Origin of the sequence: Pedobacter sp. V48 (genome assembly GCF_000523515.1) — a bacterium.
In the GTDB taxonomy this organism is placed as follows: Bacteria; Bacteroidota; Bacteroidia; order Sphingobacteriales; family Sphingobacteriaceae; genus Pedobacter.
In genome coordinates, this window is the sequence record NZ_AWRU01000013.1 from 27,786 (window position 1) to 143,128 (window position 115,343).

At 38.8% G+C, this 115,343-nt stretch carries 89 protein-coding genes and 5 pseudogenes (1 of these 94 only partly in view); 34 read left to right on the forward strand and 60 right to left on the reverse strand.

Going from position 1 to position 115,343, the window contains the following annotated elements; all coding sequences use genetic code 11:
• The coding region (locus N824_RS38370; protein ID WP_048905797.1) for a SulP family inorganic anion transporter at positions 1–662 on the reverse strand (662 nt) is incomplete at its 3' end.
• Positions 663–826: 164 nt separating this feature from the next.
• On the opposite strand from N824_RS38370, the gene N824_RS38375 reads away from it, so the two are divergent.
• From N824_RS38375 to N824_RS38420, 10 genes are all read left to right on the forward strand, one after another.
• On the forward strand, positions 827–1,444 hold the full coding sequence (locus N824_RS38375; RefSeq protein ID WP_048905480.1) for a TetR/AcrR family transcriptional regulator: 618 nt from the start codon (positions 827–829) through the stop codon (positions 1,442–1,444).
• A 55-nt stretch (positions 1,445–1,499) separates the two neighbouring features.
• Complete coding sequence (locus N824_RS38380; protein ID WP_048905481.1) at positions 1,500–2,762, forward strand: TolC family protein; 1,263 nt, start codon at positions 1,500–1,502, stop codon at positions 2,760–2,762.
• Positions 2,763–2,780: 18 nt separating this feature from the next.
• The gene (locus N824_RS38385; protein ID WP_048905482.1) at positions 2,781–3,683 is read left to right on the forward strand and encodes an HlyD family secretion protein; all 903 of its coding nucleotides are present in this window, start codon (positions 2,781–2,783) and stop codon (positions 3,681–3,683) included.
• Positions 3,680–4,600: an ABC transporter ATP-binding protein gene (locus tag N824_RS38390; protein ID WP_048905483.1), complete on the forward strand. Its 921-nt coding sequence runs from the start codon at positions 3,680–3,682 to the stop codon at positions 4,598–4,600. Before N824_RS38385 ends, N824_RS38390 begins: the two co-directional genes overlap by 4 nt.
• A 2-nt stretch (positions 4,601–4,602) precedes the next feature.
• Positions 4,603–5,340 (forward strand): ABC transporter ATP-binding protein, encoded by a 738-nt coding sequence (locus tag N824_RS38395; RefSeq protein ID WP_052334124.1) that lies wholly within the window; start codon positions 4,603–4,605, stop codon positions 5,338–5,340.
• 12 nt (positions 5,341–5,352) lie between these two features.
• Positions 5,353–6,459 carry an ABC transporter permease gene (locus tag N824_RS38400; RefSeq protein WP_048905484.1) on the forward strand — a complete coding sequence of 369 codons (1,107 nt, stop codon included), beginning with the start codon at positions 5,353–5,355 and terminating at the stop codon, positions 6,457–6,459.
• Positions 6,456–7,574: an ABC transporter permease gene (locus N824_RS38405; protein WP_048905485.1), complete on the forward strand. Its 1,119-nt coding sequence runs from the start codon at positions 6,456–6,458 to the stop codon at positions 7,572–7,574. Before N824_RS38400 ends, N824_RS38405 begins: the two co-directional genes overlap by 4 nt.
• An 84-nt stretch (positions 7,575–7,658) precedes the next feature.
• Positions 7,659–8,060 (forward strand): hypothetical protein, encoded by a 402-nt coding sequence (locus N824_RS38410; protein WP_048905486.1) that lies wholly within the window; start codon positions 7,659–7,661, stop codon positions 8,058–8,060.
• 217 nt (positions 8,061–8,277) lie between these two features.
• Positions 8,278–9,051, forward strand: a complete 774-nt coding sequence (locus tag N824_RS38415) for a hypothetical protein (protein ID WP_048905487.1) — start codon at positions 8,278–8,280, stop codon at positions 9,049–9,051.
• A gap of 188 nt (positions 9,052–9,239) precedes the next feature.
• Complete coding sequence (locus N824_RS38420) at positions 9,240–10,430, forward strand: BamA/TamA family outer membrane protein (RefSeq protein WP_235207106.1); 1,191 nt, start codon at positions 9,240–9,242, stop codon at positions 10,428–10,430.
• Positions 10,431–10,562: 132 nt separating this feature from the next.
• Here N824_RS38420 and N824_RS38425 read toward each other — a convergent pair whose 3' ends face one another.
• A complete protein-coding gene (locus tag N824_RS38425) occupies positions 10,563–11,075 on the reverse strand; it encodes a DUF1080 domain-containing protein (protein WP_306413897.1) in 513 nt (170 codons plus the stop codon).
• A 633-nt stretch (positions 11,076–11,708) separates the two neighbouring features.
• Between N824_RS38425 and N824_RS12475 the strand changes: the two genes are divergently transcribed.
• Both N824_RS12475 and N824_RS12480 read left to right on the forward strand, forming a co-directional pair.
• Positions 11,709–12,422, forward strand: coding sequence for a 2OG-Fe(II) oxygenase (locus tag N824_RS12475; protein WP_048905488.1), 714 nt, complete (start codon positions 11,709–11,711; stop codon positions 12,420–12,422).
• 72 nt (positions 12,423–12,494) lie between these two features.
• Positions 12,495–13,079, forward strand: a complete 585-nt coding sequence (locus N824_RS12480; RefSeq protein WP_048905489.1) for an O-methyltransferase — start codon at positions 12,495–12,497, stop codon at positions 13,077–13,079.
• 2 nt (positions 13,080–13,081) lie between these two features.
• Here the strand turns inward: N824_RS12480 and N824_RS12485 are convergent, their stop codons facing one another.
• Together N824_RS12485 and N824_RS12490 are read right to left on the reverse strand one after the other, a co-directional pair.
• Complete coding sequence (locus N824_RS12485; protein ID WP_048905490.1) at positions 13,082–13,633, reverse strand: DUF1572 family protein; 552 nt, start codon at positions 13,631–13,633, stop codon at positions 13,082–13,084.
• A 24-nt stretch (positions 13,634–13,657) separates the two neighbouring features.
• On the reverse strand, positions 13,658–14,497 hold the full coding sequence (locus tag N824_RS12490) for an oxaloacetate decarboxylase (protein ID WP_048905491.1): 840 nt from the start codon (positions 14,495–14,497) through the stop codon (positions 13,658–13,660).
• Between the two features lie 101 nt (positions 14,498–14,598).
• Here N824_RS12490 and N824_RS12495 point away from each other — a divergent pair, with 101 nt between their 5' ends.
• Positions 14,599–15,150 carry a fasciclin domain-containing protein gene (locus N824_RS12495; protein ID WP_048905492.1) on the forward strand — a complete coding sequence of 184 codons (552 nt, stop codon included), beginning with the start codon at positions 14,599–14,601 and terminating at the stop codon, positions 15,148–15,150.
• 64 nt (positions 15,151–15,214) lie between these two features.
• Here the strand turns inward: N824_RS12495 and N824_RS12500 are convergent, their stop codons facing one another.
• Complete coding sequence (locus N824_RS12500) at positions 15,215–15,769, reverse strand: N-acetyltransferase (RefSeq protein WP_048905493.1); 555 nt, start codon at positions 15,767–15,769, stop codon at positions 15,215–15,217.
• Between the two features lie 96 nt (positions 15,770–15,865).
• On the opposite strand from N824_RS12500, the gene N824_RS12505 reads away from it, so the two are divergent.
• Positions 15,866–17,125, forward strand: a complete 1,260-nt coding sequence (locus N824_RS12505) for a glycoside hydrolase family 27 protein (RefSeq protein WP_084498303.1) — start codon at positions 15,866–15,868, stop codon at positions 17,123–17,125.
• Between the two features lie 38 nt (positions 17,126–17,163).
• Here N824_RS12505 and N824_RS12510 read toward each other — a convergent pair whose 3' ends face one another.
• Together N824_RS12510 and N824_RS12515 are read right to left on the reverse strand one after the other, a co-directional pair.
• Entirely contained in the window at positions 17,164–18,075 is a 912-nt protein-coding gene (locus N824_RS12510) for a DUF6515 family protein (RefSeq protein WP_048905494.1), read from the reverse strand.
• A gap of 123 nt (positions 18,076–18,198) precedes the next feature.
• Positions 18,199–19,578 carry a Gfo/Idh/MocA family protein gene (locus tag N824_RS12515; protein WP_048905495.1) on the reverse strand — a complete coding sequence of 460 codons (1,380 nt, stop codon included), beginning with the start codon at positions 19,576–19,578 and terminating at the stop codon, positions 18,199–18,201.
• A gap of 163 nt (positions 19,579–19,741) precedes the next feature.
• Here N824_RS12515 and N824_RS12520 point away from each other — a divergent pair, with 163 nt between their 5' ends.
• The 5 genes and pseudogenes from N824_RS12520 (at position 19,742) to N824_RS34235 (ending at position 23,531) form a co-directional block, all read left to right on the forward strand.
• A complete protein-coding gene (locus N824_RS12520) occupies positions 19,742–21,346 on the forward strand; it encodes a Na+/H+ antiporter (RefSeq protein ID WP_048905496.1) in 1,605 nt (534 codons plus the stop codon).
• Positions 21,347–21,370: 24 nt separating this feature from the next.
• A pseudogene (locus N824_RS38430) lies at positions 21,371–21,433 on the forward strand (hypothetical protein); the annotation flags it as partial.
• 50 nt (positions 21,434–21,483) lie between these two features.
• A pseudogene (locus tag N824_RS38435) lies at positions 21,484–21,729 on the forward strand (DUF488 domain-containing protein).
• 59 nt (positions 21,730–21,788) lie between these two features.
• Positions 21,789–22,349 carry an elongation factor P gene (gene efp, locus N824_RS12530; RefSeq protein ID WP_048905497.1) on the forward strand — a complete coding sequence of 187 codons (561 nt, stop codon included), beginning with the start codon at positions 21,789–21,791 and terminating at the stop codon, positions 22,347–22,349.
• A gap of 396 nt (positions 22,350–22,745) precedes the next feature.
• The gene (locus tag N824_RS34235; protein WP_048905498.1) at positions 22,746–23,531 is read left to right on the forward strand and encodes a response regulator transcription factor; all 786 of its coding nucleotides are present in this window, start codon (positions 22,746–22,748) and stop codon (positions 23,529–23,531) included.
• A 1-nt stretch (position 23,532) separates the two neighbouring features.
• On the opposite strand, the gene N824_RS12540 is transcribed toward N824_RS34235, so the two are convergent.
• The 23 genes from N824_RS12540 to N824_RS12645 all read right to left on the reverse strand — a co-directional run bounded on the left by N824_RS12540 (position 23,533) and on the right by N824_RS12645 (position 55,284).
• Complete coding sequence (locus tag N824_RS12540) at positions 23,533–23,961, reverse strand: hypothetical protein (RefSeq protein ID WP_048905499.1); 429 nt, start codon at positions 23,959–23,961, stop codon at positions 23,533–23,535.
• Between the two features lie 42 nt (positions 23,962–24,003).
• Positions 24,004–28,830 carry a DUF4157 domain-containing protein gene (locus tag N824_RS12545; protein WP_048905500.1) on the reverse strand — a complete coding sequence of 1,609 codons (4,827 nt, stop codon included), beginning with the start codon at positions 28,828–28,830 and terminating at the stop codon, positions 24,004–24,006.
• 27 nt (positions 28,831–28,857) lie between these two features.
• Positions 28,858–30,366 (reverse strand): DUF4157 domain-containing protein, encoded by a 1,509-nt coding sequence (locus N824_RS27985; protein ID WP_052334125.1) that lies wholly within the window; start codon positions 30,364–30,366, stop codon positions 28,858–28,860.
• Between the two features lie 10 nt (positions 30,367–30,376).
• Positions 30,377–31,615 carry a DUF4157 domain-containing protein gene (locus tag N824_RS12555; protein ID WP_048905501.1) on the reverse strand — a complete coding sequence of 413 codons (1,239 nt, stop codon included), beginning with the start codon at positions 31,613–31,615 and terminating at the stop codon, positions 30,377–30,379.
• A 22-nt stretch (positions 31,616–31,637) separates the two neighbouring features.
• On the reverse strand, positions 31,638–33,008 hold the full coding sequence (locus tag N824_RS12560) for an ATP-binding protein (protein WP_048905502.1): 1,371 nt from the start codon (positions 33,006–33,008) through the stop codon (positions 31,638–31,640).
• Complete coding sequence (locus N824_RS12565; protein WP_048905503.1) at positions 33,002–34,477, reverse strand: contractile injection system tape measure protein; 1,476 nt, start codon at positions 34,475–34,477, stop codon at positions 33,002–33,004. Before N824_RS12565 ends, N824_RS12560 begins: the two co-directional genes overlap by 7 nt.
• Positions 34,478–34,479: 2 nt before the next feature.
• Positions 34,480–37,329, reverse strand: a complete 2,850-nt coding sequence (locus N824_RS12570; RefSeq protein WP_048905504.1) for a hypothetical protein — start codon at positions 37,327–37,329, stop codon at positions 34,480–34,482.
• Between the two features lie 6 nt (positions 37,330–37,335).
• Positions 37,336–39,966, reverse strand: a complete 2,631-nt coding sequence (locus N824_RS12575; RefSeq protein WP_048905505.1) for a hypothetical protein — start codon at positions 39,964–39,966, stop codon at positions 37,336–37,338.
• 20 nt (positions 39,967–39,986) lie between these two features.
• Complete coding sequence (locus N824_RS12580; RefSeq protein ID WP_048905506.1) at positions 39,987–43,205, reverse strand: baseplate J/gp47 family protein; 3,219 nt, start codon at positions 43,203–43,205, stop codon at positions 39,987–39,989.
• Complete coding sequence (locus tag N824_RS12585; RefSeq protein ID WP_048905507.1) at positions 43,202–43,633, reverse strand: GPW/gp25 family protein; 432 nt, start codon at positions 43,631–43,633, stop codon at positions 43,202–43,204. The genes N824_RS12580 and N824_RS12585 overlap by 4 nt, the downstream gene beginning before the upstream one ends.
• Positions 43,634–43,670: 37 nt before the next feature.
• On the reverse strand, positions 43,671–43,922 hold the full coding sequence (locus N824_RS12590) for a hypothetical protein (RefSeq protein WP_048905508.1): 252 nt from the start codon (positions 43,920–43,922) through the stop codon (positions 43,671–43,673).
• Between the two features lie 2 nt (positions 43,923–43,924).
• Positions 43,925–45,802, reverse strand: a complete 1,878-nt coding sequence (vgrG, locus tag N824_RS12595; RefSeq protein WP_048905509.1) for a type VI secretion system tip protein VgrG — start codon at positions 45,800–45,802, stop codon at positions 43,925–43,927.
• Positions 45,795–46,526: a hypothetical protein gene (locus N824_RS12600; protein WP_048905510.1), complete on the reverse strand. Its 732-nt coding sequence runs from the start codon at positions 46,524–46,526 to the stop codon at positions 45,795–45,797. The genes vgrG and N824_RS12600 overlap by 8 nt, the downstream gene beginning before the upstream one ends.
• A gap of 2 nt (positions 46,527–46,528) precedes the next feature.
• A complete protein-coding gene (locus N824_RS33115; protein WP_200869872.1) occupies positions 46,529–46,690 on the reverse strand; it encodes a DUF5908 family protein in 162 nt (53 codons plus the stop codon).
• A 3-nt stretch (positions 46,691–46,693) separates the two neighbouring features.
• A complete protein-coding gene (locus N824_RS12605) occupies positions 46,694–47,239 on the reverse strand; it encodes a phage tail protein (protein ID WP_048905511.1) in 546 nt (181 codons plus the stop codon).
• Between the two features lie 11 nt (positions 47,240–47,250).
• Positions 47,251–47,685, reverse strand: a complete 435-nt coding sequence (locus tag N824_RS12610; RefSeq protein WP_048905512.1) for a phage tail protein — start codon at positions 47,683–47,685, stop codon at positions 47,251–47,253.
• Between the two features lie 37 nt (positions 47,686–47,722).
• Positions 47,723–49,297, reverse strand: coding sequence for a phage tail sheath C-terminal domain-containing protein (locus N824_RS12615; protein WP_048905513.1), 1,575 nt, complete (start codon positions 49,295–49,297; stop codon positions 47,723–47,725).
• A gap of 16 nt (positions 49,298–49,313) precedes the next feature.
• Positions 49,314–50,240, reverse strand: coding sequence for a hypothetical protein (locus tag N824_RS12620; RefSeq protein WP_048905514.1), 927 nt, complete (start codon positions 50,238–50,240; stop codon positions 49,314–49,316).
• Positions 50,241–50,376: 136 nt separating this feature from the next.
• Positions 50,377–50,988, reverse strand: coding sequence for a DUF4255 domain-containing protein (locus N824_RS12625; protein ID WP_048905515.1), 612 nt, complete (start codon positions 50,986–50,988; stop codon positions 50,377–50,379).
• A gap of 21 nt (positions 50,989–51,009) precedes the next feature.
• A complete protein-coding gene (locus tag N824_RS12630) occupies positions 51,010–51,660 on the reverse strand; it encodes an FkbM family methyltransferase (protein ID WP_048905516.1) in 651 nt (216 codons plus the stop codon).
• Positions 51,661–52,416 (reverse strand): capsular polysaccharide synthesis protein, encoded by a 756-nt coding sequence (locus N824_RS12635; RefSeq protein ID WP_048905517.1) that lies wholly within the window; start codon positions 52,414–52,416, stop codon positions 51,661–51,663.
• Positions 52,417–52,431: 15 nt separating this feature from the next.
• Entirely contained in the window at positions 52,432–54,615 is a 2,184-nt protein-coding gene (locus N824_RS12640) for a glycosyltransferase (RefSeq protein WP_048905518.1), read from the reverse strand.
• A gap of 150 nt (positions 54,616–54,765) precedes the next feature.
• Positions 54,766–55,284 carry a UpxY family transcription antiterminator gene (locus N824_RS12645; protein WP_048905519.1) on the reverse strand — a complete coding sequence of 173 codons (519 nt, stop codon included), beginning with the start codon at positions 55,282–55,284 and terminating at the stop codon, positions 54,766–54,768.
• 335 nt (positions 55,285–55,619) lie between these two features.
• Between N824_RS12645 and N824_RS12650 the strand changes: the two genes are divergently transcribed.
• Positions 55,620–55,979 carry a transposase gene (locus N824_RS12650; protein WP_048905520.1) on the forward strand — a complete coding sequence of 120 codons (360 nt, stop codon included), beginning with the start codon at positions 55,620–55,622 and terminating at the stop codon, positions 55,977–55,979.
• A 1,197-nt stretch (positions 55,980–57,176) separates the two neighbouring features.
• Here the strand turns inward: N824_RS12650 and N824_RS12660 are convergent.
• From N824_RS12660 to N824_RS12670, 3 genes are all read right to left on the reverse strand, one after another.
• The gene (locus tag N824_RS12660; protein ID WP_048905522.1) at positions 57,177–57,719 is read right to left on the reverse strand and encodes a CHRD domain-containing protein; all 543 of its coding nucleotides are present in this window, start codon (positions 57,717–57,719) and stop codon (positions 57,177–57,179) included.
• Between the two features lie 156 nt (positions 57,720–57,875).
• On the reverse strand, positions 57,876–58,922 hold the full coding sequence (locus N824_RS12665; protein ID WP_048905523.1) for a DNA topoisomerase IB: 1,047 nt from the start codon (positions 58,920–58,922) through the stop codon (positions 57,876–57,878).
• Between the two features lie 22 nt (positions 58,923–58,944).
• Positions 58,945–59,700, reverse strand: a complete 756-nt coding sequence (locus tag N824_RS12670; protein ID WP_048905524.1) for a Ku protein — start codon at positions 59,698–59,700, stop codon at positions 58,945–58,947.
• Between the two features lie 294 nt (positions 59,701–59,994).
• Here N824_RS12670 and N824_RS12675 point away from each other — a divergent pair, with 294 nt between their 5' ends.
• Complete coding sequence (locus tag N824_RS12675; RefSeq protein ID WP_048905525.1) at positions 59,995–60,345, forward strand: helix-turn-helix transcriptional regulator; 351 nt, start codon at positions 59,995–59,997, stop codon at positions 60,343–60,345.
• Between the two features lie 57 nt (positions 60,346–60,402).
• On the opposite strand, the gene N824_RS12680 is transcribed toward N824_RS12675, so the two are convergent.
• The 13 genes and pseudogenes from N824_RS12680 to N824_RS12740 all read right to left on the reverse strand — a co-directional run bounded on the left by N824_RS12680 (position 60,403) and on the right by N824_RS12740 (position 79,857).
• On the reverse strand, positions 60,403–61,086 hold the full coding sequence (locus N824_RS12680; protein WP_048905760.1) for a DUF3823 domain-containing protein: 684 nt from the start codon (positions 61,084–61,086) through the stop codon (positions 60,403–60,405).
• A gap of 7 nt (positions 61,087–61,093) precedes the next feature.
• On the reverse strand, positions 61,094–62,974 hold the full coding sequence (locus N824_RS12685; RefSeq protein WP_048905526.1) for a RagB/SusD family nutrient uptake outer membrane protein: 1,881 nt from the start codon (positions 62,972–62,974) through the stop codon (positions 61,094–61,096).
• Between the two features lie 4 nt (positions 62,975–62,978).
• A complete protein-coding gene (locus tag N824_RS12690; RefSeq protein WP_161662310.1) occupies positions 62,979–65,777 on the reverse strand; it encodes a SusC/RagA family TonB-linked outer membrane protein in 2,799 nt (932 codons plus the stop codon).
• Positions 65,735–66,268: pseudogene (locus N824_RS30240) on the reverse strand (carboxypeptidase-like regulatory domain-containing protein). The gene N824_RS12690 and the pseudogene N824_RS30240 overlap by 43 nt, the downstream one beginning before the upstream one ends.
• Positions 66,269–66,850: 582 nt before the next feature.
• On the reverse strand, positions 66,851–69,184 hold the full coding sequence (locus N824_RS12695) for a bifunctional YncE family protein/alkaline phosphatase family protein (protein ID WP_084498304.1): 2,334 nt from the start codon (positions 69,182–69,184) through the stop codon (positions 66,851–66,853).
• A 1-nt stretch (position 69,185) separates the two neighbouring features.
• Positions 69,186–69,986 (reverse strand): hypothetical protein, encoded by an 801-nt coding sequence (locus tag N824_RS12700; protein ID WP_052334126.1) that lies wholly within the window; start codon positions 69,984–69,986, stop codon positions 69,186–69,188.
• A 98-nt stretch (positions 69,987–70,084) separates the two neighbouring features.
• The gene (locus N824_RS12705) at positions 70,085–71,866 is read right to left on the reverse strand and encodes a metallophosphoesterase (RefSeq protein WP_048905527.1); all 1,782 of its coding nucleotides are present in this window, start codon (positions 71,864–71,866) and stop codon (positions 70,085–70,087) included.
• 23 nt (positions 71,867–71,889) lie between these two features.
• Entirely contained in the window at positions 71,890–73,431 is a 1,542-nt protein-coding gene (locus N824_RS12710; RefSeq protein ID WP_048905528.1) for a RagB/SusD family nutrient uptake outer membrane protein, read from the reverse strand.
• 17 nt (positions 73,432–73,448) lie between these two features.
• A complete protein-coding gene (locus N824_RS12715; protein ID WP_052334127.1) occupies positions 73,449–76,544 on the reverse strand; it encodes a TonB-dependent receptor in 3,096 nt (1,031 codons plus the stop codon).
• Between the two features lie 479 nt (positions 76,545–77,023).
• A complete protein-coding gene (locus N824_RS12725) occupies positions 77,024–78,034 on the reverse strand; it encodes a FecR family protein (RefSeq protein WP_048905530.1) in 1,011 nt (336 codons plus the stop codon).
• Positions 78,035–78,161: 127 nt separating this feature from the next.
• Positions 78,162–78,752, reverse strand: coding sequence for an RNA polymerase sigma-70 factor (locus N824_RS12730; protein WP_048905531.1), 591 nt, complete (start codon positions 78,750–78,752; stop codon positions 78,162–78,164).
• A gap of 67 nt (positions 78,753–78,819) precedes the next feature.
• Positions 78,820–79,443: a GNAT family N-acetyltransferase gene (locus tag N824_RS12735; RefSeq protein ID WP_048905532.1), complete on the reverse strand. Its 624-nt coding sequence runs from the start codon at positions 79,441–79,443 to the stop codon at positions 78,820–78,822.
• A gap of 15 nt (positions 79,444–79,458) precedes the next feature.
• Complete coding sequence (locus N824_RS12740; RefSeq protein ID WP_048905533.1) at positions 79,459–79,857, reverse strand: GNAT family N-acetyltransferase; 399 nt, start codon at positions 79,855–79,857, stop codon at positions 79,459–79,461.
• An 80-nt stretch (positions 79,858–79,937) separates the two neighbouring features.
• Here N824_RS12740 and N824_RS12745 point away from each other — a divergent pair, with 80 nt between their 5' ends.
• From N824_RS12745 to N824_RS12765, 5 genes are all read left to right on the forward strand, one after another.
• Entirely contained in the window at positions 79,938–81,422 is a 1,485-nt protein-coding gene (locus tag N824_RS12745) for a PLP-dependent aminotransferase family protein (protein WP_048905534.1), read from the forward strand.
• A 152-nt stretch (positions 81,423–81,574) separates the two neighbouring features.
• Positions 81,575–82,315, forward strand: a complete 741-nt coding sequence (locus tag N824_RS12750; RefSeq protein WP_048905535.1) for a GIN domain-containing protein — start codon at positions 81,575–81,577, stop codon at positions 82,313–82,315.
• An 85-nt stretch (positions 82,316–82,400) separates the two neighbouring features.
• Positions 82,401–83,432 carry an aldehyde reductase gene (locus tag N824_RS12755; RefSeq protein ID WP_200869873.1) on the forward strand — a complete coding sequence of 344 codons (1,032 nt, stop codon included), beginning with the start codon at positions 82,401–82,403 and terminating at the stop codon, positions 83,430–83,432.
• A 32-nt stretch (positions 83,433–83,464) separates the two neighbouring features.
• Positions 83,465–84,595: an MBL fold metallo-hydrolase gene (locus N824_RS12760; protein WP_048905536.1), complete on the forward strand. Its 1,131-nt coding sequence runs from the start codon at positions 83,465–83,467 to the stop codon at positions 84,593–84,595.
• A gap of 21 nt (positions 84,596–84,616) precedes the next feature.
• Positions 84,617–85,420 (forward strand): AraC family transcriptional regulator, encoded by an 804-nt coding sequence (locus tag N824_RS12765; protein WP_048905537.1) that lies wholly within the window; start codon positions 84,617–84,619, stop codon positions 85,418–85,420.
• 5 nt (positions 85,421–85,425) lie between these two features.
• Here N824_RS12765 and N824_RS34240 read toward each other — a convergent pair whose 3' ends face one another.
• The 3 genes from N824_RS34240 to N824_RS12780 all read right to left on the reverse strand — a co-directional run bounded on the left by N824_RS34240 (position 85,426) and on the right by N824_RS12780 (position 88,505).
• Complete coding sequence (locus N824_RS34240) at positions 85,426–85,758, reverse strand: DUF6686 family protein (protein ID WP_235207109.1); 333 nt, start codon at positions 85,756–85,758, stop codon at positions 85,426–85,428.
• A 378-nt stretch (positions 85,759–86,136) separates the two neighbouring features.
• Positions 86,137–87,039, reverse strand: coding sequence for an alkaline phosphatase family protein (locus N824_RS12775; RefSeq protein WP_048905538.1), 903 nt, complete (start codon positions 87,037–87,039; stop codon positions 86,137–86,139).
• Positions 87,040–87,200: 161 nt separating this feature from the next.
• Positions 87,201–88,505 carry a hypothetical protein gene (locus N824_RS12780; protein ID WP_048905539.1) on the reverse strand — a complete coding sequence of 435 codons (1,305 nt, stop codon included), beginning with the start codon at positions 88,503–88,505 and terminating at the stop codon, positions 87,201–87,203.
• Positions 88,506–88,772: 267 nt separating this feature from the next.
• Between N824_RS12780 and N824_RS12785 the strand changes: the two genes are divergently transcribed.
• From N824_RS12785 to N824_RS12800, 4 genes and pseudogenes are all read left to right on the forward strand, one after another.
• Positions 88,773–90,923 (forward strand): alpha-galactosidase, encoded by a 2,151-nt coding sequence (locus N824_RS12785; protein ID WP_048905766.1) that lies wholly within the window; start codon positions 88,773–88,775, stop codon positions 90,921–90,923.
• Between the two features lie 131 nt (positions 90,924–91,054).
• Positions 91,055–91,753 (forward strand): annotated as a pseudogene (locus N824_RS38440) (alcohol dehydrogenase catalytic domain-containing protein).
• A gap of 7 nt (positions 91,754–91,760) precedes the next feature.
• Positions 91,761–92,105: a hypothetical protein gene (locus N824_RS30245; RefSeq protein ID WP_373419288.1), complete on the forward strand. Its 345-nt coding sequence runs from the start codon at positions 91,761–91,763 to the stop codon at positions 92,103–92,105.
• A gap of 21 nt (positions 92,106–92,126) precedes the next feature.
• A complete protein-coding gene (locus N824_RS12800) occupies positions 92,127–93,362 on the forward strand; it encodes an MFS transporter (RefSeq protein ID WP_235207110.1) in 1,236 nt (411 codons plus the stop codon).
• Here the strand turns inward: N824_RS12800 and N824_RS12805 are convergent.
• Positions 93,343–94,227, reverse strand: a complete 885-nt coding sequence (locus N824_RS12805) for an AraC family transcriptional regulator (RefSeq protein ID WP_048905541.1) — start codon at positions 94,225–94,227, stop codon at positions 93,343–93,345. The genes N824_RS12800 and N824_RS12805 overlap by 20 nt on opposite strands.
• 378 nt (positions 94,228–94,605) lie before the next feature.
• Between N824_RS12805 and N824_RS33120 the strand changes: the two are divergent.
• The 4 genes and pseudogenes from N824_RS33120 to N824_RS12820 all read left to right on the forward strand — a co-directional run bounded on the left by N824_RS33120 (position 94,606) and on the right by N824_RS12820 (position 100,314).
• Positions 94,606–96,636, forward strand: a pseudogene (locus tag N824_RS33120) (SusC/RagA family TonB-linked outer membrane protein).
• A 79-nt stretch (positions 96,637–96,715) separates the two neighbouring features.
• The gene (locus tag N824_RS33125; RefSeq protein WP_052334129.1) at positions 96,716–97,780 is read left to right on the forward strand and encodes a hypothetical protein; all 1,065 of its coding nucleotides are present in this window, start codon (positions 96,716–96,718) and stop codon (positions 97,778–97,780) included.
• A gap of 11 nt (positions 97,781–97,791) precedes the next feature.
• Entirely contained in the window at positions 97,792–99,660 is a 1,869-nt protein-coding gene (locus N824_RS12815) for a RagB/SusD family nutrient uptake outer membrane protein (protein WP_048905542.1), read from the forward strand.
• Positions 99,661–99,765: 105 nt separating this feature from the next.
• Complete coding sequence (locus N824_RS12820; protein WP_200869874.1) at positions 99,766–100,314, forward strand: hypothetical protein; 549 nt, start codon at positions 99,766–99,768, stop codon at positions 100,312–100,314.
• Between the two features lie 94 nt (positions 100,315–100,408).
• On the opposite strand, the gene N824_RS12825 is transcribed toward N824_RS12820, so the two are convergent.
• From N824_RS12825 to N824_RS12870, 10 genes are all read right to left on the reverse strand, one after another.
• On the reverse strand, positions 100,409–102,061 hold the full coding sequence (locus N824_RS12825; RefSeq protein ID WP_048905543.1) for a sodium:solute symporter family protein: 1,653 nt from the start codon (positions 102,059–102,061) through the stop codon (positions 100,409–100,411).
• Positions 102,062–102,097: 36 nt separating this feature from the next.
• Entirely contained in the window at positions 102,098–102,889 is a 792-nt protein-coding gene (locus tag N824_RS12830) for an SDR family NAD(P)-dependent oxidoreductase (RefSeq protein WP_048905544.1), read from the reverse strand.
• Positions 102,890–102,912: 23 nt separating this feature from the next.
• On the reverse strand, positions 102,913–104,079 hold the full coding sequence (locus tag N824_RS12835) for a mandelate racemase/muconate lactonizing enzyme family protein (protein ID WP_048905545.1): 1,167 nt from the start codon (positions 104,077–104,079) through the stop codon (positions 102,913–102,915).
• Between the two features lie 22 nt (positions 104,080–104,101).
• Complete coding sequence (locus N824_RS12840; protein WP_052334130.1) at positions 104,102–107,002, reverse strand: glycoside hydrolase family 2 TIM barrel-domain containing protein; 2,901 nt, start codon at positions 107,000–107,002, stop codon at positions 104,102–104,104.
• A gap of 61 nt (positions 107,003–107,063) precedes the next feature.
• Positions 107,064–109,985 carry a glycoside hydrolase family 2 protein gene (locus N824_RS12845; RefSeq protein WP_161662311.1) on the reverse strand — a complete coding sequence of 974 codons (2,922 nt, stop codon included), beginning with the start codon at positions 109,983–109,985 and terminating at the stop codon, positions 107,064–107,066.
• 37 nt (positions 109,986–110,022) lie between these two features.
• Positions 110,023–110,712 (reverse strand): RraA family protein, encoded by a 690-nt coding sequence (locus N824_RS12850; protein ID WP_200869875.1) that lies wholly within the window; start codon positions 110,710–110,712, stop codon positions 110,023–110,025.
• Between the two features lie 210 nt (positions 110,713–110,922).
• The gene (locus N824_RS12855; protein ID WP_048905547.1) at positions 110,923–111,813 is read right to left on the reverse strand and encodes an AraC family transcriptional regulator; all 891 of its coding nucleotides are present in this window, start codon (positions 111,811–111,813) and stop codon (positions 110,923–110,925) included.
• 102 nt (positions 111,814–111,915) lie between these two features.
• A complete protein-coding gene (locus N824_RS12860; protein WP_048905548.1) occupies positions 111,916–113,157 on the reverse strand; it encodes an FAD-binding oxidoreductase in 1,242 nt (413 codons plus the stop codon).
• A gap of 15 nt (positions 113,158–113,172) precedes the next feature.
• On the reverse strand, positions 113,173–114,174 hold the full coding sequence (locus N824_RS12865; protein WP_048905549.1) for a 4-hydroxyproline epimerase: 1,002 nt from the start codon (positions 114,172–114,174) through the stop codon (positions 113,173–113,175).
• Positions 114,175–114,176: 2 nt separating this feature from the next.
• Positions 114,177–115,343: the 3' portion of an aldehyde dehydrogenase (NADP(+)) gene (locus N824_RS12870; RefSeq protein WP_048905550.1), read on the reverse strand. Its footprint extends 405 nt past the window's final position; only the last 1,167 of its 1,572 coding nucleotides appear in the window; the start codon falls outside the window, past its right edge; the stop codon is at positions 114,177–114,179.

Below are 115,343 nucleotides of genomic sequence, written 5' to 3' on the forward strand. Positions count from 1 at the left end.
ATGTGAAATGGAGGGAAACCACCACTAACAGAAGCAATATCCCTTACCATTTTTGTATCAATATTGAACCCAAGAACCAGTAAAAATATCACTATAATAGCGATTAGAGAGGGAGGAACAGCTTTGGTTATTTTTGGCAAAAGCACCACTATTGCTATGGTAAGCAGAACTAGGCCCCCCATAATAATTAATGGAGTACCACTAAGCCAGGTCGATTCTCCATTCACAACAGTTTTAAATTGTTCCAATTGCGCCATAAAAATGATAACAGCCAGGCCATTAACAAAACCATACATTACCGGTTGAGGCACCAGGCTAATAAATTTCCCGAGTTTAAACAAGCCAACCCCTATCTGGATAATACCCGCCAATGCAATGGCCGCAAAAACATATTCAATTCCATTAGACTTCATTAAAGCAATAAGAACAATTGCCGTAGCACCGGCACCACCCGAAATAAGACCCGGCCGGCCACCTAAAATTGAGGTGATCAACCCCATAATAAAAGCGGCATATAAGCCCGACAATGGAGGGAATCCAGCAAGGATGGCAAAGGATAAAGATTCAGGCATCATTGTCATGGCAACTGTTAGGCCTGCCAGGATTTCATTTTTGTAATTGACCTTTTGCGAAAAGTCAAAAAAGCGATTACGAGAAAACATATGTAAAATTGATGCTTCGAAAGTATGAACCAAAAGTAGAAAAAATACTTGATCTCTGCGTTATTAAGATATATGTCTATGACTTTAATCAAATGATTAAATTATTTGATTAAATAAAATATTTACGCTTATATTTGTAACACTTAAAACATTACAAGATAAAGATGAGTAAGAAAATAAAGATAGAAGCCGACAGCAGTACTGAAGAAAAGATTAAAGCAGCAGCAAATATCGTTTTTACAAAAAAAGGCTACTCTGGTACTCGTACAAGAGATATTGCTGAAGAAGCCGGTATAAACCTTGCACTGCTGAACTACTATTTCAGAAGTAAAGAGAAGTTGTTTGATATTGTAATGATGGAGAACATACAGCAGTTTTTAATGGGAATAAGAGGATTATTGAATAATGAGGCATTCAGCCTAACAGAAAAAATTTCACTGGTTGCCGAAAACTATATCAATTTATTAAGAGAGCAACCAGACATGCCATTATTCATTTTAAGTGAAATAAAAGCCAATCCCGAAAAACTTGCTACAAATATGAATGTTAAAGAGATTCTGCTTAAATCTCATTTTTATCGGCAGTTAAACGAAGTCCTAAACGGTAAAGCTAATCCCCTGCATTTTATTATAAACATTATCAGTTTAACTGTTTTCCCTTTTGTAGCCAGTCCCCTACTTAAAATTATAGGAGAATTAAAACAAGAAGATTTTGATAAAATGGTTGAGGAAAGAAAAAAAATGATCCCTGTTTGGATTGATGCGATGCTAAAAACCCATTAAAAATTTTTGTTCAGAGATTAATCAAATGATTAAAACAAATAAATAAACAATAGAAATGAAATCTATATTTTTCACCACCATCATTTGTTTTGTGTTTTATCAAACGAATGCGCAGAGCCAGGAAAAGCTTTCAATTGAAGAATGCTACAACCTGACCCACCAGAATTATCCCTTGGTAAGGCAGTCGGAATTGATTTCAAAAACTGCAGCCTACTCTATTGAAAACGCAGCAAAAGGATATCTGCCGCAATTTAATATTAGCGGACAGGCCAGTTACCAGTCTGATGTAACAAAGATTCCAATTCAAATTCCAGGAATGAATATTCCTCAATTAAATAAAGACCAGTATCGGTTAAGTGCAGAAGGGACTCAGGTCCTATTTGATGGTGGCGTTATCAGGCAGCAAAAAGAAGCGATTGGCATCAATGCCTCGGTTGAAAATCAGAAACTTGAGGTCGAATTGTATAAATTGAAAGAACGGGTTAACCAGTTGTTCTTTGGCATATTGTTAATAGATGCCCAATTAAAGCAAAATGAATTGCTTCAAAAAGATATTCAGCTTGGCATCGACCGCGCAAAAGCTACCATAGCTAATGGAACAGCCTTTAAAAGCAGCTTGAATATCCTTAAGGCCGAACTACTCAAAGTAAACCAAAAAAGTATAGAGCAGAAATTTACACGTAAAGGATATATAGATGTGCTGGGCTTATTTATTAATAAAACGCTTACAGAAGATGTTGAGCTGCAAAAACCTGCACAACCTGTAATGCAAACTGAAATCCGCCGGCCAGAGCTTGGCCTTTATGAACAGCAACGCAAAAGTCTGGAAGTAAAAGAACAAGCCATAGCTGCCAGAAACCTGCCTAAATTTAATTTGTTTTTGCAGGGTGGTGTAGGTAGGCCAGCACTTAATATGCTGAATAACGCTGCCGAATCTTTTGCGATGGGTGGACTTAGAATGAGCTGGCCCCTATCTGGTTTTTATACCAGCAAAAAAGAAAAGGCAATTATAGACATCAACAGAAAAGAGATTGATCTTCAAAAAGAAAGCTTTTTACTGAACACTAATTTCGTGGTAAAACAGCAGGAATCAGAAATTGACAAGCAAACCAACCTATTGAGCTCAGACGATGAGATTATTGCATTGCGGGCAAGTGTAAAGGAAACATCGGCCGCACAATTGGAAAACGGAGTGATCAATACCAGCGATTATTTACGAGAGGTAAACGCCGAAGATCAGGCCAGACAAAGCAAAATTACGCACCAAATACAACTGCTTATGGCACAGTACAATAAGAAAACTACCACCGGCAATTAACTTTAAAACAAACTAATCATGAAGAAAATAGCATTTGCAATAACTACCGCTTTGTTTTTGATCTCTTGTGGGCAAAAGGAACAAGCCTATGATGCTTCGGGCACTTTCGAAGCTGTAGAGACCATTGTGTCTGCAGAGGCAACCGGAATCATTAAGGTACTGAATCTTGGGGAGGGACAGGTACTTAAGGCAGGCGAAACTATAGGTTATATTGATACTACTCAACTTTACTTAAAAAAGAAACAGCTGGAAGCCCAGATTAATGTTGTATTAGGTAAAAAGCCCGATGTGCCTGCCCAGATAGCCGCATATCAGGAACAGCTAAAGCAAGCAAGCAGAGAGCAGCAAAGAATTACCAACCTATTAAAGGCCGATGCTGCAACACCAAAACAACTGGACGACGCCAATGCCCAGATTGCTATTATTAAAAAACAGATAGTTGCTCAGAAATCTAGCCTGAATATTACCTCGACCAGCTTAAATCAGGAAACACTTCCTTTGAATGTACAAATTGATCAATTAAACGATCAACTTTCAAAGAATAGAATTGTAAACGAAACAGCGGGCACTGTACTGGTCAAATACGCTGAAGTAAATGAAATGGCTACAATAGGCAAACCTTTGTACAAGATCAGCGATTTGTCGTCCATCATTTTAAGGGCTTACATTACTGGCAATCAGTTGCCAACTATTAAACTTGGGCAAAAAGTTGAGGTATTGGTTGATGCAGCAGACGCAAAATATAAAACTTACCAGGGCATTGTAGAATGGATTAGCGATAAAGCTGAATTTACTCCTAAAACCATTCAGACCAAAGATGAGCGGGCCAATTTGGTATATGCAGTTAAGATAAAGGTGAAAAATGACGGCTATTTAAAAATAGGCATGTACGGAGAGATCATTTTATCTAAAAAAATATGAGCAGTGCTTTTGCCATTGAAGTAAACGGGCTCCGTAAAACCTACGGTAAAGAGCAGCTAGTTGCTGTCGATGATGTTTCTTTCCATGTAAATAAGGGAGAACTGTTTGGCCTTATTGGTCCGGATGGTGCAGGTAAAACCAGTATTTTCAGGATGCTGACTACCCTGCTACTTCCTGAAAAAGGAACGGCAAAGGTAGACGGCTATGACATAGTTGCCGACTATAAACAGATTAGAAAAACAGTTGGTTATATGCCTGGCAAATTTTCACTTTACTCAGATCTGACCATAGAAGAAAACCTTCGCTTTTTTGCCACTGTATTTGGCACCACCATCGCTCAGAATTATCATCTGATCGAAGATGTCTACGTCCAGATCGAACCCTTCAAAAACAGAAGGGCCGGAAAACTCTCCGGAGGGATGAAACAAAAGCTAGCATTGTGTTGTGCCCTCATTCACAAGCCAACTGTGTTGTTTCTGGATGAGCCAACAACCGGGGTAGATCCGGTGTCGAGAAAAGAATTTTGGGAGATGCTGAAAAGGCTTAAAGCGCAACATATTACCATTCTGGTATCAACTCCGTATATGGACGAGGCTACTTTGTGCGACCGCATCGCCCTGATCCAGAACGGAAAAATATTATCTATCAATACCCCTCAGATCATGATACAACAATATCCGGAACAACTATACGCAATCAAAGCAGATCAGATGTATGAACTGATTAAAGCACTTAGAAAATACCCTGAGGTAATGGATTGTTATGCCTTTGGCGAGTATGCCCATGTTTCCTTTAATGGTTCTTTTGAGGACAATAAGCTGAAGACGTACCTAAAAACTGAAGGCTTAACTCAGATTGAAATTAAACCTGTACCACCAACCATTGAAGATTATTTCATCAAATTATTGAAGAACTAGCTATGGAATATGTAATAAAAACGGATAGGCTAACCAAGCGCTTTGGGGATTTCACAGCAACAAATGAAATTACCTTTGAAGTAGAAAAGGCTGAAATATTTGGTTTTCTGGGTGCTAATGGTGCAGGTAAAACAACTGCCATGCGTATGCTATGCGGCTTATCTATACCCAGTTCCGGCACTGCCACAGTAGCAGGTTTTGATGTGTACAAGCAAACAGAAGAAATTAAAAGGAACATAGGCTACATGAGTCAGCGGTTTTCTTTGTATGAAGATCTCACCGTACAGGAAAACATCAGGTTCTTTGGAGGTATCTATGGGTTAAGCAATCGGGAAATTAAAACTAAAGGCGAAGACTTACTGGAGCAGCTTGGCCTTAAAAATGAAGCTAAAAAATTAGTAGCCTCCCTGCCCCTGGGATGGAAACAGAAGCTTTCCTTTTCGGTTGCGGTTTTACACCAGCCAAAAATTGTATTTCTGGACGAACCTACAGGAGGTGTTGATCCGGTAACAAGAAGACAATTCTGGGACCTGATCTACGAGGCATCTGCAAAAGGAATTACCGTTTTTGTGACCACTCATTATATGGATGAGGCAGAGTATTGTAACCGCATATCCATTATGGTTGATGGAAAAATAGAAGCGCTTGATACCCCGGCTAACTTGAAAAGTCAATTTAAAGCAAGCTCAATGGACCAGGTTTTTTATCAGCTGGCAAGAGGTGCAAAACGTAGCGATTAGAATAATAAGGCAATGGAACAGTTTATCAATTTTGTAAAAAAAGAATTTGCCCATGTCTGGAGGGACAAAAAGACCTTGCTCATTCTATTTGGAATGCCGGTTATCCAGATTCTTATTTTCGGATTCGCACTCACCAATGAGGTTAAAAACTCTGAGATCATTGTTATGGACCAGGCCAAAGACCAGGCCTCCCAGCAAATTATCCACAGGATAGCTGCCAGCAGGTATTTCGATATTCAACGTAGCGTGATGAACAATGAGCAAATGGAAGCGGCATTTAAGAAAGGGGAAATTAAAGTGGCTGTAGTTTTTCCGGCAGGATTTAATGAATCCCTACTCCATCAACGCAAGGCTCAGATTCAGATTCTTGCTGATGCATCCGATCCGAATACTGCCAGTATGCTCACTAATTATGTTTCTTCAATTATTCAGGATTATCAAAATTCAATTGACAAAACAGCTGCTATATCCTACTCAATAGTTCCGGAAATAAGGATGTTGTATAATCCGCAATTAAAAGGAGCACCTAATTTTGTTCCTGGTGTAATGGCTTTGGTACTGATGCTGGTATGCGTAATGATGACGGCTATTTCAATTGTAAAGGAAAAGGAAACAGGAACTATGGAGGTTTTATTGGTTTCGCCATTCAGCCCTCTCCTGGTTATCCTTTCCAAAGCAATACCATACCTTATTCTTTCGCTTATAAATGTAGCTTCTATCCTATTGCTGAGTGTATATGTGCTCGACTTGCCTGTTAACGGAAGTGTAATTTTGCTTTTTGCAGAAAGTACCCTGTTTATCATCACTTGCCTTAGCCTGGGCATATTTATCTCTGTAAAAACAAATTCGCAGCAAATGGCCATGTTAATCTCCCTAATGGGGATGTTTTTACCAACTGTCTTATTTAGTGGATTTATGTTCCCAATAGAAAACATGCCCTACGCATTACAGATCATTTCGAATCTGGTTCCGGCAAAATGGTTCTATTTAATTGTAAAGTCCATTATGATCAAAGGGTTGGGGTTTTCGGCCATTTGGAAAGAAACATTAATTCTAGGTGGTATTACCCTTGTTTTATTAGTAGTAAGTTTAAAAAGTTTTAAAATCAGACTGGCATGAGAACGATCCGTTTTTTACTCGAAAAAGAATTCAGACAGATATTTCGTAACAAGGCTATCCTGTTACTGATTATCGTAATGCCGGTTATGCAACTGATAATTCTGCCGCTTGCCGCAAATTACGAAGTAAAGAACATCAATCTTTCTGTGGTAGATCATGATCATTCGAGCTATTCCCAAAAACTGATCTCTAAAGTTACCGCATCCGGATACTTTAAACTTACCGGATATAATGCCTCTTTTAAGGAAGCAATGAAACTGATTGAAGGCGATAGGGCCGATCTGATTCTGGAAATTCCACATGGATTTGAGCGCAACCTTGTCCGCGAAAACCATCAACAGCTATTTATTGCAGTAAACGCGATAAACGGAGTAAAGGCAAATCTTGGAGGCGCATATCTTGGTTCTATCATAAGAGGTTTTAATAACGACATAAGGCTACAGTTGCTGCCGGTTTCAAAGTTTAACGGAGCTGCGGTTATCGAGATCAGCTCATCCAACCTGTTTAATCCTTTAATGAAATACAAATTTTTTATGGTCCCTGGTATTTTAGCCATATTGGTTACCATGATTGGGGGTTTTCTCTCGGCACTAAACATTGTAAAAGAAAAAGAGTTTGGTACTATTGAACAGATCAATGTAAGCCCAATAAGGAAGCATCATTTTATATTGGGAAAACTCATCCCCTTTTGGGTACTTGGAAATGTGGTGTTCACCCTGGGGTTACTGGTTTCGTGGTTAATTTATGGTATTGTGCCTCTCGGAAATTTACTGGTACTGTATCTCTTTGCATCTGTTTTCCTGCTGGCTATTTTAGGTTTCGGTCTTTTGATTTCAACCTTTTGTGATACTCAGCAGCAGGCTATGTTTGTCATGTTTTTTTTCATGATGATCTTTATTCTGATGGGAGGCCTATTTACCTCAATAGACAGTATGCCCGATTGGGCAAAAACAGTTTCGCGGTTCAATCCGGTTAGTTATCTGATAGAGGTAATGCGAATGGTAATTCTTAAAGGAAGTGGCTTAAGAGACATATTGCCTCAACTAGGCGCTGTTGGTGTTTTTGCCATTGTGCTGAATGCCTGGGCAGTATGGAACTATAAGAAAAGTAACTAAATGAATGGTTAAAAAAAATGTTTAAACAAATACTTTCCTGTTTTGTTCAGCTAGCATGAAATCGTCATTCTTTAAACACTTTTTATGAATACTCACGAATATTGGCTGTTTATACTCGCAATTCCAGTGGCCTGCATCTCCTGGACGGTAACGAAGGAAGAAGTCTTTAGAGAGATAAGGGAATACTTTGTTGAAAAATCAAAAACGGCTGACCATATTCTGAAAAGAAAGCTATTTTACATGCTTACCTGCGAGTATTGCTTTAGTCATTATGTTACGCTCTTTCTGCTTATTCTTACTAAATATACGCTGCTATATCCAGGGTTCACCGGCTATCTTATATCTGGATTCTCTATAGTTTGGGTTGCTAACATCTATATGAGCTTGTATAACCTAATCCGTGTTGACCTCAAAAAAGAAAAAATAATAGCTCAAAAAGAAGCAGACAGCGTTAAAGAATCATATGAGGTGCCGGGTCAAATCTGATCAGGCACAAAATATTATGGCAAATTATTTTTATAAGGTTTTAAATAAAATTGTTTGATATTTGTGCTAATTTTTTTTTAAAAATAGGGATTATTATTAAGCGATCTATTCCACATTTATAATCCGGGATCCTGACCACGAAGTAGCTGCGAAGCAAAATAAATTCAGGATGACGACCGCCTAAACAAAAATACCTAATAATGCAAAACGTCCAATAATGCCAAATCTAATTAATGAAAATTCAGTATTCTGCCCTTTCGAGGAATCTGCAGAAATCAATGCACTGGCCGATGGACTTAGTTTCTCTTTAGAAGGTGAATTACATCCGCTTTGCCTATTGGCGGCGAGTAAACTGCAGTTTCATTTAGCACATCAACAAGAATGGAGACACAATTTTGGTTTGCTTGCCGGTGCCGAAGGAATGGTAATTGGAAAGATGTTTGGTGTATTAATAGTTAGGACTAAGGAAGGCGAACTGGGATATTTGGCTGCCTTTTCGGGTAAACTAGCCGGCAGAAACCATCATGATAAATTTGTACCGCCAATATTTGACGGCCTGGAGCCGGGGGGCTTTGTAAATGCCGGGATGGAAAAACTTGCTCAAATTAACGAGAAAATCAGTTACCTGGAATTATTTAAAGACGAGGCTCATACCAAAGAAGTCCAGCTTTTAAAAGTGCTAAGAAAAGACCATTCTAATGCATTACAAAACAGAATTTTTGAGCAATACCATTTTTTAAACAGAGCTGGAGAATCCAAGAGCTTAATTAAAGCTTTTGAAAATACTGCTTCGGGGAAACCACCCGCGGGTGCCGGAGAATGTGCTGCACCTAAATTATTACAATATGCTTTTGCAAATGGAATGGAGCCACTCGCTTTGGCAGAATTTTGGTGGGGTTTGTCTCCTAAATCGGCAAATTGGAAACACAGACACTTTTATGCCCCATGTATCGAAAAATGCGGACCAATACTGGCCCACATGCTTAATTAATAGATACGTTGCTTATTTTTCGTTTTTAGCATCAAATATGATGGAACAGAAATGTTTGTGCACCTTTGTATTGTTTGTTTTTATCACATTTAAATAGAAAGAAAATTAAAAGTTCATTAAAAATAAAGATAGTATTGCTGGCCTCATTTATGGGCGTTCAGATATATAGTTATGGTCAAACTAAACCTTTGTCCGATTCACTTAAAACCGACACTACAGTAAAACAATACGATATAGGCGATTTAGGTCGCGGTATTTTTAGTCCGGGTAAGCCACCTAAGCCAACTCAAAATAAATCGGGCCTTACGCCTATGCCAAGCATTGCCTATAATCCTAGTATTGGGGCTCAAATTGGACTTAAAGCAGTTGTAGGAAAGGTATTGGGGAATGAGCCAAATACATTAATGTCGGTAGCTGCATCATCTGCCTCAATTACAACCAAGGGGATCATTTATTTTTACCTTAGCCACAACGTTTATACGCCAGGTAATAGATGGAACTTACAAGGTAGTCTGGTTGCTGCTAAAACAGTTACTCCTGATTTTGGATTGGGGATAGGCAAGGTATCAACAGGAACTGAAGAAGAACTGATATTGTCTAATCCTGAGCGTAAAGGCTATGCAATTCATGGCGAATATTATAATTTCAGGGAAAAGGTATATAAGCAAATTATGGATCATCTTTTTATAGGAGCTGGTGCGTCATTTGAAATCCGCAGAAAATTAGAAGATCCAAACAACCCAAATGGCTCAACGCCGTATCATATTTATAATCAGATACATGGTTTTGATAGAGATCATTATATGGCTAATGGGTTTTTATTAAACTTACAATATACTACACGCGATAATCAGAACCGAGCCTATAAAGGAATATATGCAGACGTTGGGATTCGTGCAAATCAAAGCTGGATCGGAAGTACAAAGAATGCTGTTCAGGTAACTACCGATTTTAGAAAATACTGGAGCCTTTCGGCCAGAAATCCAGAACATGTAATCGCATTCTGGAATTGGGGATCTTATTTAGTAAGTGGGACACTGCCCTATCTGGAACTTCCGGGTACTGGAAAAGATGCAAATTTTAGAAGTGGCAGAGGATATACTATCGGTTATTTTAAAGGCACTCAGTATTGTTATTCGGAGATAGAGTACCGCTTCCCTATCACAAGGAATGATTTTATAAGCGGAGTTACTTTCTTTAATATTCAAACTGCCAATGATCTATCTGGTACAAAGCTGTTTCAGCAATGGCAACCCGCTGGTGGGGCTGGTTTGCGTGTATTGTTTAATAAGGCAACACGAACCAATCTATGTTTAGATTACGCATTTGGTAATTTTGGTGCAAAGGGATTTTTTCTCGGTTTAAACGAGGTGTTTTAACCATCTGCGCAAACTTTACCTCTGGGGTGCTTCTAGGTTACCCTCGTATTAAAACCGTCCTCTCTTCGTCTCATGACGAAGAGAGGACGAAGATAAACCAGAAGTACGCATGAAACTATACGAAAACTGATTCTATTTAGCTGGAGTAATCACTATCTTTTTAAATTCAATTGGGCCATGATCTCCCTGGATATAGATTGGTCCCGGTTCGCCTTCATTGCTATCTAATGCACCACCAGTAATCCCCGGGATTTCCTGATTAGTAATCACAGTTTTTCCATTAACAACTACTGTAACCATTCTGCCTATTAAAGTAATATCGAAAGTTTGCCATGTATTAGGCCCTAACGCATTGATCTCGCTAGGTGTTAAAAATCCGTAAATGCCGCTAAACAGTACGCTTGATGGATGCTGGTCTTTTGAGCTATCTTCAATTTGAACCTCATGTCTGCCTCTTAAATACACACCGCTATTGCTTCCTTTTTGGTATCTGAACTCAACATGCAATTTAAAGTCGGTAAATTTTTGATCAGAAATTAGGTTAGCACCCGATTTTGGGCTGGTTAAAACACCATCTTTTACTATCCATTGGTTTTCTCCCATTGCTTTCCAACCGGCTAAATCCTTCCCGTTAAACAGGTTAATGGTTTTACCCCAAACTGKAGCMKNCSRWTSTYTTTAAAYMYGRYRSYTTTACTYCTWWCCNANTGNATKNTKKKKYCTKCNGWWTSTSNTWWTWGYAYCWKGAAWWRMKMYGCCGGTTACTTCACCTTCAATAATAAAATCCTGACCACCATCTTCCCATTGAGGGGGAATAGTAAAACTGAATTTACCATTGTCGAAATTTACCTTTGCTATCGGACGAGCGCTTCCGCTAGGACCAACATAATAGCCTACCAATGTTTTTAAACCTGATAGTTTTACTTCTAACCATGATGGTGCTGATTTTCCGTTTTCATCAATAGTGATATCCCAACGGCCAATTAAATCTTTAGAACTTACTTCTGCTTGAGCGCTAACAGGCATATTTTTTCCTGATGCTAAAAGAGATTCAGCAGAACCCAGCATCAACAAACAACTCATACCAAATACAAAGAGATTTTTACGCATAATTTTCTTTTAATAACATTAATACTATTTATTTTAAAGTTAGCTGAAAAACTTAAGCTTTTAAAACATCGTGATTATTCCTGTATAAACTCATGGCTTAGCCAGAAAGCAAGAATCGGGTTGAATGTGTTTGATTTTACCAATTACTTTGCCTTTAAATATTAGAATATGAAATCGATAATTGAACGAATAGCCGAAATTAACTGGCCTAAAATAAGCGTAGAACTACATGGTAAGGGCTTTGTTGTGATAAAAAATATACTCACAAAAGCGGAATGTGCAGAATTGATTGAAGATTACAATGCTGATGATACCTATCGGAAAACAGTAAATATGGAACGTTATCGATTTGGATTAGGGGAGTACAAATATTTCAGTTACCCGCTGCCTACAATTATAACTGAATTACGGGAGAACATATATCCGCAAATTGCCCCTGTGGCCAATAGTTGGATGGAAGAATTGAAATTAAATACCTACTTCCCCCTTGCCCATAAAGAGATTAAACAAATATGCCATGATCATGGACAAACAAAACCAACCGTACTGATATTAAAATATGGCGAAGGTGGATTTAATACGCTTCATCAGGATTTATATGGAGAGATATATTTTCCGATGCAAATGGTTCTTATGCTTGATCAAACAGACGAAGACTATAAGGGCGGTGAATTTGTGATTACTGAACAGGTTCCGCGGGCGCAATCAAAGGCAAATGTATTAAAGCCCGATCTTGGTGATATGGTTATTTTTACAACCAATTTTAGACCAGTAAAGGGAAGTAAAGGCTATTACCGTGTAAACATGAAACATGGGGTAAGTCCACTTCACTGTGGAAACAGGCATAGTCTCGGTATCATTTTTCATGATGCGTTAAGTTAGGTGTGTTTAAAAGCTCAACAAAGACTATATTCACCAAGTTAATTAATCAATGTATCGATAAATCAAATATTTGTGACCCAAGAAATTAAACAAAGCTATCCCGAGGCTTACTTAGCTATAGATGAAGCAACAAAGAATACCGAATTTTCAATGGCATCTGATGTATTAACTTGCTCCTTGTTAAGGACATTAGCAGGCGCAAAGCCAGGTGGTAAGTTTTTAGAACTGGGAACGGGAACAGGCCTGTCAACATCCTGGATTTTAGATGGAATGGACAATGAAGCTACCTTAATCTCCATTGATAATGATTCCAATTATTTATCTGTGGCAAGGCGCTTTCTTGCACAGGATAAAAGACTTGCGCTGGAATGCATTGATGGTGGTGAATGGGCCCGGCAGAATAAAGGTCTGAAGTTTGATTATATCTTTGCCGATACATGGCATGGGAAATACTTAATGCTTGATGAGGTGATTAACATGTTAAAGCCGGGTGCATTTTACATTATTGATGATATGTTACCGCAGCCAAATTGGCCTGAAGGTCATCAGGAAAAAGCAATTAAGCTAATAGAGGATTTAGAAAAAAGGAATGACCTGCTTATAACCAAGCAATGTTGGGCAACAGGAATTGTTATTGCAACTAAAAAGGGTAATTAATGCTAGAGATCGTCAGTAAAATGGCGTTTCTCTTTTTCATTTGAGAACTTTCGGGAATTGTAGTCTGCTGATTTGTTTCTGGCAATAGATAAGGTTTTCCACTCTTCATTTTTCCTCATTTTTCCTATGAAAACGATCTGACCAATATGATAAGGATAGTGAGCAAGTTGCCTGTTAATGGCTTCGGTAACCGTATGTCCATCATTTCTGATATAGATTATCGCATTTAGGTCTTCATCGCTAAGCTGGTTAATGGCATTTAGCAGGCAATCCCATCCCTTATTCCAAAGCTTTATTAACTCTTCCTTGCTTATTGTTTTAGGCTCAAATTCATTGTCCCTGTTTCGCCAGGGCTTTTCTCCATCTGAAGTTAAAAAGTTTGTGAATCGGGATAACATGTTTCCTGACAGGTGATTAACTATGGTTGAGATACTGTTGCTTTCTTCATTGTATTGCCAGAACAGGTCTTCCTCTTGCAATTGCTCCATTGCCTTTTCTCCGAGTTGCTTATAGTAGAGAAATTGCTTCTTTACACTTTCCAGATAATTGTCCATTTCAGGTTCTTTTTAGGTCGCTTCTTAGTTGCTAAATAGCTTATTAAGATCCGCATATGATTTTGCATCATCAGCAAAGCTGAATGTTCCTTTTTGAAGTATTTCTTCAACCGCTTTAAAAAAACCACCATAGGCAGCTCTAACTAGAGAAGAACCCATACTTACACGCTTTACACCCATATCTTCCAGCATATTAAGCGAGAAGTTGCCTCCTGTCAATCCCATAATTACATTTACAGGCTTAGGGGCAACTGCTTTTACAACTGCTTCTATTTCTTCTTTAGTTTTTAAACCTGGTGCAAACAATACATCGGCACCGGCATCTGCATAAGCAACAAGCCTTTTGATGGTATCTTTAAGATCAGGGCGCCCGTGTATCAGGTTTTCTGCTCTTGCTGTTAAAGTGAATGCATAAGGCTGGCTGTGCGCAGCTTCAACTGCCGCTTTTATACGTTCAACAGAAAGCTCAAAAGGATAAATGGGCTCGTTAGGATCTCCGGTGGCATCTTCAATAGAACCACCCGATAATCCGGTATTTGCTGCAAGCCTGATGGTTTGTGCACATTTTAAAGGATCGTCGCCAAATCCATTCTCTAAGTCGGCCGAAACAGGCAAATCGGTGACATTAATAATACTTTGTACGTTCTTTAAAGTTTGCTCGCGAGTAATAGCGGCATGGCCATCTGGCTTTGCGAGCGAATAAGCAAGGCCAGCACTTGTGGTTGCAAGTGCTTTAAATCCTAAGGTTTCTAAAATTTTTGCCGATCCTGCATCCCAAGGATTGGGAATTACAAATATACCGGCTCGTTGATGCAAGGCTCTAAACTCTTCAGCTCTTGATTGAAATGGATTTTCTGTTCTCATACTGGTACTGTAAAATACTCGTGCATAAATTTAATTATTTTATATCACCAAAACCAAACCTGTCCTGATTTGCGTAAGTGTTATCAAATCAAAAATCTAAAATGAAAAGAATAATTCAATCTGTATTTGCCGTAATAGTTATGGCATTTTCGACCCAAGTTTATGCGCAAAAAAATCCAATGGTTGGCGGTGCGGATATGTATCCAACTAAAGATATTGTTGACAATGCGGTTAACTCAAAAGACCACACCACGCTGGTAGCCGCGGTTAAAGCTGCAGGATTGGTAGAAACATTAAAAAGCGTAGGGCCCTTTACCGTATTTGCGCCAACAAATGCAGCTTTTGATAAATTACCAGCGGGAACAGTTGAAACGCTGGTAAAACCTGAAAGCAAAGAGTTGTTAACCAAGATATTAACTTATCATGTAGTTGCTGGTAAAATGGATTCTAAAGCAATAGCAAAAGCGATTAAGGATGGTAGAGGAAAAGCTGAACTGACTACAGTTCAGGGAGGCAAGTTGTGGGCCTGGATGGATGGCAAGAAATTAGTTCTCAAAGACGAAAAAGGCGGAATGAGTACTGTTACTATTGCAGATGTTTATCAGAAAAATGGAGTAATCCATGTTGTTGATACGGTGTTAATGCCGAATTAAGATATCTCAGTTTACCTTCGACGAGAAAACCGCCCATATTAGCATATGAGGCGTTTTTTTATTATCAGACTGCACGTTGCATATGATAGTAAGTGTCTCCCATAAATTGCCTTTCGTTCGCAATCTTAAAACCTAAATTTGTATAGAGTCTTTCGGCATTAGGGTTATCCTTACTTACCAATAACCCAGCCTTGGTGTGTTTTGCGTTGGTTAATTTTTGTATTATAGCGTTGATTAACTTTTTGCCAATACCTTGTCCCTGTTTGTTTGCAGCAACACTAATACAGTCGATATAGAACTCGCCTGGTTGTGTTTCATCTTCAGGAATATCCTTAAAGTCATATGATGATGCAATATAATTCAGGAAAGGTGCCCTAAGCAGGTTGAGGTCTGCCCCATCGTAGCCACTGATAATTCCACAGATACCCGATGCGTCTTCATATACAAGCATATTTTCGTAGCTGTATTGATTACCGCGCAAGCCTGCAAAGTGTTCAAATAAGGGGATAGCCTTTAAAGGATCCGATTGGCCAACAAACTTTGATGCCAGATCTTCCATTGCATGGATAATTAATCTGGCTATTTGAGGTGCATCTGTGGCTAAAGCTTGTCTTATCATTTCATAAAATTAAATATTTTTTTGTGCTAAGTTATAGTAAGAGCATCTATATTTGGTAGCACCGTTTTTAAGCTAAACAGAAAACCAAACACAGAAATGAATAATAAAATAATTGTGGGTTCCTTGGCTATTGTATTTTGGCTAAGTACATTTTCGGGTATTGCCCAGGTAAATTCCAATAGTAAATCTGAATTGGCCGCTACCCCTCCTATGGGATGGATGACGTGGAACTACTTCGCAGATAAGATAAATGAAAAAGATATTAAGGAAATGGCCGATGCAATGGTCAGTTTAGGAATGGTGAAAGCAGGCTACAATTACCTGATGATAGACGATGGATGGCAAGGTGGTAGAGATAACCGTAATCAAATTATTGCTGACCCTTTGAAATTCCCATCTGGTGTAAAATCTCTGGCCGATTATGTGCATGCAAAAGGAATTAAATTGGGTATTTATTCTGATGCGGCGCAGTTAACCTGTGCGGGTTATACAGCGAGTTTGAATTTTGAAGAGCAGGATGCTAAAACATTTGCCTCTTGGGGTATTGATTACCTTAAATATGATTATTGTGATGCGCCTGCTGATTCAGCAACAGCTGTTTTGAGGTATAAAAAAATGGCTGATGCATTAAGGAATAGTGGTAGAGAAATTGCGCTAGGTATTTGCGAATGGGGTAATAGAAAACCATGGCTTTGGGCAAAAAATGCCGGAGGACAATTATGGCGTACTACTGCCGATGTGCGTGATAAGTGGGTCGCATTAAAACCATGGAAAGATCCTAGTGACTTGCATACTATAGGTGCCGGAATCATGGATATTGTTGATGTAAATGCTGATCTGGCTCAATATGCTGGTCCGGGTGGCTGGAATGATTTTGATATGCTTGTAATAGGCTTAAATGGTAAAAAAGGGCCTTCGGGCGACTTAGGTGGTAAAGGTTGCTCAGAGACTGAATATCAAAGCCAAATGAGTTTGTGGAGTATAATGACCGCTCCTTTGGTAGCTACTAACGATTTACGCATTATGAATGAGGCAACTAAAAGAATTTTGTTGAACGAAGAGGTTATTGCCATAAATCAGGATCCCCTTGGTAAACAAGCAGAACGTAAGATTAATAAGGGCAATTGGAATGTTTTTGTAAAACCAGTAAAAAATGGTGATTACGCTGTTGCTATTTTGAATCGTGGAGTGTCTGCTGGGTCTCTTAGTTTGGATTGGAAAGATCTAGGGTTGGATGGTTCTTATAAAATTAATGATCTATGGCTGCATAAGGCTGTTGGTAGTGGGCGAAAATGGAGTGGTAAGGTATTGAGTCATGAAACTAAGTTGTTTAGGTTGAGTAGTACTGGTAAATAAAACAAACCAGGCCGATATCAGTATCGGCCTGGTTTGTTTTAATTACCAATTCCTATAACTTTATAAGTGATGTTATCGCCGTCCACTATTTTCTCGTAATAAACACCTTCTTCAGAAACGTAATATTGTGCTCCTTTGATCATTACGTCTCTTGTGCCTTCTGGCAACTGATTTACAACATCTCCTACCTGAGGTAAGTTGCTGGTGTCGTCTGTAACAGCACCATTGTCGGTATCCAATACACCATCTTTACCTGCCACAACATAAACAGTTTTACCATCAGCATCCACAGTTGTGCTGTAATAAACCCCTTTATATTCGTAATAGGTTTGGCCATTTATGGTGATCTGTTTTGCTTCGGAAGGGATGCTTGGTACCTGAGCACCTACCGGAGGCACAACTACTTTATATCCCTCGTCGTACTGTCTGTAAAAGAATCCTCCTGAATAGTAGAATTGATCTGCACCAAAATAAAATGGATAATATCCATAAGGCAATACGCTTAAACTGATGCCTAAAAATGGTCTATAGTAATTATAATAATATCCATAGTAAGGTCTGCGATAAGAATAACCCGGTCTGTAGTGGTAACCTGGTCTGTAACCATAACCTGGCCTGTTGCCATAGCCGGGTCTGTAGCCATAACCAGGTCTATTGGCCGGACGACTTGGTCTGTAATCTGGACGTGACCCACTGCCTATTGATGGCCTTGACGGTCTTGTGCCGCCAGATATATTTCCTTGAGACGGTCTTGATGGTCTAGTGCCTCCTGATATAGCTCCTTGAGATGGCCTTGATGGCCTGCTTCCCCCACCCGCTGATACATGGCTGCCACCACCGCCACCACTGCCACGAGAAGATCTTTGTGCTAAAACGTTGTTAGTTGTTAATCCACTGATCAGGATTATAGACCCAGCTATAATTAATGATTTCAAATTCAAGGTTTTCATAATATATTATATCTATATATAACCATAAGACATAATATAAACGAAAAGGATTATTTCTTAATAATCAATTGCTTTAAACTGACAAATTAATGATAATCCAATTCGTTTTCTCCCTCCCTCTAATTAAAATTCGCCTTCGATCTCCCAGCCTTTTCGGTATTTCCTTCTAATGTATTTATTCGCTTCAGGATAGTTTGGAAACTTCATGTTCTCAGCATCCCATTGCAGCAACTGATCCGGTACACGAATAGCAACTGTACCCAGTAATATAGCCTCGGTCATGGGACCCGACTGTGCAAAATGCGATTCCGTTTTTTCTCCGCCCAGGCAGGCATTTACAAAATGGTGATAATGGTTCCGGCCTTCGATTTTACGCACCTCCTTGTCCTTAAATTTATCTTCCGGCAGCAGTACTGGCTTTTCTCCGCCATGCGGGATCAGCAAAGCGCCATCAGTACCGACCAGCAGGGCACATTCTTCGGGATATTTACCGGGGGTATATAATTTACGGACGTCCTCTGGTGGAAACATTTCACCGTCAAACCATTCAAGGGTCAGCTTTTCAGATTCAGTAAAGGAATTTCCGGGAAAAACCCAGGTGATGTGATCGGCCCACGGCCAGTTCTCTTTTCTTTTGTCCGGCGTATTTTTCCAATCCTGATGAACTTCCGCCCGTACAGATACGGGGGCTTTGAGTCCTAGCCCCTTCCAGACTGCATCAAAGATATGGCAGCCAATATCTCCTGACCATCCTGTTCCGAAGTCCTGCCATGACCTCCATTTGGCCTGATGATAAATGCCCGGGGCATAAGGTCTTACCGGTCCCGTACCCAGCCAGAGGTCCCAGCTTAAATTTGCGGGCGGGTTTTGTGCAGGCTGAGGTTCTACCATCCTGAATTCTACTGCACCAGATCTGTTTGAGCATAAATAAGCATGTTTGATCTTGCCGATTGCTCCATCTTTGATCAGCTGCACCGCAGTACGGTCACATGCTGATGAAGCGATCTGGGTACCCAGTTGAGTGGTTACTCCTGCTTTGACAGCAGCTTTAGTAAGAGATCTTACTTCAGCCACATCATGGCAAAGTGGTTTTTGGCAATAAACATGTTTGCCTGCCTTGATCGCTTTGTAGGCAATAGAGAAGTGCATGTGATCCGGCACCGAGACATTTACAGAGTCAATGTTTTTTCCTTCCTTCTTTAACAATTCCCGCCAGTCTGCATAGGTTCTGACTCCCGGAAGACCTTCAGCTGCCTTTTTCAGGATATCGGCATCCACATCACAAATGGCTACGATCTCTACATCAGGGTGCGACTTAAAATTAGACAGATCATAGCCACCCATCCCACCTACGCCGATACAGGCATGCCTAAGCTTGCCATTCGGAGCTTTTGCCGAAGCGGTAAAAGTGTTCATTAAAAATGATGGCACTATGGCTACGGCAGCAGCAGACATCAAGAAATTTCTACGGGAAACCTGTGGTTTTTGTTCGTTTATGTCCATAAGAGGTATATTTGGTTTAAGTTACTATCTGGTTACTAGTGGCTTAATAACAAATATAAAAGAAAAACTCATACTTGTGTATACAAGTTAAAAAGATTTTTTTATGGTTATAGTGTAGGAATTTACTGATTTATTAACCTTTCTATTTACCTTTATTTACGCTATGATACATCAAAATCTCCTTTTAATTCTTGCGCTATTTTTTGCTATGGCGTTGCTTTACCTGTTAAGTCAGCGCTGGAAAATTTCTTATCCTATTTTCCTGGTAATAGGAGGTTTAGCAATTAGTTTTATTCCAGGAGTACCATCAATAAGTGTACATCCAGACATCGTATTTCTTATTTTTCTTCCGCCACTTTTATTTGAAGCCGCATGGTACACTTCCTGGAACGATTTCTGGAAATGGAAAAGATCAATCTTTTTGTTGGGTTTTGGATTGGTGTTAATTACCTCGTTGGCCATTGCTTACTTTTCTGTAAATATTATCCCAGGATTTACACTTGCATTTGGTTTCCTGCTTGGAGGAATTATTTCTCCTCCTGATGCCGTTGCTGCAACTTCTGTGTTGAAAGGTTTAAATATGCCCAAGAGAGGCTTAACCATTTTAGAGGGCGAAAGTTTGGTTAACGATGCCGCTTCTTTAACTGTGTTCCGGTTTGCAATTGCTGCTATTCTTACCGGGCAATTTGTTTTGCAGGAGGCAGTGACTGATTTTTTTGTGTTAGCACTTATGGGTGTAGTTGTGGGGCTTTTTATTGCTCATATTCTGTATTTTGTATTGAGGTATTGGGCTAAATCGTCGAGCATTACTACCCCTATCACATTAATTGCTCCGTATCTGATGTACATTGTTGCAGAARMGKNNCATYRGKMNGGWGWWWTARYWSYKGTAAGCGGCGGTTTGTTTCTTTCATTCCGCTCCAACGATTTCCTTAATTATCATACACGTTTACAGGCCAAAGAAGTATGGGCTACAGTTGGCTTTTTATTAAATGGTTTTGTCTTTATTTTGATTGGGCTGGAATTACCTGTTATTGTTGAGGGTTTGGAAGATTACTCTATGGAAGAGGCCATTAAATATGGACTTCTCATTAGTGCCATAGTAATTGTTGTTAGAATAATTCTGGTATATGTGGCTGGATTTATCCCGAGATTTATAAGTGCAAAAATCAGAAAGAAAGAAAAGAGTCCGGGTTTAAAGCTGCCTTTTATCATTGGATGGGCTGGAATGCGTGGCGTTGTCTCTCTTGCATCAGCACTCGCAATTCCCTTAACTTTAGATACGGGCGAAGCATTCCCCCATCGCAATATGATTCTGTTTATCACATTTATTGTGATACTTGTTACGTTAATTTTTCAGGGATTAACATTGCCTTTGTTCCTGAAGTGGCTAAAGATTGAAGAGATAGATGAGGGGATTCCGGAAGACGAGCAGCTTGAATCAATACGTCTGCAACTTGCAAAAGAATGCGTTGATCATCTTGATGCAAAATACAGCCGTGAGATGAGTCAATTTGAAACAATCGCCAGAATTAAAGAACAGTTAGAACGGAGCATCAGAGCAACTGAGCGTACATTGCTTGAGCAAGCTCAAAAGGAAGAAGTTGGCTCAGTAAGGAAACTCTATAGAAAGATCATGCTCGAGTTGGTTACACTAAGGAGAGCTGGCCTTAAAAGACTCAAAGCTACTAAACAGTATGATCATGAAGTGCTGCGTGACATGGAAGACAACCTGGATCTTGAAGAGGCAAGGTTAAATAAACACTAAAGGATAACTATTATGCTCTGTTTTATGATCAAGATAAAAAGGATTTATGATCTTCCATTAAAAGATGACGGTTATAGGATTCTGGTTGATCGGTTATGGCCTCGTGGCTTAAAAAAAAGCAGCGCAGCTATTGATGTATSKCTTMNGAKMWNAKYKCTCCTTCAAGAGCGCTACGGAAGTGGTTTAATCATGAACCGGAAAAATGGCAGGTATTTAGAAAAAGGTATTTTGAAGAGCTTGCAACCAATGATTCTGTTCGGGATCTATTAAAAGCACGTGAAAATAATTCAGTAATAACCCTCTTATTTGCGGCACGTGACCAAAATTACAATCACGCCTGGGTTCTCAAAAGCTTTTTAGAAGGCGAGATTGTTAATCATTAAGACATGTAAATACGCAAAAAGCATATATATTTGGGCTCAAATTTTAGAAATACATTTTTATGGCAAAGGCATCCGAAATTAAAGTTGGAAATATTTTACGTTTTAATAACGAACTGGTAACAGTTATAGAATTCTTACACCGTACACCTGGTAAGGGTGGCGCTTTTTACTTAGGGAAGTTTCGTAATATTAAAACTGGAAGAATTGTTGAAGCACGTTTAGGAACTGATGAGCAGGTTGAAATTTGTCGTGTTGAAACTAATGATTTCCAGTACCTATATGAAGAAGGAGATTATTTTGTGGTAATGGATAATGTTAGTTTTGAACAGTTTAATGTGCCTAAATCACTGTTCGGACCATCAGCAAAGTTTATTAAGGAAGGAATGGATGTAATTGTTTCTTTTGAAAGCGAAGAACCTATTATGGCTCAAGCTCCAAACTTTGTAGAACTGGAAATTACATATGCTGAGCCAGCTGTTAAAGGCGATACCTCTTCTGGAGCCTTAAAGTATGCTACTACTGAAAATGGAGTAGAATTAAAGGTGCCTTTGTTTGTGAACCAAGGTGATAAGATAAAGGTGGATACACGCACCGGAGAATACGTTGAGCGCGTAAAATAAACCCTGAAGTTTTTTTTATAAGAAGCTAAAAAGGCTTCAGCTGATATTCGATCAGGCTCTTGGTATGTGCTGATCGAATATCATTTATACTTGGTTTTACCCAAAAAACCATTCAAGTACTCATAATGTGTATTTGATAACTAAAGCGCTCCATTCACATATTTTTCTGGTAATAATAGTGATCTATAGCCTAATTTTAGGGTATAATCTAATCGCCTATTGCTATGAAAAATCTAAAATCCAAGAATAACCGGAAACCCTCTGACCCTGATCTTATTTAAGTATCCCTTAAATTGACATTGTCATCTTTGTTACCCTAAATTTTGTCTGCCAGCGGATTACTCCGTATGCCTTGTAGATAACAATTAATTAATTTCTCTACTAAACGAAGCTGATATGAAAGATCCTAAAACATCGTCATACTTTGATTTCTTAAAACACTCACGAAATAGGTTTGGTGTACAATTTTCTGAAGCAGAAAAAATTCTGCTTCACTTTGATAGCGAATCACTGAATAGTAATTTTTTTCCTTCAATTTATTATGTAAGTGATTATATCGAAAACTCCAACTGTTTCAGACCATTTAGCACAAGCCATTTTCTAGGATATTCATGCGAATTTTTATTAAAGACAGATTTTCTATTCCTAAGCAGAATCAGAAACAGGGAGGATATGAAAATTTTTGATGAACAAATATTCGCAGATCAAATGGCTTTTCTTGCCAGTCATAAGCAAGAAAAAGATGTGAAATATACTTTCACTACAAACTTCCGGGTTAAAAATAGCGATGACTCATGGTCGTCAGTAGTGCAGTGTACCCATTATCTTTTTAATGAGTATTATAGAATGCCGATAGCGTCTATTAATTCTCTGACTGATCTCACATATTTTAAAAATGATTCAAAAATTAATCATTTGATAGAAAGACATGAGGCAGGTGGTGAAAAATCAGTGATTGAGAACAGGTCTTATTTCCTGAAGAAAACTGAAGATATACTTAGTAAAAGAGAAATTGATGTTTTGAAATTAGCAAGCCAGGGAATGGGAAGTAAAGAGATTGCGGATCAGCTTCATATCAGTATCAATACCATTAATAATCATAGGAGAAATATGCTTATAAGGTCAAAATGTAAAAATTTCTTGCAGCTAGTGGATATTGCGGTTAAAAACGGTGTGCTTTAAATTAAAGATTAGATTCCAATTCAGTTTTAAGGAAATTTCCAGATTTACCTTGCAGGGCCTTTTTAATTAATTGATAAGGGTAAATTTTATTTTCCCCTGAATTAATGCCCGTTAAAAATGGGCCTGCTTCTACATTACTTTCATCTTGGAAAGACATATCCCAATGGCCACCTAACTTTTTGCGAAAAACTTCTCCTATATATCTACAAAACCCATCTACCGTTATAGCTCTATGCATTGCATCTACTGCTTCGGGTGTTTTATATGTGTTTATTAACCATTCTTCTACATTTTTAAGTGATTCTATTGAGTAGTCCAAATGTGTTTTAATATCTCCGTACAATGAAGATAAAAAGGATTCCAATTTGTCGTCCATTTGGAAAATCCAATATTCAAAGTCTTTTTCTGAAAAATTATTGTAGATGCTCATTCTTGTTTTAATGTTTTAAATCTCAGCATTCTTAAGCAAATTCTAAGGTACGGGAATTATTTTATATGGAATACCTGCTTTTTCCAATGCTTTTTTCAACGGCCCACTTGCCTCACCTTCAAATACCCATTCCATTTGCCAACCTTTTTCTTTCATTAAGATTTCATCGCGGGCAATTTCCCATTGAATATCTTTAGTATTGTATATTTTTCCTGTTTTGTGTTCAATAACCTTTGGTTTGATACCCGCTTTCTCCATATCTTCAAGATGAATTATGCCATCTTTTCTCAATTCAGGAGGTATACCTTCGGTTTCCATGATATCAAATCGTCTTTCTACACCCTCAATTTCTACACGCACTTCCCTTTCCGCTTTTCCGCCCCATTCTAGTTTTGCTTTGTATGCATCAACGGCTTTGTTGGCCAGTTTAGCTCTTGTCATATTTTTACGGTATACGTTTTCCCATCTTTCTTTTTTCCATTTTTTAGGGTTGCCTTCCATTCTTTTCTCGTACTCTGCCCATCTTTCAGCCATATGTTCTTTTGAACCTGCCTGACCCGGTAGAGGCTCATCTGTTGGCACTTCATTAGGGTCAATTTTTGTAGTATCAGCCTCGGCTGAATCAGGTTCAACACCATCTTTCTTCTCTATAGGATCATTTTCTACTTCCGCTTTTTCTTCTGTCCCTTTAGGCTCTTCTTTAGCTTTTGGTTCTTCTACAGATTGCTCTTTTGCAGTTGGCTCAGCAGGTTTTATCGATTCTTTGTTTTCTAGATTTGTGATTTTTTCATCAAAAGCTTCTAAATCCTTCATGACAGCCGGATCCTCTGGCGCTTCAGCCATTCTTTTTCTAAGTTCTTTAAGTTCCTCGGCCAATTGAGGATTGTCTTTCAATATTTCTCTATGGCTAATTTCATAAACTTTGCAATCGGAACATTTTACAATATGGCCTTCACTATCAACTTTAAGTTCGTGGCCATCTTTAGCCTTACCTTTAGAGACAACACCTTCATCATTTTGAGCTTTTTTAGCAAAATCTTCTCCTTTCTGTTGATCAGGTGTTTTAGCCTCTGGTTCAGCAGTTGGTTCCGGTTCTGATTTTACTTTTGGTTCTGGCTCTGCAACCGGCTCAGGCTCAGTTTTTACTGTTTGCTCAGGCTCAACTTTAGTTTCCGGAACTTTGGTTTCCGCTTCTGGTTTTATTGGGGTATCAACCTCACTTGAAGTTGGCTCCGTATTGGTTTTTGTATTTTCTGCGGTTTTTTCTTTAGGAGCACCAGGTTTTTCTTCCCCTCCCAATCCAACTTTCTCTTTAAGGCCACCGATTTTTTCTTTCATACCGGCTCTGCCTTCGTTAAATCCTTCGGCAGCTTTTGTAAAGCCCTGACCTATTTTACTGTCTTTTAAAGCGCCGGCCGCGCTTTTAAATCCTTCTGCTACCTCAGGCAATAATTTACCGATAACAGTGCCTAATTTTTTAATTCCAGCCAGTAAGCCTTGTGCAATTTTGCCACCTATTGCTCCCAATAAAAGAAGAGCAACCATTACACCAAGGGTTAGGCCACTATTGGCAATGCGCTGATAAGCATATAATATTCTATCGCGACCAGTTTTAACTTGTCCGCTGGTATATTGTCTCGGTCCATTTTCTGCTTTTGCAGCATCGGCATGTACCTCTCCTGCAGTTTTTTCTTTTACTGGTGCTGGCGGCGGTGTAGATTCTACTCCATCGTCTTCGGTTACGGAAAGATCATAAACGGATTTGGCAATTACAGCTGTTTCGGTGACGATCATTGATGCCATGATTCCTTCCCCTATAGCTATGCCGACTTCAAAACCAGCTCCTGCACCAGGAATTGCACCAGCACCCACTCCAAAAATACCACCCAGGATTGCTCCCACTACTGTACCACCAATAACAATCCAGCCTGCAAAAGCACCAACAGTCATATTCAGTGCTTGCATCCACTCGAGGCCACCATCAATCACTTTACTAAACTCACCATCCCAAAGGTCGTTCCACATCTGAGGAATTAATCTCCAGAGTTTAGGTGCATCTTCATACAATGGACTTCCCTCTGCAAATGGCCAGATTAAGAACCAAATCATTTTTTTAGCCTCGCCCCACCAATTGGCTATTAAATGGTTGATGTTCGGGGTAAGATATTTCATTATTCCAGTAATGTGTTTGGCTGTTGCCAAACCGAATAATGCCAAAGCTTTTTTGACCTCGCTTTCGGTACTACCGGGTATATCTTTAATGTAAGGTTCCAGGAATTCTTTTGCTTTTTCTTCTAATATTTCAGGATGATCCCAGATAAGGAGAAATCCATCGATCATGGCTTTAAATAACTTGTATTGCCTTTCAATATCATTCAGGAAGGCCATTACCTTAAGGAAACCGACAACAATAACCTCGATAACAGAAAGTGCGATAGTAAGGGCTTTTTGTACAAAGGCCAGGGCAGTATCAACGAATTCAGCAAATGCATCTATTATATCAGCTACTATCTGTTTAAACCGTTCAAAAGCTTTATTTGTTGCGGTGACTGCAGTATCTACAGCGGAATCAATTTTAGCATTAATCGCGTCGCGTATGGTGGGGAAAGCTGCAAAAGCGATATCAACAAAACCTTTTAATATAATACCAAAGCCTTTTATCAGGCCAACAACTGCTTTCCGTGCCAATTCCAATGCGGCCATAGCAAATTTTTTGGCTTGTTCAAAGACCCATTTAAGGGCGGCCCTGAGTTTGTCAAAAATAAAGTTTACAGCCTTTTTTAAACCGTCTATAAGTGCCGATGCAGCGTCTGCCAGCCAACCAAAGAAACCCCCGCTATCTTCTTCTGATTTTTTCTTTTTGTCTTCTGCCTCCTGTTTTGCTGCCGCAGTTTTTTCTGCAGCTTGCTTATTGGCATCGTCGTAATGTTTTTTTGCTTCGGCATTGCCTTTTTCAGTTTCTTTGCCAATTTTCCCAATATGTTCTACTGCACTATTGGTAGCTTTTGTTTTGAAGTCAGTTTCTGTAGCATCAAGTTGTTTCTGCCAATCAACTCTTGATTCCGCAACCTGTTTCTGTGCATTTTGCTGGGCTTTATTTTGTGACGTTTTTGATTTAATTGTTTCATCACTGATTTGTTCATCAGTTTTTTGTTTCTCAACAATTAATTTTTGCTGATAAGCTGCTTCATCCTGTTGATATTTTTGCGATTGCTCTCCTATTTTTAGCGAAGCCTGGCCTGCAAGTGATGCATCGAGTTTTGCTGCTATCTCGGGTGATAGATTTGAACCACCGCTTACTGCTGTAGAATTTATCCCTTGTGTTTTTTTGAATCGATGTTTGCTTTTTATTTTCTCTTTTCCAGGCTTTTGGATTACATCATTTTCACCAAAATCATTTTGAATTTCTTTTTGAGCGTTGTTTTTTGCAATTAATAGATCTGCTGTTTGTTCTTCCTGTTCTTCAGATAAATTATTTATACTGGCTTCGCCTGTTAAAGTAAGTTCAGGGGCAGCGCCCAATTCATCAGGTAAATTGCTGGTGTCTAAATTAATATTGCCCAGTTCATTCTGAGCTGCACCTGTAATGTTTTCAGATCCTTCGCTATTTCCAAATCGTGATAAAAGGCCTGAAGGAACAAATTTTGCCTGCGGAGGAATAGCAACTTCCTCTACAACCGGTGGCTGCCAATCGCCTTTTCCTTCAAACTTATTTTTAACTGTTGCGCTGGCTTTCGGGGCAATGTGTTTAACCTTTGCTTTATTATTTTCGCCATAAGCACTGCCCGTACTTTCTGCAACGGTAGGCACAAGTTCTAAAGCTTTGTCTTTCTGCATCTGCATACTTTGAGAGGAGATGCCTTTTGCCTGATTCAATGTTTCTGGTAACTGGGTAGCCGGAGTTGATTGCAGGACGACCAACATATCGCCAGGATTATCTGTTGCTGTTATAGTTGGTTTTCCTTTTGCTAAGCTTTCTACTGCAACACCTTTTGCGCCAGCTGTTTTAGGAGAATCTTTTCCTATTGGTGAAGTTGCCGGTTTTTCTGCTGTTTTAGATGTTGATGCAGGAGCTTTATTTGTTATCAAACCACCTTTTGAAGGTTCTTCAGGCGGCAAACTCTGAATGCCCTGATTATTTGCTGTTCCTGAAACATCCTTTTTATCTGTTTTGTCTTTTTTTGGTTCGCTATCTGCCGTTTGGGATGGCTCGGTAATTGGTCCGATGGCTGGATTTTGTTTCTTTTGTACAGCTTTGTCTGCAACAGGAGCATTTTGCTGCAGTACGTGCGTAAGTTCATGGGCGAGTAATCTTTTACCCTCATCGGTTTCGGGACTGTATTTTCCTTCGTTGAAATAAATATCATTTCCCGTGGTAAATGCCTGGGCGTTAAGGGCCCTGTTCATTTGTACCGATTCTTGTCCGGAATGTATTTTTACGGAACCAAAATCTGCACCAATCCTGTCTTCCATGAAGGATTTGGTCTGATTATCCATAGAACTACCATTACCCCTACTATTTTCGATTGATGAGGTTAGCTGATTGCTATCTGTAGATTCCCCATTGCTTTTCGTTTGCACAAAAGGGGTAATATTAGTCGATAATGGTTTTTTGTGGATAGTTTCCTCTTCCTCGCACGCAGCACATTTAAGTTGAACAAAATTAGCATCGCTAGAACGCATCACTTTATCCGCAACAACATCCGCTTCTTTTTCAAATGGATCGTCTGGGTCACCAACATTCAATTTCGTCTGCAAAAAGAACGAGGCTTCGCCTTCGACCTGCAGCATTTCATTCTGTGGCAGACTCTCCTGCCTGGCTGATGCAGCAGGCGCAACGATGGGTTCGGAAACAGAATCTTGTTTCACTGTATTTAAGTTGATGAAATAAAGAAGTTATGGATACTTAGCCAGGAAGTAAGCGTAAATATTGGGACGAATTGCCTTTAAAGTTGCTGGCTGATTAATGTACAAAGAAAATGCCTCAGCAAAATACTCACTTTCTTCGGTTTTTGTTTTAGCATAGTCACTGACCCCTTTGCCCAGGCCACCGTCTTTTCCTAATGCTTCTCTAAAAGCTCCTTTGGTTTTATCGGCGCTTAGGACCTCGCCTCCCTTCCCGCCAGTACCTTCATTTGGTCTAAAATCTAGTGCATGGCCAAATTCATGAGCCATTATAAATGCTTTTTGTGGCAGTGTAGCACTAAAAAAATCACCATACACTGTAATTCTCCTCTTCCAGTCTGTACTGCCTTTGGGACGGACTTGACTATATTCTGCTGATTCGTTTTTCGGTCCTTTTTGGCTTTGTCCTAAATGGATGGGGATTCCCTTTGCCTGACTTAAAATACCTGTTGGCACTATATCTAAAGCTTCTAATACCTGATCAAATTTTGCATCACTCATGGTTTCCGGTGGGTCGCCTAATGGATCATTTCTTACCGGAACCGCATTTGTTATCTGGTAGGTTGTTTCGTACCTCTGTCGTTTTTGAGCCGGAGTTTCTGTACTTGTGCTTGCAGTAAAATTGCTCAGTTTTTCTATGGCCAACTGAACGTTTTTCATTCTTTTGGCTCCCTTTCCGCTGGCATCAAATTCGGTTGATGTAAAACGGACTATAGCATTTGGCCCTGTTACTTTAGCATCTGCCGGATTCGTCTCTCCGCTTAGATCCAAATGCTGCACAGTAGTTATATTAGTGAGGGCAGCATCGGTTGCTCCACTGTTTAAGTTAAAATTATAAAGGATCAAGGCCCTCATTGCACCTTCAACCCAGGCCTCTGTTGGATCAAAACCTTTTACAACATAGGTAACATTGTATCCTGGGCGAACATCTCGAACAATACCTTTTTGAAAAAACTTTGAAATGTTTGTCTGGAGATTGAAACCATTATCGTAATGGATACCTTGCCGCGTTGCGGCATCATAGGATTCAAGATTTTGAACGGTATCTTCTGCTGGCATGGGAGAACGTTGTATGCTATTCCCATTTTGCTGCATGGTATGTGTTAGCTCATGGGCAAGTAGATGTTTGCCTTCCGCAGAATTTGGGCTATACATATTTTCATTAAAATAGATATCCTTTCCTACGGTGAATGCCTGTGCATCCAGTGACGTGGAAAGCTGATTGGCGTCGGTTCCTGTATGGATATTAACATCAGAAAAGCTGGTTCCTAACCTGCTTTCCATAAAGCTTTGTGTATCTTTATCCATTGGTGTTCCAGCACCTCTTGAGGCTTCAATCTGGTCGCTAACCTCTGCTTTTAGTTTTGGTTGGTTGTGATAAATCAATTGATCAGTAGAATCACTTTTACTGTGTTCGTTTTGGAATGATGCAGGTGTGGGAGCATCAGCATCTTTTGCTTGCTGATTTGCAGTGTTGTCCGATTTGCCTGTACCTTTCATAATTTAGTTATTACCAGTCACTGCTACCACTTTCTGGTGCTGTAGTTACAGCAGCCCCAGTCCAGCTAATTTCTTCGTCCCAGTTCCACCACATATATTGGGGTTCCATTCCACTTAATGGAAAATAACTTGCAAATCTGCCAAATGATGCTTGATCCATTGTGTTGTACATCCAAACTCTTATTGTAGCGGTATGAGCTGCACAGTTAATGGAATCTACAGTAACATAAAGGCCAAAAGAACCGATTGAACAAGTGTATAAATCCATGGACTGTACGCCAGGTCCTACTAGTCTTGAGCTTTGATAAAGTAAAAAAGCATTTCTACAGGTTTCCGGATCGGTACCTGCTGGGCTGGAAATCCAAAGAGGGTAAGCATTTGGATCTGTCACAGGAGGTTTGGTCATCCCGGCATGCCAAGATGAGTCTGTTCGATGACTGGCTGCCCAGGCAGCACAATCTGATGAAATATTTGCTTTTATTGAATTAAGTCCATCAATTACAGGCTGCCAAATTCTAACTAGTGCAGTATAATTATCACTTTCGGGCATATCCCATTGTGTAGCACTAGAAAATGGTGAAAAGAATTCATCCAATATTGCCCCGATGGTTGTTCTTTGTACTAGCTTTTTATTTTTTATAGATGAATCTTTATCTTGCTGAAGTGTATGTGTTAACTCATGTGCAAGCAAATGTTTCCCTTCGTCTGACTGTGGCTGATACGCTCCTTGATTAAAATAAATATCGTTTCCAACAGTAAAGGCCTTAGCACTAAGGTTGTTGCTTAGTTGTACCGATTGATTATCTGTATGAATATTAACATCGCTGAAATCGCTACCGAAGCGACTGCTCATAAAGCTATTTGTTTCAGCGTCCATTTTACTTCCGCTACCTCTGGAGGCTTCTATTGCGCCTGAAACATGATCACTTACGGTTGAGGTATTCTCAGCTTTAGCCTGGATACCAGTGGTTATTCCTGCAATTACGGGTTTTCGCCTTGCTTTATCTTCTTCCTCGCAATGAGTGCATTTTCTTTGAATAAATGAGCTTTGAGGCATTCGCATTACCTGATCAGCAACTTCGTCAGCCTCATTTTCCAAAGGATCATCAGGAGAACCAACTGTTAGTTTTGCCTGAAAAAAAATATCGGCACCAGTTTTATCAGTGGCAAGGTCACTTTGTTGTATTTCCTCTTGGTGAGCTGCTGCTATTGGCGTTGCAACAGGCTCTGAAACTGCAACTTCTTTCATAGTGTAATATTTTGAACCTCCTTTAAACGGTTTTTCCCTCTTTTCTGAATTCTTTTTTTATACCCTCCAAGATGTCTTTCCCCCGAATAATATTTTCATTTCGGTTAAGTGCCATTAAAGACGCGTATTGCACTACATTTATGATCGAGCCACCGGCGAGTTCATACTTTTCGGCAATGGTATCGATATCCAAATCTTCTTCGAGTTGTGCTTTATTACTAAATGTTTGTCGCCATAATATAGAACGCTCGTTACTCTTAGGTAAAGGGAAATGGATAATAGACTGTAAACGTCTACCGAACGCTTCATCTACGTTATTGCGCATATTGGAACTTAGAATTACCAAGCCATTGTAATCTTCCAAGCGCTGTAACAGATATGCAATTTCTTGATTTGCATATTTATCATGAGCATCTGAAATTGATGTCCTTTTTCCGAACAGCGAATCGGCCTCATCAAAAAATAAGATCCAGTTTTTATGTTCAGCTTTTGCGAATACTTTTTCCAGGTTTTTCTCTGTTTCTCCGATGTATTTTGAAATCACCATAGATAAATCTACTCTATATACATCTACACCTGCCAGTTTACCAAAAAGTCCTGCTGTTAGCGTTTTTCCCGTTCCTGGCGGACCATGAAATAATGCTTTGTAACCAGGTTTCAACATTTTTTTCATCCCCCAATCATTCATTAACATGGGACCGTGTTCTAACCAGATTTTAATTTCATTTAACTGTTGCATGGTATGCCTGTCGAGTACCAAATCTTCCCAATTGAGTGGTGTGTTTATTCTTTTGGCCGGAAATTCCATGCTAAAGGATGGCTTACGTAGTTTACCTCCGGTAAAAAGATCGATATACTCATCGTTGATTAATAATTGCCCACTTAATATGGGTTCGTTTGTTGGGGATGATCCAAGCCACAGAATATTATGAATTTTGAAGAGGTGGTCGGCATCAAAAAACTGTTGTACTTTAAAGCGCTTGCTTAAATCGCTACCGGCCAGTAAAAAAGAAGCGGTTTCCCCTGTTGGCAGAAAACCGCTGTGAAACGCCCCCCTTAGACCTCCATACTCTGTTACTCCGCGATCTTTTAATGTTGTTCTGATAAAAAAAACATCAAGTAATTGTGGTGCAACATGTGGAAGCAATGCTAAAACTAAAATTAGCCTTTCGGAAAATGATAGTTGATAGAATTGAATAAATTCATAGAAAACCGATTCTATCTGATCAGATTGTGGTGGTTCTATATCATAAATAGATTCATACTCGCATTCCTCGCCAAAATGCAATTTTAGTCTTGTTTGAAGTACTTTTTCAAACCAGTTAATTTCATCAAGCAGATCTAATGCATTTAAATGATATGCATCCTTTTTAAAAGATTGTTCTTTTACCATTCTGTATGTATGATTTCTTTTAACCAGGGAAGTTTGACAGTGCCAATACTCCATGGCAAACGATCGAGTAGAATATCCACCCCAGTACGTTCAACCTGTATCAACCATGAATTATCTTTTTGAGTTACTTTGCCTTCACGTAAAAAAAATGTATTCTGAAGGGCATCAATGCTCGATCCTTTTAGGGCTTCCCAATAGCTAACAACTGTTCGGAGTAGTAATTTTGATTCTTCTTTTTCCTTTTTTTTCAGTTTAATACCTTTCGGAATCAAGTCCGTGGGCCGTATGCCACATAGAATTTTGTTCAGTGGCATTTCCCATTCATTATATTTTTCGCTGCCGCATTGCAAATAATAGAGCAAAATTGCTGCACGTATCTGAGCCCCGGAAGATATAAACCGATTGTCATTATCAATTATCCCAAGATCTTTAAAATAAGCCGGCAGAAACGGGTGCAGCAGGATCAATCCTGCATTTTCTATATATAAGCTCTCTTTAGAATGATGGTTGTCGGCAAGTTCTTTTTGGTGCTGTTTTTCAGGTTGATCTGTTAAATTTATTACATTAATCAAATCATCGTAGATACGTTTTTCCAAATTAGACCAGGCAGGGTTAAGCGTAATCCCTATTACTTTGTTTTTAAATCCTTTAGATAAAACAGGAAAGGATTTCACTAAAATAATCAGGAAGTTTTTGATCAGATCTGTTTCATCAGCGTGTAATACTGTAAAGCCTAAAAGTCGCTTTAAGAATGTGTTTTTGGAAATATTAAAAAGCTTTGTTAACTGATTTTTCTCTTCCAGAAGTTTATTGATGTTTATTCTAATAGAATGATCGGAGTGCAAGTTTATAAAATGGTTGATATAGATCTCAAGATTTGTAGTGTCGCTATAATTGGTAAATCTGTTGATCGTTCTTTCCGCTTCAAGAATGGACAATGCTTTGATTTTAATCAATAGCTTAAGGAAAAACTCTTTGTGTTCATCATCATCAAATGCATCAAGAATCTCGGATGGCGATTTTCTATGCTGTTTTTCATACCACCAGGGATAAGTTCCATTTTCAAGAAAATACAATAAGGCAAGTTTTTTCTGATTCTTCCCACTATTATATTCAACCGAAGTTGATGAAATATTGGGTTCAGGATTAAAACTACCGCCAACAGAGAAGTCTTTATTGTATGGGTTTTCTTCGAACTGTTTTTTAAGCTCGTTGACAATCTTCTCTTCTACGATTTGTATAAATCTGCTTTTGAACTCACTTATCTGTAAGTTACCGAGGTCGACCTGAATTGAATTAATAGTTACGTAACTGTCCTGGTGTATGTTTTGGTAAAAAATCCGCTCATAAATTTCAGGTAGTTTGCTGCTTATTATCTCATTTAAATATTGTTTACAATCAAACGCAAGTTTTTCATCACTGGCCTTGAGCCTGATTTTTTGCCTGCGGATAATTACATCACCATTCACATTTAGCGATTAAATTTAAAACCTCTGGTAATAACATTTGCTTTACCTACAGTGACGGCACCTTCTTTTCTTATGGCTTCATCTTTAATTAAGCTGATGCCTCCCTGTACTTCTGCTAAGGCAGCATTTACATCTCTGGCGTTTGTTACATCACCGGTTATTGCCGTGTTTTCTAGCTTTTCGGTAATTACATTGGCATTTTTAATGTAATCTTTTTCAGCAGCAATTCTTTCCGGAGTTCCGGCCTGAAGGCGCTCCATCTTATCTTGAGCAGCTCTTAGAGCATCTAAATCTGCTGTTATTCCTAAATCTTTACCAGGAACCGTGAATTTTGTTGGTGTAAGTACTGTGGTAAATAAAGACGAATTCTCGTTTAAACGTTTATCAAATCCATCGAGTTTAATATTCAAGCCCTTAATGCTTTCCTCTACTCCTTTATTAACCCTTACATTGATCCTATCATCTAAATCTATATCCTTGATATAAGGAACAAGCTTCAGATTAAGGTCTTTGGTATAATTAGGTATAATTTCGAAAACATGATCTATTGGGAATTTCGGAATTATTGGAGTTCCCGGAGGCAATGGTAAAGGAAGTGGAGTATATATTGGCGGGTTGTTTACCACGTCCTTATCAATACTGGCATAAGGAAGCATAAAATCAGCCACTACTGTCTTATCATCGGCAGTGTAAACAATTACAAATGTTCCCCCTCGTAATACACCACCGGCATGTTCCAAGCCAGGATTTTCTTTCATAAAGTTGCCAAGCATTAACCCGGTTTTCTTTTTGATTATTGTATTTTGATAGATACTTGAAATAACATCCGTTTTTCTGAGGATGTCGGAATTGAGTATAAAATCGTGTGGAATGGCCGTATTTGAAAAGGTAAACTGCTTGGTTTGTGCTTTAACATTGCTGGCTGCTGTAATGATGTTTGATACTGCAGAACGGTACTTTACATAATCAAACCTTACATCACCAATGTCTACAGCATTGTCATAAACATTTTGCCTGGCAGTTTTAAATTCAGTTGCAGGAATTAATGTGGTAGCTGCATCTGTTACTTTTACAAGATCATCGTTAACTGAGTCGGCATCATCCATTCTATCAAAAAATGTGCTTTTTATCGATTTTTCATACATATATAAATGCGGGAAAAACCATGGCCGTGGAGGAATTGTTTCTAATTTCTTCTCGACCTGAACAGATATGATATTTATCGGCAAATTATTTTCCAGAATAATTTTGTTAAGTGAGGCTTCAACATCAGTAAGTTTAAACCCTATGTGCCCTTCTACCCTGAAAAAAGTATATTTAAGGATGTTATATTTTAAGGGTGTAATTGTAGCGCCAACATTGGAGTATTGATTTGAATTATAAGATAGAATCTGGTTCTCTTTTTTGCGGTTGTTCGCATTAAAATTCCAGTATAGATTTATAGGAAAACTTGCATTATAGCTGTAATAGAAAGGTATACTTCGTTCGCCAAGTGGTGCATCTTCAAAAAGACTTGGTATTATTTTAAGGCCTGTATCTACAGAACGGAAATCCTCAGCTTTTGGAACTTTGAAGCTGCTAATCATGCTATGTATGCGCATAAAATTGAATCGGGTTACTTCATCTGAATCATTAGCGCTGTTCAATATCGGCGATTCGTAAAAATGATGGCGATATTCCAAATCTATGTGTATTTTATTGAACCGCTTGATCAATATGCCAAAATTGAACCGGATATTATTTGGTTTTAAAATATTTGCGCGAAGCAAATTAGATATTGGTCTGGCTTCGAGTACTGGTCGTTCTCCTATAGGCGGAATTCTTAAATCTGGAAAAATTACCGGTATTGGATTTTTTAAGGTTGCATCCCTAACCAAACCAATCAATACATGTTTAGGAAATAAATCAACATCCGGTGAGGCCAGCATATCATCAGAAAATAGGCTTTCTCTAAGCTCGTTATAGGCATAACTAATGTCGCGGGCATAATCATATACATACTGACCGTAAAAGGACTCACTCAGCTTAAATTGTTCCTCCAGTAGGCTTTTCCACTTCTCTGTTGGATCGCCCCCTTCAAAATCATCTTCAACCACCAGTTTGCAAACCTGGTAAGCTTTAGTAAGCTTGGCTATAATATCGTCCTTTACAACTAAAGCATTATTAAATGATGCGTTAAGCTCTTTATAAGTATCTAGGTCGGTATTGACAACAACCCTGGGGATGTTGAGGTCGTCAAGTGAAAAATAATCTTTATTCATTGAAGGCATGCTTTGAAGCAAAGCGCCTATATTATTTTTATGGATAAGCAAAATCTTTAGCTCTTTTACGGCAATAACGCCTTTGTTGTCACAATCTGTTCCAGTACATAGATCGGGATCATTGTTGTAATCTTCCAGGTATAAGATACCTGCATAATCTTTCAATGCAGTGCCGGTTGTTGCTTCAAGCGTTGCCAGATCTTTGCCAGGTATGGAGCCTACCTGTCGGCTATCTCTTAATTCGAACATCGGTAAGGGCTGATCGCTATCATTAAGAAAATAAGGATATTTGGCGTTTAAATCTTCAAAAACATCATATTGATCAAACTCCTGGTCGTAATCGAAATACAATAGGTCGCCATCGGTAGTAATTGCGGCGCCTTTTGAAACTACAAGATGTTTGTTATCTATTACCCCTATTTCTAGCCCATAGATAATCCCGACACCAATTGCTTTGGTTCGTGTTAATTTGTTCTGTACGTCCAGATAGTTGAATAAATCATTCAACTGATCTGCCGTTAATACCTGATCATTTTCGAAAATAGTAAAGCGGGTATTGTCTTTACTAATTTGGTCGAGCACATTACCCATAATATTTTATGTTTTAAGAGTTCCCAATGCGTTTTGATTTAGCATAAAGAGCGTCCGCTCTTCACTACTACTACAATCTTCGAGTCTGGCTACCGGATAAATAGATCTTAATGCCGTTAAAATGGTTACAAACTCGTTTAATTTTGTATTTGTTGTGTCTTCTGTTTTCCCTGATTTTACATCCAGCCATTCTTTGTACGCATTTTCGAATGTGATTAATTGCTCATTGCTTACCCAGCAAATCTTTACAAAAGTGTGTGCCGGGGCTTCCATTCTAATTGTTCTTTCGGCATATTGCCTAAAAGCGATGTTGAGAAAACGCGGCGTATATGCAGGTAAAATAATACTGATCCGAAATGAATAAGGGTCTTTATCTTCACAGTCTTTACAGCCATCATCAACACAAATTGGCATAAAGCCGGCTTCATCGTCAGGGATTAATTCGGGTGCTTCTGTTGAAGGGTCATTTATTATTTTGACCTGAGGAGGCAACAGAAGCATGTGTTCTATTAAGAACATACCTTCATCGGCTCTGTTTTTAGTAACCAGTAAAACCAGTTGTTGCAGATCCAAACTTGCATCATTCATAGAGGAATAAAGCTTGGTACTGGTACCTATTACTTTATCTGCGTTTAAAACCTGATAGTAAAATGTACCGTCGCCATTATCGATTGTTTTCAAATTCTGAGCCTGGTAAATCAGACTGATCGAATCTTCAAGTGCAAAACGAGCACCTTCTTCTCCAGGAAATTTCTCAGAACCTTCCAACAGAATAGTTCCATTTTTGAAATCTGTTATCCTGTACCAGTACTCGTCGTTACCTGATCCGTTTAACCCGTGTTGAATCTCTGTATTCAGGTTAACAAGATTACGCCTATTCAGGTTGTCGAATCCAAGCAGACGCTGCAATCTTTTTTCAAGACCGCTTATATTGTTACTGTCCCATAATTGATCTTGTTCAGCATAATGATAGCTGGAGAATCGTTTTGAGCTATATTCAGGATAATTTTTTAGAAAATTGGCCTTATCCTGAACAATATCTTCAGGATTTATGACAGAAGGAATAATTACATCTTTAGGGTTTGAGGTGAATCCCGAATAAAGCACGTTTACATATTCAGAGAATGATTCGGAAAACCTGGAGAGCAAATGATCAAGAAACAAGTTACGACGCTTGTAGTAGGTAATTTTATCTTCTGCAGCACCTTGCAGTTTGGTATCTATCGTGTCATTATCTAAAAAAATATCGCCTGCGTCTTTAAAACTCCGTACAGGATTTGCGAAATAGGTATTCCCCTGTGTATCTGTTGAGAATAGATTGCCCAAATTTGAAAGTTGTGTGAAAGAATTGGCCAAATGCTGATCAAAAAAATACAGATACCCTTGCAATTGTTTTGCCTGGGCAACGCGTTCTGCAGTCGCATTTTCTGGCAAGCCCCAATGGCTTATTCCATAATTTTTAGGGAAATGGTTTTGAATAGAATAATAATTTCCTATGTCTTCAAAAGTTCCTGAATCAAATTCTATATCTTGAGTTCTTACCAGATCATTACCGGTAATATAATCGTTCATCAGCTTGTCAAATCTGTTTTTTATAATGTTCATATCAGGCCTGAGTGGAATACCATTTTTATAAATCAGTACATTTGAATCCAAAATGTTTATGATAGGTTGTTTACCTCTCTTAACCGGAATTATCCATTTGTTATTGAGTTCTTTTGTTTGATCAGTTGGGTTAAAGATGATATCAAGGATATTGCTTACTCCCGAAGCATTAAGCATTTGCTGCATGATATCTGAGAGATGGATTTCCTTTTTCAGCTCAGAAGCTAAAAGTTCTTCTTCTTTTATAAAACCATGAATTAATAATGGGCCTTCAAATATTACATCAGAAGTATAGCCACTATAGATGAGGTCCTTTAGCCAATAAAATTTTATAAGTGGGGTAAGATAGCGCTGAATATTGAAAAACAATTCTGCAAGGGTATCAAATGGATCAGCATCAGATTTTAATTCAATCTCAGTGCAAAGCCTGAACTCTTGTTTGGTAACTTCATTAATGGTTAAAAAATCTTCGCAAAGGTTTCGGTTCTTCATCAGCAATTCCCATATTTCGGATTTTATGAGTTCTTTACTGTCATTAGCAACATTGGTGTCAAATTCTATAAGTATATCATAATAACCCAGTATATCAACAGGTTCCCATTTGAGGCTTTCGGGCTGTGTAAATTGAAGTTTTTTAAGGGTAATGTCAGCAAATATACCCATGCTCCTTTTTTGTAGCCAAGCATTTTTTACCCCTTCAATATCGATAATTAACTTGCGATAATCGTTAATGGTAACAGCATTGTTTGGGAATATTTTTGAAGCTGAAAAAAAGTGTTTGAGAATATTTGCTTTTGCATCTTTAGGTGTGGCCAATAGATCCGGAATGGTGTTGTTGGTTCTATAGCTTAAGTCGGTAATAGCATAGCAAAGCAGTTCCAGTATGGTAATGCCCGGATCATGAACATTGTAATCTGTCCAGATATTGGAACCTGTTTTCTCGATAGATCCAATACCAGCTTTCCGCAGTTCTTCATAATCAAAAGCATCGCTTTGCGGTTTTTTCGACGAAATACTTAGTGCTTCACTCATGAATTAGAGATTTATTTTGGTCAGATTAATAGTTTCATTGTTCTGGAAAGTGATATGGAAGAACTTGATGAATCGCTTACAATATTATGCTGAGTATGTGATACTAAGATAGATGCAGGATTCGAGGCTTCCGCAACTTCTACGTTTCTCCCGAAGGTCCTTTTATTTGGAGAGAACTTATAGAGAGAAAAATCTGTCAGATAGTCAATATACTCCAGGTCCTCTAAAAATTTAATGACCATCGACTTGGTAATTTTACCTCCAAAATGAATATCATTTCCTGTATTGTTCATCCAGGGAGATAAAAATTCCTGTAGTTTCTGATCGATTACCTTTTGATAATAATTAAACTCATAGCCTTTTTTTAGTTTTAAACTAACAGATACTTTTACCGGTTCATAACTTGGATTTACCACCTGATAAGATGCCCAGGCGGATGAGTGTTTACTTAAAAAGGTATTGATCTCATCGAGTGTATTTTTATCAACTTTTGGTTTGAAAGGATCAATCGCATTGTGGTTGGTTAGATCAGGGACAACCACTATTAAAGTATTACCAGGTGAATAAAATGAACCTATAGTTGCATGATTGATGCATTTAACCTTATGAACAGTTGGGAAATGTTGCAGAATAAGACGTTCATAATCCCATATGGCAATAGTTCTTTCTTTGTGGCGCAAACGTTCACTTGCCCGAGTGTAATAGGCAGCGTCATTTTCTTTCACAGCACCTCCAAAGGAAGAATAGGGCTGGGTAATTTTTTTAATCGCTGAAGTTTCAATTTTTAGTTTGGTAATTGTATTGGCTGGCAGCGCTTTGGCCAAACGCAAAGGGTCATTGTTCTGATCATCAAAAATGACAATCCCCGCATTCGCCTGCACATCAATAAGATTGCAAACACCGTCAGTATCTTTTTTTATAGCTGCTTTTATCCACAGTAAATCACCGGGTAGAATAGTGTTAGATGTGGTAGCTTCTTTTGGAATTACCATTTTTATAACCCCACTGGTAAGTAAGCCATTAGTGGTGTCAAAGATAAAATCATCGTTTGTAAGCGTTTTCCAGTAATTATCACAAAGTACACACCATTCTAAGTTTATTTTGGGTTTTTCTGGATTTGCACTTCCCTCGGCCATTTGGAATAGCATACTTGCGGAATCCTCTGCATATAGATCGCTCAAGCCAATAAGTAGTTCACCTTCTGCGTTATACTGTGGCACCAGTTTTACTAAAGTATTGTTTAGGAATGAATGTTTGCTTCGGGTATAAGCATGTTCCCGAGCCTGTCCGAAAGCACCATAGTGAAAAAATTCAATCTCTTCATCAACATAATCATTTAATGAAGTTCCACTAAAATTAATTTTGGCAGTCGTTGCTGTATAATTTAAAGAAATTGATTGAATTTCCGGTGAAAATGGTTCGGCAGGGAGCTTAAGGTCTCCCCCACTAAGGCTGTATCTTAAAATCTCTGCTGTATATTTTTCCCTATAATCTTTAAACAAGAAACTATGGTCAAGTTTAAGATGTAATTGGCCTTTACGGATGTCTTTGTAAAGATTCAGAATTAATGAAAGCGCAGGTTTATATAATTGAAGTGTTTGGGCCGATTTGGCGTTTACAAAATTAGCTTTTTGCTGAATGTTGGAGAATCCTGGTAACAAGTAAGACATTTTACTGCTTACTGTTTGCAATACCGATTGACCTGGATTAATGTAATATGGAGTATAAAATTGTGGAAGTATAAAAAATGGAAATAAAACGGCGTAATCGGGGTTAGTAAATTTCCAGCTGGTTTGTAACTGAGCATTTGATGCATTGAAAAGCTTTACCGATTCGTAATTTTTTTTCCAGGAATAACCATCTTTAAATGCTGCAGATGCACTGAAAAAACTATTGTTAATATTTGAATTGCCATAATTTGCGAAATAATTTTTCAGGTTGGAATCTGGAATATTTTTCCAATCTACATCAAGGGAAAAGCTTTTAAGTCGCTTTGAGAAGGTTTCTTCATGAAGGATGTAAAAATTAGAATTCTCTTCTGATAAAGGCCCGAATGGTTTAAAAGGTTTTTTAGGATTTAATGTTCCAAAATCGTTTTCAAGTTCCATTGAAGAAATACCCTGAACATCAACCTCTATAGTTGCGTCTACAAGTTCGGCATTCATGAGATTCTGATAACCGAAATCTGTTTTTTCATTGTTTGCGATAATCTGTAATATGGGATTGGTCGTATCAAATTCTCCGCCGTGTGCAGCCCTATCGTAAACAATTACAGCAGGCTCATCTTTGCTTATATTTAAGGTAAATTCTACTCTATAATTGAGATTATCTGATGATGTTATTACTGCTGAAGTAAGTTTTGGCCCAATCCATCCCTTTTCTCCGGTAATACTCACCTTAAAAAGATTGGAGGTGAGTACGCTATTTTTTGCAGATGCATCAAGCCCTCTTAGCGTTAAGTATACTTTAATACTCCTGGTGCCTTCTTTCATTTTCAAAATGCTGCTCGAAAGGCAAAAACCAATCTGAGCCAATGGCATTGAGGAATTACCAAAACCATTCCATTTTGGATTTCCAGGGTCTAGAATTGCACCCAGCCCATCCTTGGAATTTGCTATTGGAGCATGAAATACAACATTTCGGTTAACAGGGTTAACATATAGGGATTTGAGCTGAACCACCTTCGATGGGTTTACCACAAGGTCATGATCAAGTTTATATCCAATGTCTTTCTTTGTATCGTCTTTACCTGCTAAAAGTAATGTGCCCGCGGCTAATAAAGTATTTTCAGTATTCTTTTTAAGTTCAAAAATTACGTGCGCTTTATCTGCTATTGGTAGTGCTTGGTTTAGTTTTAAAACATCGTGGTAGTAAAAGTCCAGGTGACGCTGTGTAAGGGTATTCATCAAAGCCTTTGGTTTTTCCATCAGCTCGATAAAAGTGTTCCATAAAGCGAGGTGTGGAGGCAATGATTTGTTGTTTGCCATTGCATTTATCTCTTCGATACTTAAATCGAAAAAGCTATCCCATTCGCCACTTTCTGTGAGATTTTTGTTAACCGCATCAATATCAAAAAACTTGACCTGTTTTGAAATCTCCTGTACAAACTTATAGTAATCTGCTTTTGTACGTTGATCGACAGGCGCAACCGCAGGATCTAGTAACGCCGGCATTCGCTGTTGCTGCGTTTGCCCATCGCGTTTAAGAATAACTTTATAATCTATTGCTTTAGCACTCATGCCAATTTATGATTAGCTTCATTAAGGTAAAACGGATATACAAGATTGAATCGGGTATTGGTATTGATAACTTCGTAATCAACAGAGATATCTATTCTGCCCTCGGTAATGAAATCATCAAGAAGATTTACGATTAACAACTTAATTCTTGGCTCAAACATTAGAATGGCATTTTTCACAGTTATTTTTATTGAAGTTTCTGTTGAAGTACTCATAGCTTCGAATACATAATTTTCGAGATTACAGCCATATAGAGGCTGGAGAAATCTTTCTCCAATGGTAGTCGATAATAAAATTTCCAAACTCTTATTTATATCTTCCTCATCGGAGGTCATCAAAACCCGATTGGTTTGCTTAGAGAAAGTTGGAGGGAAACTCCATCCTCTTCCAAGAAATGAAAGTTCGGATACATCTTTAAGCTTATCCATAATTTTATAATGTTTGGTACTTGTTTTATGTTAGAGGTCAAATAATTTCAACTACCGCGTTATATAGCGTGTCATCATTGAACTTAGTCTTGATTATAAAAGCCTCAGGGTGGGCTTTTAAATGATTGATTACCCCTATGGCAACCGCTACACATAGTAAGGTCATCTGTTTGTTGTCTTCTGGTGGTTTTTTTCCCATTACTTCTGGATAATGTTCATTAAAAGCAGCCTGAATTGCTTCTGCCATGCTTCCGGCAAGGTCTGAGGGTGTTCCTGGAATTAAGGCCATAATTATCCTGTTTTAACTTTTACTGATAATAGACTTGGTGTAGCTGGTGGCATTGGAGGAACGGGTGGTGCCGGACTTACAGGTAATCCCAGCGCGGTTTCACCAGGGTGCATATGTGTGGCGTATATGTTTACAATTTGGTTTAGGTAAGTAAGTAATTCATCTCCAAATACGAGTGGATGAGAAGCACCGTCAACCAGTTCTATCTGAGGGGCATCCACCACTACTTTTGTATTTCCATGTACTTTTATCAATCCTCCATTGATATCTATATTTATTTCATTACCGTTGGCATCTTTTACTGTAATAGCCGAAGGCTCAGTAATGATTTTATTTCCACTCTGATCTTCAACACTAAAGCCTTGTTTATCATCGCTAATGAATACTTTGTTTTCTCCAGGGGTTTCAATTTTAATTTCTTTGATGTCATCATCAAAAGTCAATTTCATTTTTTCGCGGGAAGTGTAACCCTTTTTATGGTTGTCATTAGAAGGTTGTATCGGTGGAACCTTATTGGAACTGTGAAGCATGCCCAAAATAACAGGCTGACGAGGGTCATCGTATAAAAAACCAAGAAGCACTTCATCGTCAAGCTCTGGTCTGAAGAACATTCCCCTTTCATTTCCCGCGTCTGTTAAGGCTATCCTTGCCCATACTCCATCATCATTCGCATCGATATAAGGCATTTTTACCCTAACACGTTGTTCTCCATCAGGGTCCTCATTATCGGTAACAATGCCAGTATGTAACCCAATTACGCCAGGTAATAATCCGCCGGCTTTTGGTGCAACAATATGGTTTTCTTCCATAAACGAATCAGGACTATGACCAAACTGAGCATGTGTTTTCCATCCGTTTGACAGGGTGTAATCGTGTCTTACACCGCTTACAAAAGCCTTTCCATTAAATCGTTGGCCTAGTCCATTCAATTCCACCACATCGCCCGGATTAATGTCCGCAATACCTTGAAATTTCACTTTCCCTCTTATTTTCGATAATCTGGATTTCAACAACTCTGCATCTGCCCAGGCTTGAGTTTCCTGTGGATTTATTGAGCCCGAATGGTTTAGCGATATTTCTGCGGGGCTGGCAACTGAAGCTAACTCTGTTGTTGTAAAGCTCCCCTGCTCTTCTAAATCAGAAGGATCGTTGGCTGTGGATTCAGCTATTTCCTGGTTGGCCATATCCCATGCTTTACCAATTACTGAAGTATATTGATTTCTGCTATCCATCTCTGCATCGAGTTCTATAATTGTTGCTCCATGTAAAAGTGAGAGAATGGCCTCACCGGTAACCGTGGGTTTTTTAATAACGATGTTTTCGTCGTTTGTCAATATGATATTGCCATTTGCTTCTGCCCTGCTTAAAATGAAGTCCCAATCAGTAGAATTGTACTGAACCATTTCTTTGTAGGTTACATCAGTAGATTCAATGTTGATATCCGTAAAACCGGCATCTTCTAAAATCTTGGTGATAATATCCGAATCAGGGAGATCGTGAAAATAGGCATTCTTACGACCGATCGTTGTTTTTATTGCTTTGTGCCTACATTCTACTGTAAGCAACGGTGCCATACCCGTTCTTATTTTTAGTGATTGTTTAATTATAATTCCCTTGAATATATTTACGGTAGTGTCTGAATCCCCGGCTTCAATTTCTATTTCATTGCCCGGACTGAATAAATCCCCATCAGTTAATGGAAATATTCCGTCAGAAGCATCTCCATCTTGAAAAACTAAGATGGCAGAAGATATCTTATTGACCACCTTGGTAACAAAAACCGATTGCTTGGCTACCGATTGAGGTAGATCTTCGCCGTTTATTTTGAGTTTGAACTCAGCAACCGACTCAACTTCAGGAATCATTCTTTCTTCAGCCATTGCCTAACGATTTTACATTCTTATCAAAAGGTGGAAAGACCAATTTCTGTCCGGGTATCAAATCCCTGAAATTTTTCAAATTGTTAACCTTTGCTATTTCCAGATAGTATTTAAAATTGCCGTAAATTTTATGAACCATTGCCGGTAATGTATCCCCCTCCTTTACAATTCGGATATGGGTAAGGTCTGCGGATTTTTTATCTTCTTCGGCTTCAATTTGCTCCTTTGCTCTTTTTTCAATGAAAGTTGCTGTAATAATTGCCCGGAGTGGCTTACCACCGTTATTAAATAATTTGTATTGGATATTTGCTGTTTTTAAGATACAATCAAATGCAAACTGATTGGCTCTGTACCAAATTAAACCTGGCCAATTTATACGGAGAAATCTAGTCCTATGCCCTTTACCATCATATCCTGTAGTTTGATAAAATTCAATAATCTTATCTTTAACATCCAAGGGAACTCCTGTGGCATTTGTGCCATCTAAAAAAAACTTTAATGTAACTTCAAATGGCGTAGTGCCAAGAAACGGCCCAGCGTTACCTGTTGCCCCACTTGCAGGATTCTGCTCTGATAGAACAGTATAATTAAGCGTAATCTCATCAGGATTAATAAATGTAGAAAATGTTTTCTCCGAGTCCCCTGCCCGATCAATTTTCTCCCATGACTCAATTTTAAGCTTATCAGCAGGCTTAAAGGGATTTAAGGCATCAAGAATTCCCATGTTCAGCGTTCATTTTTTTGTTTAAGGATTTCCATAACCTGCTCTACGCATTCTTTAATGATTTCTTCTTTTGAAGGAGTATTGCTGCCCGGAGGAGCCCCTGAAGAAGAAGCATCATCAGAAACAGATACAGAGATTTCGATTTCGTTTATTATAATCGGCATAATCTAAAAACTTACAGATCCAGAGATACCTCCGCTTATTGCGCCCCCAACGGCGCCTACAGCCCCCATTAACAAATCATCGAGCCCCATAGGTTTAAAATACTGGTAGGTTAACTCTAATGTTTCTACTACCATTGTATTTTGTTCTGCATTGAATTCAGAGATATCAATTTTGGTTGGGTAGGCATTAAAAACATGCCATACGTTTAGCGGTATGTGACTATCGTTCAATAAACTCACAAGAATGTTTTTTGGCTGAAAATTAAAATTTTCGATGCTGTCCCGACACCAGTGACTTACAAAAGACCCTAAAAACAATCCGCGTTTCAATACCAGTTTGTTGTACTGCGGAACGCCGGGAAACTGATGTTTAAACCTGTTCTCCCCGCCTTCGGCCACAGTTTCTGTTGTAATACTTGCACTTAATCCGCTTACACTTTGGAAACGCACATCCTGAGGCGTTTGCGGGAACATTTCAAATACAACAAGAAAATGAAAGCCAACAGGTGGATAGATTAATCCATCAATGATACCACTGATTAAACTCATAATATTATAGGTTAATCACCATTTTGTATAGTAAGTCCTTCATGGGCCAGATCAAGTTGTTCAATAGCAACTTCACTTCCGTCAGCCTTTAGATCTGTACTTTGTATTTTAATTGGAAAGGCGTTCTTAATTTTCCAGGTTACTACAGGTTCATGATTTTCATTAAGTAGTTTTATAACTACATCCCGCCTTTCAACAGTATTAAGACTTATCGTGTTTAACCATTGATAGAACTCATTATCTGCAGCAAAAACCCCTCTTTTTAGTGTGATGTTGCTAAATTCCCTCATACCGGGCATTTTAATTTTACTGAATTCTGGCGATGCTCCGTCACGATATTCAATCAGTTTGTTTTCGATATTTAATCCGCTTACTTCCGTAAAGCCAATTTTGGTTCCGCCCCAGTCAACCTGGAAATGAAACTTTGGTAGTGGATAAGTTGCCATTTTATTTTGTTTTAGATGAGCTTTTAAAGCTGATTAATTAAGATTCCTGAAGTTTGTGAGAGAATTTGAGAATGATAAACTCTGCCGGACGTACTACGGCCATGCCAATTTCAATATTCATTCTGCCCTCCAATATGTCAAGTGCGGTCATGGTTACACCTAAACCAACCCTAACAAAAAATGCGTGTTCCGGTTTAGCACCTGCGAGCGCTCCTGCCCTCCATTGTTTAATTAGGAAGTTTTCGATCATGGCCCTTACCCTCACCCAGGTATTGGCATCGTTTGGTTCAAAAACAACCCATTCGGTCCCTTTTTTGATAGATTCTTCTGCAAAAATGAAGAACCTGCGCACTGGGACATACCGCCATTCATTGTCATTGCCCGCCAATGTCCTGGCTCCCCAAACCATCACTCCCTTACCTGTAAAATACCTTATCGCATTTATTGATTTACCTGAAGTAGGATCAACATTTAATGACATTTGATCCTGATGAGAAATCTTTAACGATGCCGCATTTACATAAGATAGTGAAACATTGGCAGGTGCTTTCCAAACACCTCTTGAGCTGTCAACAGCAGCATAAATACCTGCAATTGCTGATGAAGGTGGCATAACAATGGTTATTTTTTGAAGCTGGAGCTTGATAAGATTGTAGAGTTCTGTATTGCCCGTAACTGCTGGTGGAGTAACAGGTGATGTTGGTACGGTTGCAGGAGGTTTCTGAAGATTAAGACCTGTTTTTATGGATTCTTTTAAAGTAGACAGCGGATTTAGAATACTTGCCAGGCTAATATTTCCCGGATCACTAGCAGGAGTTTCGACAGTTTGGGTAGTTGTTACTCCTCCAGCAACCGTTTTGTAAATTACGTTTACGTCATTGTCTTCAAAGCGATAGTTTAATATCGTTTCCAGATAAGGAAAATAAGCAGCGCCATATTTTATCAAATCCAGGTTGCTGCCCAAGGTTGCAGCATTTCTAAAATCATCCGCTGAGCTGTTAATGTCGTTAGGGGTGCCCTTTTGCTGTATTACATCAATAATCGTAAATCTGTCCTGAAGTAGAAAACATTGATTTAGAGCCTGATTAATCAGTGAATAATAGCTTGATGAATCTAAAGAAGGTCCATCAGGGAAAAGCAGTAAAGTAGGCTCATCAACTTTTGCAATTGCATCTAAACCTTCTTTAAGTTTCCCAGACGCAATATCCGCGTCAGAAGGGGCTGAAGAAGGATATTGGCCGACTGACACTATGTAACACGGACCTCCTCCATTGGCGAAATACATCTGCAGCCCATAGTATAGTTTGAACCTTGAACTCGTTGCGGCTGCCTTATCAATTGAGATTGTTCTTGCAACTGAAGAATCACTATTGGTAGTGTCTGTAATGGTTACAGTAAATGCTGTTTCCTTCTGGGCCAGACCAAACAATTGTTCATATTCTAGCAATGAACTAATTCGCTGGGGTAACAGCGTAAGATCTTTACCGTTAAAAGTTGCTTTCTCAGTATAACCGATGAATGCGGGAATAGCAGTTTCCACTTCAGCTACGGAAGGTGGAAACGTTGGGATCTCACGTATATAGACCCCGGGGGTTTTAAATACATCTGCCATGTTGGTAGGTTTTTAATTAGATTGTGATTAAAATATCTGAGAAAGTATCAGAACCTTCTGTTCTTATGAGATTTAAAGGAGGATTTGGTAAATTGGCTATGATCACTTTATTTGTGCTGTCTGTCAATTTAATCCCCGTAATTGGTTCTTGTTTAAGTGGTAATACATTGTTGGAAGTAAAAATAAATTTACCTGGTGGTGAGCTTCCCAGCAATGTAAAATCTATAGATGAACCATTCGTTTTAGCTACATTTATTGTTGTTATCGACGAGTTATATTGTTTGGTAATGATATATCTCCATTTTGTTGAGCGATTTGTAAATGGAATTTTATAATTTTTTGTGCTGATCGAATGATCATTATTTTGAAATTGATAGGCTGAACTCAAATTGCCTTTGTAAAAAATTTCGATTACTCCAAATACATCAGAAATTTCACGGGGATTGATTGAATAAAAAGATGCCTTTTCGGTCCCTTCAATTAAAAAGCGCGTCCGACCTCCGGTTGACTTATTAAGATCAAAAGAAAAATTATATACGTTATTGGAGTTATCCAGTTGTTGCTGTAAACTTTCACCGCTGTCTAAAAATTCTAGTTTTCCGGTTTGAGTTGCAAGATTACTATTATGGACAAAAGAAAAGGCATTACTTACAAATGGAATTAAATCATCTTCAGAGACAATTTTTTTGGTTTTATTTGCAACAAGTAATGGTTCACTTGCTAATAAATTTGAGCTCAGGTTATTGAAGTAGTAATGACTACCAGCCGGTTTGATGGTATTGAGGTCAGTAATGTTTTCGAACAGATTGTTTTTCAGCTTAAGCAGAAAAGTAAACTTAGTCCCTTCTGCCAAAGGATTTTTTATGATATCCAGGCTATCCACCTTTGCATACAATTTTCCGCCAAAATCATCTGGCAGAAAACGCAATCCCAGTGATTTCATAAGTATGACACAGTTTTCAGATGGCTGTAAAGTTATATCAGGACATTTGCCCGAACGATAAAAGGTATGGGGAAATTCCACTGAAAAAAGTGCTTTATATTTTATTTTTATCATTAGAAAAAGATTTCAGATTAACTTAATTGTCGCTAATGGTAACTTCTGTAATTGGAGGTGCTTCCATTTTAGGTTCAAGATCAATGAAGCTCATGGTTCGGATTTTATAAATTACATTAGGCATATACTTTGCACCAAGTGCTGCCCAAAGGTTATTTTGTTGTTCAAAAGTGATAGGATGTAAATTCACCAGCAAACGACCTACTTTTTGCCATGGTTTGTCGTTATCAACCTTTGCATTGATACCCGGATACTTATCACTATCAAAAACCTGGTTGCCTTGGAAAAATGAAATTACATAAGATAGTAATCTTAATGCGGTAGAATAGTTATTCGCGAAGACAGAAAAAATAACGAATACATTCAAGTTAACCGGAGGATTAATTATTTGAATTTTATCATCTGTTTTCCGATAGTTATACTGGGCATCAGAAATTCGGTCTTCTTCCAGGTTTACCAACGTTAAAATTATCTTAGATACCTCACCCCCGTCTGATACGACAGCAAATGTTCCGTCTGGAGTCATCAATGACGAGATAATTACAATGTCTTCATTTCCGAAGTTTGTTGCATCCTTGCGTTTAAGATAAGCATTGAGCTCATCTGATAAAAATTCAAGTGCTGTGCGTAACATGTCTTTATATAAAGTGTAACCTCAATTCTTTGAGTAAACAAACTGTCTGGCGGCAGAAATATCAGGGTTAAATAGTAGATTATAGCCGTAGTCTTTTAACTTCTGATGATTAAAGTTATCTGTGTGGGTTTCAATAATGATCGTCTGTATCTTTCTTAGATCGTCTTCTTTTGAAGCTTCGATCAGAAATTCTTCGTAACCCTCAATGTCGAGCTTCAGTATGAAAACGTCCCTGTCAAGTTCATTGATAAAAGAAAATAACCCAACAGATTCTACAGATAAAAAATCATTTGAATTCGGTATTGATGTCCATCGCCCGCTCCAGTCGGTTTGATCGGGTGAGTAGAGATTTAACATTCCATTGTTTATCGAAACGGCCTTATTCAATGCCTGAATTTTCCCAAACCTTTTCGCATTTTCATTTAAATACCAAAAGCTATCTGGGTTTGGTTCAAAAGAAATAACATCAACATTTTTCAGATGCTGGGCACACATTATCGAAAATGCCCCGATGTGCGCACCACAATCAATTACATAACTCTGTGTTAAAGGTTCGATAGGAGCAAATCGGCTTTTAATACAGTACATATCCTGGTCAATAACTTCCGGAATAACCCATCGATCATCATCAGTATCTTTTCTATAAACAATATTTAAAAGATCATTCATCATTTATCTGTTAAGCAAGGTGGAATTTGTTTTTTTACTGGCTTCTGAGGTTCTTAATAAGTAGCTGAAAAAAGTATCGTTATCTAGAATGTTTGGGTATTGATTTTCTTCCAGATAACCCCTAACCATATTAGCAGAAACCATATAACAATAGGAACTTGGATTGAGCATATTCTGGTGCTCATCATCGCTGGCCCTTTGAAAAAATGCTGAAGGATTGCTCCAGCAAATAGGTTGAATCTGTTCAACCTTTAGTTCATACCATGAGGCTTTTCCCTCGTTTAAAGTGGCTGTTAAGGCTTGAGAACCAATTGTTAGCCATTCGATTGGTTGTCCGGATCGTAAGATTTGACAAACACGATTATAATAACCAGAGGCAATATCGCTATTGAATGATGCCCCCATAAAATTATTTGTAACCTCTCCAGAGCGTTCCCGGTAACCCATAAACTCGTACATATTCAAAATATCCATCAAAGGTTGGAGTGGTTTAATTACAACACAATCAGAATCGACCCATAGTCCGCCAAATTTCTTAAGCAAAAATGCCCTGATGAAATCAGCCCGATGAGCGACATATAAATCGCTAATTTTAATGTCCAGATCAACATCCCGCAATTCATTAAAGCTTTCTGGGGTTAGTAACTGTACATTGTTTACATGTGCAAATACTGTTTTCTGGCAAGCCTTGATCCAGTCCGGAAGCTCGCCTTCCCAATATAGCCATACTGGTAAGTTTTTGTTTTTAAGATTGGCCATCTTTGTTGGAATGCTTTAATTCACCTTCTTTAAAACGAGTAAAGAATCTGTTAGCTGGAATTTTTGATAATTCTTCTTTGAAATAAGTTCATTTGCAAATGCCATGACATCAGGGAAATAATCGGCAAAGTCATGAAATGCCAGGTAGCCGCCAACTTCTATCCACGATGCAAACTGTCTGAAATCATTTGAAATATTTAAATAGTCGTGTAAGCCATCGATTAACAATAAGGAAATCTGGGCGTTCCATTTTACATTTTTGGATTCATCAACTATTGGAATCACTGTTTCGGATAAATTGGCCTTTTCAATATTTTTTTTGAAATGAGCTAAAGATGGCTCGAATTGTTGCAATCCCTGATCTGCAGAACCTAATATTCCATTATGCGGATCAATAGAATAAACTTTTAGACTATCTGATATTGATTTGGCCAGCTTTCCGAGCAGAATTGTTGCTTTTCCGTGGTAGCTTCCAACCTCAACTAAATGTCCATTTGGGAATTCATTGCAAGCTTTTAATCCGCAAGCAAGTAACAATTCTGCTTCACCTTCGCTTAACCATCCCTCAATTTGCTTAATTTCATTTAACACCTGTGCAGGTAAGAATAATGACTGTTTATCATCTTCTTTATGTATTTCTTCGGATTTTTGTATGTAATTACTTAAATGCTTTCGGGCGTATTTTCTAAGGGTATCATCGTATTTGCGATTTATTGGATGCACCCAAAAAGCGTTAGGATCGTTAAAAGCACAATCTAAGTCTTGTGTGGTATAAGGTTGTTTGTAATTAACAAAATCATGGCAGCAGGGGTTCAATTCTATCTCGTAGCCAAGCAAACTCACCATCGTTGGCAATATGATCTCTTCTGTTGCCCATATTTTTGTATGGTTCATTATGTTTTGAAGAATATTGTTTGTTTTAAAAAGCTTAACCAGATCCTTTACTGCATCATAAGTAAACACTGTTGAGGGCCAAAAAGACCAGTGAACAAATTTGCTTTCACCATCTTTAAAAGTTTTAAGCAATGGTTTCCATAAATCATATTCTTTAAATGCCTGAATAGAGGTGAAAACATCGGAGTTATTTGCAGTTATGTGTTCTGGTCGATTTGATAAAAGCCCGATATTACTTTTCTGAGAAAAGAAATCTGACATAAAAGCCGAGTATTCTGGCTGCAGACTTAATTGATCAGAATCTACAATTGTTAAGATATCAAAAGAAAAATTATCCAGTGCAAATTGCATACATTCAAGCGCAAAGTTATGTAGGTAACCATGCGCTACCGAGACAACAGTTTGGTTTACTATAGCCCCAAATTCCTCGAAAGGAAATGAACAAGACTTTAATTTAAGATCAGCATTACTGTTAAAAATAATGATGCTGGAAGAAGGGTCTTGAAAATGCAAATTGCGAACCATATCAATTACACAATCTAAACTTTCATGTACCAAGCAAGCATAAATATTTTTTAATTGTTTTCTTGCAATTGTTAAATTCCTTTTGTCTACAACAACTTGATCATGTTTTGGGTAATAATTTAAATCTAAATTCATTATTCGCTCTATATCCACCACCGGATAAGGGTACCACCATTCACCGGAAGTTTTTTTCAGGCTAATATTCTGATCATGTATCATGTGGACAGACATCTTGGAATCTGTAAGTGCGGTTACTTTTTCGGGCGCGGCAGCCCAAACAAATAAGCCATCAACACCTACATTTATATCTTTATATTGATTCTTTTCCCAGTAAGACCGCTGATAACAAAGCGAACTTCCGAGCAGCCAGTTACGTTGATTTGGAGGATATTTATATTGAAATGCCTCTTTCTTTAACAGATCGTAATAGAGTAAATTATTTATTCCACAAATATCAGCGTTGCGCTCTTTCAGCTCTTTTACCTGATAATTTATTCTATAGTCAGCATACCAGTCATCATCATCCCAATTAACTATTATACTACCAGATGCGTGTGTGCACGCTAAATTAAGCTTTGCACCTAAAGACACCTGATGGTCCAGGCGAATGTATTTTATATTATCAGCCATTGGGATTAGGTCCTGTACACAATCAGAGCCATCATCAATTACAATTAACTCTTTATTTTGATATTCCTGCCTTTGAAAATATTTGATGGCATGCGGAATAAAATACCTCCTGTTAAAGGTTGGCATCACACATGTAACAAGTGAAAGCATATGGAGGAATTTTTCAGGCCCAAGAGGAAATTGTAAAGCTTCGCTAGAGGTTTGTCACAATAACACCCTTATAATAAGTTCAGTAAATTCTGAAAACTATTTAATTTATATACTAATAAAGCTAAACCCTTTATAAACGAACATCAATAGTTAGTTATAACTATTTTTGTCGACCACTTTTCTTAAACTGGATGAGCAAACTTCAATAGACAGTGATTGGTTTATGGAACTTAAATGAACTCCAAGACGCTGCTTTCCTCTTTTAAAGAATAACTTTCCTTGCAAGCCCGTAAAAGGTCCATCTACAATCATCACTTCATCACCACTAACAAGATTGGATTCTATTTCAAAAACCATTGTTTCAAATTTCATTATGTTAGAAATTTCATCCTCAGAAACCATCGCTGGTTTACCCTCAAAAGTTATAAATTTTAATACGCCTCCTATTTTTAATAACCTAAACCGTTCCCTTTCTGTTGAATTAATGAAAACGTAATTTGGAAACATAGGCACTTTTATTTCTTTTTTACGGTCGCTCCATTGCCTTATTACATTTTGTAAAGGCAAATAAGCTTTTATCTTCTTCCTGGTAAGTTCGTTATAGATTTTCTTTTCGAGATTGGGAAAGGTATAAACGATATACCAGTTATTTTTTAATACATTTTCCATAGCATAATATATTAGAGAGATATTTTTGATGATAGAGATAATAATTACCTCGTATAATAAAATTGGTAATATTTAATTGGTGATGAAATAGTTATTTATAATCATTTATAATCACTTATAATGATTACATGAACACTAAAAGTGTTTTTTTGACTACTAGCAGGTCTACATATTTCTTTTTGTTAAATATCTTTGATTAGAAGATGACTAAATTTTCATGACGCTGCTCCAATTAATTCTAATTCTTCGATTCTATTAACCCTTAAAATACCATATGCTATTATATTGAAACGTCCCTAACGTTCAACCAAATATTATCTAAAACGACTAAAGTTATGGAACATAACGCCGGAGAAATCGTTGAACTAGCTGTTCGACGACAAAATGTGAATATCAGCGAATTATCCAAGCGCTTAAATGTAAACAGACGGACCTTGTATAATTGGTTTAGACAAAAGAAATTGCATACTGATGTAATTCTAGAAATAGGTAAAGCTATCAATTACGACTTTTCAAGTGATTTTGAAGGAGAATTAAAACAATTAAACCCCAATGAGGACCTAAGGTCCCTTAAAAAAGACTTTAATTCTGAACATCCAGATTCCGTTTATTATTGGATGGAAAAATACATTGCCTTACTTGAAGATTATAAAAGGTTGGTTCGAAAGGATTCCACCCATAACATGCTATCGTAACAGGACAATATCTGAAGATATATTCAGCTTAGATAAAATTCATCCCTTTAATCTAAAAAGAGTTATGTTTCGAATTAAAAGAACTAACCTGACAAATGCCCTTTCTCTGGGATTACTTAACTGGTTTACAATTGGTCTACTTGTATTTGGTATTTTAATAGCGATCTTTTTCGGTACCAGCTCTTCCGGCAAGGCTACCATTTTTATGTGGATGTTTGCTTGCCTTCTGGGTAGCTGCGTGATAGGATTTCTGTTCGGCATCCCAAAAATCCTTCAGCGTCCGGTGGTTCCTGATGTTAATGCCAGCACTACTCAACCCAACTATCAACAACAAGTTAATTCCAATTTAACCGAAATTTCTGACTGGTTAACCAAAATTATAGTGGGATTAGGGCTGGTAAATCTTACTAATATTCCTCCTTACATATATTCCGCCGCAAAAATTTTGGCAAATGGCCTTAGTGATCCAAAGGGGACTTCTGAAGATTTATCCCTGGCTTTTGCATATGCGATTATCATAGGTTATACCTGTTTTGGTTTTCTTTTTGGGTACATCACCACCCGTACTTATTTGGCTGGCGTATTTTCTGAAGCAGATCAGAATGCACTTTCCAGGATTGCAGAAAAGGCCGATGAAACTGCGGGTAAGGCGCAAAGCGCACTCCATAAGGCTGAGCTGGCGTTAACAAAACCCCTTGAAGTATATACAAATGAAATCCTCTCGCCAGATGAGCAACTTCAGCGGTTAATAGAATCCTATAATCATGTTAGAAATAGTTTCCCTGTTGGTAGNAGCYRMACAAGCAAAACTACTGAGATCATAAAAGCAATGATGGATTTGGTTTCGTCTTTAATTGATTTCGATGTCACTGCTGCACTAAAAAGTGTAGACAATGGGCAGAGACTGAGTGGATATGCGTTCTTATATATGAAACCTAGCATCGAATATGTAGACCCGCTGGTTGATGCCATTATAAGTGACCCTACGGCGTTTGGACAATATTGGGGAATACAGGCATTAAGAACCATTGTCAATGCTGAGGAGACCTATAAATTTGATAACAGCAGTTATAAGAAATTAAAGAATTATTACGATAAACTTAAAAATSNAYACNCKWTCSCNASAYNAYGMNTYWKSMRAKSTTMKTCAACTTWAAAAAGAAACTGCCCGGATCATATTCAGGGCAGTTTCTTTTTTTAGTATCCACCACCACCGCCATTGTTTCCTCCATTGCCGGTACTGGCAGCAACAAGAACTATGTTGCCTCTTATCTCGCCACTTGTAAAATCTGAACTATGGATATTAACGTACCATTTTCCAGATAAAAGCTGACCGATCTCCGCAGTGTTCAGCATTCTTGTAGTTCCTGTAAGTGTACCTGAACTGGCAGTGCTAAAGCCAGGGATTTCAATTACGATTGGGGAACTGGTTGAGTTTGATCCATTTTCTGCTCCATGAAAGTGCATGCCTGTAGTTGTTGCAGTAGCAGATCCAAGCTGCCATGTAATGGTATAAGCAATCGTTTTTGACTGCTCACTGTAAGTGATGTTTGCCGTGCCCATTCCTGTTGTAGTAGCCACAGGGACCTCATTAGAACCGTTTAGCTGGACGGTAGCCGTATAAGTTCTGTAGTTAACATCAGGCCCATTGCTTTTCTTTTTACAGCCCGAATAAAGAACTAACAGGATGACGGCCATAGCAAGTACAACAGAAAAGAATTTTACAGAATAAGTTTTCATTGTAAGTAATTTAAATGATCAATTAATTACTCCGATTGACAGTACATTAGAGGGCGATAACTTTGATGAACGTTTAGAATCGCCCTGTCATCATCGCTTCACTATCTAATACGCAACCATTTAAAAAAGGTTGCCTGATTCTTTTACTTAATTCAGCTAATTCTGTTTTTTTGAGTATTTAAGAAAGGATAGTAAGACCTTTTCATCCTTTTCCAATAGCTTATTTGTTGGATTCGTTAATATGCTTACCCGTTTTAACCACTTATGGAGCGCATCATTTTTATGGGCTTCCAAAAGTAAGGGATAAACATATGAACTTTTACAAACTGCCCTGGTATTTCCTAATTTTTTAGCAACGGAATCCAATACTTGTATTTCCGTTTTCGCTTTAGAATATCCATCCTCAGTTTTCAGACAAGTTGCAAACTGTCTTAGCGCTTCCAGAGTTCCTCCCCAAGTCCTAAAATCTTTGGCAGTAAAATCATTGCCTGTAATTTCTTTAATGTATTGATTAATTTGACCCGACTCGATACTCCTACGCATTCCATCAGCAGTATAAAACTGAAAAAGTTCCTGTCCGGGTATATCTCTGCATTTTTTTACAAGCTTCGATAAACGCCGGTCTGTTAAAGCCATTGTATGCCTTACCCCTTTCTTGCCCACAAAACTTAGATGTAGTGAGTTCCCTTTAATTTTAACATGTTTATCTTTTAGCGTACTTAGACCGAAACTGCCATATTTTTGCATATAACTTTTTCCGCCCACTCTCAATAATGTCTTTTGTAATAGATCCACACAAATAGCCAGAACTTTTTGTTCATCCAGATCCTTACGTTTTAAGTCTCTGTTAATTTTTTTCCTGGCTTCAGGCAATGCTTTGCCAAATTCCAGCAGCCTAAAATATTTATGTTCAGATCGTCTTTTGGTCCATTTACTGTGATATCTATATTGTTTCCTATTGGCTGCATCAATCCCCGTAGCCTGCAAATAGCCATTAGACCTAGGACTTATCCAAACTGATGTCCAGGCCGGAGGTAATACAAGTGATTTTATCCGTTGTAATTGATTTTCATCCTTTACCCTGTTACCATCACTGTCTTCATAATGAAATTTACCTGGTTTCCCTTTTCTGTAAATCCCAGGCATGGCATCAGTTACATATACCAGGCCGTTTTCTTTAATTATGCTTTTAGTTTCCACCATAACTCTTTCTAAACTAGGCTGTTTATTTCTTAGTAAGGCTTTCCATTAATTGGCTGTAAAGATCATCGCTACTTGCTGTTTTAGGCTGCATTTTCTTAATAATTGGTCGCTTACCCTTAGCTTTTATAATGGCTAAAAGCTCAACCCAATGTTCATCTTTAAATGAACTGATGTCAAAATCACCGCTATATTGAGCGATTAAAGCCATACCAATCTCCAGCTCTTTGCTGCTTGTCGTTTTTTCTCCTTTAAGCTTAACTTCTTTTGTGCTTCGAATTTCTTCCTCGAACCGGATTTTAGTAATTACCAATACCTCATCCATAGGATGAATAACGCATAAGTTCTCCGTATTTCTGAATACGAAACGAGCTACTCCAACCTTTTTGGATTTAATAAGGGCACTTAAAAGTAATGCATATGGTTTTTTTCCCTGGCTTGCAGGTTGTGTATAGTACGAGGTTTCGTAATAAATTGGATTGATTTCACTGATATCAACAAAACGTTCGAGCTCAACTACCTTGGTCTTTTCCGGACTTGCCTCCTCAAAATCTTTATCATTAAGCACAATATATTTTTCATCAAGCTGGTACCCTTTTGCTATTTTTTCATAGGGAACTTCTTTAGCGGTATTTTCATTAACTCGTTTATATTTTATCCTCGCATGGTCTCTTTCATCCAGCATATCGAAATCAAGATTGCTGTTCTGTACGGCCGAGTATAGCTTTACAGGGATGTTAACCAGGCCAAATCCAATAGCGCCTTTCCAAATAGATTTCATAATAGATGTTTTTTAGTCTTTAACTGTCTGGTTAACAACTTTGAGATAGGAATGTTTAGATTGTCCCTGTAAAACCAATAATGCTAATTACTGCTATGTAAATTTGAACATCAAAAGGGAGTTTTTGACAATCAACAGGTTGCCTGCGTGTAGGTTCATTCGATACTTTTGATTCAAAGATGCCTAATTCTTTCATATTGCCGCTCTAACTACCTCAACCCGTTTCCCAAAACACTTAGGCTCCTTCATTAAAACGTCCCTAGCGTTTAGTCTGACTTATCTAAAAACGATGTTATGGAACATAATGCAGGAGAAATTATTGAACTCGCAGTGCGGAGACAAAATGTAAATATTAGTGACCTCTCCAGACGTATGCACGTTAATCGAAGGACATTATACAATTGGTTTAAACAGCGAAAATTGCATACCGATGTGATCATTGAGATAGGAAAAGCCATAAATCATGATTTTTCAGCTGATTTTCAGAATGATTTCAGAGGTTTGGGCTCTGTATCTGCTTATAAAGATGAATCCTCATCAAGTCACTCAGATTCTGTTTATTACTGGATGGAAAAATACATTTCACTTCTAGAAGATTATAAGAAATTGGTACAAAAGGGAAGCCATCAGAAAACATTGTCATAATATAAAATTGAAGTAAAAAGTAGCGAAGGATTAGGACGCTACTTTTTACTTACATAATTATTTAAGCTGGATTTTTTCTGGCATTGAATAGGCAAGTTCTCCAACTCCTGCTATTTTTACACCTACCCGAACATATACTGCATCGGCATTTGATAATGAAGCCGGAATCACAACATTCATCGTAAGTGGCTGATTAATGTTTGGAATAGCGGAAGCAGCAATTGTCGTAACGGCATTTTGATTAGCATCATCGATAAGGGCTGTTTTAAAGACATATAATTTGACGGATTCAGGCAAATTTGTGGTGTTTACAGTCTGTAAATTGATTGTAGCAGTTACGGTTGTACCAGTTCTCTGATACGAAACGGTCTTAACGAATGTATAAGGTGTTACCGGAACATCAATAATTGTATTACCGCTTACTTTAACGTCAATTGAATCCGTATTATTAATCCAGGGCCCTACTCCTCTTAATCTGGTTAATTTATAATCGCCATCAAACAGTAAGGCAGAAAAAGAACCATCTTGTGCGACATATACTGGAATTTTTGTAAAGAAATCATAGCCATGTTGCCATAATTCCAGCTGTACCCCATTTGATCTGACACCAATGGCCTGACCCTCATAAACAACTCTACCTGTAAGTAAAGATTTTGGTGCGGTGTAATTGTCTTTCTTACAACCTGAAATCCCTGCTGAAAGGATAAACAGCAATGAATAAATATATACTTTCATTTTCATAACCTGATTAATTAAATGGATTTTGAACAATTTTTGGATTGTTGTTTATTACATTCTGATCAAAAGATGAGTAGTAATTAAAAATTTGGAAAAAACGTGGCGACCTAAACCTGGGCGCTGTCATTTTTACAAATACATATTTACCGTCGCGAGCTGCATCGCCAGGGCGAATTATACGGTATGGATACAAGGCCGATACTACTGCATCAGGACTATCTGAATTACCGGTCCAAACTTTATCTGCCTGTCTCCAGCGTTTTAAATCCCATAAGCGATGATCCTCAAAAGCCAATTCATTTCTGCGCTCATTTCTGATTTTATTAATGGTTAGGGTTGCGCTTGTCAGGCTGTTTGTACCGAAACCAGCACGTTGTCGAATTAAATTTACATAAGTTAAGGCGTCGTTTGTTTGTCCGAGTTCAAATGCGGCTTCAGAGGCGTTCAAATATACTTCTCCTAAACGGAACCATACCCACCAGACATCACTTTGAATCCCCCTTGTAGAGGCTCCACCGTTTGCATCTATATACTTGCGAAGATAGAAGCCGGTGTTTGATACTTCTTGGATAGACCTATGAGGGCCAGAAGCAGCAATTAGGGGTTTGTTATCTGTATAGTTTGTTCCAAGATCGGGGCCTTCAACCGTTTGATATGAATTTGTTGCAGTATTCCATACCATAACACCAGCCTGCATATCCACTGTTAAGCCTTTAAATGGTGCACCAGGATAAATTATTGTTCCATATAGCCTGGCATCTTTACCTGCAAACACATCGGTGGTATGATCATAATATATATAATCAGTGTTTCCTGCATTTCTGGTTTTGAGTTTCCCCTCAGACCCGTCTAGATATTCATAATTTTCTACCAGATTTAAAGAAGGTGTAATATTGGACGAACTTAAGTTGTCCTCGCGTATGCCCCGGGCAATATTATCGTAGGTAAAACCGTGTTTCTTAGCTTTAGTGGTTAGGAAATCACGTACAAAGATGACCTCCGGATTATTTGTTTTCTTTACAACGGCCTCATAAAAGTTCTCTCCCAGATTCGGATTGCTCGTGTATAAGGCATACGGACCAGCTATAACTTCTTTGGACGCTTCCAATGATTTTTGAAAGTATTCGTTAGCTCGGGCTGCAGGTATACCTACTTCTCCTCCGGTTGTAGTTATAGTTGGAGTTAGCAAAGCATTGTATTTGGCAATAGAGCCAGCATATAACATGGCCCTGCTTTTCAATGCCATGCAGGTATACTTATTTGCTCTTCCTTTACTGCCATCATTAGCGATATCATTTTTAACCGCATCAAGCTCAGAAGCAATGAAATCATATACTTCTGCTTCTTTTGCACGGGGTTGTTGCAGATAAGTAGGATCTCCTTCAAAATTATAGATTAATTGAGTGGTAATTAATGGGACCCCTCCCATCCTTTTTACCATTTCGAAATAAAGATAAGCCCTGATAAATCTGAATTCTGCTTTCAATTGAGTTCTTTGAACCTCACTAAGCGTTGCAGCACCAAATTTATCCACATTCTCTATAGCCAAATTAAGATCTCGAACAAAACCATAATCGTATAGTCTCCAGCGGCCTCTGTCGTAGCTCACAATATTGTTTCGTCCCTCCTCGTTGGAGAATCCTGACCACATGGCATCATCGTAATCAGCCATATTTCTCCATTGTGAACCTGCCTGGTCGGTTAAACCCATATCAGTAGGAATACGGTTATAATAATTTGCAAGCAGTCCTATTATTAGTTTTGGATCTTTCCATAATTGATCGTCTGTAACGATCGTAGTCGGCTCCCTTTCCAAATAGTTCTTTTTACAGGAGCTAAAACTTAGCAGGAGAACTAAGCTGAATATTATATATTTTGATATATTTTTCATGATACTATAGTGTTAAATTAAGCCCTAGTGTATAGATCTTTTGTTGAGGATAAACCAATCCATTGCCCGCTGAAATCTCAGGGTCAATTTCGTATTTCTTTACATTGTCGAAAGAGAATAGATTTGAGCCATTTACATAAATTCTTAAGGCAGAGATATTTACTTTTTGCAATAGGGTTTTAGAGAAAGAATAACCCAATTCCAGATTTTTCAATCTTAGATAACGGATATTGGTCGTCCAGAAATCATTTCGGTTGTTACCACTAAGCGGGCTGGTAAAAACAGATAGGCCTGTGTTGTCTTTCCTTAATGCAGGATATGTTCCCGGGATCCATTGACTATTGGGGTTATATGGGTCTTCTCTATGCCAACGATCTGTCAGCATATAAGCAGGTGAGTTTCCATTATTTTGAAACGGAAATTTCAATTCCCAATCTCTAAAATAGGTCTGCATTCCTGCGCCCATCAGATCAAATGCAAGTGATATGCCTTTCCAGGTAATACGTCCGTTTATGCCGTAATTAAAATAAGGCAAAGCACCTTCAGCATATCCAATAGGCTTTATGTCCATGGCGTTGATAATACCATCACCATTTAAATCCTCGTAAATTAAATCACCAGGTAAGAGCGTTCTGTTACCTTGTCCGTCTATGTTAACCTGGTAGTCATTAATTTGTTGTTCAGATTGGAACCGTCCTAATATATGATGTCCCCAATTCACATTTTGCCACCGGCCAGTTCTATCGTTTCTATACTGATCGTAAGAATTTCCAAAACGAGGTTTGTATATATAATCGTCTTTAGTTCTGCCGAATGTTGCATTACCGCCTATTGAAAAATCAACCTTACCAATTGAGCTACTATAGGTAATAAAACCATCAAATCCCTGAGTAACATCTGAATTTAAATTTTCGGGCGGCAAACTATACCCTACCTCGTTTGGCAATACTACATCATAGCGAGGAGCAGGAAAGCCTGAACGTTTACGTCTGAATAAATCAAATTGTCCTGTAAAATGTTTGAATATGGTAAAGTCCACACCTACATTTGACGTTTTATTGGTTAACCATGAAATAACGGTAGTGGGCAGCCCTCTTGGTGCCACACCATTATAAAACGTACCATCAAATACAGCATTTCCGGCGTTGACGTTATACCCGCCCAAATACGCGAAGGGATTAGGTGAATAATAATTACCACCGCCATCTTGTAAAGATGTTCCTGTTTCGCCATAAGAGGCTCTGAATTTTAAGTCATTAATGCTTTTAGAAAAAATCTTCTTAAAAAAACTTTCTTCCGAAATACGCCAGCCTACAGACACGCCAGGAAAAAATCCAAAACGACTGCCCGAACGATAAAGAAATGAACCATCATATCTACCAACAGCCTCAACAAGGTATTTTTTCTTATAATCGTAATTTAACCTCATCGCATATCCTTCAAAAGCCTCTTCATAATGTGAATCACCTATGTAATCCAAATCAGCAAATACCTGTGTAGGAATAATATTGTTTGGCGGAACAGAGTGTAATGCCAGGTAATCATTAGTGGCATCTTTGCGTTCAAATGCAACTAAAGCAGCTATGGAGTGATCTTTTATTTGTTTGGTATAGTTTAATTGAAACTGCGCAAACTTGGCTACAATATTTCTCTTATGTCTTTCTCTCCATGGATTTTGGTTACCATATAACGCGCCGTTTGGAGCTCTGTCATTGTAGGTATCTGTAGCCGCGTCATAAATATATGCAGGATAGGTATATTCAAACCCATCAAAGTCTTCATTACTATAATCATACGAATACAATGCCTTTGCAGTTAAGCCAAAACCAAATTCGTACTGTGCATTTAGTTTAGCGCCAGCTCCTCGGGTAATGTTGTCAATATAGCCGGTTATGTCCTTTGAATAAGTTGCGGGGTTAACGTTTACATTGTGCGTTTGGTTAATATACAGGGGGTTGTTGTTAGCGTAAGCGGTTTCTGTGGGCCACATACTGCCAATACTAAGTAAAGGGTTAAAGTAATCGTCCAATCCCGGAACCCCTACATTATGCCTGTTTTCTATCCTGCCACTGATTTGAGCTCCAACTGTAAAACCTTTTAAGACAGTACTGGAAATATTCGCCTGAAGGTTGGTACGGTTAAAATTGAAATCTTTAAGTGCAGCTTCCTGATTAATATGACCCAGAGATAAATAATAGGTTGATTTATCAGATCCGCCTGAAGCATTTGCTGTTATAAATTGTTGCGGAACGTTGTCCCTTACAATAAAAGCATAATAGTCGTTATTTTGATAACCGGGTTCTGTTCCTGCTTCCCATTTGGCCAATTCTTGTGGAGAATAGAGATCTGCCGGATTACGACCAAGATTTTGCTCAGATTCTAAACGGCCTCTTACGTATTGTCCTGCATTTCCAGGATATGGATAACGGGAGAAATTTTGAAAACCATAATAGCTGGAAAGTCCGAAGGTAGGCTTGTCACCTCTTCTTCCCTTTTTAGTGGTCACCAATACCACACCATTCCCTGCAGCCAAACCATATATGGAAGCCGAGGCATCTTTAAGTACCGTTATGCTTTCAATATCATCTATTCCTAGCTGGTTAAATGCATTAACCCCTGAAATACCTGTATTAAAGCCGAACCCATCGCTACCATTACTCGTACTGTATGCCACTCCATCTATAACATACAAAGGATTTCCGAGGTTTCTGATCTGTAAATTGGCACCATTTCCTGGTCGGGCGTCTGTGGTACGAGCCGTTACACCAGGAATTTTTCCTGCCAAAGCACTTGTAGCGGCCACAGAAGGCGATCGGACAATAYCWSAGRMSKSKATCGGACAATATCTGAGGCCTGTAAAGTGCTGATCGCCCCAGACACTGTTGCTTTCTTTTGCGTACCATAAGCAACAACAACAACTTCATCCAGGTCTTCTCCACCAGCAGCAACCATACGGACATTAATAACTTTCCGGTCGTTTACCGTGAATTCTTGATTTTTAAACCCAATGTATCGAAAAATAAGTACTGAACCTGATGTAGGAGCATTTATAGTATAGTTTCCATTAGCGTCGGTCTGAGTACCCGCATTGCCCCCTTTTAAACTAACCGTGACGGAAACTAAAGGCTTATTTTCGTCATCTGTGACCTTACCAGATATCATGGTTTGAGAGAATGCATTTACTGATGTAAATAGGGCCATCATTGCCATTAGAAATTTTAATTTAGGGTACCAACGGATACCCTTAGCTTGGATTCCAATTCCATGGAATACCTTAAGTAGTTTTCTGTGCATGATTTTTTTGGTTAGAGATTTATAGATTTAAAGGTTAATTAATTTGCAATGCGTGCTTCATTACCCAGAAATAGAATCTTAGCCTTAAGGGAAGTTATTTTGAATGCATTTCTGTCTATTACTCTCGCTTTATTTGAATAATATTGAAACAGGGTACTACATAGTACGATTAGGTAAATAATCATTCTCATTTTAGCCGTTCTTATATTTGGTGAGACAAATAAGCCGATTTTTATATCATTATTCTATCTTAATGTTGTCAGTTTCCGAGCTTATTTTGTCATAATGCTCTCTTTATGCCTTTGCGACAGCATAAAATTATTTTTGATATTTTGTAATTGATTATCAGTTGATTACTGAAATAAGAAGGGATGAAATGTGTAAAACGTAGAGAATGTTAAGAATATATTCCAAACAATTTCCATGATTTTGGCTTTTAGAATACAACAAACTCAAGATTTATGCGAAAAACAGAGACCAAAACAGACCTTCAAAAGTTCATAGAAAAATTTGAACCTAATAAATTTAAAATGTTGGCCAGAGGGATTGAGATCAGAGGCAATAACGACCTGCACCGAAGCATTACTTTTGCCAAGGAGCAGCATCCTCTTTCGCAAAATTAAATTGTTCAGAACGTTTGCTGCTTTCATTTACCGCAACGTTCCTGGTGTCCAGATCTATGAGTGGATGTTTTAACACATATGGAGTAAAATCGGGTTTATTCGTAAAACATTCAAATAACGGAGCTGCAGCAGCATCGTATTGGCTCATTGGCGGTAAACCTAGAATAAGCTCCATTGTTCTCAGAAATCCGGAAGTTGAATACATTGTGTGTATTACAGCATTCCTTTTAACATAAGGACCTATTAAAAACGCCGGTGAACGATGGGCATCTACATGATCGGGACCATTCTGAGCATCGTCTTCTAAAATGAAAACCACAGACTCTTTCCAAATTTTGCTATGAGATAGATGCTCCAAAACACGCCCTACTGCAAGATCGTTGTCAGCCACTGCTGCCAATGGCGATATTTTACCCTTTTTTTGTCCGCTAGTATGATCATTTGATATTCTAAGCGTGTTAAACTGGGGCACCTCTCCGACTGCTAGCAGCGAATCGAAATCATGTTGCCATGCATCTACCCTTACCTGATCTTTTATATCCATATCAAATCCGGGAGAGGCTGGGCACATGTGTCCCTGCAGCGATTTTATATTTGCTTTAGCAAAATCTCCAAATTCCCCATAGCTGCGATAAGAAATGCCGGCACGCTGGCAGTAATCCCATATAAACCCTCCTTTGGGATAAGTAACCGGGCGACCACCCTCAAAATTGGTAGTACCACCTCGACTTCCATAGCTTGTTGGCCATGTTTTTTCTATAACATCGGTTGCGTAGGCCGCCATGCTCCAATTATGTCCGTCAGCACTAACTTCCGCATCTACATAGAAATTGTCCAACAGCACAAACTGCTCAGCAAAGGCATGTTGATTAGGTGTAACGGATCTTCCAAAAAGACATAACGAAGAATCTCCGTTTCCTTTAGGAATGTCGCTCAATACCTGATCATAGGTTCGGTTCTCCTTAATGATATAAAAGACATGCTTAATAGGCGATGTTTCTCCCAATTTACGCGGAATAGGATTTCCTTCTTCACCATCTGCCGTTATCGTTTTTTTATCTGTAAAGGGAGTATTTGCATATACTTGTTTTGTATATTCCTTCAGCTGTTCAGCTTTTGGTGTTGGTATAAAAGATAAAGACCCTTTAAATAGTCCTGCGATGTATTGAAGCCTGCTGTTGGCAGTGCTCCCCATTTGATAGCCACTGTCATCAACCTTTGCGATAGGTTGAGGACCTTTTGGATTAGCCATAGAAGTATTTCCTTTCCCATTGCTCACAAGTATTTTAGATCCAAGTGTTTTCACATTTGTGGGGTACCATCCTACAGGGATAAAGCCCTGACTCAAACTGTTTCCAGGACGGCTAATGTCAAAAACTGCAAGACAGTTATTATCTGCGTTTGCAATATATAGCGTTTTGCCATTTGCACTTAGCGCAAGCCCGTTTGTAGTAGACCCAGTTAATTGTGTAGCATAGAGCGTTGTGGCAATTGTTTCGATGACTTTATTTGTGTTTGTATTGATAACCGAAACCGTATTGTCATTTGCATTGGCAACAAATAAATAATTACCCTTTTTATCCAGAAGCAATTCATTTGGATGGTCGCCTACGGGAATGATCCTGTCAATTTTTTCATTAGCTAAGCCAACCACAGCGACAGCGCGTCCACCCCATAAAGAAATATATAATTTACTTTCATCAAAAGAGAGCACACAACTATAAGCTATTGCTGGTAGCTGAACCTTTTTAAGGATCTTCTTCTCTGAAGGATTAATGATATAAAGGCAGCTGTCTTCTTTAGTTACAGTATACAATTTACTATTGTTACGATTGACAGCAATGCCAGCTGGGCTGATTTTACCTTTTGGCCAAACAGACCCAAGTTTTATCGTGTCGCTTTTCCCTAATTGATTAGCCTTCAGTTGAAAATCTAATATCCAGTTGTCATTGCCTCCTGAAGCATATAAATGTTTTTCATCTTTACTAAATGCTAATCCGTACCAGGATTTACTCATTACGCGTTCATCTATTATTTTTTCAGTTTTTGGATCAATCAACTGAAGGGTTTGGGTGCTTTGTCCATTATTGGTTACAGCAAGAAATTTCCCTGATGAACTTAGTTGCATATTTAAAGGTAAATCTCCTAACTCAATGGAACGACCGGCAGGAGTTAATTTCCACCCGTTAGGTAACAAAATCTGATTTGTTTGCCCAACTTTTCCTGGCCATTGTGCATAGGTACGGGTAATTATGATAAACAATACAAAAAATAGTACAGCTGATTTTTTCATTTTATTTGTATAGATTAAAATTAATTAGTGCTCTTAGCGTATACCCATTTCCAGAAGTACTTGTTCCTATTTCTCTAATGGCTTCTGAGGGAATAACATTACTTCTTGTTGCATAAAATACTGGCCCTCCAGAAACAGAAAAGGATAATTTTGAATGTGCAGGAACAAAATTTAAAGCCGGACCAATCATCAATTTTGCACCTCCTTCCGCCTCATCTTTTTCCCAAAAACCTTCCAGGTCCTGACCTATGGCTTCAAATCCTAAAAAACAAGTTTCGGAAATACGATGCTGAAAACCCAGACTGCTGATAAAATCGAGTTTATCTCTGCTACTCTCAAACGCCTTCTCAAAGCGTAGGTTCCCAATTGCCCGCCATTTACTTTGTTCAAATGACATTGTGATTCTGCTGATTGCAGATTTTACGTTAGACCAATCACGGCTTAATCCCAATCCGGCTCCCATCCTGAATCCCTCTGGGGCCTTGCCTCCAATTAGGTCACGTATTACTTCTGCCTGCTGCGAAGAAGTAATCCCGCCGCCGCGCGCAAATCCAATTGCGGCGGTTGCATATAAAGTAAATCGATTTCCTAAATACCCCTTAACACCAAATTGCTGGCCCAACCCGTCATAACCAAACTGGCCAATGGTATGCTCACCATAACTGCCTGAATAATGCAGATTCCAGTACGGTTTCCCGCCAGTAAGCGTATTTACCGAAAATAAAAATGGCTGAACCGGATTTTGCCCTAAAACTTTAAAGCCGGTTAAACAAAATAGGATTATAATTAAATTTCTTTTCATGTAATGGTTTGGTTAAACTTTAACTCATTCAATATTAGCGTTATACTTGAAAAGGAAGTCGCTTTTAGTATTATTTTTAGGTTAAATTTCGACATCATTTATTTTACATATCCCCTAAGGATTGTTAACGCTGTTGCTTTGCCCTGATTTGCCTCAATAGTGTGATTATTTTGAAGATAAATTTTACCATCCCTGTAGACTGCCGGATAAGTTTTACCGTCTTTAAAGTAATTGCCTGGTGCCGGAAGATCTCCTGCTTTACCCAATTTTATAGACTGATTACGATCAATGATCCACTCTCCGGTAGAAGGACGAAACACAGCCATTTCAGCCCTCCCATCACCGTCATAATCACCGGGAACAGGAATATCACCTGGGATATGCTTTACCTGCAATGGGATGTTACCGAGGCTTGTTTGCCATAAAGAATTGTCTGTGCGGAATATGCCGACATCCAGCATTCCGTCTCCGTCATAATCTGCTGGAACAGGAATCCCATTTTTATGGCCAAAAACGATACTGTCAAGACCGTCAAAATACCAAGTAAGCCTAGATGGGCGATAAACTGCAAAATCTGCAAAGCCATCTCCATCATAATCTCCGCATACCGGAATATCACCCTTCTGTCCAAGGTTTATTACCTTTCCGCCCTCCAAATAAAATTTACCTTCTGATGGTCGGAACACTGCCAGATCAGTTTTTCCATCACCGTTATAATCTGCCGGAACAGCAATGTCTCCTTCGTTTCCGAATTTTACATCTTTTTGTCCGGCAATTTTCCAAATCCCATTGGAAAAGAATGCAATGTCAGTAGTTTGATCGTTATCGTAATCCTGATAACGGGCTATACTATTGTGGTGCAACCATGGTAAGGTGAACTCACTATCTGCATCTTTTTCTTCTTCACCTGTATAAGGTGAAAAAGTGCGCACACTAATCAAATCTTTTGATTTTGAAAATTTCATTAAACGCATCAATCCGTGCCCCCCATCCGAGCGACTTTGATAATCAGATAAAAACGATTTAATGATGTTTCCTGCATAACCATCCTGGCGATAACCTTCACCATTATCACCCACATGCCCTGACAAGGTCATCATTACATTTGGATAACTTTTTAAACGATCAAACACACGCTGGGCCTGTTTTGAAAATTTCGGAAAACCTTTTTCATTAGTCCCCCTTGTTTTATTAAAATGAATTATGGAGTGACTAACCAGAATGGCCCTGCGGTCGCTGTATTTCTCAAGTATCCCGGCCGCCCATTTGTTCATCCCTTCAATATCCTCTCCATAGGAGTCATATTCCAGAAAGATGCTGATAAATTTCACTCCTCCGCCCTCAAAGAGATCGAAATGGCTATCGTTGTTGTCTTGATAATGACCACCATACCATTTTTTATCCTTAAAATGAGATACGCCAAAATACTTGTTGTACTGATCTGTTTTGCCAGTTAAAGGATACTGGCTTTTTGTCTGATCATGATTCCCTACAGCCATACCGTAAGGAATGCCTTGCGGATAGCCTTGCAGAGGTTTTTCCAGAATATACATGGATTCTGAAGCATTTATCCACTGCTGCGGAAACCGCTCTCCATCATCAGAGATATCACCTAAATGGATTACATATTTAATATTCTCCTTTGCTGCATTTTCGACTATCCATTTAGTTTGTGCAGAGAACATTTCCTTTTTACCTCCATTTTTCTCTGAAGTGTAATATTGGGTATCAGGAATTACTGCAATTGAAAACTCATCTTCGCTTTCAGCAGTTTGATTTTGTTTGCCAGCTATACTGACAGCGCTGGTGGTCAAAACCATTTGTCCGATTAAGAAGAAACAGAAACCCCTTTTTAAAATATCTTTTTGAAATATTATCATGATAAAATTTAGTATGAGCGGTATTAAAAATAACCTGGATTCTGAACAATTTTAGGATTTAACCCTACTTCATTTTGAGGTATAGGGAACAGCAACTGATGGTTGTCAATCGCATATGCATCAGAAGAAAGGAAAGGAAGCTCCTGTCTGATCTTCACCCCAAAAGCATTAATTACTGTTAAAGCCTTGCCAGTTCTCAGTAAATCTGTCCACCTATGGTTTTCAAAGGCCAGCTCAACCCTTCTTTCATGAAAAATAGTCTCCCTAAGCTGTACCGCATCTGTATTTGTAAAATCAACTAATCCTGCTCTTTTTCTTACCCTGTTCAATGGAGCCAGGGCCTCAGAAGACTTACCTTGTTCGTTCAAGACTTCAGCTAGTAACAATAAAGCGTCTGAAAAGCGATAGATCGGGAAATTATCACTAGAACCAGTTGTCGCCTCAAGTGGTGAATGCAAATATTTTTTGATGTACGGAATACCCACTTTTCCTGATTCAGGAACATAATTAACTACGCTTTTAACAGCCGAATAGCGGAAATAGCTGCTGGCATCATAAGTTCCTTCAGCAATGCCAATTGAGGCATCCAGACGTTTGTCGCCAGGTTCAAAGTCTTTGATCAGATTATCACTTGGCGTATTCCAGCCTCCTGCCCCTGTATTATCAATGGAAATGCCGGTCAACAATTTTGTGTCCTTACTTCTAGGCAAGAAATGAATAGGAAGGACATTAGGTGTCGCCCCTGTTAGCGAACCCCCAAGGAATTGGATCTCAAAAATTGATTCCTTACCATTTTTATTAACAGGCTTAAAAGTATCTTCATAATTTGGGTTCAAATCATATCCCATTGCAAGCAGATCCTTTAATAGTGTTTCAGCATCTCCCCATTTTTTTTGTACTGCATAAACTTCTGCCAATAGCATGGCAGCAGCACCTTTGGTAGCCTCGCCTGTTTGAGGGAATTTACCAGGGTTAGGAAGTTCACTCACTGCATCTTTTGCATCAGCAATAATCTGGGCGTAAACCTCTGCTTCTGTAGAACGAGCTTTGAATGCTTCATCAGCAGTAGTTACTTCTTCAAGGAATAGCGGAACCCCACCATATAAACGAACAAGTTTAAAATAATTCAAAGCCCTTAAGAACTTAGCCTGTCCGTCTAGACTAGCTTTTACCACGTCAGTTAAATCTGATCCTTTAAGTCTTTCTATAACAATATTACAACGCGAAATGCTCGTGTAACTATGCTGCCAGGTGGCGGCAACATAAGCGTTGGTAGAGGTATTGGTAAAATCCGAAATGTTTTCCCGTTCTACAATTGAGGTACCCCTATTACCTGGAATTGGTTGATAAATGGTATTATCAGAGTGCATCTCTGAAGTGAAATAGTCATTCACTAAAACATCTCTGAGTGGAGCATAAGCAGCAACAACAGCTGATCTGAATTGTTGCTCTGTTTTGTAAAATACACCATCTGTATAAGAATCTTCTGGTGATAGCCTGATAAAATCTTTCTTACAGGATATCGTTAAACAAAACAGGGCAATTAATATATATATCTTTTTCATTTTTTCAGGATTAATGGTTACTTAAATGTAGTTGAGATTCCGAAGGAGAAAGTTCTTGGTATTGGATATGCATTTTCATCCACACCAACCCCAAGTGTAGGATCAGAACCACCCACATTTACTTCTGGATTCATGCCTGAATATCCAGTCAATATGAAAGCTTGCTGAACCGATGCAAATACCCTTAAGTTTCTAAGCATCAGATTTTTTAAAGGCACAGTATAGCCCAGTGATATATTTTTGGCTGTTAGATAAGATCCGTTTTCTATCCATTGTGTATTCACTTGTCTACCCATTGCAGTTGTACCAGATTTTGTGCGTGGATAAACTCCAGATCCCGGGTTCTCCTCTGAACGCCAGCGGTCGGCTGCCGAAGCAAGCAATATCCTGGATCCATCCATATTGGTCTGATAAGCCCATTTGGCAGCATTTAAAATCTTACCTCCAACAGAAAACGTCATATCAATATTCAAGTCAAAGTTTTTATACTTAAAACTATTAACCAGGCCACCGGTAAATGTTGGCGTCGGATCTCCTATAAAAGTACGGTCGTTCACATCATCAATTACTCCATCACCATTGATGTCTTTAACCTTAATGGTGCCAATATCTGAATTGCCATTTGGTTTAGAAGGCGTGCTTAAATATTTTGCGGAATTGGCTAAATCTGCAGCATCCTTATACAGACCTTCGAAAACGAAACCATAAAACTCGCCAAGATGATGACCTACCTGCTGACGGAAATAATCTGAACTCGTAGTCACGTTTCTGCGGATGTAACCTGGGTCAACCAAATTAGTGATCAGGTTTCTGTCAAACGATAGGTTCAGATTCGTATTCCATTTGAAATCACCCGTAAGATTTTTCGAACTTATTGAGAATTCATGACCCCACATCTTAAGCTCACCTACATTATAAATAATTTTACTAAAACCCGATGAATTCGGGATGTCCCGTTGCTGGATCAGCCCGTCAGTTAATTTACGGTAATAATCATAAGTAAAGCTGATGCGGTTATCCAGTACACCTAATTCCAGTCCTACATCAAATTGCTTGTTACGTTCCCACCTTAACTCCTTATTTGGCAAACGATTGATGGTTTGCCCCTGTGTAATCACATTATTGAAATTGTAATAATACGTTCCTATGGTAGCCTGGGAATCATAGTTTCCCGCAAAAAAGTTATTTCCGGTAATCCCGTAACTGGTCCTCAGTTTCAGAAAATCAATGGCAGTTACATTTTTCATAAATGGTTCATCGCTCACTATCCATCCTGCAGATACAGAAGGGAAACTCCCCCATTGTTTGTTGATCCCGAATTTGGAAGAACCATCACGTCTGAAAGCTGCAGAAAAAAGATATCTTCCTTTATAGTTGTAGTTTAAGCGTCCAATTGTAGAAAGCATTGAATAAGAACCGGCCCCACTACTACCAGTAATGCTGGTAGCCGCATTAAGATACTCAATGTCATCGCTGGCAAAACCCAAACCTGTTAAAGTGTTGCTGTAAGTACTAAATTCCTGAGCAGAATAACCTACCAGAGCCTCAATCTTATGGTCCTTTAAAAAGGTTTTGTTGTAAACCAGGTTTCCTTCTGCTGTCCATGAGCCATTATCAATTGAGGAGCTCGTGCCGGTAGTTTGTCCCTGTGTGCCCGTAACCAATCCAGATTGGAAATATTTACGCGTTTCTGCACCTTTATCACCGGCTAAATTAGTTTTTATACTTAACCCCGGTAAGAATTCATAATTAAGGTAAGCATTACCCAGTATGCGCGTAGTTTTAAAATCGTCGTTAGTAAGTTCATAAGTTGCTAAAGGATTAATATAGGCCACCATTCCTGGAGAGGCTACATTACGATTATAACTGCCATCCTCAAGATAGGGTTCTGAAAGCGGACTTGCTTCAAAAAATCTTTCAAAATACCCACCAACACCATCACTGTTTAACCTGTTGTTATGATCTATCCTGTAACTTGGTGCCAGGTTAAAACCTAGTTTAAGTTTATTATTTTCTGAAGTGAAATCCTGATTAAAACGTAAAGAGAATAGTTTAGTTCCTGTATTGATCAATACTCCCTGCTGTTCCTGATATCCCGCAATTACAGTGGAAGAAGAATGTTCCTTGGCAGATTGAATGGTTAAATCATAACTATGGATCGGAGCTGTTCTGCTCAAAAGTTTAAACCAGTTTGTTCCTTCGCCATACTGATCAGGATTGTCGTATGCTGCATGATAATCAGGAGAAACGGTGTAACCCGGCTCATATTTCAATCCATCTTCAGCACGTTCCTTCATAAAGGTGGCAAATTCTCTTGCGTTCATCATCTTTGGCAGTTTGCCAGTAGGGATCTTCTGTAGACCATAATAGCTGGAAAACTCAATTTTTGACTCTCCTGGTTTTGCATGTTTGGTGGTGATAAGTACAACTCCATTGGCTGCTCTGGAACCATATAGTGCTGTTGCCGATGCATCTTTAAGAAAACTATAGCTTTCTATTTCTGCCGGATTGATATTATTAATACTACCGGTAATTGGAGTGCCATCTATCACAAAGAGCGGTTGATTACTTGAATAAAAAGAAGCAGCCCCACGAATGATAAAACCGATACCACGTCCAGGCTGTCCACTTGTTTGAGCAATCTGTACGCCGGCAACCTTCCCTTGCAGCTGTTGTGCAAACTGAGTTACAGGCATGTCCTGAAGGGTAGATGCATCAACGGTAGCAATAGAACCAGTTATCTCTCTGCGCTTCTGTTTCCCATAACTTACAACAACCTCCGTCAGCTTGTTGTCTGCTAACTGCATTGAAAAATCAAGATTCGTAGTTTTTCCTTCTTTTACAGTCACATTGCTCATTCTCTGGGAACGGAAAGAAATATAGCTGATTTCCAAAGTATAGTTTCCAGGTTTAAGTGCCAGCGTATAATTTCCATTTGGATCACTTTGAACGGTCTGACCAGTTTCAATAACCCTTATTGTAGCACCAGGTAAAGATTTGCCTTCATCATCAACAACATGACCAGATAATTTACCCGGTTCCTGTGGAACAGGCTTGGCATCAATCACTACATATCCTTCAACAATTTTATATTCAAGGTCGGTCGATTCCAATACTTTTTCAATNNCWAAKAYYKKAMSRKAGCGTGATCAGAGTTGATGGTGATCTTTTGGTCAAGCCCTTTTATCAGTTTCTCAGGTAATACAAACTTGATTCCGCTTCTCGTTTGTATATCTAGCAGGCTTTCTTTCACGCTGGCATGCTCCAGCTTAATGGCAATTACCTTGTCCAGATTCTGACTGTGAACATTCCCTGCCAGCAGCACACCTATAAAAGTAAACTGCGCTATTAAAAGCATACATGAACATCTCATAATAAACTTAATTGTAGGATGTAATCCTTTTTGCATAAATTTGTGCATTAATGGTTTGCCCGGTAAAACCGGAATAATTGTTAATTTTTTTCTTATCATTTTACCGCTTTGTCGTCGAAAAGCATGCGGTTATAATGGCATCAAATATTGCTTCCCTGTTCTTTGAACGGGGAGGCTCTTTTACTCTTAATACATACCAGGTCCTTTCATATCTTATTTTTAACGAATAACTATTTCTTCATTTTTTATGGTATAGTTAAAATGACCGGCTGCGGCCAGAACATTTAATATCTTATCTACTGAAACACTGGCATCTAACGTAAGCGTCATTCTTTCTCTTGATTTAGCTTGTTTCTTAAATATGACCCTCACGTTGTACCATCTCTGCAATACTTTAGAAATTTCATTTAAGGATGCATCATTAAAGGTTAAGCGACCCTCTTTCAGGTCTCTTACCTCTTCCAGATCAACCATTAGATTAGTAACCTTACCCTGATTTAGCACCATCTTTTGACCAGGGGTTAAAACAGCCAGGGCTTTAGAAAGCTTCCCATTTATATGGTCAACTCTTACTTTTCCGGTAGCTACCCCTACCATTAAAGGTTGGTTTTTAAAGGCTTCTATTTTGAATGAAGTACCCAGTACCTTTGTCCGTATGCTGCCGGTATGGATCATAAAAGGTCTTTTAGGATTTTTTTTTACTTCAAAAAATGCCTCGCCATCTAAGTATATCTCCCTTGTGTCTGTAGCAAATGCTTCCGGATATTTCAGACTGCTACCTGCGCCAAGATATACCACACTACTATCAGAAAGAATTATTTTTGACCTTTGACCATTTGGATTATTGCGTTCTAMWWARMSYGGCTTATCTTTTTTAGAGTCGCTGTTCCAATAGCTTATTGCATAAATGCCGATCCCCGCTAGAATCATCGTAATCCAGATCGCAGCTTGTCGTAATTGAAAAAAGCCTGGCAGTTTTCTTTTCTGTGGAGCCGACTTATATCCAATTCTTTCATGTAAAGTCTTTTTCCATTCTCCATGTTTAGGATGTACAGGTTGATCGTTCGAGAACGCTGCAAAGTCATTGGCCTCTTTTTCAGAAAGGATTTTATTCAGCAGTTCTTCAGATTCTGGTTTTTTTAGAAAAATGTTTACAAGGTCCTGCTCTTCCGGGGAACACGTGCCCATTAAAAATCTTTCTAATAATTCCTGATTTACCTGTTTTGACATCTTTGATTTAAAGGGGAATAAAGAATCCCTCCATTATAGAGGGACAAAAAAAGATAACAAGGGCTAATCAATTTTGAATAAAAATTGCAACTTGCTTATTTTGAGGTAAATAAAATTGTGGTGGATTTTAAAAAAAGAGATTGAACCCAGCAATAAGTAAGATTGTACCACTGTAGTTGTTGAATTCTTTTCTAAAATGATTTAAAGAGAACTTAATGTGGTTCTTTACCGTATTTATAGAAATATTAAGGCTCCTTGCAATTTCGGCGTGTGTGAATTCGTCTTCACGGCTCATCTGAAATACCATTTTGCGCTGAGGGCTTAATAGATCCAAATTCATCCGATATTTTTTTTCTAACTCGGTAGTTTGCAGATCATGATCTGCAGATTTGGCTATAAAAGAGATATTATTTTCAATAGCTTCGATTGGGGCGCAGGTAAATGCATTTTTACGGATTGCCTTGATCGTTGCATTTTTAGCTGCCCTAAATATATAGTGACGGAACTCCCCCTCTATTTTTAGTACATGCCTTTTATCCCATACCCACATCATCAAATCCATCATGGCTTCTTCAGCAAAATACTCATCGTTAATATAACCGACGGCGTAGTTATAAAGCTTTCCAAAATAACGATCAAATAAAGCATTGAAAGCCTTGATGTTATCTTTAGAACATTCTTCTAGAAGCTGTTTGTCTGAAAGTAAAGGGTATTCCATATAAATGGATTGACTACATTTTTCAGCAAAACTAGAGTCCGGAAATTATTCTTTGATTAATTGCATGTTAAGTGTTCATTAACAAATATTCTTGGAGTTGAGTCTTTATCTCAGCCCATTCACCCGAGATTATAGAAAAACGAGCAGAATCCCTTACGGTAAAATCTGCCGCCATTCGTTCAGCACGAATTATCCCTTCAAAAGTAGCGCCCAATCGTTCGATGGCTGCCCTTGATCGCTCATTACGAACATCAGTAGTGAAATTAACCCGCCATACTTTCCAGTGCTCAAAAGCGTATTTCAGCATCAAGAATTTGGCTTCGGCATTTATACCCGTTCTGATAGCAGATCTGGTGAGCCAGGTATGTCCTATTTCGCAAACATCGGGTCCAATTCTTCCATATCCGTAGGTGTGTTCAGGCCAGGGCCAGTAGGCAATATTCCAAAAACGTGTTGACCCTTTTATAATACCGTCTTCATTGCCGATGAGAGCAAAGGGCATCGCGGTTCCATTATTACGTTGCTCAAGTGCCGTTTTAATATACGTGGTCATTGCATTTTTTCCCTGAGGCACAACAGTCCATTTAAATAGCTGCTCATTTCCAGCTGCAGCCTTAGTTAATCCTTCTAAATGAAAAAGTTCCAGAGGCTCTAACCTCACGTAATTTCCAACTATTATGTTGTTTTCCATTTGCCTTTTTTTCGTCTATTTTATGCGGTTAATGATAAAACCATTGTTAACCACATCCATACCAATTTTTGGGTAATACTCAGTAGCCGTTGGCGCGGCAAGTAGCAAAAGCATACTCTTATCACCAATTGTGGCTTTGGTAAGTTTTACTAATTCTCTGCCAATCCCCGACTTTTGATAAGTTGCACTCACGGCCAGGTCAGCAAGATAGCAACAGTGACAAAAATCTGTTAATGATCGGGCAATACCAACTAACTGATCATCATGCCAGGCCGTAACCACAAGATTAGAATGTTTATACATGTCTGCTATCCTGTTTTTATCAGCTGTAGGACGGTTGAGACCAGAACTGTCGTATACACTGATGATTTCTTCTAATAATGGTAACACATTCGTTTTGTAGGTAATGTTCATGTTTAATAAAATTGATATTCAAAAGTATATTATTAAAGGACTACCTTTATCATCCAGAAATAAGAAGTTAAGTAGTCCAGATGTTGCCATTTGATACCCTCATAATAATCGATAAAACACTAAGCCTATCCGCTTATCAGCAGATTGCGAACCAAATACTGACGCTGATAAAAAATGGAGTGGTAAAGTCAGGTTCCTGCCTGCCAGGCACCCGTGAACTGGCTAGAATGGTTGTTGTTCACCGTAAAACAATTATTGCCGCATATAACGAATTAAGTGCTCAGGGCTGGATTACTGTGATACCACGGAAAGGATTTTTTGTGGTTGCTAATCTTCCAGAAGTGCGGCCCCAGCAGTGGGTCCAGCAGAAAGCGGGTTTTGCATACGAAAGTTCGATGCCCAGCCCATTCTATAAAGTAAACCAATATGGGGCGAGTACTTCGGTCAATGACCCCAGATTACATGAATTAATAATAGACGATGGCCACCCCGACATGCGGCTAGCTCCAATGGACCTGCTAAACAGGGAATACAGGAGCCGTCTTAAAAAGGTTCAAACGTTTAAACGGGTTTCAGCAACACTGGCCGCAGGCTCGCTTAACCTAAGGGAAATAATGGTGAGCCATATGGCGCAAACCAGGGGGCTGCAAGCCCAGGTATCAAACATCATGATGACTCATGGCGCTCAAATGAGTATCTATATAGCAGCAAGCTTATTGTTAAAACCCGGCGATAACGTTATTGTAGGGGAACCGGGCTATTTTGTTGCTAACCAAGTTTTTGAATATTTAGGAGCAAAGGTAATTCGTATTCCTGTAGATCAGGATGGAATAAATACAGATTTTATAGCTACAACCTGCCAGAAGTTAAACATACGGATGCTGTACCTCATTCCTCACCATCATCACCCTACTACGGTAACTTTAAGTCCGCAGCGGCGGATGCGCATTCTGGAGTTAGCCGAAGAATACAACTTTACAATTGTAGAGGATGATTACGATTATGATTTTCATTACAGTTCCTCTCCTTACCTGCCTCTTGCCGCCGGAAATCATCATAATAGGGTTGTTTATATCGGGTCCTTTTCCAAATCTCTTTCTACTTCCATACGAATTGGTTTTATGATCGCCTCAGCAGATTTTATAGCCCATGCCATTCATATTAGAAGACTTATTGATTTGAAAGGCGACCATATTATGGAAGATAGCCTGGCTGCGCTTATCGAAAACGGTGATATTACCCGATACCTGAAAAAGAACAATAAGATCTATAAAGAAAGAAGGGATCATTTAATAAAGATGCTAGATACTTACCTAAACAGTATAATCAGTTACGAAAAACCCGATGGAGGTATGGCCATCTGGATTAAATTTGATCCTAACTACCCTATTGAACAAATCTCACTTAAAGCAGCTAAGCAGGGTCTTTATATGAATAATGGGAAATTATTTGATAACAATGGAACTAGCTATAATGCCATGCGATTTGGGTTTGCTTCATTAACGTTACCTGAAATAACAAAAGCAATTCAGATTATCTCCTCCTGTTTGGTAACGATCCAATGACCATGTTTGAATTTGAACACTTTTGTCCGATTTTGAACAATATTGAAATCTCAAATTTCATAATCCTTGCTTCTGGCGACGTGTTGTCACATTCTTTAAACTGGCATTTGTATTGACTTTTACCCGGTATTAATCCAATTGTACAAGTAATCATGAACAAACATCTTTGTCTAACTATTGCATTTACCTTTTTTATATTGAATATCCGAGCTCAAACGCCTATTACCGTTGAGCATTTCGATAAAGTTATCATAAGCCCTCATATACAAGTTGCCTTAGTACAGGCAGATCATGAAACGGTTACAATTGACACCTGCAAAACCGATGTTAAAAAGGTTAACATTGAATCGAAAGGTAAAACGCTACGTATTTATCTGGAAGATGCGAAAGAAGTTACAAAAACTGAAGAAATCAGAAATAATGGAACTGTAACTAAAGTGCCAATTTATCAGGGTAAAATTTTAACTGTTACCATAGCCTATACAGAACTTAAAAGCCTTTCTATTAGAGGCGAAGAATCTGCACATTTAAAGAGCGCTATAGCACAAGACAATTTTAATCTAAAAATTTATGGGGAATCTAAAGTTTACTTTGATAAAGTTAAGTTAAATGAATTAAGGACGACCATTTATGGCGAAAGTTACCTGGAGCTTAAATCCGGGAATGTTACGGAGCAAAGATTAACGGCATATGGAGAAAGCAAAGTTGAGGCCCTTGGAATAGAAAGCAATGTAGCCAGACTAATACTCTACGGTGAATCTGAGTTGAATTTAAACGTTGCCGATCAAATTAACATCACGGCTTTTGGTGATGCTGAAATTGGATACAAAGGGAATCCACAAATAAGAAAAGGTATTACCATTGGCGAGGTAAAAACACATAAAATAAATTGAACCTTTCAACAAAGTAAAGTTGGACTTTTAAACAAAACAAGATTGCTTTTTAATCTGCAATTTTGTGCTTTCAATTTGAAAGCAAATGATAAATTCAATTCATACAGTATTGGTAACAGGTGGATCAGGCTTTGTCGCCGTACATTGCATCCAGCAATTATTGGATAAAGGCTATCAGGTAAGAGCTACCCTGCGCGATTTAAATAAACAGGATAAGGTGATAGACATGCTTAAAAAAGGCGGAATCACTAACTTCAATAACCTTTCTTTTGTAAAAGCAGATCTCACCAGCGATGACAATTGGAAGCTGGCTGTAAAAGATTGTGACTACGTTTTGCATGTAGCTTCTCCCATTTTCTTAAAACTGCCAAAGCATGAAGACGAAATGATACGCCCGGCAGTTGACGGAACGATACGCGTACTTAAAGCAGCAAGAGACACAGGTGTTAAGCGCGTTGTTATGACGTCCAATTTTGGGGCAGTTGGCTATAGTCATAAGGATAAGACTACTTTGATTACAGAAGAAAGCTGGACAGACCCAAATGAAAAAGGGCTCTCTGCTTATAACAAATCAAAAGTGTTGGCCGAAAGCGCAGCCTGGGATTTTATGGAACAGGAAGGTGGTAGTCTTGAATTGTCAGTGATCAATCCGATGGGTATTTTTGGTCCTTCCTTCACTAAAGACCTGTCCAGTGGTTTTGAGCTGCTACAAAAAGTAATGGATGGTAGCATGAAAGCGCTGCCCAACATTAGCCTCGGTATTGTGGACGTACGTGATGTTGCTGATCTTCACATTCGGGCAATGACCAATCCCCAGGCAAAAGGGCAACGATTTTTGGCCTTAAGCGGCGGTACAATGTCACTTTTAGAAATAGCAGATTTCCTTAAAAATGAACTGCCTGAGGCAGCTGCAAACGCGTCCACCAAAACAATCCCAAACTGGTTGATCCGCATTGCCGCCTTTTTTAATGCACAAGCAAAAGCCATTGCTCCTCTGGTGGGCATTTACCGTAATGCAAGTAATGAAAAGGCCAGAACCCTATTAGGATGGGCACCTCGCAGTAATCAAGCAGCGATACTGGCAACGGCTAAAAGTTTGGTTGAATTTGCATCGTAAACACATTAATTAAACCTAAATCACCAACCCGTATGAAATGGTTTTTAAAAATAATAAAACGAATTATGATTATCCTGCTTAGCACAGCGATGCTATTAACCATCGCTATTTTCTTTTATATCCGTCAGGCAAAATTCGGGCAGGCTCCTGCTGCCCAGCGATTGGAACTGATAAAAAATTCGCCTCGTTATAAGGATGGTAAATTTCAGAATACTCATCATACGCCTGACCTTACCGCGGGTTATAGCATTAGCGGTATCCTTTACGACCAGTTGTTCGGCGACCATCCAAGAAGAAGTCCCACTGCAATCATACCTTCTAAAAAGACCAATCTGCACAGCCTTCCTCCCGATTCAAACGTGCTGGTTTGGTTTGGCCACTCCTCTTATTTCATGCAGATAGACGGGAAGCGGTTCCTGGTAGATCCTGTTTTAAGTGGCAGCGCATCTCCGGTGCCATGGACAGTAAAAGCCTATAAAGGTACAGACCGATATATGGTTGAAGATCTGCCTCCTATTGACTACCTGCTGATCAGTCATGACCACTATGATCACCTGGACTACGAAACAATTACCAAGCTAAAAGATAAAGTAAAGACAGTTATCTGCGGGCTTGGTGTAGGTGCTCATTTCGAACATTGGGGATATGCCGCTGATAAAATCATTGAAAGTGACTGGAATAACACCATTTCGCTGGATGCCGGATTTAAAGTTCACACCACGCCTGCAAGACATTTTTCGGGCAGGGGATTTACAAGAAACAATACACTATGGATGTCCTATGTGCTGCAAACACCAAACACAAAAATTTACATTGGCGGAGACAGCGGTTACGATACTCATTTTGCAGAAATTGGTAAACAGTTTGGGCCAATTGACCTTGCGATATTAGAGAACGGACAGTATAATGTAGCCTGGGAGGCCATTCATATGCTGCCAGAACAGGTGCTGCAGGCAGCAGAAAATTTAAAGGCTAAAAGACTTTTTCCGGTACACTCCTCTAAATTTACCCTGGCAATGCACTCATGGGACGAGCCTCTTATCAAAGTTACAGAACTGGCCAAAATTCAGCATTTGCCGCTGGTTACACCAGTTATTGGTGAAATGGTAAACCTAAACGATACCACACAAGTTTTTCCGGAATGGTGGAAAGGTGTAAATTAGTAAACCATAATAGATAAGGCCATGCACTATACTGAAATCAAATCCTGCTACCTCGGCCCGGAGATATCTCCCGAACAGTTTGTCCCTGAGCATTTCTTTTTGTTTTTAGCCAAAGGTTCTATAACAGGATACGACGGCAGTAAAAAATATGAACTGAAATCAGGAGAATCTTGTATTGTCAGAAAAAATCATCTGGCCAGGTACCACAAGCAAAAAGACAATGGAGACTTTGAGAAAGTAGTGGTGATTTTCGACAAAGCTTTCCTGAAATCCTTCCAGGATAAACATCAAAGCAAAATAAGTACTTCTGAGGAAGAAAATGCCTTTATCCTTTTAAAAAAGGATTCTATGATCACCAATTTCATCAGTTCACTTTCTGCTTATTACAATGATGAAGGTAAAATAGATGAGAAATTTTCCAATATCAAAAGAGAAGAACTTCTATTGATTCTTTTGCAAAAGCAACCGGAGTTGTATCCTATTTTCTTTGATTTTGGACATCCAGAAAAAATAGATCTCGAAGAATTTATGAACCGAAATTATAAATTCAATGTGAGCATTGAACGGTTTGCTTACCTTACTGGAAGAAGTATATCTGCATTTAAAAGGGATTTTAAAGATATTTTCCATGACACTCCTAGCCGGTGGCTGGTTAGGAAACGCCTGGAAGAAGCACACTTTTTGATAGAAAGAAAGGGAAAGAAACCTACTGATATTTATATTGACCTTGGATTCGAAGACTTGTCGCANWKCWCYTTYRSWWKYAAAAAGAAATACGGATTGGTTCCGTCTCTTCTGAAAAATCAGGTGTTAAGCAGAGAATAACATGGTTAACGTCCGGTATCTCTTTCCATCAACATATAAACTTCATTCATATATGTTGCTTCTGWAMRYGMYGCYCTWMMGWNTTCTAGCTCCTGGGGATCAAAAGTAAAACTGATATCATCATTTGGGGTGTGTAAAATAATGCGGTCTTCTCCATCAGGGAAAGGCAATGAATTGCTTTCAAAACAGATGGTATCAACAACTTCTTTGAAGGAAGTAAATCCTATTGCCGGGAAGTTGAGGACCAGGTTGTGGTGCCATATGTAATACATTTTGCATCCAGCGCAGCAGCTGATGACTGTTTTTCCTCTGGTTGTTAATACTCTTGTCTGACACATGTTACTTGTTTGCGCCTGAATTACCCATGCCCAATAACATGGGTAACCAGGACTTGATACATTATCAAATTAACTAACTAAACTAAGATCAGCGGAGCGCTGACCTGCACCAAAGGTATAACAATTTTTTACTATTTATAATTATTCTAAATAAAGAATTGTTTTGAGGGAACACAGCCTCATTGGTAGCCCTATGCCAATAGCACACGATACCAATATGCATCAGACGTGCTGCAATATCAAACTTATATCAACGCCGTATCAACTTCAATGCATCTTCGTTTCAGAACGAACCTGCGTCGAAGTTGATACTAAAGCAAGCCTCAAGCACAGCTAAACCATGGCTGAAGGACAGGAAGGTTAATAGAGAAGATTTTCTTACTTAAAAATCGCATTTGGTACAACGCCTGTCCAGGCAGCGGGCAGCTTGCTTCCCCCAAAAATCTTTGCCAATACCAACGCTGTATTTTTGTTGCTGTTGAATTCGGTAATAAGCCCACGTTTTCTGATCTGTGGACCGGTAATGGCCCAAGGTACCTGCATTTCCGACATTGACACACCGCCATGTCCCTGATTGATGCCGCCATGATCTGTAATTAGCAGAAAGTGTGTGTCTTTATAAATTCCAGCGGTTTTTAGTTTGTTCAGCAATGTGCCAATTTCAACATCTACATCCTCAATAGCCTTAATATATTCTGGGGACATCCACTTAAAGCTGTGACCGGCATGATCGATATGTACACTGTATAAAAATACAAGAGTTGGGTTCTGTTTGTTTTTTACCAGAAAATCGTATGCTCTGCTATAGTTTTCCTGATAACGATCATTCTCTTCAAAACTAACCTCATCAAGGTATTTTTTATTAATGGGGTTAATCAGTTCTTTCCAATTATAGTAGTAAGCAATTTTTGATGAGGGTACCCCATCTTTCAAAACTTTAAATATTGAAGGGTAATATCCCTCCTTATCTGTCGCGATTGGAGCAAGTGTGTGCTTTTCCATTGTCCAATCGTTACTGGTTATTCCATGTTCCTCCGGGCCTGAGCCAGTCAAATGGCTGGTCCAATTTGGAAGTGTAATGGATGGCATTACCGGCCTGGTAGTTAGCGAAAGTACGCCATCAGCGATCATCTTATCCAGATTTGGATGTTTTGCAGTTTTAAATCCCTCGGTGCTAAAACCATCCAGCCCAATAATAAGGACACGGGCAGGTGTCTTTTGTGCATTTGCAGAAAAGGAGATTACAGATAAAATAAGTGCTTTGAAAAAAAAAGATCTCATGTGTATGTTTATTTGGTATAAAGCAAAGTTAAATCTGCTAAAATTAAGTATGCGTATTTGTCTGTACAAATCAAAAGCAAAAAAATGTATATGTAACGTATTTACGGTTAATCAATTAAAAGCCAATTTGAAATCAAATGGACGTAAAAGCCGAGTTCTTTTTAGAAAATTTCGTTTGTATCCAGATCCTGCAATTTCGGGGAAACTGCTTTACCAATGCCATTAAATAAAATTTTTATACCCATTACCTTACCTATTGACCGTTGATATTTAATGTTAAGCACTTTTTTACCATTTAATATAACTGATGCCTGCTTATTTTCAACTTTGATCGTTACCTCTCCACCATTTTCAGGATTAAAAGCAAGGACGCCCAAAAATTGTTCAGCGCCCAACACCCTGACTTCCGAAAATTTATATTCAGAGAAAGCGACACAGCTCTGTCTGTTTAACTTTAAAAGATGCCTATGTTTTTCGCCTAAAATGATAATGGTAGTCTCTACGCATTGAGTACCGGGTCTGCTTTGTTCAGCAAATACTTTACAGGAGAAAGAAAAATTGTCTCCGCTAATGCGTGAAGGTTTAATATTGCTAAAGCCTACCAAGAAAGGTTTATGCGTATCCAGTCCTGCTGAATCTAGTTGTTCTGGCGATACGTAAATGTTCTTTGGATCCAGTGATCTTAGTCCTGCAATTGGAAAAGCCCTGGAGGTATCGTTACCAGAATTGGCTACCCAGCCTTTGGTTTGCATATAGGCCGAAGTGGTATCTATTGGCTTATTGTGATATAGCAAGGTTGCGTATACTACACCTGGGTTTCTAAAGAATTTTGTGGTCTTGTTTTTACCCTTAATGGAAGACACCAAGGCTTCATCCATAAAATCTACCTGATATTCTTCATTTTGATCAAAGGGAACTTTTGATTCCAATTTAAATACTGCAGTATGCGGTACGCTACCGAAAGGATTTTCGCACACCAGCTTTACCTGCATAGACTCATCTGTATTTTTCCAAAAGAAGACAAAGGCTAAAATAACCAGAAACAATACTGCGAAAATAGCAACAACAAGTCGCGGTAGCTTAGTGTTTCTATTAACCTTAGGTGCTTCCGTATCATTGGCCTGTTCAGTAAGGTTAGATGCAATATTCTCGGTCTTTAAAGTTGCATAAACCAGTTCAAATTCCTGCCAGTCGCGGTAACCAATGAATTGTGACAATGCATCTCTGGTAGCTTTTTGAGGAAAATAGCGTTGGGGAGTTTTCAATCGGCCAAATATCCTTTTAAGCGTATTTACACTTAGATACACACCGGTTTGTTTGCCTAATTGGCTACTTAATCTATTGTAATCTTCAACCCGCCATTCACTAATGGCTTTGTCACCCATCTTTTCTGTTATTTTCTGGCAGCCAAGATCTAATGCTTCAAAAAAAGATTGTTTGACTGACCGTACAGAATTAGAATCCATTCAAGAGTATCTCCTTAATAATTAAGTAATTACAACTACAAAACACTGCTTTCTCTTTGTATGGTCATTTGTATCTTTTTTATACCTTTTAGAAATAAATTTACGATCACAATTAACACATCATTGTACAAACATATAAAATAACCGACCAATCAGGTATGCATTTTCTATTAAACTTTTAACAGAAATAGAAAACATGCAGACTAAATTGTTTTACTTAGACAAAAAATGATATTCAAAAAATCTTTAAAACTTTTCTTAATATTTATGACCATAGGACAAAGTAACTTTGCTCAGAAAACATTTGAAATTACGACAAAAAACAATGTACTTGTTTTGGAAACGGACAAAGACAATTCATTGCTTTTGAGCTATATTGGCAAAAAGCTCAAAAACACTGCTGAATATTCAACCATTCAATCTCTGGATAAATACAAACCGGGTTCTGATGATCTGTTTAACAAACGCGAAGCATATATTGCCTCGGGTTCTCTGAATTTGCTGGAACCTGCCCTAACGGTAACCCATGCCGATGGAAACAAATCTACAGTACTTACATTTTCGAGGGTCGAAGAAAAACAGATAGATCAAAATAGAAAGCTGACCAGCATTGTACTCAAAGATGCCAAATACAACTTTGAGGTTAGTTTACACTATTTATCTTACTTTAAGGAGGATGTAATAGAACAATGGGCACAAATTGTACACAAGGAAAAAGGGAATGTGGTTTTAAATAAATATGCCTCAGCAAATCTTACCCTTAGCGGTAAGAAATTTTTCCTGAAAAATCATTACAGTGGTTGGGGCCGCGAAATGCGTTCAGAGGAACAACAACTTTTGCACGGAATAAAAACGATTGATTCGAAGCTTGGAACCAGGAATAACCTACTAAATTCTTCCTCTTTCATGATTTCTATTGATCAGCCAGCCACGGAAGACCTGGGAGAAGTTGTTGCAGGTTCACTGGAGTGGACTGGGAATTTCAGACTGGATTTTGAAACTTTTGATGAGTATTATTTAAGGCTAACTGCCGGAATCAATAACTTTTCGGGAAACTATACGCTAAAACCCGGAGAAGAATTTATAACCCCCCGTTTTGTGTACACCTATTCGGCAAATGGAAAAGGTCTCGCCAGCAGAAACCTGCAAAACTGGGCAAGAAATTACCAGTTACTCGAAGGTAACGGAGAGCGGTCGACATTGTTGAATAACTGGGAAACTACCTATTTTGATTTTAATGATGAGAAATTGAATCACCTTATTCAAGATACCAAAAAACTAGGCGTAGATGTATTTTTGCTGGATGACGGCTGGTTTGGTAACAAATATCCTCGAAATAATGCCAGTGCGGGTTTAGGCGATTGGCAATTCAATAAGCAGAAACTAGCCAATGGAATTAGTGCTTTAGGTAAAGAGGCAACTGTAAATGGTGTGAAATTCGGTATTTGGCTGGAACCGGAAATGGTTAATCCTAAAAGTGAACTTTATGAGAACCATCCAGATTGGATCATCAGACAACCTGAAAGAAAGGAATACTACATGCGCAATCAATTGGTGCTGGATCTCAGTAATCCGAAAGTTCAGGATTTTGTATTCAACACTATAAACCAGGTTTTTAAAGAGGTACCCGATTTGGCTTTTATCAAATGGGACTGCAATTCACTGATCTATAATGCCAACTCTCCTACTTTAAAAAACCAGGATCATTTTTATCTGGAATATGTAAAGGGCTTGAACAGTGTACTTGAGCGAATAAGGAAAAAATATCCGAAAATACCAATGATGCTCTGCGCCGGTGGTGGTACAAGAGTAGACTATGCGGCACTAAAATATTTCACCGAATTCTGGCCAAGTGATAACACTAATGCTTTTGACCGCATTTTTATACAATGGGAGTATTCTTACTACTTCCCTGCGGTAGCCGTAGATAACCATGTTACAGATATGGGTAAGCAGCCAATTAAATTTAAAACAGATGTAGCCATGATGGGTAAATTGGGCTATGATGTAAAAGTAAATGAGCTGGATGAAAAAGAACTTCTATTTAGTCAAAATGCTGTTAAAACATATAATGGTATTAAAAATATTGTATGGCATGGGCAGCAGTATCGTCTTCAGGATCCCTACGAAAACAAAGTAGCTGCAATATCTTATGTAAGCCAGGCAAGAGATTCTGCTATCATCTTCAATTATTATGTGTCTACACTTTATAATGCTAAAAACTTCATTCCTATAAAGCTTAAAGGCCTTGACCCTGACAAAATGTACAGAATTGAAGAAATCAACCTTTATCCTGGTACAAGATCGCCAATTGATAGCCAAAGATCGTACTCCGGAGACTTCCTTATGACTGTAGGTATCAATCCGGAAGCAGACGCAGTCAGAACCAGTGTTGTCTTAAAAGTTATAGCACTTTAATACTGTTAATAGATACCAAACAGTGTATTAACAATTTCATAATATGATGTTTAATTTTGCTAAACATAAGTTTAGTAATTATGCACTTAAATAGATAGCTATTATGAAAGGAAACATCGTGGTTTTTGAGGGTGCTGGCAAAAGGCTGCAATTGNCRAKMKWGWRMMAKRMYMAMRSTTRAWTYSKNTSAAWTMTKWANCAWKAATCTTTATACCACCATTTGCGGAAGTGATCTCCATACTTTCAGTGGCATCCGAAGTGAAAAGACACCAACAGTACTGGGCCATGAGATTGTAGGTAGGATTGTTAGACTGGATGCAGATCATCCACGAATTGATCAGGCAGGTAATAAATTACTGGAGGGTGATCTGGTAACCTGGGCAATATTCTGTTCTCATCCTCAACAAGAATGGCTGGATAAAGGTATGCCTCAAAAATCGGAGAATCTTTTTAAATATGGCCATGCACAAGTTCTGGAAGAAGATGCCTTTCATGGTGGTTTAAGCGAATATTGTATTCTGCGGGCTCATACATGTGTTCTTAAATTACCTAATGATCTACCCTTACCTATTGCAGCAACGATTAATTGTGCATTGGCAACTGTGGCCGGAGCGATTAGACTGGCCGGGCCTTTGGGCGGAAAAAATGTGCTTATTACAGGTCTGGGCCTTCTGGGAAATGTTACTGCCGCAATGAGTAAGGTTGCAGGGGCTACACGGATTAWTGMKSYKGATRWKMATAGNGWACKTTTNNNWWKWTYWAAKGNATWYGGMGNWSMWYYSWSWTMTANAYTCTNWTSMYKAMACRAMGCTSTNKSMGATCTTAGCTGAACACAAAATTGATGTTGTATTTGATATGAGTGGTTCCCCAGACGCCATAGAATTGGGAATTACATCACTAAGAACCGGCGGAACTGCTATTTGGGCCGGAGCAGTTTTTAAAACCAGGAAGATTGGCATTGACGCTGAGCAAATCATTAGAAAACTGCTTATCATTAAAGGTTTGCATAACTACAATTTCCAGGACCTGCAATACGCCCTCAATTTTATCAAAGAACACCATCTGAATTTTCCATTTTCGGATATAGTATCTAAAGAATTTTCACTAACTGAGGCTCAGGAAGCATTTGAGTATGCAATTGCACACAGACCATTACGGGTAGGTGTAAAAATGGATCTGTAACCTCACCTTACTCAAATCAAAATGTCTTCTAGAACTAAACAATGGAAAATGTTGTTGGTAACCATGTTTTGTTACCTGTTTTTTTATACCGGACGTCATAACTTTGGCTGGGCGGTAAAGGATATCGCTGCCGCCCTGCATATTTCTTACACAACAATTGGCTGGATCAGTTTTTCCATGCTGATCGGTTACTCAATAGGTCAGCTGGTAAACGGAAATCTGGCAGATAAATTAAGTGCAAGGTTTATGGTGCCTACGGGCGCATTTTTATCAATTGCTGCAAATGTTGGTATTAGTTTTAGTACCAGTACCATTCAAATCATGGTACTATGGGCAATGAACGGCTATTTCCAGTCGATGGCCTGGGCACCGGGAAGCAAGGTGATTTCTAATTGGTGGAGTAAAGATGAGCATGGGAAAGCTTTTGGTTTTTACACAATGGCAGCTGGTTTATCCTCTGTGGTCACTTATCTATTTTCGATCTTACTGCTGCAGATGCATGTAGATTGGCGGATGCTGTTCCGACTGCCACTTATCCCCCTGGCATTTGCAGCAATAATATTTCTGATACTTATCCGTGATAGACCAGAGCCACTCACTTCAGATGAATTCTTGAAGATACCAGAAGAAATGAATACAAGTGAGGACAGCTGGTTAACCCGCTATAAAACAGTGTTGAAAAATGGCAATTTCCTCAAAGCCTCTTTGTCGTTTGGCTTTGAAAGTATGGCCAGATATGGGTTGATTTTCTGGGTTCCTGTTCATTATCTTGGTAAGGGTTGGAAAGACAATCCGCAGTATTTATGGGTGACTTTACTCCTGCCAATAGGAATGGCAGCGGGCGCAATTTCTTTTGGTACCCTATCTGATTCGTTTTTTAAGGGTAACAGAATCACTTCCATTAGGTTAGGAATGATTATCAGCGCTATTCTGGTGTTGTTGGTATACATTTCGCCTGCATCAAACCTTATCCTTGGTGGAGTTTTGATGTTTCTTTCCGGGTTTTTTGTATATGGGCCGCAGGCGAATTTTTGGCCGTTGAGTCCGCAAATGCTTCCAAAAAATACCATTGGAACTGGTATTGGCTTTATGAATATGAGTGGTTATCTGTTTGCAGCCTTAGGAGAACCTTTGTTTGGTTTTATAATAGATACCACTGGAAGCACTGCAAGTATTTTTGTAATGATTTCACTGATTTGTTTGCTCTCGGCGGTCCTTATTTCAACAATAAACAAATCTATGCATCATTGCCCTTAAGTCTGGCATTTAAATGCCCTCGGTATTGTGAAGGTTTCATACCGGTTATTTGCTTGAAGAACTTATTAAAGTTTGTTAGATTATTATAGCCACTTGCATAACATACCTCGGAAATCGAATATTCAGCATTTTGCAGAAGTTTACATGCATGGCCAATCCGTATCTCATTTACAAATTGAGTCAGTGATTTTTGTGCTCTGTCCTTGAAAAACCTGCAAAAGGAATTGGTAGTCATATTACACAGATCAGCGACCTCTTTTAGATTAATATCTCGTTGAAAATTCTGCATTAAAAACTGGTATACTTTATTGATCCTGTTGGTGTCTTTTTCATCATATGGGTTTTTGAAAGTCACACTGGCAAGATATTCATATTCATTAGATAATGATAAAACCTCAATTGCCCGAAGAAAGGACACTATTTTTTCTACTCCTTTCTTTTGTGGTAGTTTTGTTAGAATCCGGGTAACCTCCCTGTTTGTATTGCCGTAAAATTTTAATCCTCTCTCTGCCTTCCGAATCAGATCATGTATGGTGGTTAATGTATTTTGATCATCTGTTAACCCAGACAGGAAATCAGGTGGAAAGTAAATCACTGTGGACTTAACTTTGTTTTTTTCTTCAGACAAAAAATTATTATCATTTTGCCAGATGTGTGGTAAATCAGGGCCCATCAGAACAAGATCATTATCTTCGAAATTACCAATATTATCGCCCACAATCCGTTTGCCGTAACTTCTCTCTATCCAGACTAGTTCACACAATTCATGAAAATGAAAGGATGCAATGAGGCAGTTTGTCTCAAGGCGTTTTACCTTTATGGTCTTGACCCCCAGAGGGTTTACTTCAATTAGTTCTGGCTTCATTTGAAAAAGTGGCAGTTGGTAATTAAACTAAATTAAACATTTCAGGTATAAATAAACCAATGAGGGTAAAATAGTTTAAGATTTTGCATTTTAACTTTTAGAAAGTACCTCAGCCCCTACACTATATTTACTATTAGTTAAATATGTAAAGCTCTAATAGTCTTTAGGTTCTAATGAATATTACATCAATCACAAATATCTGCCTGATCAACAGATTTTAAAGTGGCCTTCATCTGCATAACCTAAAAAAGTCAAGTTAAGATTTACAGAATTTATTAAACCAAACAAACATAGTATGAAAAGAAAAAATTACTTCAAAGTGGGGCTACAGTCATGGCGCCTTTTATGCAATTCTAATTACTTATTTAAGATAAAACAATGAAAATAAGCAAAAAATCAAAAAGATGGTTTGCTGGTTTTCATCAAACGATCAAAGGAACAGGTCTAATGATGGTTTTTTCTACATTATTAGCCTTTTCACCTATAACATCAATTCTTGGGGCTGAATATTTATCAGACCTTAAGGTAACAGAAAAGTCTTATGTGGCCGATTCATTAGTAATTGTTAAAGGAACTGTTTTTGACAGTGATAGAAAACCGCTTCCTGGTGCAAGTATAATTGATAAGAAGAACCCAAAAAGAGCCACTGTTACTGATGCGAGTGGCAATTTTTCAATTTCAGTATCCATCAATACTGTTCTGCGTATTGCTCATATCACGCATATGCCTAAGGAGTTTACGGTTCTAAAGCGGGAATTGAGCCTTCAGATTTATCTTGAGGAAGATTTGAGGCACCTTGACGAGGTTATGGTAGTAGGGTTTGGTACCACAAGTATTAAGAAGAACTCTGGCGCAGTAGCCACACTAAATGCCGAGAAATTAAAGAACTTACCTTTTGGTGATATGGGGTCTGCACTGCAGGGAAGAATTCCGGGTGTTATTGTTCAACAGGGTTCAGCGGAGCCAGGACAAAACGGAGCAAGCATTTCGATCCGGGGCAACGGAGAACCTCTGTATGTTATCGATGGCTTTATTTCTAACAGACAGCGTTACCTGACTTTAAATAAAGCAGATATAAAAAGTTTTACGGTGTTGAAAGATGCGTCTTCAACCGCTGTTTATGGTATGAATGCAGGGAATGGTGTAATTGTGATCACAACAAGACAGGGAGAAGCCGGACAATTGTCAGTCAATTTCCAAAGCAATTTTGCATTTAATACCCCTTCGTATTCTCCAAAACGAATGAATGCTTTCGAATTTGCAACGGCGATTAATAAGCTTAACCAGGCTCTGGGCCAAGGTGTAAATTCTTTTAAAACACCAGAGGAAATGCAGCAGATTAGCCAGAGCTTATCTACTTATACCAATTGGGAAGATGAACTACTACGCAAATATGCTCCTCAGAAGGAACACACGCTTTCTATAAACGGTGGTACAGAGCGCTTAAAGTTTTTCGGAAGTTTGAACACTGTGGGCCAGGAAGGGATTTATAAATTTAATTCATTGGATTACAATCGGTATAATTATCGGTCAAATGTGAGCAGCTACTTTGATAAAATAGGGTTAACTGTAGAACTAAATGTAAACGGTACGATACAGGACGAGAAATACCCACCCGCAGGAGCCGGCACCATATATTCTCGTTTAAGGGACAGGAGTCCTTTCGAAAATGCATTTAATCCGGATGGAACCATAACCAATCAATTTGACAACCCGGCATTGCAATTGCTAAGTCCTGGTTACATTAAAATCAGATCGGTATATAACCAGTTGGCCGGATCTTTAAACTGGGCTGTGCCAGGGGTAAAAGGCCTGACTTTTGGGTTTAGCGGTAATTACAATGTAAATGCCGTAGACCGTGCAGACTGGATACAAACAGCAACATACTATGATGCAAGTGGAAATGCAACCCAAGAAGACCCTGCCAATATTGGCATCAACCGCTCGTCAAGTATGCTCAGCCAGTATGACCTGAACGCAAGGGCCGATTATAAAAAAACTTTTTTTGACAAGCATAATTTAGAAGCCACTCTGGTACATACCAGGCAACACTATTACAATAATACACTGGCTGCTGGCTCAAGAGGCTTTAACACTACAGAAATTAAACAAATCCAAAAAGGAGATGCAACTTTAATAACGGCATCTAATACGGAAGGTGAACAGGCCTGGATGGGATATGTTGGGCGTTTACATTATGATTTTGATACTAAATATATTTTTGAATTTGCTGGTCGCTATGATGGTTCCGATAATTTTCCTGATGGCAAAAGATGGGGTTTCTTCCCGTCTGTATCGGCAGGATGGGCTATTTCTGAAGAAGGTTTCTTTAAAGGAATCAAAGATAATAGGACCTTAAATTACCTTAAACTAAGGGGGTCTTANWSSTAMAWYWKRTATCAACATTAGCAGCGATCCTAATGAGCCCATTAATCACTGGCTATACTCTTACCTGCCTACCTATAATTTCAATTCCAATGCCTATGTAGTGGATGGAAAACTGCAGAATACGGTAACCCCGGGGCCTACTCCAAGTATCAATATAACCTGGTATGATCGAATTAAATATGATGTAGGTCTTGACTTTTTTATGTTTAATAGTAAGCTGGAAGGTACTGTAGATTACTTTTTTGAAAGCACCAAAGGATTTTTATCACCAGATGCATTTCGTTACACAGATCCTATTGGATACGCGCTTCCCTTGGTGGTATCAAAGGCAGAAGATAGAATTGAAGGCCTTGATGGATCTTTAAAGTATACAACTAAAATAGGACAGGTGGATTTTAACGCCGGTTTTAACTTTACTTATTACAGGTCACTTGCTTTTAAAACAAATGAGGATAGTATAACCTTAACCAATCCGCGTATCCGTTCTCAGGGAAATGAGAAATACTATGTGGGTACAGGTTATATCGGTGCTAAATTTTATACCAATCCACAGGATATCCTGAACAATCCAAAACGCATTACTGCCAGGGATCKWCGMYCTKSYGATYTKCAATATAGTGATGTGAACGGCGATGGTAAAATAGATGGACAGGATCAATCCAGATTTGGACACAATACTACCCCAACTTTTGTATTTGGATTTGATATTGGAGCGAGCTATAAAGGGGCTTCAATTGCAGCTACTATACAAGGAACAGGTGCAAGACAAACTTACATGAGTGGTGTTGCAATGGGTGCTGAGGGTGAAAGAAGGTTAGATTATACTTTCCAATTGGATACCTGGACACCTGATAATCCTAATGCTGGTTTTCCAAGAGCAGGCAATGCATCTTTAAATGACAATAATAATTATGCTTCTTCTGATTTCTGGGCACGTAATTCAAATTACATCAGGTTAAAGTCGGTTACCTTATCTTATGACTTTAAACACGCCATATTGAATAAACAAAACTGGCTACGCAATCTAACAGTTTTTGCTTCCGGGGTAAACTTGTTTGCAACAGGTCCATCGGTAAAATATGGAGATCCTGAAGCAAGCAATTTTGATGGATACGCTTATCTGATGATGAAAACATATTCTGCCGGATTTCAACTAGGTTTCTAAAATTGAATAATATGAAAAGACATAAATTAATTTGGGTTTTGAGTTTAATGCTCCTTGGTCTATCTTCTTGTAAGAAGTTTCTGGACACAAAGCCCTATGACAAAATAACAGGTGAGCAAACCTGGAGCAGCGAAAATTTGGCAACGGCCTTTATTTATCAGATATATGAAGATGTATTGGGAAATGGTTCCTGGTTGGGATCGTACGCAAGTAATAATGGCCCATATGCCGAAAGTTCGACAAAGAATGCGATGACTGGTACCCTGAACAGTGCATATTGGTCGAAGGAACGTGCGGAGCTGATGACCAAAAACGATAACTATGGCTGGTTAAGCTATGGCATACTCTGGAGGATACATACCGCTATCAAAAACATCGGAGAAAACGCAAAATTTTCTGATGCCTATAAAAAAAGATCGCTGGGCGAACTATATTTCTTAAGAGCGGCACATTATTTCATGATGGCTAAGCAATTTGGTGGTTTACAGATTATTGATCATGAACTTAGTCCGGATGAAAATTTACAGATTCCAAGAAAATCTATAAAGGAAACGTATGATTTTATCATTTCCGACTTAGAAAATGCTGCAGCTGCTTTACCACCTGCAGCTGAGAGAGGAAGGGCTTCTTCAAATGCCGCCCACGCACTACTGATGCGCGTAGCTTTACAAGCCGCGGCTTATGTTGATGGCGGAACCACAAATAGCACTTATTATGATAAAGCCATAGCATCGGGTACTGCGATGGGCTTAAACAGTTCGGGCTCCCAATTAAGTCCTTATTTTGACATGTTCAGAAAGTACGAAACAGCTATAGCTGCGCAGGAGAATATCCTGATAAGAGAGCGTTCTAAAACCAATACATCACTTTATGATGTTCCTATGCAATATGAAGGTTTATGGTCTACCGGCAAATTTTCGGCATATGCAAAACAAAATTTCCCGATTACTGTGACCATGAATTTCTGGGGAATGGATAGAGGTGCCTGGCCAACACAGGACTTGGTGAATGATTATCTGGTCAAGGATGTTGATGGCGCGATAAAATATTGGGAAAACACCTCTTATGTTACTTCAGGTAGAAATGTAGATGAAAAAATGTATTTCAGTGCTACAAAAAAACGTGATCTTAGATTTTATGCCAGTATTCTGTATGATAGTTGTATGTATTTTAACAATCAGGCTCGTTTATTCTTTAGAAGAGATGGAAATGTGAGTAATGCAAACAGCAAAATCAATGAAGGATCGTTTGCTGAATATGGTTACAATGCCGGAAATACGGAAAATTATAACTCTTCTACTGGTTATGGAATGGTTAAATATCACTATGATCACATCATCAGTTTACCAAGTCCTTCTGATCAGAAACTGGATTATTCTTTTTCGGTCTTGCGTTTTGGAGAGGCTTATCTGAACATGGCTGAAGCCTATTTGATGAAAGGGGACTTTGAAAACGCTAAGAAATATATGGCTCCAACTATGGTAAAACATGCTGGATTTGATGAAAGTCAAGTTACAAGTTATCTGGCTCCCCTATCGGGAAATGTTTGGGGAAGTTCTTTGTTTGAAGCTTACAAGAGGGAAAGAAATGTAGAGATGGTCTATGAAAACAACGACCGTTACTGGTCTTTGTTACGCTGGGGCATGAGAACCTCGGGTGGCGTTAAGAATGGAGAGTATGCTTCAAATGGATATGTTATTCCGGAACTGCAAGGTTCCCTACGCGGCATACGTATATCAAGAGATGGCAAAACGTATACATTCTTTACTGAGAACAATGCGGCGGGAGAAGCGAAATTTACACCTAAACGTTATCTGTTGCCTATTAATGAAACCTTCCGCTTAAAGTCTGGTGTTAACCAAAATCCGGGCTGGGACTAATTTTAAATTAATTTAACAAGGATGAAGCCGGCTGGATTTGCTAAATCATATACAAGAATGATTTAGATCTTCATGGCTTCATTACCAAAACAAAAAATATAACAGATGAAAAAAATAATAAAACCACTGTTTAGTCTGATTGCAATTGTATTGATTTTTTCACAGTCAGGCTGCTTAAAGTCTGAGTTAGAGGAATTGAAAAATTCAAATCTGAAAGTGATGTTTACCGTAGATTATACTTATAGATTCTTATACAATGACACTGTTCAGAAAGGAACTCCAAAACAGGAAATTTTAATTGGGCGCGTTTGTGAGGTAATTCTAAAGAAGCAAACTGTAGCTATCAAAGAGAACGGGATGGATGGTTTTAGTACCACTGTATCTTATGATGCGAACTCGGTGTTAAAAGCAGGTCCCACCGGTTCGGTAACCAAGACGATGTTGTATACAGAATTTCAGAAGCTGATACAGGCAGATCAACTGAATAAGCTTTGGGTTTATGTTACAGTATCGGATGTAGCTACAGTAATTCCAATGGATAATTCCCCGGCATTAGGTAGCCCGGGAGATTTTTCCAAGGATCGTGTTTATCGGGTGAAAGCTTCGGATGGGTCTACAAAGGATTATTTAATTAGAACCGTGAAAGGGTTTTAATTAAATTGAAAAAGGCTGTCCAAAAAAGATGCGTTAGAGATAACGAATTTACCTTTTTTGGACAGCCTTTTTGTTGATTACAAGAATCAGAGCGCTAATAAAAAATCACATTAAAAATAATAACGATAATTAGTACAATACTTCCTAAATAGATAGGATTAGTGTACCAGGATAACCCGTTTGTTTTTTGTTTTGGAGTAAGACTGTAAACTAAACCAACCAATTCTTTGTCGGGTTTTGGAATAGTTAATAAACTAATTGCTATTGTAACTGTTGCACATACAATAAACGCAATAGATGCAATGCTAAAGGCTTGACCTGTTGTAGAATAAAAGTCATGTAAATGCCCTATCCAGCCGCCTTTACCCTCAGCTACCGACAGGCCGTGTGTAATTGCAGCGGCCAGTGTACCGCACAATAGACCCCAGAAAGCTCCATGCCCTGTAGTTTTCTTCCAGAACATGCCTAAAAAGAAAGTAGCAAATAGTGGAGCATTTACAAAACTGAATACCAGTTGTAGTAGATCCATAATGCTGTTAAAACCACGGGCAACATAAGCGGTGGCTATTGAAATTAATATCCCAAAAATAGTTGCAGCCTTACCTACCAGAAAATAGTGTGCATCAGACGCGTTTCTTTTTATATGAGTCTGGTAAATATCATAAGTCCAAACGGTATTGAAAGCAGTCACATTTCCTGCCATACCACTCATAAATGAGGCTATCAAGGCTGTAACCCCCAAACCTAATAATCCGGTGGGGTAAAGTTTTTGCAGTAACAAGGGCAATACCATATTGTAATCCTTATCGCCGTTTATATTAACAGGCAAAGAGAACCCGCTAAACTGACTTTGCAGCGCTAAGAGGATGATACCTGGTAAGATTACTATTGCAGGCATTAGAATTTTTGGGAATGCTGCCAGTATTGGTGTTCGCTGTGCTTCGTTTAGATTTCTGCTGGCCATTGCACGTTGTACCACTAGAAAATCTGTACACCAATATCCAAATGCCAATACAAAACCCAAACCAAATACCATACTAAAGGCATCTACCCCCATTGGATTATTCATCGGACTGTCTAACCCTTTCCATACATGCAATTTAGCATCATCAACATGTTTTATAATACCCTCTATGCCCCCTGCCTTGTCCATACCGATATACACCAGTGGGGCAATGCCTATGATGATGAGAAAAAACTGCAGAACTTCATTATAAATGGCCCCGGTTAGCCCTCCTGAAAAGGTGTAAACAAGTACTACACCGGCAGCCAGCCAGATGGATAGATCGAAGTTCCAGCCTAAAATTACCTCCATTAGCATTGCGAGTGCATATAGCGATACTCCTGATGAAAAAACTGTCATTGCTGCAAAGGTAAGAGCATTAAAAGTTCTTGTTTTCTCGTCGAACCTCAGTTTAAGGTATTCGGGAACACTTCTTGCCTTACTGCCATAATAAAAGGGCATCATATAGATTCCAAGAAAGATCATAGCCAATGCCGCACCCAGCCAGTAGAAATGAAGCGTATATAGGCCGTATTTAGCCCCATTTGCGGCCATTCCTAATACTTCCTGCGCCCCAAGGTTTGCTGAAATAAATGCCAGACAAGTGATCCACAAAGGGATATCTTGTCCGCTCATTAAAAACTCGCTTCCCGTTTTGATTCTTCTTTTTAACCAAAGACCAATTCCCATGACAAAAAGGAAGTACATCCCGATAATTGCGTAATCGATAATTTCTAATTTCATTCCAAGAATTTATAATTAAATAGTTTAGAAAGCCGCTTAGTTATCCTGCATCAATGCACTTCTGCCACCATCAATCAAATAGGTAGTACCAGAAGCGAATGCTGCATATTCGCTGGCAAGGAAAGCACACCAACCTCCTATTTCATCGGGGGTTCCCAAATTCTTTACCGGATGTAATTCAATTGTTCGCTGTCTTTCCAGCGCAGGATCAAGAAACGAATCGAACCATGATTGATTACCGGGGGTATCTATGAAACCCGGCGCAATTCCGACAGTTCTGATTTTAGGCCCCCATTCGATTGCTAAACTTCTTACCAAACCTGTTAGAGCCGTTTTGGTAATGTTATAAGGGAAGCAACCTGGCATAGTTGAATATGCATGATTAGAACTCATGATAATAATGGTACCGTTGTTTTTTTCGAGATAAGGCTGGCAAAGCTTTGCGATACGCCAATGTGAGGCAAGATTAAGGTTCATATTAAAATCCCAGTCCATTTCACTGCATCCTTCTGGCCTGTCAAAAACATTTTTACCTGCATTCGAAACCAGGATATCTATCTTTCCATCTTCTCGTTCAGCAACGGACTCCACAAGTGCCCTGATCTCTGCGGGATCGCGCATATCTGTTCTCATATAGCTCACACTCCCACCTTCTTGTCCTACCACATCTGTAAAATGTTTTGCTTCGTGACTTTCATTTGGATATTCAGCGCAGCCGGTAATTGTACAGCCCGCCCTGGCCAAAATTTTTGCTACACCTAATCCTATACCAGAGGTAACTCCGGTAATAAGAGCGACTTTTCCTTTTAAATCAATTTGTAAAGCCATAACTACGCTAACGATTTTAAATTTTATACGTAAAATCCGGGTCTTGGTTCCAAAACTCCTGGATGTTTTTCCATTTCAGATTCAACAAGATCCACTCCTAAACCAGGACGATCACTTAATTTCAGATGTCCTCCACTAATCATTTCTTTTATTGGATGATCAATCACAGTGTCTCTCCAGGGTACATCATTGAACATAAACTCCTGTCTGAAAAAATTTGGAACAGATGCACATACATGGGCAGAAGCCAGGGTAGACAGCGGACCATTTGGATTGTGTGGAGCAAGTAAAACATTATAAGCTTCCATCATAGTTGCCATTTTTTTCATTTCTGATGGTCCGCCGCAACGTGTAATATCCGGCATCATGATGTCACACACATGCTTCTCAAGCACGTCACGTATACCATGCCGCGTATAGTGCCTTTCGCCGACACAAATAGAAACGTTTGAAGGAATGCGCTCACGCATGGCTCGAAGCGTATTCGCATTTTCCGGCCCTGCTGGTTCCTCGTACCAAGTAATATCCAATGCTGAAAGCCTTTGCGCCATTTTTACTGCTACGCTATAATTTAACATGGCGTGGGTCTCGATCATAATGTCAAAATTTGGCCCAACAGCATCTCTTACGGCTTTACTGACATTAAATGCCAGGTCCTGTTGTTCCGCAGTAAGCTGTAGATTGGAAGATAGATCTTCACCATACAGATAATTTGTATGTGCAAAAGGATCAAATTTGAGACCTGTAAATCCCGCTTCCTTTACTTTTTTAGCCTGAGCAGCATAGTCTTCTGCATTATGTCCCCCACCTGTAAACCAATAATTAGCGTATAAAAGGATGTCCTTTCTAAATGCTCCGCCTAGTAGTTCATAACATGGTGTGCCAAGTACTTTTCCTTTGAGATCCAATAAGGCCATATCAATTCCACTAATGGCACACATACTGGCGCCAAATGGTCCCATCCAGTTCAGGTCGCGGTAGAGCTTTGTCCAGATAAAATCTGTTTTCATGGGATCAAGTCCAATAATCCTTTCTCCCACATGTCTTGCAGCATGATAGACAATAGGACTGCCAGGCCAGTTGGTTGCTTCACCCACACCGGTATGTCCTGTATCTGTATATATTTTTAATAATGTCCAGTTGTATTTAACACCCTCAACCAGCCACACTTTTACATCTGTAATTTTCATATGTGATGTCTATTTAATTTGTTTAACGCAACCTGAAGGTCACATTTCCTTTCAATTGTTTGTCCTTAATATTGATTCTATGGTCGGTGAATGGAGAGCCATAAAATGGCTCTGAACCGTTATTGCTATAATCTGCAATTAGGAACTGGATATTGCCATCTTGTAGCCAGCTTCTGGAAGACTGAGTTTCATTTGAAAGCACAGTAATCCCCCTATTATTTTTACTACTAAGTGCGGCTTGAATGATGTGCTGTTTGGTCGACCTGAAATCATTGGAGCCCATCTCATTTGCATCGTCTTTCCAAAGAGCTGCAGGTTGTTTACCTGGTTCTTCTATTGAAGGCATCCATTTAGCATTCAGTTTTGCTGTTCCCGCATCCCTTGAAATATCATCCGGTGAATACACGGTAAAATCTCCACGGCGCTTCCAATCTAACTGATCAAATTCAGGTGGTAACTGAAATAACATCCCATACTGATATGGATTTGCAATGGCTTGGTTGTTAGTCTTAATATTATAATCTATTGTTACATTACCATTCTTTATAAAGGAATATTTTAGGCTTCCACTTGCGTTGTTATAGGTAGTTTCCATAGAAATTACTATCGCTTCTGTAGATTGCTGAGCAGTCATGTTTTTTGCAAACAAGGTATACAATGGATAATTTTTTATTGGATGAATGTTATTCTGATAGGTTTCTCCGGCCACATTTGGTTTGCCCCCATCTTCACTATTCATTGGCACCAAACAAAATACCGGGCCTTGAGCAAGAATTCTTTCTCCTTGATTTTCTGCGCCAGATATAATTCCTGTTCTTTTATCGATAGTATATCTGATATCTCCCTGTTGTATGAAATAAGCTGCCGCACTGTCTTTTAAAGACAGTGACACATCTTGTTGAGATTGTATTTCTTTAGGTTTTTTTAAAATAATGCGTTCTTCATTGCTAATAAATCCGCCCGGATCTTTAAATGCAATATAGACTTCTTCTGTTTGCGCATTTACAGGAATTTTTAAATAGCCATTTTGATGTGGACCAATTGCTGATTTGATTTTACCAGAGGCATTATTGGATTTATAGGTTATGGTAACATCTTCAAGTGATATAAAATCATAACGATTTTCGATCTGAAGAGTTAGCTGATTATTTTGGATTTTAAGGTCATCTAAATTCTGAATCACAACCGGAGCGTAGGCTTTTTTCATCCCCCAATATTCCGGTTTTGCTCTCCGCCAGCCATCTATCGGACCCCATGGACCATACCCTACTATTCTTCCATTGGGCATATGAAAAGTATCATCGATACCACTCCATATCGCACCACCCAGACTGCCCTTATGATGGTATATCGAATCGTACATTTTTACCAATGGAAGCGCATAGGCACTTCTTACCCCAGGATCTGTAGCAAGCTCCCTTCTATTGTAAGTACTTAGGTGCGCATATTCGCCAAACAGAGTCGGACGACTCATCGTATCAGTAGCTGCAGGTCCGTTGATTCCAGGATAATGATAATTTGCTATATCCGCTTTGCTACCAGCATTATTGAAACCTCCCCAGCATTGGTCGTGAAAAGAAGTTGGGCGGGTATTATCGAATTCCTTGACCTTAAAAAGTACTTTCTGCCAGAGGGGACTCCACATGGATTCATTCCCTAAAGACCAGATAATAACCGATGCGTGATTTTTCGCTGCCTGCATTTTTTCCAGATTTGCGGAGATCATATAAGGTAAGAATTTTTCGTCTCTATAATCCCATAGTTTCCATATTGGAGAGGCATGATGTTGAATCCAGGTTAATGATGATTCATTTTCTATAAAAAGACCAATGCTATCTGCAGCTTCCAAAAACTCCTGAGAAGGAGGGTAATGAGAAGTACGTATGTAATTGCAGTTGGCCTGTTTATAAAGTTCAGCGTCCCTTATTTCAAGCTCAGGACTGATGCTTCTTCCTGTGAGCGGATGAACAGAGTGTCTGTTTACTCCTCTTAATTTAACAGGATATCCATTTACTAGGAGCTGATTTCCATTAACCTCAATTTGTCTGAAACCAATTTTTTGACTGTTTACCTGAACCTGTTGTTTACCGATTACCAGTTCTGTAGTAAGATCATATAGATAGGGGTGCTCTGTGTTCCACTGTCTTGGATTATTTAAAGAAAAACGCTGTTCCGAAAGAATCGACCCTCCCGAAGGGAGCGCTTTGTCAATAGGTGTTGTTTTGTTCAAAACAATTTTCCCTTCGCGATCCTTGAGTATATATCGTAGTGTTGCCTCAGCGGTAGCTTTTGATTCGTTGCTAAGTTTGGTTTTCAGGTTAAGAGTTGCATTTTTATAGTTTCGGTCAAAACTTGTGGTTACAGTAAAGTCCGCAATATTCACTTCAGGCAAAGCAAATAAGGTAACTTTTCTGAGTATACCACCTACGGTATGTGCAGCATATTGAGAGGTACAGGCAAGTAAATCACTGATGGTTAATGCTTGAACTTCAACTTCCAATAAATTATCTCCGGATTGGATAAAATCAGTAATATCTGTTTCAAAAGGAACAAAACTCCCCTCATGTTCAATTACTTTTTTATTGTTAACCTTGACTAATGCATGGGAGCTTACACCGTCAAATTTTAACTTTATTCGTTTACCTTTCCAGGAAGAAGGGATTGAAAATGATCTGCTATATGTGGCAAATTCTCCGGCATTTACAGTGAATCCCTGCATTTCCCATTCTCCTGGAACCTGAATGGCAGCACTTTTTGAGCCCTGCTTAAAATTCCATTGGCCATTTAAAGATAAGGCCACTTCATTTACTCCATTAATAGCCATCGGAATGGGTGACAAACGTGATATAGTCTCAGAGGCAGTCTTATCATCTCTATACTGACCATATGTATTAAAAAATGGCGATAGTGTAAGTGCCAGCATGGAAAAAAATTGCCGTATTAGATTTCTTAGTAATAAATGTTCTCTTTTCACTTTCTATATTCTATTTGTGATCTACTTGTATGCTGATATAATCTTGAATAATGTCACCAACTTTTAAAGGTCTGTCCATTTTTTCTGCATGCGCTCTAAAAAAACGCTCGGTTCCCATATTACTATAACCAGCTACAAGTATTTGAATGGTTTGTTCTTGTTGCCAGGCACGGAGATGCTGAGTGCCATTTGACTGGATTTTTAAAGCAACAGCTCCATTATTCAAAGTCGCCTCCTTAATGTTCATTTTTGTGGAACGAAAATCATTTGTACCCATGTTGTTCCTGTCTGTACTCCATGGATTATTAGGTTTGCTTGAAGGTCCTGCGGCTCCGGATACTTCTGCATCAGAAAGCAACTTAGCCGTTCCCTTCATTCTTCCAATGTGATCTTCAGGATAGTAATTCCACTGACCTTTTCTCTTCCATGTTAGTTCATTATAAGATTCCGGTAGGCCAAAAACGATACCCCATTGTCTTGGGTTTATATCCTTCTTCAATGTGTATTTATAATCAACCGTTATTTTGCCATTAGCAAAATAGTGATAATTAATGGTACCGAAAGCTTCTTCATATTCATCATTTGTGCTTACGGTTAGTTGATTTTTCATTTTACTAAACTTCACATCTTTGATCACTCTATGTTTGCAAACATCGGTAAAAGGATCGAATTGCTGGTTTTCGCCCGTCATTTGAACTCCTCTTCCATCACCTGTTAAAGGTAGTATCATTAATTGACCATTGCACCCCATTACAGTCTGATCCTCTTTCTTGAGTTGTTCTAAATTTCCATTATTTAAATTTATTTTGATTTCAAGGCCTTTATTTTTTGCGATTAAAATACCTGGCTCTTGCCGATAACTCCAAGACTGAGCACTATTGGGATCATCGGTATCAAATACAGTCACAGTGGGCACAACATCAAATTGATATATATCAATCATCACGTTTCTGGCATCAAAAACCTTCATGGTCAGTTGATCTAGAACCTTTGGTCTTTCCTTCAATTCTATACTTAGTTTGGTACTCATTCCTGATTTTAAATCTGGTTTTATAGTTCCTTTTGCTGCACCAATACTCCATTCAATTCTACCTTCATTCAGGTTGCTGAAGAGTTGTCTGTTCTCAACCAAAAGGTGAATTTCTCCACCAGACCAATTTCCTGTAAGTTTAATTTTTATAGGAGAATAGATCTTTTTCATGTGCCAATATTCCGGTTTCACTCTTCTCCATCCATCTATCGGGCCCCATGTACCATAGCCAACCGTTTTGCCATTTGGTAGAAAAAAACTATCATCGATACCTGCCCAGATGGCACCACCCAATACCGCATCAGTTTTTTGCATTTTTTCCCACATGGCTTCAAAGCCTATGCCCCAGGCGTCCCTAACGCCTGGATCTGTGACCAGTTCAAGTCTGTTATATGCATTTAAATGAACGTATTCATCAAAAACAATAGGACGTTTATAGTTTCTGTACTTATCTGGTCCCTCGGGGCCGGGATAATGATGATTGGTAATTTCGAGATCGCCTCCATCTGCATCAGCGCCATACTGACTGAAATTTCTTGGCCTTGTTGGATCAAATAACTTTACCAGTTCACCGGTTTTCTTAAAATACTCGTTGTACTTTAAAGATTCATTACCCAAAGACCAAATGAGCACTGAAGGACTTGAGCTAAAGAAACTTACCATATCCAAGGTCTGGTTGATAAGTAATTCATCAGAGAGTTCAGCAGGAACGGTTGTGTTTTCGGCCCAGCAGAAGGGAGCTTCTACTTCTAGAAACATACCTAATTTATCGCATGCTGCAATAAGTTCTTCAGGTGGAGGGTAATGAGAAGTCCGGATATAATTGACATTTCCTTCGCGGAAGATCTTTACATCTTTTTCCCACTGATCATCATTTACAGATCTGCCGCGCAATGGCATGGTTTCATGATGATTAACTCCCCTAAGTTTTACAGGGATGTTGTTAACAAGTACGCGATTGCCTTTTACCTCAATCTGACGGAATCCTATTGGTTTTGTGGTCTTTGCTTTAACCTGGTTGCCTTCTTTTAGCGTGAGTTTCAGCTGATATAAATATGGATGCTCGGGATCCCATTTTTGAGGTTTAAGTACATCCAAACTGAGTGTTTGCTGCAAAAATTTTCCAGATTCCAACCCTTTTTCTAAGATTAGAGACTTGCCTGCAATCTTTTCGTTTTCATTTGCTCTAAAAAGTTCAGCACTCAATACCAGTTTACCACTTTTTCCAGTTTTTTCATTGGCAATAAATATATCTGTAGTCAGTATCGCATTTTCAAAGTTTGGATCAAAAGTCGTTTTTACATCCGTATATGCAATATTTACATCTTCAAGTGCAAGCAGATATACTTTTCTCGCAATTCCCCCCAACGTATGTACTGCATATTGAGACGCGCTGGCAAGTGAATCGGCCTTGCTATCTGATTTTACTTTTACCAGCAATTCGTTATCACCATTCCATTTGACAAACGCAGTGATATCAATTTCAAAAGGTGTAAATCCACCTAGGTGTTTTCCAATCTTTTTCCCATTCAGCCATATCTCGGAATCGCTGTATACCCCATCAAAGCGTAGTTTAACCCGTTTGTTTTTCCAACCAGAAGGAATATTGATTCTTTTTGAATATCCGGCAGCTACATCTTTTGCCACTTCAAAACCTTGCATTACCCATTCGCCAGGAACCTGGATTGCTTTCTTACAAGGCTGTTTATCAATGTTTTCAGAGAATAACCATTCTCCATTTAACGAAAGTTTTAAAGCATCATCTGCAGGAACTGGTGATAGGCGAGCGAGTTCAATTTTCTTGTTACCTGCAAGGGGAAAGATAATTTTTTGAATTTGTGCACTTGCACTATTTCCAAAAAGTACGAAGCAGACAAAAAACATTTTGTATAACGTATTCATTTTCTTTTTTAATAAATCGATTTCCAGTATCCTATCACTACATAATTCCATATTTCTCGAAAGCTTCGGTCGCGCTCATCCCCTCCTGAATCTTAATCTGAACAAGCTTCTCCCCCCTGGCCTTTTCAATAGCGAGGGTTAAGATCTCTACCTCCTGACGCTGCGGAACTATACAAACTCCATCAATGTCGCCAATTACAATGTCTCCAGGATTAACCATTACACCCCGAATTTCAATAGGAACTCTAAAATCAATAACTTTCCCTCTTGGTGCCTGATCCTGGGCATAACTTCCATAAGAAAAAGTTGGAAAATCAAGTTCCAGAATTCCTTTCGTATCTCTCGAATACCCATCTACAACTGCACCTGCCGCACCTAGTTTTATTGCCCTTGTACTCATTAATTCGCCCCATAGTGCGTAGGTTGGCGATGCGCCGCCACAGATATAAACTTCATCTTTCTTTAAATCATCCAAGGCCTCTAGCATGAGCCCAAAAGATTTCTTTAAAACGGGATTGTTTCCTGTGTAATCTGTTGATTCCAGAACATCTGCCTCCAAAACCGGCATTGCCCTTCCGGCAACAAACATGTCTCTCCTTAGCGGCTGTATCGCTGCAGGTAAAAATTGATGCAGTAATCCCATTTTGTCCATTATATCGCCGATAACTGCAGTATAAAGTTCGGTGCGAACGATATTGAAAAGCTCAGCATCATTATCCCATTCCATAATTTATGTGTGTTTTAAAAAGTTATTAAAATTCAGCATTTCATCGCGACATTTCTACACCGCATTTATCTGCTACTTAAACTTTTTTATCATTTTTATGGCTAATTGAGGAGACATTTAGCATATATAATTGTAAGGCCATAATTTATATAGAATTACAAATCGTTCGAATCAGATCAATCAGATAGGTTGATCTTAGTGGGAAGAGGTTTAATTTATGTTGCTAACCTTGTTATAGGCATCAAGGTATTCACTAGGGGTTTTGCCTTTTACGCTCTTGAAAACTCGGTTAAAATTATTTACACTGTTGAATCCTACCTTATAGGCAACGTTTGCAATAGACTCTGGATTTTTTTCAGAAAGTAGCTTTTTACAGGCATCATTTACTCTTACTTCATTTAGAAACGAAACAAATGTATGACCGGTATGTTTCTTGAAGTATCGGCAAAATGCATGCGGATTCATATATGCAGTATTGGAGATGTCTTCCAGATCGATCTTGTTATGATAATTTTTCATGATGAAGTTGATGATCCGGCTCAATCGCATCCCTTCATTTTCGGTAAGACTTGCAGAATAGACCTCCGGACATAAAACTTCAACATCGTTGTCTATAGATTGGATCATATTCATTAAGCTCAGGAAATTAGACAACAATACCATACCAGCAGAATGATGTATTTGTTTAATTTGTGCTGCAATCTTTTTGCATTGGCTGTCCGGAATCTTAAATCCGTGCTTATAGTTGTCTAGAAAGGCATTGGCTGCTTTCAATTCAGGAAGGTCAAATAAGCCTGAAAGTGTGTTTTTAGTGCTGAAATAGATGGAATGTGCCTTAATCGATTTGCCGCTCTCAGTGTTAAAATAATCAGGATTACTTTTAAATAAATGAGGTAGATTGGCTCCTACTAGAAAAATATCACCCGAAGAAAAGACATGCATATTGTTCCCTGCAATTAAAGTTCCTTCTCCTTGCTCCACCCAGGTAAGCTGCCAATCTTCATGCCGGTGAAGATATGGGTAAAAGTGCGGTAACTCGATCTGTTCGCTGACCACACTTCTGTCAGCAGGTACTAAAATGGTAAAAGGTAAAACTTTCATACGTTCCTGTTTATTAATACCTAATTTACACAATCTTAACCAAAAGATTGCCCCCTATAGCCTAATAATGCTAATATCCGGCTATAGGTAGCTAAAATCGTATTATCTGTCGGGATGGAAAGATGAAATTTCTATTTCTGTTTTTTCCTGATCAAGTAGTTGACTTACCAGTAAGCCTGTTGCCGGGCCAAGACTTAAGCCCATCATTCCATGGCCGGTAGCAATTACCAGATTATCGGTGCTGGAACTGTATCCGATATAAGGCAACCCATCAGGAGATGAAGGTCTGAAGCCATACCAGATTTTATCAGTATTGGGCAATTTAGGCGCTAACCCGGGAAAGTATTTGGGCACGGATTCTAAAATTCCCTGGACCCTGTTCATATTTATTTTGTTGTTAATTTTTGCTATTTCCATTGTTCCCCCAAATCTGAGTTGTCCATTCATTGGAGTAATGGCAACTCTGGCTTCACACAGTAAGGCCGGAATGGTCATTCTTTGTTCCGGTTCATCTTCCATAAATGAGTATCCTTTGCCGGGCATCAGTGATAAATTCAGATTTAACATTTTTGCAAGTGAAGGCGACCAGGCTCCTGCTGCCAATACATATTGGTCGGCATTCCACTTTGTTGCTCCGGTATAGATAGCAGTAATATTCTTGCCCGAGTGCTCGATACCTGTAACCTCTAGATTTCGCAAGATCTCTACTCCCTGTTTTTCCAAATGCCGCGTTAACAATTCCATTAATTTAGCTGGATCAAGGTGTGCATCGCATCGATAGTGAGCCGCTCCAAGTACATCCAGATCCAGTTTTGGCTGGAGTGCTTTACATTCATCGGAATTTAATATAGCTATATCCAAGCCAAGTTCCTTTGCTTTAAGTGCCAGGTGCAATTCTTCTTCTGCAGCAGCTTCGGTTTTATAGTAAGCTAAAATTCCATTTTTGGTGAGGTCAAAATCCAGTGAAGGATTGCTATAAAGCCCTTCATACAATTTTTTGCTGAGCAGCGAAATGTTCCGTAGTGGCTCTGCGGATTCTGCAACATGCTTTTTATTGGCCTTTCGAAGAAATTTGATGCCCCAGGAAGGCAGCCCGGAGCTTAAGGATGGCTTTACGTAAAATGGGCTGCTGCTATTGAACATCCATCTAAATCCCTGGCTAATCATTCCAGGTGCTGCAAGCGGGATAAAATGACTGGGAACGATCATACCCGCATTACCAAATGAGCAACTGTCTTTAATACTGCCTTTGTCGATTACGGTTACATGATGTCCCTTTTTGCTTAGGTAATAAGCAGAACTTAGTCCAACAATTCCAGCCCCTATTATTATAATTTTCTGCATTTGTTTCGTTATATCTTATATCACCTGAAATCCATGAGCATACGGGTCTCTGTCATCTATTTTAATGGTGTTGTATCCATATACTTCGGCCCAGCCTTCGATGGTTGGAATAATAGCATCGTATTTATCCATCGTAACAACATCCTCAATCCTACCTGTAAATTTGCTTCCTATGATGCTTTCGTGAATAAAAACATCTCCTTTTTTCAATTTTCCCTTTGCATACCACTGCGCCATTCTAGCCGATGTACCCGTACCGCAAGGTGAACGATCTATAGCTTTGTCGCCATAAAATACTGCATTTCTAGCGGTAGCGGTAGGATCAATCGTATCTCCCGCCCAAAGAATATGGCTGCAACCATTAATTGTAGGATCTTGCGGGTGCACAAAACTATACCTCTCGTTAATTTGCTTTCGGATATCTCGACTCCAACTAATAAGCTGACCGGCGGTATGCTCCTGTATGCCTTTAAAATTTTTCTGAGGATCAATAATGGCGTAGAAATTACCGCCATAGGCAACATCAATAAAAAGCTCTCCCAATTCCGGACATTCAATCGAAAGATTTTCAGCGGCAAGGTACGCAGGCACATTTCGAAGTTTAACAGAAATCACCTTTCCATCTGTTTCTTTATATTCAATTAGAACCAGACCGGCAGGTGCCTCCATACGTACAAGTCCTGGGATTTTTGGTTTTATTAATCCTTCTTCAATGGCAATAGTGATGGTGCCAATAGTACCATGTCCGCACATTGGAAGGCAGCCACTCGTTTCTATAAATAATACTGCAACATCATTTGCAGGATCATCAGGAGGATAAAGTATACTGCCCGACATCATATCATGGCCCCGGGGTTCAAACATTAACCCCTTGCGGATCCAATCAAATTCTTTCAAAAAATGTTGCCGTTTCTCACTCATATTTTTCCCGTTTAGGACAGGTCCTCCTCCGGCGACAAGCCTTACCGGGTTGCCGCAGGTATGTGCATCTACACAAAAAAAAGTTTTACTATTCATGGCTATTTAGTCCATTTGTTATTTATCAATCTGAAAATATTGAGTGGATTGTTTTCTTTTAATTCATCAGGAAGCATTTCATCAGGCCAGTTCTGCCAGGCTAACGGTCGGCAAAAACGAAGCACCGCGGCTGATCCCACAGAGGTAAAACGCGAATCATTTGTAGCCGGAAAAGGGCCACCGTGTTGCATGGCAGCGCAAACCTCTACCCCTGTTGGTGGATTGTTCAGGATTAAACGACCCGTTTTATCTTTTAACTTCTCGATCAGCAAATGATATTCAGTCAGTTCCGATGGTTCTGCCATTATGGTGATGGTCAGTTGCCCCTGTAGGACATTGGCTATGTCTGTAAGTTGGTTGATGTCGTTGGCGATAACGAGCATGGAATAGGGACCAAAAATTTCTTCCTGAAGTATTGGGTTTTGGAGAAATTCGCTGCCCGAAACTGTTGATATAACGGGTAGTGCCTGACAATTATCATCGGCATTTAAAAGCGAAGAAGCAGCTAAAACTTCTACATTTGGTTGTTTAAGTACCTCAGTGCTTCGTTTTTTATAATTGTTGTAGATGCCAGCTGTGAGCATGGTAGCAGAAGCAGCGCGCTCTATTTCTACTTTTAACTGTTCTACAAAAAGATCAAGCTCCTTTGATTTTACTGCTATCAGCAAACCAGGGTTTGTACAAAATTGTCCTGCACCCATGGTAATTGATCCGGCATAAGTGGTGGCAATTTGCCCTGCCCTGCTTGTTAGTGCCTGTGGTAACAGGAATACGGGATTTATGCTTCCCATTTCTGCAAAAAATGGAATCGGATTTTTTCTCTGCTCCACAATTTTGAGTAAAGCCATGCCACCTTGATATGAACCAGTGAAAGTGACCGCTCTGGTTTCTGGGTGCTTAACCAGCATTTCCCCTATTTCATAACCCTCATCAAATAACATCGAGAAAAAGCCATGATGTACTCCTGATTTATTTAGAGCACGTATGATTGCCTGACCGGCAAGTGCACTCGTACCTGGATGGGCAGCATGGGCTTTTACAATAACAGGGCAACCGGCGGCAAATGCAGAAGCAGTATCTCCTCCGGCAACGGAAAATGCAAGTGGGAAATTACTCGCACCGAACACAACCACTGGCCCAAGGGGCACTAGCATTCGCCTGATGTCGGG

What these genes read in the sequence shown, in the direction of transcription:
- N824_RS27985 (WP_052334125.1), bottom strand. Translation starts at nt 30,366, where the DNA reads ATGAAAGGTACAGGCAAATCGGACAACACTGCAAATCAGCAAGCAAAA.
- N824_RS12685 (WP_048905526.1), bottom strand. Translation starts at nt 62,974, where the DNA reads ATGAAAAATATATCAAAATATATAATATTCAGCTTAGTTCTCCTGCTA.
- N824_RS38410 (WP_048905486.1), top strand. Translation starts at nt 7,659, where the DNA reads ATGAATACTCACGAATATTGGCTGTTTATACTCGCAATTCCAGTGGCC.
- N824_RS12515 (WP_048905495.1), bottom strand. Translation starts at nt 19,578, where the DNA reads ATGGACATAAACGAACAAAAACCACAGGTTTCCCGTAGAAATTTCTTG.
- N824_RS12695 (WP_084498304.1), bottom strand. Translation starts at nt 69,184, where the DNA reads ATGAAAAAATCAGCTGTACTATTTTTTGTATTGTTTATCATAATTACC.
- N824_RS12745 (WP_048905534.1), top strand. Translation starts at nt 79,938, where the DNA reads ATGTTGCCATTTGATACCCTCATAATAATCGATAAAACACTAAGCCTA.
- N824_RS12800 (WP_235207110.1), top strand. Translation starts at nt 92,127, where the DNA reads ATGTCTTCTAGAACTAAACAATGGAAAATGTTGTTGGTAACCATGTTT.
- vgrG (WP_048905509.1), bottom strand. Translation starts at nt 45,802, where the DNA reads ATGGCTGAAGAAAGAATGATTCCTGAAGTTGAGTCGGTTGCTGAGTTC.
- N824_RS12830 (WP_048905544.1), bottom strand. Translation starts at nt 102,889, where the DNA reads ATGGCTTTACAAATTGATTTAAAAGGAAAAGTCGCTCTTATTACCGGA.
- N824_RS12490 (WP_048905491.1), bottom strand. Translation starts at nt 14,497, where the DNA reads ATGAGAACAGAAAATCCATTTCAATCAAGAGCTGAAGAGTTTAGAGCC.
- N824_RS12605 (WP_048905511.1), bottom strand. Translation starts at nt 47,239, where the DNA reads ATGAGTTTAATCAGTGGTATCATTGATGGATTAATCTATCCACCTGTT.
- N824_RS12850 (WP_200869875.1), bottom strand. Translation starts at nt 110,712, where the DNA reads ATGGAATGGGATAATGATGCTGAGCTTTTCAATATCGTTCGCACCGAA.
- N824_RS12835 (WP_048905545.1), bottom strand. Translation starts at nt 104,079, where the DNA reads ATGAAAATTACAGATGTAAAAGTGTGGCTGGTTGAGGGTGTTAAATAC.
- N824_RS12815 (WP_048905542.1), top strand. Translation starts at nt 97,792, where the DNA reads ATGAAAAGACATAAATTAATTTGGGTTTTGAGTTTAATGCTCCTTGGT.
- N824_RS12855 (WP_048905547.1), bottom strand. Translation starts at nt 111,813, where the DNA reads ATGAAAGTTTTACCTTTTACCATTTTAGTACCTGCTGACAGAAGTGTG.
- N824_RS12780 (WP_048905539.1), bottom strand. Translation starts at nt 88,505, where the DNA reads ATGGATTCTAATTCTGTACGGTCAGTCAAACAATCTTTTTTTGAAGCA.
- N824_RS12650 (WP_048905520.1), top strand. Translation starts at nt 55,620, where the DNA reads ATGGAACATAACGCCGGAGAAATCGTTGAACTAGCTGTTCGACGACAA.
- efp (WP_048905497.1), top strand. Translation starts at nt 21,789, where the DNA reads ATGGCAAAGGCATCCGAAATTAAAGTTGGAAATATTTTACGTTTTAAT.
- N824_RS12570 (WP_048905504.1), bottom strand. Translation starts at nt 37,329, where the DNA reads ATGGGTAATGTGCTCGACCAAATTAGTAAAGACAATACCCGCTTTACT.
- N824_RS12860 (WP_048905548.1), bottom strand. Translation starts at nt 113,157, where the DNA reads ATGCAGAAAATTATAATAATAGGGGCTGGAATTGTTGGACTAAGTTCT.
- N824_RS12735 (WP_048905532.1), bottom strand. Translation starts at nt 79,443, where the DNA reads ATGGAAAACAACATAATAGTTGGAAATTACGTGAGGTTAGAGCCTCTG.
- N824_RS12475 (WP_048905488.1), top strand. Translation starts at nt 11,709, where the DNA reads ATGAAATCGATAATTGAACGAATAGCCGAAATTAACTGGCCTAAAATA.
- N824_RS12540 (WP_048905499.1), bottom strand. Translation starts at nt 23,961, where the DNA reads ATGAGCATCTACAATAATTTTTCAGAAAAAGACTTTGAATATTGGATT.
- N824_RS12755 (WP_200869873.1), top strand. Translation starts at nt 82,401, where the DNA reads ATGATAAATTCAATTCATACAGTATTGGTAACAGGTGGATCAGGCTTT.
- N824_RS38375 (WP_048905480.1), top strand. Translation starts at nt 827, where the DNA reads ATGAGTAAGAAAATAAAGATAGAAGCCGACAGCAGTACTGAAGAAAAG.
- N824_RS12825 (WP_048905543.1), bottom strand. Translation starts at nt 102,061, where the DNA reads ATGAAATTAGAAATTATCGATTACGCAATTATCGGGATGTACTTCCTT.
- N824_RS34235 (WP_048905498.1), top strand. Translation starts at nt 22,746, where the DNA reads ATGAAAGATCCTAAAACATCGTCATACTTTGATTTCTTAAAACACTCA.
- N824_RS12635 (WP_048905517.1), bottom strand. Translation starts at nt 52,416, where the DNA reads ATGGCCAATCTTAAAAACAAAAACTTACCAGTATGGCTATATTGGGAA.
- N824_RS33115 (WP_200869872.1), bottom strand. Translation starts at nt 46,690, where the DNA reads ATGCCGATTATAATAAACGAAATCGAAATCTCTGTATCTGTTTCTGAT.
- N824_RS38405 (WP_048905485.1), top strand. Translation starts at nt 6,456, where the DNA reads ATGAGAACGATCCGTTTTTTACTCGAAAAAGAATTCAGACAGATATTT.
- N824_RS38415 (WP_048905487.1), top strand. Translation starts at nt 8,278, where the DNA reads ATGCCAAATCTAATTAATGAAAATTCAGTATTCTGCCCTTTCGAGGAA.
- N824_RS12740 (WP_048905533.1), bottom strand. Translation starts at nt 79,857, where the DNA reads ATGAACATTACCTACAAAACGAATGTGTTACCATTATTAGAAGAAATC.
- N824_RS12775 (WP_048905538.1), bottom strand. Translation starts at nt 87,039, where the DNA reads ATGAGATCTTTTTTTTTCAAAGCACTTATTTTATCTGTAATCTCCTTT.
- N824_RS12865 (WP_048905549.1), bottom strand. Translation starts at nt 114,174, where the DNA reads ATGAATAGTAAAACTTTTTTTTGTGTAGATGCACATACCTGCGGCAAC.
- N824_RS38380 (WP_048905481.1), top strand. Translation starts at nt 1,500, where the DNA reads ATGAAATCTATATTTTTCACCACCATCATTTGTTTTGTGTTTTATCAA.
- N824_RS12680 (WP_048905760.1), bottom strand. Translation starts at nt 61,086, where the DNA reads ATGAAAATGAAAGTATATATTTATTCATTGCTGTTTATCCTTTCAGCA.
- N824_RS12660 (WP_048905522.1), bottom strand. Translation starts at nt 57,719, where the DNA reads ATGAAAACTTATTCTGTAAAATTCTTTTCTGTTGTACTTGCTATGGCC.
- N824_RS12670 (WP_048905524.1), bottom strand. Translation starts at nt 59,700, where the DNA reads ATGAAATCTATTTGGAAAGGCGCTATTGGATTTGGCCTGGTTAACATC.
- N824_RS12585 (WP_048905507.1), bottom strand. Translation starts at nt 43,633, where the DNA reads ATGGATAAGCTTAAAGATGTATCCGAACTTTCATTTCTTGGAAGAGGA.
- N824_RS12575 (WP_048905505.1), bottom strand. Translation starts at nt 39,966, where the DNA reads ATGAGTGAAGCACTAAGTATTTCGTCGAAAAAACCGCAAAGCGATGCT.
- N824_RS12845 (WP_161662311.1), bottom strand. Translation starts at nt 109,985, where the DNA reads ATGAATACGTTATACAAAATGTTTTTTGTCTGCTTCGTACTTTTTGGA.
- N824_RS12615 (WP_048905513.1), bottom strand. Translation starts at nt 49,297, where the DNA reads ATGGCAGATGTATTTAAAACCCCCGGGGTCTATATACGTGAGATCCCA.
- N824_RS12510 (WP_048905494.1), bottom strand. Translation starts at nt 18,075, where the DNA reads ATGAAAACCTTGAATTTGAAATCATTAATTATAGCTGGGTCTATAATC.
- N824_RS12630 (WP_048905516.1), bottom strand. Translation starts at nt 51,660, where the DNA reads ATGATGAATGATCTTTTAAATATTGTTTATAGAAAAGATACTGATGAT.
- N824_RS12610 (WP_048905512.1), bottom strand. Translation starts at nt 47,685, where the DNA reads ATGGCAACTTATCCACTACCAAAGTTTCATTTCCAGGTTGACTGGGGC.
- N824_RS12580 (WP_048905506.1), bottom strand. Translation starts at nt 43,205, where the DNA reads ATGAGTGCTAAAGCAATAGATTATAAAGTTATTCTTAAACGCGATGGG.
- N824_RS12710 (WP_048905528.1), bottom strand. Translation starts at nt 73,431, where the DNA reads ATGAAAAAGATATATATATTAATTGCCCTGTTTTGTTTAACGATATCC.
- N824_RS12600 (WP_048905510.1), bottom strand. Translation starts at nt 46,526, where the DNA reads ATGGGAATTCTTGATGCCTTAAATCCCTTTAAGCCTGCTGATAAGCTT.
- N824_RS12785 (WP_048905766.1), top strand. Translation starts at nt 88,773, where the DNA reads ATGACCATAGGACAAAGTAACTTTGCTCAGAAAACATTTGAAATTACG.
- N824_RS12705 (WP_048905527.1), bottom strand. Translation starts at nt 71,866, where the DNA reads ATGATAATATTTCAAAAAGATATTTTAAAAAGGGGTTTCTGTTTCTTC.
- N824_RS12700 (WP_052334126.1), bottom strand. Translation starts at nt 69,986, where the DNA reads ATGAAAAGAAATTTAATTATAATCCTATTTTGTTTAACCGGCTTTAAA.
- N824_RS12640 (WP_048905518.1), bottom strand. Translation starts at nt 54,615, where the DNA reads ATGCTTTCACTTGTTACATGTGTGATGCCAACCTTTAACAGGAGGTAT.
- N824_RS38400 (WP_048905484.1), top strand. Translation starts at nt 5,353, where the DNA reads ATGGAACAGTTTATCAATTTTGTAAAAAAAGAATTTGCCCATGTCTGG.
- N824_RS12675 (WP_048905525.1), top strand. Translation starts at nt 59,995, where the DNA reads ATGGAACATAATGCAGGAGAAATTATTGAACTCGCAGTGCGGAGACAA.
- N824_RS12500 (WP_048905493.1), bottom strand. Translation starts at nt 15,769, where the DNA reads ATGATAAGACAAGCTTTAGCCACAGATGCACCTCAAATAGCCAGATTA.
- N824_RS38395 (WP_052334124.1), top strand. Translation starts at nt 4,603, where the DNA reads ATGGAATATGTAATAAAAACGGATAGGCTAACCAAGCGCTTTGGGGAT.
- N824_RS12820 (WP_200869874.1), top strand. Translation starts at nt 99,766, where the DNA reads ATGAAAAAAATAATAAAACCACTGTTTAGTCTGATTGCAATTGTATTG.
- N824_RS12645 (WP_048905519.1), bottom strand. Translation starts at nt 55,284, where the DNA reads ATGGAAAATGTATTAAAAAATAACTGGTATATCGTTTATACCTTTCCC.
- N824_RS38390 (WP_048905483.1), top strand. Translation starts at nt 3,680, where the DNA reads ATGAGCAGTGCTTTTGCCATTGAAGTAAACGGGCTCCGTAAAACCTAC.
- N824_RS38385 (WP_048905482.1), top strand. Translation starts at nt 2,781, where the DNA reads ATGAAGAAAATAGCATTTGCAATAACTACCGCTTTGTTTTTGATCTCT.
- N824_RS12750 (WP_048905535.1), top strand. Translation starts at nt 81,575, where the DNA reads ATGAACAAACATCTTTGTCTAACTATTGCATTTACCTTTTTTATATTG.
- N824_RS12730 (WP_048905531.1), bottom strand. Translation starts at nt 78,752, where the DNA reads ATGGAATACCCTTTACTTTCAGACAAACAGCTTCTAGAAGAATGTTCT.
- N824_RS12555 (WP_048905501.1), bottom strand. Translation starts at nt 31,615, where the DNA reads ATGAAAGAAGTTGCAGTTTCAGAGCCTGTTGCAACGCCAATAGCAGCA.
- N824_RS12805 (WP_048905541.1), bottom strand. Translation starts at nt 94,227, where the DNA reads ATGAAGCCAGAACTAATTGAAGTAAACCCTCTGGGGGTCAAGACCATA.
- N824_RS12665 (WP_048905523.1), bottom strand. Translation starts at nt 58,922, where the DNA reads ATGGTGGAAACTAAAAGCATAATTAAAGAAAACGGCCTGGTATATGTA.
- N824_RS12620 (WP_048905514.1), bottom strand. Translation starts at nt 50,240, where the DNA reads ATGAAATCACTGGGATTGCGTTTTCTGCCAGATGATTTTGGCGGAAAA.
- N824_RS12840 (WP_052334130.1), bottom strand. Translation starts at nt 107,002, where the DNA reads ATGCTGGCACTTACACTATCGCCATTTTTTAATACATATGGTCAGTAT.
- N824_RS12485 (WP_048905490.1), bottom strand. Translation starts at nt 13,633, where the DNA reads ATGGACAATTATCTGGAAAGTGTAAAGAAGCAATTTCTCTACTATAAG.
- N824_RS12760 (WP_048905536.1), top strand. Translation starts at nt 83,465, where the DNA reads ATGAAATGGTTTTTAAAAATAATAAAACGAATTATGATTATCCTGCTT.
- N824_RS12495 (WP_048905492.1), top strand. Translation starts at nt 14,599, where the DNA reads ATGAAAAGAATAATTCAATCTGTATTTGCCGTAATAGTTATGGCATTT.
- N824_RS12625 (WP_048905515.1), bottom strand. Translation starts at nt 50,988, where the DNA reads ATGTTACGCACAGCACTTGAATTTTTATCAGATGAGCTCAATGCTTAT.
- N824_RS12590 (WP_048905508.1), bottom strand. Translation starts at nt 43,922, where the DNA reads ATGGCCTTAATTCCAGGAACACCCTCAGACCTTGCCGGAAGCATGGCA.
- N824_RS12505 (WP_084498303.1), top strand. Translation starts at nt 15,866, where the DNA reads ATGAATAATAAAATAATTGTGGGTTCCTTGGCTATTGTATTTTGGCTA.
- N824_RS12560 (WP_048905502.1), bottom strand. Translation starts at nt 33,008, where the DNA reads ATGGTAAAAGAACAATCTTTTAAAAAGGATGCATATCATTTAAATGCA.